This is a genomic window from Streptomyces flaveolus, assembly GCF_014648815.1.
Taxonomy (GTDB): Bacteria; Actinomycetota; Actinomycetes; order Streptomycetales; family Streptomycetaceae; genus Streptomyces; species Streptomyces flaveolus.
In genome coordinates this window covers 1-115343 of record NZ_BMRV01000001.1, presented here as the reverse complement: position 1 = coordinate 115343, position 115343 = coordinate 1, and the positions used below count along the sequence as shown (strand labels likewise).

Annotated in this window: 98 protein-coding genes and 2 tRNA genes (1 of these 100 running past the window's edge); 33 read left to right on the top strand and 67 right to left on the bottom strand. The window is 72.7% G+C overall.

The features are described 5' to 3' along the window. On the bottom strand, positions 1-3585 hold the 5' portion of the coding sequence (locus tag IEZ05_RS00500) for a cation-translocating P-type ATPase (protein ID WP_189227913.1). It extends 804 nt beyond the left edge of the window; 3585 of the gene's 4389 nt are visible here — the first part of the coding sequence; the start codon lies at positions 3583-3585; its stop codon lies beyond the left edge, outside the window. A gap of 25 nt (positions 3586-3610) precedes the next feature. On the opposite strand from IEZ05_RS00500, the gene IEZ05_RS00495 reads away from it, so the two are divergent. Then, on the top strand, positions 3611-5029 hold the full coding sequence (locus IEZ05_RS00495) for a hypothetical protein (protein WP_229869544.1): 1419 nt from the start codon (positions 3611-3613) through the stop codon (positions 5027-5029). Between the two features lie 240 nt (positions 5030-5269). Here IEZ05_RS00495 and IEZ05_RS00490 read toward each other — a convergent pair whose 3' ends face one another. Continuing rightward, positions 5270-6205 carry an MmyB family transcriptional regulator gene (locus IEZ05_RS00490; RefSeq protein ID WP_229869543.1) on the bottom strand — a complete coding sequence of 312 codons (936 nt, stop codon included), beginning with the start codon at positions 6203-6205 and terminating at the stop codon, positions 5270-5272. 113 nt (positions 6206-6318) lie between these two features. On the opposite strand from IEZ05_RS00490, the gene IEZ05_RS00485 reads away from it, so the two are divergent. Together IEZ05_RS00485 and IEZ05_RS00480 are read left to right on the top strand one after the other, a co-directional pair. Next, positions 6319-7755, top strand: a complete 1437-nt coding sequence (locus tag IEZ05_RS00485) for an MFS transporter (protein WP_229869542.1) — start codon at positions 6319-6321, stop codon at positions 7753-7755. 83 nt (positions 7756-7838) lie between these two features. After that, positions 7839-8984: a serine hydrolase domain-containing protein gene (locus IEZ05_RS00480; protein WP_189228534.1), complete on the top strand. Its 1146-nt coding sequence runs from the start codon at positions 7839-7841 to the stop codon at positions 8982-8984. Positions 8985-9103: 119 nt separating this feature from the next. Here IEZ05_RS00480 and IEZ05_RS00475 read toward each other — a convergent pair whose 3' ends face one another. Further along, a complete protein-coding gene (locus IEZ05_RS00475) occupies positions 9104-10486 on the bottom strand; it encodes a glycine--tRNA ligase (protein WP_189227910.1) in 1383 nt (460 codons plus the stop codon). A gap of 149 nt (positions 10487-10635) precedes the next feature. Here IEZ05_RS00475 and IEZ05_RS00470 point away from each other — a divergent pair, with 149 nt between their 5' ends. From IEZ05_RS00470 to IEZ05_RS00455, 4 genes are read left to right on the top strand one after another with little or no spacing between them, the layout of a single operon-like run. After that, the gene (locus IEZ05_RS00470) at positions 10636-11628 is read left to right on the top strand and encodes a zinc ABC transporter substrate-binding protein (RefSeq protein WP_189227909.1); all 993 of its coding nucleotides are present in this window, start codon (positions 10636-10638) and stop codon (positions 11626-11628) included. A 29-nt stretch (positions 11629-11657) separates the two neighbouring features. Next, a complete protein-coding gene (locus IEZ05_RS00465; RefSeq protein WP_189227908.1) occupies positions 11658-12425 on the top strand; it encodes a metal ABC transporter ATP-binding protein in 768 nt (255 codons plus the stop codon). After that, positions 12425-13327 carry a metal ABC transporter permease gene (locus tag IEZ05_RS00460; RefSeq protein WP_189227907.1) on the top strand — a complete coding sequence of 301 codons (903 nt, stop codon included), beginning with the start codon at positions 12425-12427 and terminating at the stop codon, positions 13325-13327. Before IEZ05_RS00465 ends, IEZ05_RS00460 begins: the two co-directional genes overlap by 1 nt. A 59-nt stretch (positions 13328-13386) precedes the next feature. After that, complete coding sequence (locus IEZ05_RS00455; protein ID WP_189227906.1) at positions 13387-13806, top strand: Fur family transcriptional regulator; 420 nt, start codon at positions 13387-13389, stop codon at positions 13804-13806. Between the two features lie 59 nt (positions 13807-13865). Here IEZ05_RS00455 and IEZ05_RS00450 read toward each other — a convergent pair whose 3' ends face one another. From IEZ05_RS00450 to IEZ05_RS00440, 3 genes are read right to left on the bottom strand one after another with little or no spacing between them, the layout of a single operon-like run. Then, positions 13866-14717, bottom strand: coding sequence for an isoprenyl transferase (locus tag IEZ05_RS00450; RefSeq protein WP_189227905.1), 852 nt, complete (start codon positions 14715-14717; stop codon positions 13866-13868). Positions 14718-14749: 32 nt separating this feature from the next. Then, the gene (recO, locus tag IEZ05_RS00445; RefSeq protein WP_189227904.1) at positions 14750-15499 is read right to left on the bottom strand and encodes a DNA repair protein RecO; all 750 of its coding nucleotides are present in this window, start codon (positions 15497-15499) and stop codon (positions 14750-14752) included. Between the two features lie 22 nt (positions 15500-15521). Further along, positions 15522-15737 carry a hypothetical protein gene (locus IEZ05_RS00440; RefSeq protein ID WP_189227903.1) on the bottom strand — a complete coding sequence of 72 codons (216 nt, stop codon included), beginning with the start codon at positions 15735-15737 and terminating at the stop codon, positions 15522-15524. 318 nt (positions 15738-16055) lie between these two features. On the opposite strand from IEZ05_RS00440, the gene IEZ05_RS00435 reads away from it, so the two are divergent. The 3 genes from IEZ05_RS00435 to IEZ05_RS00425 all read left to right on the top strand — a co-directional run bounded on the left by IEZ05_RS00435 (position 16056) and on the right by IEZ05_RS00425 (position 18621). Continuing rightward, positions 16056-16889 (top strand): helix-turn-helix domain-containing protein, encoded by an 834-nt coding sequence (locus tag IEZ05_RS00435; protein ID WP_189227902.1) that lies wholly within the window; start codon positions 16056-16058, stop codon positions 16887-16889. Beyond that, positions 16871-17065 (top strand): DUF397 domain-containing protein, encoded by a 195-nt coding sequence (locus IEZ05_RS00430; RefSeq protein WP_189227901.1) that lies wholly within the window; start codon positions 16871-16873, stop codon positions 17063-17065. The genes IEZ05_RS00435 and IEZ05_RS00430 overlap by 19 nt, the downstream gene beginning before the upstream one ends. Positions 17066-17130: 65 nt before the next feature. Continuing rightward, entirely contained in the window at positions 17131-18621 is a 1491-nt protein-coding gene (locus tag IEZ05_RS00425) for an alpha/beta hydrolase (RefSeq protein ID WP_189227900.1), read from the top strand. Here the strand turns inward: IEZ05_RS00425 and IEZ05_RS00420 are convergent. The 9 genes from IEZ05_RS00420 to IEZ05_RS00380 form a co-directional block, all read right to left on the bottom strand. After that, positions 18609-19283: a response regulator gene (locus IEZ05_RS00420; protein WP_189227899.1), complete on the bottom strand. Its 675-nt coding sequence runs from the start codon at positions 19281-19283 to the stop codon at positions 18609-18611. The two genes, IEZ05_RS00425 and IEZ05_RS00420, sit on opposite strands and share 13 nt — an antisense overlap. Next, a complete protein-coding gene (locus IEZ05_RS00415) occupies positions 19280-20548 on the bottom strand; it encodes a sensor histidine kinase (protein ID WP_373298709.1) in 1269 nt (422 codons plus the stop codon). The genes IEZ05_RS00420 and IEZ05_RS00415 overlap by 4 nt, the downstream gene beginning before the upstream one ends. 67 nt (positions 20549-20615) lie before the next feature. Continuing rightward, entirely contained in the window at positions 20616-22706 is a 2091-nt protein-coding gene (locus tag IEZ05_RS00410; RefSeq protein WP_189227898.1) for an MMPL family transporter, read from the bottom strand. Between the two features lie 160 nt (positions 22707-22866). After that, entirely contained in the window at positions 22867-24060 is a 1194-nt protein-coding gene (locus IEZ05_RS00405; protein ID WP_189227897.1) for a hypothetical protein, read from the bottom strand. Between the two features lie 73 nt (positions 24061-24133). Further along, complete coding sequence (locus IEZ05_RS00400; RefSeq protein WP_189227896.1) at positions 24134-25111, bottom strand: SCO2521 family protein; 978 nt, start codon at positions 25109-25111, stop codon at positions 24134-24136. A gap of 1 nt (position 25112) precedes the next feature. Next, on the bottom strand, positions 25113-26078 hold the full coding sequence (locus IEZ05_RS00395; RefSeq protein WP_189227895.1) for an SCO2522 family protein: 966 nt from the start codon (positions 26076-26078) through the stop codon (positions 25113-25115). After that, positions 26075-26992, bottom strand: a complete 918-nt coding sequence (locus IEZ05_RS00390) for an SCO2523 family variant P-loop protein (protein WP_189228532.1) — start codon at positions 26990-26992, stop codon at positions 26075-26077. Before IEZ05_RS00390 ends, IEZ05_RS00395 begins: the two co-directional genes overlap by 4 nt. A 2-nt stretch (positions 26993-26994) precedes the next feature. After that, the gene (locus tag IEZ05_RS00385; RefSeq protein ID WP_189227894.1) at positions 26995-28839 is read right to left on the bottom strand and encodes an SCO2524 family protein; all 1845 of its coding nucleotides are present in this window, start codon (positions 28837-28839) and stop codon (positions 26995-26997) included. A gap of 81 nt (positions 28840-28920) precedes the next feature. Beyond that, a complete protein-coding gene (locus IEZ05_RS00380; RefSeq protein ID WP_189227893.1) occupies positions 28921-29670 on the bottom strand; it encodes an SCO2525 family SAM-dependent methyltransferase in 750 nt (249 codons plus the stop codon). A gap of 325 nt (positions 29671-29995) precedes the next feature. Here IEZ05_RS00380 and IEZ05_RS00375 point away from each other — a divergent pair, with 325 nt between their 5' ends. Beyond that, positions 29996-30550: a GNAT family N-acetyltransferase gene (locus tag IEZ05_RS00375; RefSeq protein WP_189227892.1), complete on the top strand. Its 555-nt coding sequence runs from the start codon at positions 29996-29998 to the stop codon at positions 30548-30550. A 6-nt stretch (positions 30551-30556) separates the two neighbouring features. On the opposite strand, the gene IEZ05_RS00370 is transcribed toward IEZ05_RS00375, so the two are convergent. After that, positions 30557-31252, bottom strand: coding sequence for a TerB family tellurite resistance protein (locus tag IEZ05_RS00370; protein ID WP_189227891.1), 696 nt, complete (start codon positions 31250-31252; stop codon positions 30557-30559). Between the two features lie 184 nt (positions 31253-31436). Next, entirely contained in the window at positions 31437-33158 is a 1722-nt protein-coding gene (leuA, locus tag IEZ05_RS00365) for a 2-isopropylmalate synthase (RefSeq protein ID WP_189227890.1), read from the bottom strand. Between the two features lie 334 nt (positions 33159-33492). On the opposite strand from leuA, the gene IEZ05_RS00360 reads away from it, so the two are divergent. The 7 genes from IEZ05_RS00360 to IEZ05_RS00330 all read left to right on the top strand — a co-directional run bounded on the left by IEZ05_RS00360 (position 33493) and on the right by IEZ05_RS00330 (position 39602). Further along, positions 33493-34563: a M4 family metallopeptidase gene (locus tag IEZ05_RS00360; protein ID WP_189227889.1), complete on the top strand. Its 1071-nt coding sequence runs from the start codon at positions 33493-33495 to the stop codon at positions 34561-34563. A 21-nt stretch (positions 34564-34584) separates the two neighbouring features. Then, positions 34585-34851: a protealysin inhibitor emfourin gene (locus IEZ05_RS00355; protein ID WP_189227888.1), complete on the top strand. Its 267-nt coding sequence runs from the start codon at positions 34585-34587 to the stop codon at positions 34849-34851. Between the two features lie 57 nt (positions 34852-34908). Continuing rightward, the gene (locus tag IEZ05_RS00350) at positions 34909-36213 is read left to right on the top strand and encodes a GH1 family beta-glucosidase (RefSeq protein ID WP_189227887.1); all 1305 of its coding nucleotides are present in this window, start codon (positions 34909-34911) and stop codon (positions 36211-36213) included. A 142-nt stretch (positions 36214-36355) separates the two neighbouring features. Continuing rightward, positions 36356-37435: a PhoH family protein gene (locus IEZ05_RS00345; RefSeq protein ID WP_189227886.1), complete on the top strand. Its 1080-nt coding sequence runs from the start codon at positions 36356-36358 to the stop codon at positions 37433-37435. 12 nt (positions 37436-37447) lie between these two features. Then, on the top strand, positions 37448-37945 hold the full coding sequence (gene ybeY, locus IEZ05_RS00340; RefSeq protein ID WP_189227885.1) for an rRNA maturation RNase YbeY: 498 nt from the start codon (positions 37448-37450) through the stop codon (positions 37943-37945). Further along, positions 37942-39246: a hemolysin family protein gene (locus IEZ05_RS00335; protein ID WP_189227884.1), complete on the top strand. Its 1305-nt coding sequence runs from the start codon at positions 37942-37944 to the stop codon at positions 39244-39246. Before ybeY ends, IEZ05_RS00335 begins: the two co-directional genes overlap by 4 nt. Beyond that, positions 39243-39602 (top strand): MmcQ/YjbR family DNA-binding protein, encoded by a 360-nt coding sequence (locus IEZ05_RS00330; RefSeq protein ID WP_189227883.1) that lies wholly within the window; start codon positions 39243-39245, stop codon positions 39600-39602. The genes IEZ05_RS00335 and IEZ05_RS00330 overlap by 4 nt, the downstream gene beginning before the upstream one ends. Here the strand turns inward: IEZ05_RS00330 and IEZ05_RS00325 are convergent. Then, entirely contained in the window at positions 39564-41012 is a 1449-nt protein-coding gene (locus tag IEZ05_RS00325) for an MFS transporter (protein ID WP_189227882.1), read from the bottom strand. The genes IEZ05_RS00330 and IEZ05_RS00325 overlap by 39 nt on opposite strands. A 148-nt stretch (positions 41013-41160) precedes the next feature. Here IEZ05_RS00325 and IEZ05_RS00320 point away from each other — a divergent pair, with 148 nt between their 5' ends. The 3 genes from IEZ05_RS00320 (at position 41161) to era (ending at position 43392) form a co-directional block, all read left to right on the top strand. Further along, entirely contained in the window at positions 41161-41982 is an 822-nt protein-coding gene (locus IEZ05_RS00320; protein ID WP_189228531.1) for a helix-turn-helix transcriptional regulator, read from the top strand. A gap of 29 nt (positions 41983-42011) precedes the next feature. After that, complete coding sequence (locus tag IEZ05_RS00315; RefSeq protein ID WP_189227881.1) at positions 42012-42365, top strand: cytidine deaminase; 354 nt, start codon at positions 42012-42014, stop codon at positions 42363-42365. Positions 42366-42438: 73 nt separating this feature from the next. Further along, positions 42439-43392: a GTPase Era gene (era, locus tag IEZ05_RS00310; RefSeq protein ID WP_189227880.1), complete on the top strand. Its 954-nt coding sequence runs from the start codon at positions 42439-42441 to the stop codon at positions 43390-43392. Positions 43393-43413: 21 nt separating this feature from the next. Here era and IEZ05_RS00305 read toward each other — a convergent pair whose 3' ends face one another. The 4 genes from IEZ05_RS00305 to IEZ05_RS00290 form a co-directional block, all read right to left on the bottom strand. Beyond that, positions 43414-44556: a carbohydrate kinase family protein gene (locus IEZ05_RS00305; protein WP_229869561.1), complete on the bottom strand. Its 1143-nt coding sequence runs from the start codon at positions 44554-44556 to the stop codon at positions 43414-43416. Between the two features lie 122 nt (positions 44557-44678). Beyond that, entirely contained in the window at positions 44679-46085 is a 1407-nt protein-coding gene (locus IEZ05_RS00300) for an MFS transporter (RefSeq protein WP_189227878.1), read from the bottom strand. A gap of 45 nt (positions 46086-46130) precedes the next feature. Beyond that, positions 46131-47420, bottom strand: a complete 1290-nt coding sequence (locus IEZ05_RS00295; RefSeq protein WP_189227877.1) for a glucarate dehydratase family protein — start codon at positions 47418-47420, stop codon at positions 46131-46133. Beyond that, the gene (locus tag IEZ05_RS00290) at positions 47417-48382 is read right to left on the bottom strand and encodes a 5-dehydro-4-deoxyglucarate dehydratase (RefSeq protein ID WP_189227876.1); all 966 of its coding nucleotides are present in this window, start codon (positions 48380-48382) and stop codon (positions 47417-47419) included. The genes IEZ05_RS00295 and IEZ05_RS00290 overlap by 4 nt, the downstream gene beginning before the upstream one ends. A 101-nt stretch (positions 48383-48483) precedes the next feature. Here IEZ05_RS00290 and IEZ05_RS00285 point away from each other — a divergent pair, with 101 nt between their 5' ends. Together IEZ05_RS00285 and IEZ05_RS00280 are read left to right on the top strand one after the other, a co-directional pair. Beyond that, positions 48484-49278, top strand: a complete 795-nt coding sequence (locus tag IEZ05_RS00285) for an IclR family transcriptional regulator (RefSeq protein ID WP_189227875.1) — start codon at positions 48484-48486, stop codon at positions 49276-49278. A 174-nt stretch (positions 49279-49452) separates the two neighbouring features. Next, a complete protein-coding gene (locus IEZ05_RS00280) occupies positions 49453-50802 on the top strand; it encodes an MFS transporter (protein ID WP_189227874.1) in 1350 nt (449 codons plus the stop codon). Between the two features lie 3 nt (positions 50803-50805). On the opposite strand, the gene IEZ05_RS00275 is transcribed toward IEZ05_RS00280, so the two are convergent. The 5 genes from IEZ05_RS00275 to IEZ05_RS00255 form a co-directional block, all read right to left on the bottom strand. After that, positions 50806-51804: an adenosine deaminase gene (locus IEZ05_RS00275; RefSeq protein WP_189227873.1), complete on the bottom strand. Its 999-nt coding sequence runs from the start codon at positions 51802-51804 to the stop codon at positions 50806-50808. A 20-nt stretch (positions 51805-51824) separates the two neighbouring features. Next, on the bottom strand, positions 51825-52730 hold the full coding sequence (locus IEZ05_RS00270; RefSeq protein WP_189227872.1) for a ribonuclease Z: 906 nt from the start codon (positions 52728-52730) through the stop codon (positions 51825-51827). A gap of 15 nt (positions 52731-52745) precedes the next feature. Continuing rightward, positions 52746-53099: a histidine triad nucleotide-binding protein gene (locus IEZ05_RS00265; protein ID WP_189227871.1), complete on the bottom strand. Its 354-nt coding sequence runs from the start codon at positions 53097-53099 to the stop codon at positions 52746-52748. 116 nt (positions 53100-53215) lie between these two features. Then, complete coding sequence (locus tag IEZ05_RS00260; protein ID WP_189227870.1) at positions 53216-56419, bottom strand: S41 family peptidase; 3204 nt, start codon at positions 56417-56419, stop codon at positions 53216-53218. An 88-nt stretch (positions 56420-56507) separates the two neighbouring features. Then, positions 56508-57068 carry a hypothetical protein gene (locus IEZ05_RS00255; RefSeq protein WP_373298708.1) on the bottom strand — a complete coding sequence of 187 codons (561 nt, stop codon included), beginning with the start codon at positions 57066-57068 and terminating at the stop codon, positions 56508-56510. 71 nt (positions 57069-57139) lie between these two features. Between IEZ05_RS00255 and IEZ05_RS00250 the strand changes: the two genes are divergently transcribed. Continuing rightward, entirely contained in the window at positions 57140-57496 is a 357-nt protein-coding gene (locus IEZ05_RS00250) for a hypothetical protein (RefSeq protein ID WP_189227869.1), read from the top strand. A gap of 9 nt (positions 57497-57505) precedes the next feature. Here the strand turns inward: IEZ05_RS00250 and IEZ05_RS00245 are convergent, their stop codons facing one another. The 4 genes from IEZ05_RS00245 to hrcA all read right to left on the bottom strand — a co-directional run bounded on the left by IEZ05_RS00245 (position 57506) and on the right by hrcA (position 61788). Continuing rightward, a complete protein-coding gene (locus IEZ05_RS00245; RefSeq protein ID WP_189227868.1) occupies positions 57506-58255 on the bottom strand; it encodes a 16S rRNA (uracil(1498)-N(3))-methyltransferase in 750 nt (249 codons plus the stop codon). Further along, positions 58252-59337, bottom strand: a complete 1086-nt coding sequence (locus tag IEZ05_RS00240) for a nitronate monooxygenase (RefSeq protein ID WP_189227867.1) — start codon at positions 59335-59337, stop codon at positions 58252-58254. The genes IEZ05_RS00245 and IEZ05_RS00240 overlap by 4 nt, the downstream gene beginning before the upstream one ends. A 297-nt stretch (positions 59338-59634) precedes the next feature. Continuing rightward, the gene (gene dnaJ, locus IEZ05_RS00235) at positions 59635-60771 is read right to left on the bottom strand and encodes a molecular chaperone DnaJ (RefSeq protein ID WP_189227866.1); all 1137 of its coding nucleotides are present in this window, start codon (positions 60769-60771) and stop codon (positions 59635-59637) included. Then, a complete protein-coding gene (gene hrcA, locus IEZ05_RS00230) occupies positions 60772-61788 on the bottom strand; it encodes a heat-inducible transcriptional repressor HrcA (protein ID WP_077798810.1) in 1017 nt (338 codons plus the stop codon). A gap of 163 nt (positions 61789-61951) precedes the next feature. Between hrcA and IEZ05_RS00225 the strand changes: the two genes are divergently transcribed. Both IEZ05_RS00225 and IEZ05_RS00220 read left to right on the top strand, forming a co-directional pair. After that, entirely contained in the window at positions 61952-62677 is a 726-nt protein-coding gene (locus IEZ05_RS00225) for an MBL fold metallo-hydrolase (protein ID WP_189227865.1), read from the top strand. 34 nt (positions 62678-62711) lie between these two features. Continuing rightward, the gene (locus tag IEZ05_RS00220) at positions 62712-63509 is read left to right on the top strand and encodes a DUF3097 domain-containing protein (RefSeq protein ID WP_189227864.1); all 798 of its coding nucleotides are present in this window, start codon (positions 62712-62714) and stop codon (positions 63507-63509) included. A gap of 201 nt (positions 63510-63710) precedes the next feature. On the opposite strand, the gene hemW is transcribed toward IEZ05_RS00220, so the two are convergent. The 4 genes from hemW to lepA all read right to left on the bottom strand — a co-directional run bounded on the left by hemW (position 63711) and on the right by lepA (position 71214). Continuing rightward, positions 63711-64943, bottom strand: coding sequence for a radical SAM family heme chaperone HemW (gene hemW, locus IEZ05_RS00215; RefSeq protein ID WP_189227863.1), 1233 nt, complete (start codon positions 64941-64943; stop codon positions 63711-63713). A gap of 27 nt (positions 64944-64970) precedes the next feature. Then, the gene (locus IEZ05_RS00210; protein WP_189227862.1) at positions 64971-66989 is read right to left on the bottom strand and encodes a SpoIIE family protein phosphatase; all 2019 of its coding nucleotides are present in this window, start codon (positions 66987-66989) and stop codon (positions 64971-64973) included. 193 nt (positions 66990-67182) lie between these two features. Continuing rightward, on the bottom strand, positions 67183-69060 hold the full coding sequence (locus IEZ05_RS00205) for an AMP-dependent synthetase/ligase (protein ID WP_189227861.1): 1878 nt from the start codon (positions 69058-69060) through the stop codon (positions 67183-67185). Between the two features lie 285 nt (positions 69061-69345). Next, the gene (gene lepA, locus IEZ05_RS00200) at positions 69346-71214 is read right to left on the bottom strand and encodes a translation elongation factor 4 (RefSeq protein ID WP_189227860.1); all 1869 of its coding nucleotides are present in this window, start codon (positions 71212-71214) and stop codon (positions 69346-69348) included. A 250-nt stretch (positions 71215-71464) separates the two neighbouring features. On the opposite strand from lepA, the gene rpsT reads away from it, so the two are divergent. After that, entirely contained in the window at positions 71465-71731 is a 267-nt protein-coding gene (gene rpsT / locus IEZ05_RS00195; protein ID WP_030180898.1) for a 30S ribosomal protein S20, read from the top strand. Between the two features lie 183 nt (positions 71732-71914). Here the strand turns inward: rpsT and IEZ05_RS00190 are convergent, their stop codons facing one another. From IEZ05_RS00190 to leuS, 9 genes are all read right to left on the bottom strand, one after another. Then, positions 71915-72310, bottom strand: a complete 396-nt coding sequence (locus IEZ05_RS00190; protein ID WP_189227859.1) for a nuclear transport factor 2 family protein — start codon at positions 72308-72310, stop codon at positions 71915-71917. 103 nt (positions 72311-72413) lie between these two features. Further along, positions 72414-73403, bottom strand: coding sequence for a DNA polymerase III subunit delta (gene holA, locus IEZ05_RS00185; protein WP_189227858.1), 990 nt, complete (start codon positions 73401-73403; stop codon positions 72414-72416). 160 nt (positions 73404-73563) lie between these two features. Beyond that, entirely contained in the window at positions 73564-73809 is a 246-nt protein-coding gene (locus tag IEZ05_RS00180; RefSeq protein ID WP_189227857.1) for a hypothetical protein, read from the bottom strand. A gap of 60 nt (positions 73810-73869) precedes the next feature. After that, the gene (locus IEZ05_RS00175) at positions 73870-74697 is read right to left on the bottom strand and encodes an arylamine N-acetyltransferase family protein (RefSeq protein ID WP_189227856.1); all 828 of its coding nucleotides are present in this window, start codon (positions 74695-74697) and stop codon (positions 73870-73872) included. Between the two features lie 4 nt (positions 74698-74701). Then, positions 74702-77329: a ComEC/Rec2 family competence protein gene (locus tag IEZ05_RS00170; protein ID WP_189227855.1), complete on the bottom strand. Its 2628-nt coding sequence runs from the start codon at positions 77327-77329 to the stop codon at positions 74702-74704. Then, positions 77326-78435, bottom strand: coding sequence for a ComEA family DNA-binding protein (locus IEZ05_RS00165; RefSeq protein ID WP_189227854.1), 1110 nt, complete (start codon positions 78433-78435; stop codon positions 77326-77328). Before IEZ05_RS00165 ends, IEZ05_RS00170 begins: the two co-directional genes overlap by 4 nt. Before the next feature lie 127 nt (positions 78436-78562). After that, positions 78563-79408 (bottom strand): DegV family protein, encoded by an 846-nt coding sequence (locus IEZ05_RS00160; protein ID WP_189227853.1) that lies wholly within the window; start codon positions 79406-79408, stop codon positions 78563-78565. A gap of 91 nt (positions 79409-79499) precedes the next feature. Further along, the gene (locus IEZ05_RS00155) at positions 79500-80234 is read right to left on the bottom strand and encodes a hypothetical protein (RefSeq protein WP_189227852.1); all 735 of its coding nucleotides are present in this window, start codon (positions 80232-80234) and stop codon (positions 79500-79502) included. A gap of 150 nt (positions 80235-80384) precedes the next feature. Continuing rightward, positions 80385-83264, bottom strand: a complete 2880-nt coding sequence (gene leuS / locus IEZ05_RS00150; protein WP_189227851.1) for a leucine--tRNA ligase — start codon at positions 83262-83264, stop codon at positions 80385-80387. Positions 83265-83782: 518 nt separating this feature from the next. Here leuS and IEZ05_RS00145 point away from each other — a divergent pair. Next, entirely contained in the window at positions 83783-85024 is a 1242-nt protein-coding gene (locus tag IEZ05_RS00145) for a ferric reductase-like transmembrane domain-containing protein (protein WP_189227850.1), read from the top strand. Continuing rightward, complete coding sequence (locus IEZ05_RS00140) at positions 85021-86631, top strand: NADH-quinone oxidoreductase subunit NuoF family protein (protein WP_189227849.1); 1611 nt, start codon at positions 85021-85023, stop codon at positions 86629-86631. The genes IEZ05_RS00145 and IEZ05_RS00140 overlap by 4 nt, the downstream gene beginning before the upstream one ends. Before the next feature lie 55 nt (positions 86632-86686). Here IEZ05_RS00140 and IEZ05_RS00135 read toward each other — a convergent pair. From IEZ05_RS00135 to IEZ05_RS00090, 10 genes are all read right to left on the bottom strand, one after another. After that, a tRNA-Ala gene (locus tag IEZ05_RS00135) sits at positions 86687-86759 on the bottom strand. Positions 86760-86872: 113 nt separating this feature from the next. Beyond that, entirely contained in the window at positions 86873-87106 is a 234-nt protein-coding gene (locus tag IEZ05_RS00130; RefSeq protein WP_003976229.1) for a hypothetical protein, read from the bottom strand. A 3-nt stretch (positions 87107-87109) separates the two neighbouring features. Next, a complete protein-coding gene (locus IEZ05_RS00125; RefSeq protein ID WP_189227848.1) occupies positions 87110-87283 on the bottom strand; it encodes a hypothetical protein in 174 nt (57 codons plus the stop codon). A gap of 214 nt (positions 87284-87497) precedes the next feature. Next, a tRNA-Ala gene (locus tag IEZ05_RS00120) sits at positions 87498-87570 on the bottom strand. Between the two features lie 120 nt (positions 87571-87690). Continuing rightward, a complete protein-coding gene (locus tag IEZ05_RS00115; RefSeq protein ID WP_189227847.1) occupies positions 87691-88362 on the bottom strand; it encodes a histidine phosphatase family protein in 672 nt (223 codons plus the stop codon). Continuing rightward, positions 88359-88805: a ribosome silencing factor gene (rsfS, locus tag IEZ05_RS00110; RefSeq protein WP_189227846.1), complete on the bottom strand. Its 447-nt coding sequence runs from the start codon at positions 88803-88805 to the stop codon at positions 88359-88361. Before rsfS ends, IEZ05_RS00115 begins: the two co-directional genes overlap by 4 nt. Before the next feature lie 84 nt (positions 88806-88889). After that, positions 88890-90656: an LCP family protein gene (locus IEZ05_RS00105; RefSeq protein WP_189227845.1), complete on the bottom strand. Its 1767-nt coding sequence runs from the start codon at positions 90654-90656 to the stop codon at positions 88890-88892. A 16-nt stretch (positions 90657-90672) separates the two neighbouring features. Next, positions 90673-91359: a nicotinate-nucleotide adenylyltransferase gene (gene nadD / locus IEZ05_RS00100; protein ID WP_189227844.1), complete on the bottom strand. Its 687-nt coding sequence runs from the start codon at positions 91357-91359 to the stop codon at positions 90673-90675. Positions 91360-91409: 50 nt separating this feature from the next. Beyond that, positions 91410-91574, bottom strand: coding sequence for a hypothetical protein (locus IEZ05_RS00095; protein ID WP_189227843.1), 165 nt, complete (start codon positions 91572-91574; stop codon positions 91410-91412). Between the two features lie 145 nt (positions 91575-91719). After that, on the bottom strand, positions 91720-91881 hold the full coding sequence (locus tag IEZ05_RS00090; protein ID WP_189227842.1) for a hypothetical protein: 162 nt from the start codon (positions 91879-91881) through the stop codon (positions 91720-91722). Positions 91882-92021: 140 nt separating this feature from the next. Here IEZ05_RS00090 and IEZ05_RS00085 point away from each other — a divergent pair, with 140 nt between their 5' ends. Continuing rightward, positions 92022-93161: a M48 family metallopeptidase gene (locus tag IEZ05_RS00085; protein WP_189227841.1), complete on the top strand. Its 1140-nt coding sequence runs from the start codon at positions 92022-92024 to the stop codon at positions 93159-93161. A 9-nt stretch (positions 93162-93170) separates the two neighbouring features. Here the strand turns inward: IEZ05_RS00085 and IEZ05_RS00080 are convergent, their stop codons facing one another. From IEZ05_RS00080 to galE, 6 genes are all read right to left on the bottom strand, one after another. Next, positions 93171-94238, bottom strand: a complete 1068-nt coding sequence (locus IEZ05_RS00080; protein WP_189227840.1) for an SCO2583 family membrane protein — start codon at positions 94236-94238, stop codon at positions 93171-93173. Between the two features lie 85 nt (positions 94239-94323). Continuing rightward, positions 94324-94893: an SCO2584 family spore wall biosynthesis protein gene (locus tag IEZ05_RS00075; protein WP_189227839.1), complete on the bottom strand. Its 570-nt coding sequence runs from the start codon at positions 94891-94893 to the stop codon at positions 94324-94326. A 131-nt stretch (positions 94894-95024) separates the two neighbouring features. After that, positions 95025-96311, bottom strand: a complete 1287-nt coding sequence (locus IEZ05_RS00070; RefSeq protein ID WP_189227838.1) for a glutamate-5-semialdehyde dehydrogenase — start codon at positions 96309-96311, stop codon at positions 95025-95027. A 100-nt stretch (positions 96312-96411) separates the two neighbouring features. Beyond that, on the bottom strand, positions 96412-96918 hold the full coding sequence (locus tag IEZ05_RS00065; RefSeq protein WP_372462682.1) for a hypothetical protein: 507 nt from the start codon (positions 96916-96918) through the stop codon (positions 96412-96414). Between the two features lie 144 nt (positions 96919-97062). Further along, positions 97063-98166, bottom strand: a complete 1104-nt coding sequence (proB, locus tag IEZ05_RS00060) for a glutamate 5-kinase (RefSeq protein ID WP_189227836.1) — start codon at positions 98164-98166, stop codon at positions 97063-97065. Positions 98167-98412: 246 nt separating this feature from the next. Beyond that, positions 98413-99384 carry a UDP-glucose 4-epimerase GalE gene (gene galE / locus IEZ05_RS00055; RefSeq protein ID WP_189227835.1) on the bottom strand — a complete coding sequence of 324 codons (972 nt, stop codon included), beginning with the start codon at positions 99382-99384 and terminating at the stop codon, positions 98413-98415. A 330-nt stretch (positions 99385-99714) separates the two neighbouring features. On the opposite strand from galE, the gene IEZ05_RS00050 reads away from it, so the two are divergent. The 3 genes from IEZ05_RS00050 to IEZ05_RS00040 are packed head-to-tail and all read left to right on the top strand — an operon-like array spanning position 99715 to position 105998. Next, positions 99715-101961, top strand: coding sequence for a bifunctional glycosyltransferase/CDP-glycerol:glycerophosphate glycerophosphotransferase (locus tag IEZ05_RS00050; RefSeq protein ID WP_189227834.1), 2247 nt, complete (start codon positions 99715-99717; stop codon positions 101959-101961). A gap of 18 nt (positions 101962-101979) precedes the next feature. Beyond that, positions 101980-104856, top strand: a complete 2877-nt coding sequence (locus tag IEZ05_RS00045) for a bifunctional glycosyltransferase/CDP-glycerol:glycerophosphate glycerophosphotransferase (RefSeq protein WP_189227833.1) — start codon at positions 101980-101982, stop codon at positions 104854-104856. Further along, positions 104853-105998, top strand: coding sequence for a glycosyltransferase family 4 protein (locus tag IEZ05_RS00040; RefSeq protein ID WP_189227832.1), 1146 nt, complete (start codon positions 104853-104855; stop codon positions 105996-105998). Before IEZ05_RS00045 ends, IEZ05_RS00040 begins: the two co-directional genes overlap by 4 nt. A gap of 121 nt (positions 105999-106119) precedes the next feature. Here the strand turns inward: IEZ05_RS00040 and obgE are convergent, their stop codons facing one another. The 7 genes from obgE to IEZ05_RS00005 form a co-directional block, all read right to left on the bottom strand. Then, positions 106120-107556, bottom strand: a complete 1437-nt coding sequence (gene obgE, locus IEZ05_RS00035; RefSeq protein ID WP_189227831.1) for a GTPase ObgE — start codon at positions 107554-107556, stop codon at positions 106120-106122. Positions 107557-107659: 103 nt separating this feature from the next. Beyond that, entirely contained in the window at positions 107660-107914 is a 255-nt protein-coding gene (gene rpmA / locus IEZ05_RS00030) for a 50S ribosomal protein L27 (protein ID WP_003976205.1), read from the bottom strand. 14 nt (positions 107915-107928) lie between these two features. Next, positions 107929-108249: a 50S ribosomal protein L21 gene (gene rplU, locus IEZ05_RS00025; RefSeq protein ID WP_004931419.1), complete on the bottom strand. Its 321-nt coding sequence runs from the start codon at positions 108247-108249 to the stop codon at positions 107929-107931. Positions 108250-108571: 322 nt separating this feature from the next. Continuing rightward, positions 108572-112696, bottom strand: a complete 4125-nt coding sequence (locus IEZ05_RS00020; protein WP_189227830.1) for an Rne/Rng family ribonuclease — start codon at positions 112694-112696, stop codon at positions 108572-108574. Between the two features lie 275 nt (positions 112697-112971). Further along, positions 112972-113751, bottom strand: a complete 780-nt coding sequence (locus tag IEZ05_RS00015) for a TIGR03936 family radical SAM-associated protein (RefSeq protein ID WP_189227829.1) — start codon at positions 113749-113751, stop codon at positions 112972-112974. A gap of 48 nt (positions 113752-113799) precedes the next feature. Then, entirely contained in the window at positions 113800-114858 is a 1059-nt protein-coding gene (locus IEZ05_RS00010) for a hypothetical protein (protein ID WP_189227828.1), read from the bottom strand. Positions 114859-114899: 41 nt separating this feature from the next. After that, positions 114900-115343: FG-GAP-like repeat-containing protein (locus IEZ05_RS00005; RefSeq protein ID WP_189227827.1), on the bottom strand; the 444-nt coding region annotated here is incomplete at its 5' end.

Here is a 115343-nt window from a genome sequence, read left to right as displayed (position 1 = left end):
GACCATGCCGACGACCCGCCCGGCGTCCCGCAGCGACTCCACGACCTGGAGCTTCTGTTCCGGCGCCACCCGGGCCACCACGTCCGCGTCCCGCAGCATCCGGGACCGGGCCGAGCGGTCGGCGGCGGCGAGTTCGTCGCCGGTGACCACGACCGCGTCCTCGGGCCAGCCCAGGTCGACGGCGATGGCGCGGGCGGTCTGCGGATGGTCGCCGGTCAGCACCACGGGCCGTACGCCCGCCTCGCGCAGCCCGCGCACCAGCGCCGGGGACGTCTCGCGCGCCACGTCGGCCAGCGCGAGCAGCCCGGTGAACTCCAGCCCGGACAGCGGCTGTTCGAGCACGTCGGCCGCCTGCTCGCCCTTGCCGAGCGGCCGGCTCGCCACCGCGATGATGCGCAGCCCGGCCCGGGCGAGGTCGTGCGCCGCCTCGGTGGCGTGCGACGGCAGGCCGGTGCAGGCGGGCAGCACGGTCTCGGGGGCGCCCTTGACCACCAGGACCGGGGCGCCGTCCGCGTCCCGGCCGACGGCGGCGGCGTAGCCGCGGGAGGTCTCGAAGGGCAGGCCCTCGTCCTGCGTCCACTCGGGGTCGGGGCCGGCGGCGTCCAGGACGGCCTCGTCGGTGGCGTGCGTCGGGCGCGCTCCGTCGCCGTTCAGGCGGGGGCAGGCGCGCGAGGCGACCCGTACGGTGCCGGCGGCGTCCGGGTCGCCCGCCTTGCGGACGGTGCCGTCGGCGCCCGCGACCCGGGTGAGCCGCAGCTTGTTCTCGGTGAGCGTGCCGGTCTTGTCGAAGCACACGGTGTCCATGCGCCCCAGCGCCTCCAGGGTGCGCGGGGTGCGCACGAGGACGCCGCGCCGGCTCAGCCGGCGGGCCGCCGCGAGCTGTGCCACCGTCGCCACCAGCGGCAGTCCCTCGGGCACGGCGGCCACCGCCACCGACACGCCGCCGGAGACGGCCTGCCGGATCGGCGTGCCGCGCAGCAGCGACAGACCGGTCACCGCCGCGCCACCGGCCAGCGTCAACGGCAGTGCCTTGCGGGTCAGTTCCTGGAGCCGGGCCTGCACGCCCGCGGCCGACGGCGTCCGGGCGGCCAGCGCGACCGCCCGCGCGGCCTCGGTGTGCTCGCCGGTGTCCACGACGACGGCCCGTGCCCGGCCCGCCACCACGGTCGTGCCCTCGAAGACCATGCAGTACCGCTCGGCCACGGGGGCCTTCGGCGCCGGGTCCACGCTCTTGTCCACCGGCAGCGACTCACCGGTCAGCGCGGACTCGTCCACCTCCAGGCCGTCCTCCCACAGCAGCCGGGCGTCGGCGGGCACGACGTCGTCCGCCTTCAGCTCGATCACGTGCCCCGGGTGCAGCTTGGCGGCGTCCACGATCCGCGGCTCGCCCGCCGGGGGCGCCTCCGCGCCCTCCGCGGGCGGCTCCGCCCCCTCGGCGGGGGGCTCCGCCCGCTCCCCGGGGGGCTCCTCAGTGACCCGGGCCTTCTGCTTCTGCTCCGCGAGCAGCCCGGACAGCGCCCGTTCGGCCCGCAGCCGCTGAAAGCCGCCGACCAGCGCGTTCAGATCCAGCGCACCGACCACCAGCGCCGCGTCCACGACCGAGCCGAGGATCGCAGAGGCCGCCGAACCGACCGCCAGCACGGGGGTGAGCGGATCGTCCAGCTCGCCGCGCACGGCCCGGGCCAGCTGCCACGACCACCGGGCAGGCGCCAGCACCCGCACCCGGCCCGCCCGTTCGGCCACCTCGCGCACCCGGCCCGTGGCCTGCTCGACGACGGTCGGCTCGGGCTCGGTCTCGTGCTCCAGCCGGTCGCGTACGTCCGCCACGTCCAGCGCGTGCCACGCCACCCGCGGCCGGGGGTGCGGGGCACGGGCCGCCGCCACGCCGAGGGCGGCGCGCGCCCCGGACAGCAGGGCCGCCGCCGCGCTCGCGTCGACCGGCGCGTGGCGCAGTCCGGGCAACGGCGAACCGGCACCCCTGCTGCGCGCCTCGCCGACCGCGACCAGCAGTCCGGACAGCGCGGCACCGGCCCGGGCCAGCGTCTGCGAGCGGCCCCCGACCTTGCGGGCCGCGGGCACCGCCCGCAGCACCCGCCACACGTCGGCCAGACCTCGCGAGGCCAGCACGTCGGCGCCCCACGCCACCGGGGTGTCCGCGTCGGCCAGCGCGATGGCCACGTCACCGCGGAACAGTCCGGCCAGCACCGTGTCGTCGTCGCCGGGCAGGGGGCGTACGACCGTGATGACGCCACCACCCTCGGCGCGCAGTTCGTCCACCACGTCCCCGAGCGGGCGGCGGGCGCTGACGACCTGGTCCGCGAGGCCGGTGAAGTCGGCGAGCGCCGGGTCCTCCACCATCACCACGCGCAACCCCGCGCGCCGCGCCGCGTCCAGGACGTCCTCGGTCCACGGGTCCGCCCCCGCGTGCGGGGTGCGCAGCGCACTGGGGTGCAGGACGACCGTGCCGGTCATCTCCAGCTGCCGCAGCCGCTCCGGGTCGCGCACCAGCACGCCGGTCCGGGACAGCGCGGCGCTCAGTACGGCGTGGAAGGCGGCGGGACCGTAGCGGGCGGCCTTGGGCGAGCCGGCGAGCACCGCCTCCGCGGCCTCCGCCAGGTCGTGCTTGACGAGCAGGGTCGCCGCGGCGCCCGCCACACTGCCGGTCGAGGCGTGGGCGGCGTAGTCCTGGGCCGGGGAGGTGCGCAGCGGCGGGCGCAGGGCGAGGTCGGCGGGCAGGCTGCCCCGGCCCGGGGCGCACAGCCGGTCGTGCACGACCTCGAAGGCCGCCGACCGGGCGACCGCCTCGCCCAACTGGCAGGCGCGCAGCGCCCCGTCGAGCACCAGCGAGGTCGGGCTCTGGCCCGCGGCGTGCACGGCCGCGTTGGCGGCGGCCAGCGCCACGTCCATGCGGTGGGCGCCGAGCCGCTCGCGCAGCCAGCCGCGGAACCGGGGGTTCTCGCGCAGCAGCGTCGCCACGGCGGTCACCAGACGGGGCGAGGGCGGCAGCCGCAGGGAGGACGCGGTCAGGGCGACGGCGATGCCGAGCACGTCGGCGCCGAGGGCGGTCGCCGCGACGCGCACCGCGGCCGGGTCGCCGGGGTGGGCCAGCTCCTCGACCTCGTCGTCGGCGCGGGCCAGGCCGTGCTGTTCGGCGAGGTCGGTCGCGTGGTCCACGACCCGGTCGGTCAGTTCCTCCTCGGTGGCGGTCACCACCAGCCGGGCCAGCCCGTTGTCCCAGTAGGCGAGCGCCACGTCGGGGTGCTCGGCGAGGGCCGCCGCCACGCGGCGGGCGACGTGTTCGGTGCCGCCCGCGCGGCGCACCCTCTCGGTCGCGGCCGGCCGCAGCGCGAGGTGCGCGCGGGGGCCGGCCCGCCAGTGGCGGGTGCCGCCGGGCAGCGCGGCGCGGGCGACCCGGGCCGCCCGCGCCGCGAAGTCCGCGCCGCGCACGCCGGCCCGCGCGGTGCCCGCGACCGCGCCGGCCGCAGCGCCCATGGCGGGGGCGGTGCCGCGCGCGACCAGGCGGGGCCCGGCCAGGGCGATCCCTGCGAGGGCGCCCTGGGAACGCGTCAGAAGTCCACCGGCCATGGTTGCCTCTCAGCCCGCTTTTCGGGTGCGTTTGCCTGCGGCGCGCTTCGCGCGGGTGCCCGTGGCCGCGCCGGGCTTCGCGGCGGCGGACCGCCGCCCGGACGTCGCTGATCCACTGGTGCCCGCGGCGCGCTTCGCGGGGGTGCTCGTCGACGCGTTGGTCTTCGCGGCGGCGGACTTCCGGGCGGACGTGCCGGTCGCGGTGGCCTTCGCCGCGGTGGTCTTGCCGGCGGCGGACTTCCGCGCGGCGACCCCGGTCGCGGTGGCCTTCGCCGCGGTCTTCCCCGTGGCGGACTTCCGCGCGGTGGTGCCGGTCGCGGTGGCCTTCTGTGCGGCGGCCCTGGTCGCCGTGCTCTTCGCCGCGACGGCCTTCTGCGCCGCGGCCCTGGTCGCGGTGCTCTTCTGCGCGGCGGTCCCGGCCGGGGTGGCCTTCGCCGCAACCGCCTTGGCGGCGGACTTCGCGGTCGCGGACTTCCGCGCGGCGGCCCTGGTCGCGGTGCTCTTCCGCGCCGCGGCACCGGTGGCGGTGGCCTTCCGCACGGCGGTCCCGGTCGCGGTGCCCCGCTGTGCGGCGACGCTGGTCGCGGCACTCTTCACCGCGGTCTTCCGCCCGGCCCCCTTGGCCGCGGCGCTCTTCACCGCGGCCCCCGACGTGGTCCCGCCCGACCGGCTCGCCGCCGTCTTGGCCCCGGCCGACCCGCTCCCGGCCGACTTGACCCCGGCCGACCCGGCCCCCGCCGACCCGCTCGCCGCCGACCTCGCCCCGCCCGCCCCCTTCGCAGCCGACCTCGACGCGGCCGACTTAGTCCCGGCCGACCCGGCCCCCGCCGACCCGCTCGCCGCCGCCTTCGTCCCCGCCGACTCACTCGCCGCCGCCTTCGTCCCCGCCGACTCACTCGCCGCCGCCTTCGTCCCCGCCGACCCGCTCGCCGCCGCCTTCGTCCCGGCCGACCCGCTCGCCGCCGCCTTCGTCCCGGCCGACCCGCTCGCCGCCGCCTTCGTCCCGGCCGACCCGCTCGCCGCCGTCTTCGTCCCGGCCGACGTACTGCGCGCCGGCTTCGGGGCAACCGTCTTGCCCGCAACCGTCGCCCCCGCCGCCGACCTGCTCGCGGCCCGCTTCGCCGCGGCGCTCTTCCTGGCGGCGCCGGCCTCGGTGGCCGCGCTCCTCGTCGTCGTCTTCTTCGCGGCGTTCCGCCTCGCCGCCACGCTGCCCGCGGTGGCGCTCCCGCCGGAGGCACCCGCACCCGTCACCGCGTTCCGCTTCGCCGCGACGCTGCCCGTGGGGGCGTCCGCGCCGGAGGCCACCCGTGCCGCCTCCGACTCCGCTTCGGTCTCCGGGGACTCCTCCTGCCGTGGCCGCGTCAGCCACGCCACCGCCGCTCCGGTGAGCGCCACCGGCCACTCCACCAAACCGGCGACGCCGAGCACTCCGGCCCCGGTGTAGACGACCAGCCGCCGCCCGCGCGGCGACACGGCCCCGATCATGTCCAGCGCGCCCTCGGCCGCCCGGCCGACCGTCCCGGCGCCCGGCACCTTCCGCAGCGCCGATGCGGCCGCGTGCAACGGCCGCGGGAGCGTCTGCGCCGACTTCTGCTCAGCCATGACTGTCCTCGCCCTGTGCGAACTGACGAAACCCTGGGAACATCACCTTCCGCATATCCCCGGGTTCCCGCACTTCGGGCGGTCATCCCGGCGACGTCGCTCCACGCTCCAGGGCGATCGCGTGCAGCCTCTCCAGCCGCTCCCGCGAGGCCTCGTCGGCCGGCGCGTACGTCACCATGCGCGGCCCCGGCTCCGGTCCGAGCCACAGGTCGGTGTGGTCGACCCGGATGCGGCCCACGTACCGATTGAGGAACTCCTTGCGCTTGCTGCGGTGGGCGACCACCTCGTACCGCTCCCAGGCCTCCTGGAACTCGGCGGACTCCGCCCGCAGCCGCTTCAGCAGCATCTTCCAGGCGGGCTCGGTGAGATGACCGGCCATCGTGGCGCGGAACCGGGCGGCCATCAGCCGCTGGGTCTCCTCCAGATGGACGATGGACGACCGCCAGTCGTCGTGGGTGAAGGAAAGGATCATGCAGTTGCGGTCCTCGGGCGGCACCGCGTCCAGGTCGCACAGCAGCAGCCCGTACGTGCGGTTGTGGGCGAGGATGTCGTACCGGCTGTTCTGCACGCACGCCGGATACGGCTCGAACTGCTCCAACAGGGCGCGCACCGCCGGTGAGATCGACGGGCAGGCCGTCGCCGGCGTCGGGTCGACGGCTCCGGCGAGCCGGAAGAGGTGGGCGCGCTCGGTCGGGTCGAGCAGCAGCGCGCGGGCGAGGGCGTCGAGGACCTGCACGGAGACCTGGATGTCCCGGGCCTGTTCGAGCCACGTGTACCAGGTGACGCCGACGGCCGAGAGCTGGGCGACCTCCTCGCGGCGCAGCCCCGGTGTGCGGCGCCGGCGTCCGCGGGGCAGCCCGACCTGTTCGGGGGCGATGCGTTCGCGGCGGCTGCGCAGGAAGGCGGCGAGTTCGTGCCGCCGGACCTGCGACGCCCCCTCCACCGGCCGTGGCTCCGTCTCCCGGGCGGCCGTCGCCCGGACCGCCACTCCCGTGCTTTCCTGGGCCGTCGTCGTCATGCCTCCAGGGTGCCGCTCACCGGATCCTGTTGCCAGGTACTCCTGCTACCAGGACAAGAAGACTCTGGTACCGGTCTGGCGGGCGCCGCAGTCTCGATTCCGTGACCGAAACCATGACTTCACGTCCCGTCCGGCCGGCGGACGCGGCGCCACCCGCGCTCAGCGGGGCCGGACTGTTCACGGTGCTGCTGGCCGCGGCACTCCCCCTCGTCGACTTCTTCATCGTCAACGTCGCCCTGCCCACCATCGGCACCGACCTGTCCGCGGGCGAGTCGGTCCTCGAACTCGTCGTCGCCGGGTACGGGGTGGCGTACGCCGTCCTGCTCGTCCTCGGCGGCCGGCTCGGCGACCTGTTCGGCCGGCGACGGATGTTCCTGGGCGGCATGGCCGCCTTCGGCCTGACCTCGCTGGCGTGCGGTCTGGCGCCGGACGCCTGGACGCTGGTGGCGGCGCGGGTGGCGCAGGGCGCCTCGGCCGCCGCGATGCTGCCGCAGGTGCTGGCCACCATCCAGGCGACCACCTCCGGTACCCGGCGGGCCCGGGCCATGGGCCTGTACGGGGCCACGGCCGGCCTGTCGATGGTGGCCGGCCAGATCCTGGGCGGTGTGCTGGTGGCCGCCACGCCTTTGTCCTTTTTGTTTGGCGCGGGCACCGGCTGGCGTTCCGTCTTCCTGGTGAACGTCCCGGTCGTGCTGGTGGGCCTGCTGCTGGCCGCGCGCGCGGTCCCGGAGACCCGTTCGGCGCGCCCGGAGCCGGTGGACGGTCCCGGCACGGTGCTGCTGGCCGCCTCGCTCCTCACCCTGCTGGTCCCGCTCACCGAGGGCCGGACGGCGGGCTGGCCGCTGTGGACGTGGCTGTCGCTGGCGGCGTTCCCGTTCACGGCGGCGGCGTTCTACGCGGTGGAGCGCCGGGCGGACCGGGCGGGCCGCACGCCGCTGGTGCCGCCGAGCCTGTTCGCGCTGACCTCGCTGCGGCGCGGGCTGCTGCTGATCGTGCCGTTCTCGGTCGGCTTCAGCGGTTTCATGTTCGTCATCGCGGTCGCGCTCCAGCAGGGCGCGGGCCTCGGCCCGGTGGCGGCGGGGACGGCGCTGGCGCCGCTGGCGGTGGTGTTCTTCTTCGTCTCCCTCGCCGGTCCCCGGCTGGTCGCCCGGTACGGCACCCGGGTGGTGCCGGCGGGCGCCGTGCTCCAGGGCGTGGGCCTGGCCCTGATGGCGCTGGCCGCCTGGCGTTCCTGGCCGGACCTCGGCCTGGTCGAGCTCATGCCGGGCGCGGCGGTCGCCGGGGCCGGGCAGGCGCTCCAGCTCCCGGTGGTCTTCCGGGTCGTCCTGTCGGAGGTGCCGCCCGCCCGTGCGGGTGTCGGCAGCGGCGTCATGATGACCACGCAGCAGTCGTCCCTGGCGCTCGGGGTGGCCGCGCTGGGCACGCTGTTCCTGTCCCTGGTGCCGGGCCTGGGCATGCGGGACGCCCTGGTGACGACGCTGCTGGTGCAGTTGGCGGCGGTGGCGCTGACGGGGTTGCTGAGCCTGCGCCTGCCGCGGACGATCGGCTGAGGCGGCCGGCCGCCGATGAGTTGCGGACGCGACCGGAGTCGTCACCCCGACCACGACGAACCGGAGGCCCGCCCATGAACGACGTGAGCGCACTGCGCAGCACCCTGCAACGGCACGTGGACGACGGCACGGTGCCGGGTGCCGTGGCCCTGGTGGCCCGCGGTGACGACGTGGAGGTGGTGACCGTCGGCCAGGTGGACGCCGACGGCACGGCCCCCATGGCGCGGGAGAGCCTCTTCCGGATCGCGTCGCTGACGAAGCCGATCACGGCCGCGGCCGTGCTGGCACTGGTCGACGACGGGCTGCTGGGGCTGGCCGACCCGGTGGACGCGTGGCTGCCGGAGCTGTCGAAGCCGAGGGTGCTGCGCACCCCGTCCGCCGCCCTGGACGACGTGGTCCCGGCGGAGCGTGCGATCACTGTCGAGGACCTGCTCAGCTCCCGGGCGGGATGGGGCTTCCCGGCGGACTTCTCGCTGCCCGGCGTGCAGGCGCTGTTCGCGGCCCACCAAGGCGGACTCGAACCGCAGCGGGCACCGGCGCCGGACGAGTGGCTGGCGGGCCTGGCCCGCGTGCCGCTGCTGCACCAGCCGGGGGCGGCCTGGCTGTACAACACCTGCTCCGACCTGCAGGGCGTGCTGATCGCCCGGGTCACCGGCCGGCCGCTGCCGGACGTCCTGGCGGAGCGCCTGCTGGAGCCGGTCGGCATGGTGGACACGGCCTTCGAGGTGCCGTCCGGGAAGCGGGACCGCTTCACCACCCTCTACCGGCCCGATCCGTCCGGGGCGCTGGAACCGATGGACGTGCCCGACGGCCAGTGGAGCCGTGTCCCGGCCTTCCCGTCCGGGGCGGGCGGGCTGGTCTCGACGGTGGACGACTGGCTGGCCTTCGCGCGCATGCTGCTCGCGCAGGGCGCGGTGGACGGCCGGCAGGTCCTCTCCGCCGCTTCGGTCCGCCGCATGACCACCGACCACCTGACGCCCGGACAGCGCGAGGCGGGCCGTCTCTTCCTGCTGGGCCAGGGCTGGGGCTACGGCGGTCAGGTCGACGTGGACCGGACGGAGCCGTGGAACGTGCCCGGCCGCTACGGCTGGGTCGGTGGCAGCGGCACCTCGGCCCACCTGGTCCCCGCCACCGGGACGACGGCGGTCCTGCTCACCCAGGTGGCCATGACGAACCCGGACCCGACGCCGCTGATGCGGGCGTTCTGGCGGTGCACGGCCGACGTCTGACGCCCGGCCGCGCAAACAGAAGAGCCCACCCTCCAGCCGACCGAGTCGGGTGGAGGGTGGGCACAGGTCCGGGGGTCCAGGGGGCCGGAGCCCCCTGGTACCTCAACCGAGACGAACGGTCAGCAGCCGACGAGCCGGGCCGCGAGGTACCCCTCGATCTGGTCCAGCGACACGCGTTCCTGCTTCATGGTGTCCCGCTCCCGCACGGTCACCGCGTTGTCCTCGAGCGTGTCGAAGTCGACGGTGACGCAGAACGGCGTACCGATCTCGTCCTGGCGACGGTACCGGCGCCCGATCGCACCGGCGTCGTCGAACTCGATGTTCCAGTTCTGCCGCAGCGCCTGCGCGAGCCCCTTCGCCTTCGGCGACAGCTCCGGGTTGCGGGACAGCGGCAGGACCGCGACCTTCACCGGCGCCAGGCGCGGGTCGAGGCGCAGCACGGTGCGCTTCTCCAGCTTGCCCTTGGCGTTCGGCGCCTCGTCCTCGACGTACGCGTCGAGCAGGAAGGCGAGCATCGCCCGGCCGACACCGGCCGCCGGCTCGATGACGTACGGCGTCCAGCGCTCGCCGGCCTCCTGGTCGAAGTAGGAGAGGTCCTGGCCGGAGGCCTTGGAGTGCGCGCCGAGGTCGTAGTCGGTGCGGTTGGCGACACCCTCCAGCTCGCCCCACTCGCTCCCGCCGAAGGAGAACCGGTACTCGATGTCGGCGGTGCGCTTGGAGTAGTGGGAGAGCTTCTCCTTCGGGTGCTCGTACCAGCGCATGTTCTCTTCGCGCAGGCCCAGGCCGGTGTACCAGTTCCAGCGCTGCTCCATCCAGTACTCCTGCCACTTCTCGTCCTCGCCCGGCTTGACGAAGAACTCCATCTCCATCTGCTCGAACTCGCGGGTGCGGAAGATGAAGTTGCCGGGCGTGATCTCGTTGCGGAAGGACTTGCCCATCTGGGCGATGCCGAACGGCGGCTTGCGGCGCGAAGTGGTCTGCACCTGGCCGAAGTTGGTGAAGATGCCCTGGGCGGTCTCGGGCCGCAGGTAGGCGACGGAGCCGCTGTCCTGGGTCGGGCCGAGGTGGGTGGAGAGCAGGCCGGAGAACTGCTTGGGCTCGGTGAAGGTGCCCTTGTTGCCGCAGTTGGGGCAGTTGAGGTCGGCGAGGCCGTTCTCGGGGGCGTGCCCCTTCTTCTCCTCGTACGCCTCCTCCAGGTGGTCCGCGCGGAACCGCTTGTGGCAGGAGGTGCACTCGGTCAGTGGGTCCGTGAAGGTGGCGACGTGACCGGAGGCGACCCAGACCTCGGGGGCCAGGATCACGGACGAGTCGATACCGACGACGTCCTCGCGCGAGGTGACCATGTAGCGCCACCACTGGCGCTTGAGGTTCTCCTTGAGCTCGACACCCAGCGGACCGTAGTCCCAGGCGGCGCGCTGACCGCCGTAGATCTCACTGCAGGGGAATACGAAGCCACGGCGCTTGCTCAGGCTGACGATGGTGTCGATCTTGTCGGCGGCCACGGTGCTCTCTTCATTACGACGACGGGCGACGAAGCGAGATGCTTCCAGAGAATGCCTCAGGTTACCGGCGCGGGACGCCCCCCGGCCAAATCGGGGGCCGTTCGGGGGCTTGTTGACAACGGTTTCCAGATTCGTTGAAAATGAGTGTCATGAACGTACGACGACGCCGCATATCCGGCATAGCGGTCACCGCGGCCACCGCACTCGGTCTCGGGACCCTCTCGGCCTGCTCCAGCGACACCGCGGCGGCGGGCAACACGGACAAGTTCGACGTCGTCGCGTCGTTCTACCCGATGGCCTTCCTCGCCGAGCAGATCGGCGGAGACCACGTCAACGTCACCAGCCTCACCGGGCCCGGCCAGGAGCCGCACGACCTCGAGGTCAGCACCAAGCAGCGGGCGCAGCTGGAGGAGTCGGACGCGGCGCTCTACCTCAAGGGTCTCCAGCCCGCCGTCGACGAGGCCGTCACCCAGTCCGGGATCGAGACGAAGATCGACGCGGCCTCCCTGACCTCCCTGGAGGAGCACGGCAACGAGGTCGGCGGCCACGCGGCCGAGCACGACCACGCGGCCGAGGAGGACGAGCACGGCCACGACCACGACCACGGCGAGGAAGCCGGCGGCAAGGACCCCCACATCTGGCTCGACCCGGTCAAGTACGCCGAGGTCGCCGAGGGCGTCGGCAAGGCCTTCGAGAAGGCCGACCCCGACCACGCCGCCGACTACAAGAAGAACACCGCGGCCCTGGTCAAGAAGCTCGGCGACCTGAACACGGAGTTCGAGACCGGGCTGAAGGACACGAAGACCAAGGTCTTCATCACCACGCACGCCGCCTTCGGCTACCTCGCCGAGCGCTACGGCCTCACCGAGGAGGCCATCAGCGGCCTCGACCCCGAGTCCGAGCCCAGCGCCGCCCGGATCAAGGACCTCGAGAAGATGGCCGCCGCCGACGGCGTCTCCACCGTCTTCTACGAGACGCTCGTCAGCGACAAGACCGCGAAGACGGTCGCCAAGGACGCGAACCTCAAGACGGACGTCCTCGACCCGATCGAGGGCATCACCGACCGGTCCCGGGGCGACGACTACTTCCAGGTCATGGAAGCCAACCTCAAGGCCCTGCAGACGGCCCTGGGCGCCAAGTGACCGACCAGACCGACCAGCCGGAGGGTGGCATGACCGAGTCCGTCATCGCACTGCGCGGCGTCCGCGCCGACCTCGGCTCGCGCCCCGTCCTGCGCGGCATCGACCTCACCGTGCGCCGCGGCGAGGTCGTGGCCCTGCTCGGCGCCAACGGCTCAGGCAAGTCCACGGCCGTGCGCACGATCATCGGCCAGGTGCCGACCGTCGCCGGGGAGATCGAGCTGTTCGGCACCCCGCGGCACCGGTTCCGCGACTGGGCGCGCGTGGGCTACGTCCCGCAGCGCACCACGGCCGCGGGCGGCGTGCCCGCCACGGTGACCGAGGTCGTCTCCTCCGGCAGGCTCTCCCGCGCCCGCTTCGGCGTCCTGCGCAAGGCCGACCACGAGGCGGTGCGCCGGGCCCTCGACCTGGTCGGCATGGCGGACCGGGCCAAGGACTCCGTGAACGCCCTCTCCGGCGGCCAGCACCAGCGCGTGCTGATCGCCCGCGCGCTCGCCTCCGATCCCGAGCTGCTGATCATGGACGAGCCGATGGCGGGCGTCGACCTGGCCAGCCAGGAAGTCCTGGCCGCCACGCTGCGCGAGCAGGTCGCGGCCGGCACCACCGTCCTCCTCGTCCTGCACGAGCTGGGCCCCCTGGAGCCCCTGATCGACCGGGCCGTCGTCCTGCGCGACGGCTGCGTGCTGCACGACGGCCCGCCCCCGAAGGCCGTCGGCCAGCACGCCCTGCCCGGCCACGACCACGTACACCCGCACGCACCCGCGGGCGCCGAACCGATCCGCACGGGACTGCTGAGCTGATGGAACTCCTGAACTACGCCTTCATGCAGCGGGCGCTGCTGGCGGCCGTCCTGGTCGGCATCACCGCCCCCGCCGTCGGCATCTACCTCGTCCAGCGCCGCCAGGCCCTCATGGGCGACGGCATCGGCCACGTGGCCATGACCGGCGTCGGCCTCGGCTTCCTGCTCTCCTGGTCCCCGGTGTGGATGGCGACCCTGGTCTCCGTCCTCGGCGCCGTCCTCATGGAGCTGATCCGCTGGTACGGCCGCACCCGCGGCGACATCGCCCTCGCCATGCTCTTCTACGGCGGCATGGCCGGCGGCGTGATGTTCATCAACCTCGCGCCGACCGGCTCCAACGCCAACCTCACCTCGTACCTCTTCGGCTCCCTGTCGACGGTCTCCGAGTCCGACGTGACCGCGATCTGCGTCCTGGCCGCCTTCGTGGTGCTGGTCACCCTGGGGCTGCGCCGCCAACTGTTCGCGGTCAGCCAGGACGAGGAGTTCGCCCGGGTCACCGGGCTGCCGGTGCGCGCGCTGAACCTGCTGACCGCCGTCACGGCCGCGGTCACGGTCACGGTCGCGATGCGCGTCGTCGGCCTGCTGCTGGTGTCCGCGCTGATGGTGGTCCCGGTGGCCGCCGCCCAGCAGCTCAGCCGCAGCTTCGCCGCGACGTTCGCGATCGCCGTGGCGATCGGCGTGACCGTGACGATCGGCGGCACGGTGACGTCCTACTACCAGGACGTGCCGCCCGGCGCGACGATCGTGCTGCTCACCATCGGCGCGTTCATCCTGCTGACCGCGCTGGCCACCCCGCTGGCCCGGCGACGCGCGCGGGCCGCCGCCCTCGCCCGCTCCGCCGGGGATCCCGCGGAGTGCCGGATTCCGGCCTCCCGCGGGTCCGGCGACGAAGTCGGCGTCTGACCGCTGACAGCCGGGGCTGGCACAATGGCCCCGGCAGTGCAGACGTGAGGAGGCACCCCGTGACGACCGCTGGACCGCCCGTGAAGGGCCGCGCCACCCGGCAGCGGGCCGCCGTGGCGGCGGCCCTCCAGGAGGTCGAGGAGTTCCGCAGCGCGCAGGAGCTCCACGACATGCTCAAACACAAGGGCGACTCGGTGGGGCTCACCACGGTCTACCGCACGTTGCAGTCCCTCGCCGACGCCGGTGAGGTCGACGTCCTGCGCACCGCGGAAGGGGAGTCCGTCTACCGCCGCTGCTCCAGCGACGACCATCACCACCACCTGGTGTGCCGGATCTGCGGCAAGGCCGTCGAGGTCGAGGGCCCCGCGGTGGAGAAGTGGGCGGAGGCCATCGCCGCCGAGCACGGATACGTCAACGTGGCGCACACCGTGGAGATCTTCGGCACCTGCGCGGACTGCGCGAGCGCCTCCGGCGGCTGAGCCGCCGAGGGCCCGGGGCTCAGCCCCGGGCCCCTTCATCGGCCTGAACGGCCTCGTCCTCAAACGCCGGACGGGCTGGAACCTTCCGTCCGGCCCTCCATGGCGAGCAGCTCCTCGTTGGGGATGGCGCCGCCGAAGCGGCGGTCCCGGGAGGCGAACTCCAGGCACGCCCGCCACAGGTCACGCCGGTCGAAGTCCGGCCACAGCACGTCCTGGAACACCATCTCCGCGTACGCGCTCTGCCACAGCAGGTAGTTCGACGTCCGCTGCTCCCCGCTCGGCCGCAGGAACAGGTCCACGTCCGGCATGTCCGGGTAGTACAGGTACTTCGCGAGGGTCTTCTCGTTGACCTTGGACGGGTCGAGCCGCCCCGCCCGCACGTCCTCGGCGAGGGCCTGCGCCGCGTCCGCGATCTCCGCACGGCCGCCGTAGTTCATGCAGAAGTACAGCGTGAGCCGGTCGTTGTCCTTCGTCTGCTCCTGGGCGACCTGGAGCTCCTTGGCCACCGACTTCCACAGCTTGGGCATCCGCCCCGCCCAGCGCACCCGCACCCCGAGCTCGTCGAGGGTGTCGCGGGACTTGCGGATGAAGTCGCGGTTGAAGTTCATCAGGAAGCGCACCTCCTCCGGCGAGCGCTTCCAGTTCTCGGTGGAGAAGGCGTACAGGGAGATGTTCCCGACACCCATCTCGATCGCCCCCTGGAGGACGTCCATCACCTGCTCGGCACCGACCTTGTGCCCCTCGGTGCGCGGCAGGCCGCGCTCCTTGGCCCAGCGCCCGTTGCCGTCCATGACGATCGCCACATGCTCCGGCACCAGCTCACCGAGCTTCGGGGGCCGCGCGCCGGACGGGTGCGGCTCCGGCGTCCTGTACTCCCGGCGCTGACGCCCCAGGAAACCGCGTACGGCCATGTGTCTCTCGTCTCCTCGTGCTCTACCTGTGTCTAGGACTTCTCGACGTACCGCAGGGACCGCAGGCCGCGCTCCAGGTGCCAGTGCAGGTACGCGGACACCAGCCCGCTCCCCTCCCGGACGTACCGCGCCTCGCAGGCGTCCGCGGTCCCCCAGTCTCCCGTGAGCAGCGCACCGAGCAGTCCCAGGGCCTGCGGCGAGGGTACGACGCTGCCGGGCACCCGGCAGTCGGCGCAGACGGAACCGCCCGATCCGACCGAGAAGAACCGGTTCGGTCCCGGCATGCCGCACTTCGCGCAGTCGCCGAAGGTCGGCGCGTACCCGTTCACGGCGAGGGAACGCAGCAGGAACGCGTCGAGGACGAGGTTCGGCGCGTGCTCGCCCCGGGCGAGGGTCCGCAGCGCACCGACCAGCAGCAGGTACTGCTGCACGGCCGGCTCGCCCTCGTGGTCCGTGAACCGCTCGGCGGTCTCCAGCATGGCCGTCCCGGCGGTGTACCGGCCGTAGTCCGTGACGATCCCGCCGCCGTACGGCGCGATGGTCTCGCTCTGCGTGCACAGCGGCAGCCCGCGCCCGACCAGCTCGCTGCTCTTCGAGAAGAACTGCACGTCCACGTGCGAGAACGGCTCCAGCCGCGCCCCGAACTTCGACTTCGTGCGGCGCACCCCGCGCGCCACGGCGCGTACGCGGCCGTGACCGCGCGTGAGCAAGGTGATGATCCGGTCCGCCTCACCCAGCTTCTGGGTGCGCAGCACGATGCCGTCGTCGCGGAACAGACTCATGGAGCCCATTCTCGCGCATGCCTCAAGGCACCTCGCCACGACTTCGTGCGTTGGTGTACGCCGTGGCCGCGCTGAGCCGCTCGGCCGGGGTGGCGTGGCGTACGTCACCCGGCTCGGCGTCCCACTCGCGCCCCCCGCCGTACGGCCGCATCTGGACGTACGGGCCCTCGTGCCCCATGACGATGCCGACCCGCCCCGTGCGGGTGTCGACCGCGTAGGAACCGATCGGCGGCATCATCGCAGCACCGCCGCGAGCCGACGCGCGGTCTCCACGGAACATCGTCCCAATTCGATGAGCGGACACGGTGCCTCCCGCGCAAGACTCACCGGGTCGATCCCGAGTGACGGCAGGATAATTCCTGCCCTCACGAGTGCCGCGCGCAATTCTTTCACCGTGTCCTCCGCTTCTTCGACGCAGTGCGCCGAGTGTGTTGGCTCCACCGTGTTCCCCTCCTGTTTCCTGTTTCACTCTTCGTGCCTCCAGAATGCCTCCCTGCAACTACACTCGGTAGGAGTCTGTGCACTACAAGTGCTGGTCAGCGCAAGGGGTTTGGTTATGGCCAACGGTTCGCGGCAGGCGGCCTGGGAGTTCTTCGGCACGGAACTCAAGCGGCGCCGGGAGGATGCCGGGATCACCCAAGTGGAGCTGGGCGCACGGGTATTTGTGTCCGGCGGCTACATCGGCCAGTTCGAACAGGCGATTCGCAAACCACAGTTGGACGTGGCGCAGCGGATTGACGCGGTACTGCAAACCGACGGTATTTTCGAGCGGCTGTGCCGGAAGCTGATTGATGACCCGCGGTATGCGGATTACTTCGCGGGGGTCGTTGAGCTGGAGCGGCTGGCCGTGCGGATCTGCGAGTTCGCGCCGACGGTGGTTCCGGGCCTGGTCCAGACCAAGGAGTACGCACGCGCGGTCACGATCGCTGCGAATCCGTTCAAACCGGATTCCTACGTGGACGAGATCGTCACCGCCCGCTTGGAGCGGTCGCTGATCCTCGACGACGCTGCACGGCCCGAGTATTGGGTGACCCTGCACGAGAACGCGTTGCGCGTCCCGGTGGGCGGCCCGCACGCGATGGGTGCGCAACTGGAGCACATCGCACGGCTTATGCGCGAGCGCACGGCGTGGGTGACGGTGCTGCCGTACACGGCGGGGGCCCATGCGGCCATGAACGGATCTCTGAAGCTGATGGAGTTCGAGGACGCACCCCAGGTCGCCTATACAGAGACGTCGTTCTCAGGAACGCTGGTGGACGATCCAGCCGTGGTGAAGCGGGCGCAGCGCGCATACGATCTGCTCAGGGTCGCCACGCTGTCGCCAGAGGCGTCCCTTGCCCTGATCGAATCGGCGGCGGAGGACTTCAGACGATGCGCGAGTACGACCTGAGCAACGCCCGCTGGACGAAGAGCACCTACAGCAACGGCGAAGGCGGAGACTGCGTCGAGGTCGCCGACGGAGTCCCCGGCGTCATGCCCGTACGGGACAGCAAGGTGGCCGACGGGCCCGTCGTGTTCGTCGGGCCGGCCGCCTGGGGGGAGTTCGTCAGGGGGCTGGTGGGGTAAACCCCAAGCCTTTTCAGGTTGTTGCCCGGATGGGGCGGGCCCCGGCGATCCGCGAGGCTCGTCCCATGACGCAGCGCACGCGCACCATCCGCAACGCCGCCATCGTCGGCGTCTCCACCGCCCTGCTCGCCGTCACCGCGCCCGTGACCGCCTCCGTGGCCGCGAGCCCGGCCGAGGGCCTCGACTGGACCACCTGTCAGGGCTCCGGCCTGGACCCCCGTCAGCAGTGCGCCACCCTGCGGGTCCCCATGGACTACGCCGACCCCGACAGCCCCCGCATCGACGTCGCCGTCTCGCGCATCCCGAGCGAGGATCCGGGCGCCCGGCGCGGGACCCTGCTGCTGATCCCGGGCGGTCCGGGCGGCTCCAGCCTGAACGACCCCTCGGGGAAGGGGCAGAAGCTGCCCCAGGACGTCCGGGACGCCTACGACCTGGTCGGCTTCGCCCCGCGCGGCCTCGCCCCGTCCACGCCCGTCGACTGCGGGCTGGACCAGGGCGACCTCGCCACCTCCAGGCTCCGCCCGTGGCCCGCCGCCGACGGCTCCGTGGACGCGAACACGGCCACCGCCCGCCGCATGGCCGACGCCTGCGCCGCGAACGGCGGCGAGCTGCTCCGGCACCTCAGCACCGCCAACGAGGCCCGCGACATCGACCGCCTCCGCGCCGCGCTCGGCGAGCGCAAGCTCTCCGCGTGGGGCGTGTCGTACGGGACGTACGTCGGAGCCGTGTACGCGCAGCTGTTCCCGCACCGCACCGACCGCATCGTGCTGGACAGCAACGACAACCCCGATCCCACCCGCGTCGCCCGCGCCTGGCTGGCCGGGCACGAGCAGGGCGTGGAGGACACCTTCCCCGACTTCGCCGCGTGGGCGTCGAAGCCCGACAACCCGGACCGCGTCGCCGACAGGGCCGCCGACGTACGGCCGCTGTTCCTGAAGCTGGCCGCCCGGCTCGACCGGGAACCCCTCCCCTGGCCCGGCGCCAACCCGGAGGAACTGAACGGCAACGTCCTGCGCCAGATCATGCTGGACAGCCTGTACTCCCCCAGCCGCTATCCCACGCTCGCCAAGCTGATGCGGGCGGCGCGGCAGGGCACCGTGCCGCCCGCGCCCGCGGCACCGCCCGACGCCGTGCTCCAGAACGTCGCCGCCGTCGGCGCCGGAGTCCTCTGCAACGATGTCGCCTGGCCCACCTCGGCCGCCGGGTACCAGAAGGACGTCGCCGAGAGCCGCGCCAAGTACCCGCTCACCGCGGGCATGCCCCGCAACGCGATGCCGTGCGCCGCCTGGCCCTACCCGCCGCGTGAGGCACCGGTGCGGATCACCGACCGCGGACCCTCCAACGTCCTGCTCGTCCAGAACGAGCGGGACGTCGCGACCCCGCTCAGCGGCGCGCTGAAGCTGCGGGAGGCGTTCGGCCGGCGCGCGGTCATGGTGACCGTGAACTCCACCGGCCACGACGCCTACCTCGCCAACGGCAACGCCTGCGGCGACCGCACGGTCTCCCGCTTCCTGGCGACCGGACAGCGGCCGGGCACGGACACCTACTGCGCCTGACGGTCGCCCGGCGTCACCAGTCCCGACTCGTAGGCCACGATGACCAGTTGCGCCCGGTCCCGCGCGCCCAGCTTGCCCATGATGCGGCTCACATGGGTCTTCGCGGTCAGCGGGCTCAGCCCCAGGGAATCGGCGATCTCCGTGTTGGTGAGGCCGCGGGCGACCAGAGTGAGGACCTGCCGCTCCCGCTCGGACAGGCAGTCGGGGCCGCCGTCGGTCACCGGTGGCGCGGGGCTGCGCAGGAACCGCTCGATCAGGCGGGCCGTCGGGCCGGGCGAGAGCAGGGCGTCGCCGGCCGTCACCGTGCGGATGGCGTCGAGGAGCTCGGCGGGCCGGGTGTCCTTCACCAGGAACCCGGAGGCGCCCGCGCGCAGGGCCTCCACGATGTTCTCGTCGGTGTCGTACGTGGTGAGGACCAGCACCTTCACGCCCGCCAGGTCCTCGTCCGCGGCGATCAGCCGGGTCGCCCCGATGCCGTCCAGGTCGGGCATGCGGACGTCCATGACGACGAGGTCGGCCCGGCGGGCGCGGGCCAGTTCCACGGCCTCGCGGCCGGTGCAGGCCTCGCCGACGACCTCCATGTCGGGGGCCGAGGCGACGAGCAGGGCGAACGCGGCGCGGACCAGGTTCTGGTCGTCCGCCAGCAGCACGCGAATGGTCATCCGTCCCTCTCCGACGTCACGGTCACCGGCGCCGGGGCCGGGACGGATGCGGCGGGCGTCGGCAGGACGGCCGTCACCCCGAAGCCGCCCTCGCCCCGGGCCCGCGGTCCGGCGTCGAGTGTGCCACCCACGCTGCGGGCCCGCTCCCGCATGCCGACGAGCCCGAAGCCGGGGGTGCCGCCGGGATCGGGGCCGGTGCCGTCGTCGGTGACGGACAGGCGCAGGGCGCCCGGCTCCGCGTACACCTCGACGCGGACGGACGGTTCCGGCCCCGCGTGGCGTACGGCGTTGGTCAGCGCCTCCTGCACGATGCGGTACGCGGCGGCGCCGACCGCGGGCGGCACGTCGCCGGCGCGTACCGACAGGTCGACCCGCGCCCCGGCGAGCCGGGCGGCCTCCGCCAGGTGCGACAGGCCGTGCAGCCCGGGCAGCGGACCGCGGGCGTCGGGCGTGTCCTGTTCGCGCAGGACCTCCAGCGTGGTCCGCAGTTCGCCGCGCGCGGTCCGGCAGGTCTCGGCGATGTCGTCGAGGGCCTTGGCGACGGCGGCCCGGTCCAGACGCTCGGGGTCGGCGCTCAGGACGTGCGCGGCGACCGACGTCTGCACGCCGATGAGGGTGATGCTGTGCGCGAGCAGGTCGTGCAGGTCCCGGGCGACGCGCAGGCGCTCCTCGGCGACGCGACGCCGGGCCTCCTCCTCCCGCGTGCGTTCGGCGCGTTCGGCGCGCTCCACGATGGAGGCGACGTACTGGCGGTAGTAGCGGATGTCGACGCCCGCGAAGAGGATGGCGACCACCCAGCCGGAGATGCGGATCAGCTCGACGGCCTGGTGGGTGTTGACGGTGAGCATGATGCTCACGGAGACCGTGAGGACCGCGATGCCCGTCAGGATCGTGCGCAGCGGGCGGCCGGTGACGGCCAGCGTGTAGAGCGCGACGTAGGAGACGGGTCCGGCAGCGGCGTGGTTGTTGTCCAGGGCGTGGTACGGCCCGACGAGCGCCACCACCGTCGCGAGCACCAGCAGCGGACGGCGTCGCCGCCACACGACGGGGACGTGCGCCGCGGCCAGCAGTGCCCAGCCGGCCGCGTCCGGGCGGCGGCCCTCGTCGGTGGACAGCGCCAGGCAGACGGCCGCGGCGAGCAGGACCGCGGCGAGCACGGCGTCGTTGCGGGTGCCGTGCGGGGCGCTGCGCGGATCGCGGTTGATGGCGGCCATGATCCGCTGGCCCGCGCGGGGCCGGGGCGCTGCCTCGGTGGTTGCCTGCACGCGCCCATCCTCCGCGACGGGCACGCCCCTCCGGGAGGGGAGGGGCGCACTCCGGTCCTCGGACGGGTCAGACACCGACGGGCTCCCGCTCCCCGGCCGGCGCCGGCTGGCCGGGCGCCCGGGACAGCCGCCCCGGCCACCACACCCGGCGGCGCAGCGCGACGCTCGCGCTGGTGACCAGGTAGGTCCGGACGAGGAAGGTGTCGAGCAGGACGCCGACGGCGATGACGAAGCCCAGCTCCACGAGCTGCACCATCGGCATGTTGGTGAGCACCGCGAAGGTGGCCGCGAGGACGAGCCCGGCGGAGGCGATGACCCCGCCCGTGGTGCGCAGCGCGGTGAGCGCGGCCTCGGTGGGTCCGGCGCCGTGCAGGGCCTCCTCGCGCATGCGGTGCATCAGGAAGATGCCGTAGTCGACGCCGAGGGCCACCAGGAACACGAAGGACAGCAGGCCCAGGCCTGGGTCGGTGCCCTCGAAGCCGAACAGCGGCCCGAAGACGAGTCCGCCGATGCCGAGGGCCGCGCCCCACACGGCGACGACGGCGGCGACCAGGATCAGCGGGGCGGCCAGGGACCGCAGCAGCACCACGAGGATCAGCAGGACGGAGAGCAGCACGATCGGGACGACGATGGCGGTGTCGCGGGCGTTGGTGTCCTCCAGGTCGATCTGCTGGGCGCTGGGTCCGCCGACGTAGGAGCCGTCGAGCCGGTCGCGCAGCGCCTCGATGGTGGCGGTCTCGGCCGCCGACTGGGGCGGGGCGGACGCCAGGACGGTCAGTTCGGTCCAGCCGCCGCCGCTGCGGCCCTTCTCGGCGCTCTCCACCCCGCGGGTGTCGCGGGCCCCGGCGAGCGCGGCGTCGGCGCGGTCGTCGGGGGCGATGACGGTGATGGGCTGGGTGCCGCGTTCCGGGAAGGCGGCGGCGAGGGTCTCCATGGCGGCGATGGCGTCGGGCTTGGAGGTGAAGGAGTCCTCCTGCTTGAGGGAGCCTGGCAGGTTGAACGAGCCGAGCGCCAGCGCGCCGAGCAGCAGCGCCCCGCCCACCAGGACGGCGCGGGGCCGGCGTTCGGCGGAGCCGCCCATCGCGGCGAACAGCGACCGGCGGGCCTTGGGAGTGCTGCCGTAGCGGGGCACGAGCGGCCAGAAGACCCGGCGGCCCAGCAGGACCAGGATCGCGGGCAGCAGCGTCAGCATGGCGGCCAGGGCGCACAGCACGCCGACCGTGCCGAGCGGGCCCATGCCCCGGCTGGAGTTGAGGTCGGCGGCGAGCAGGCACAGCAGCCCGGCGGCGACGGTCCCGGAGGAGGCGAGCACGGCGGGCCCGCAGCCGCGCAGCGCGGCGGCCATGGCGTCGTACGGCCGCTCGACGCGGCGCAGTTCCTCCCGGTAGCGGGAGACGAGCAGCAGCGCGTAGTCGGTGCCGACGCCGAAGACGAGGATGGTCATGATGCCGGTGCTCTGACCGGACACCGACGTGCCGAACCACTGGTTCAGGCCGTAGGCGACGCCCATGGAGAGGTAGTCGGCGATTCCCGCGACGGCCAGCGGGACCAGCCACAGGAACGGGCTGCGGTAGATCAGGATCAGCAGCACGGCGACCACTGCAGCGGTGGTGTAGAGCAGCGGGCCATCGAGGGAGTTGTAGACCTCGGCGGCGTCGGTGGCGAGGGCGCCCTCCCCGCCCACCTCGACGCTCAGCCCGTCGCCGCCCCGCGCGGTGTCCCGTACGGCCCCCACGAGTGCGTCGCGGGCCTTCTCGTCCTGGCCGGGCTCGGTGCTGGCGACCGGGTACATGAGGGTGGTGCCGTCGTCGGACGGGATGCCCACCGGGCGGTCCGTCAGCCGGTGCGCGCCCGCGATCCGGGCGATCTGCTCGGCGGCGGTGGCCTTGTCGGCGGCGGTCAGTCCGGCGTCGCGGTGGTAGACGACGACCATCTCGGTGGCATCGCCGCCGGGCAGCCGGTCCTGGATCGTCGCGGCCTGCGTGGAGTCGGCGCTCGCCGGCAGGTAGTCGACGGCGCGGTCGCGCTGCACGTCCGACAGTTGCGACGCGAACGGCGAGGCGATGGCCAGGACGGCGATCCACAGTCCGAGCACCAGCCACGGCACCGCCCGGCGTCGCCCCCCGTTCCTTTCCGCACGTGTCCTTGCGGCCCCCATGTGACGGGCTCCCTCCGGTCGGATGTCTGGGTACGTCTCCAGACTTCCGGCGACGGGACGCCGATACGTCGGGCCGGAGGCCGAGTCGGCGGCTACTGCCCGGGGTGACACGCGGCCGCCGTTACTCCCCCGGGAGTACGGCCCGGGGCCGGGCCCGCCCTCAGGCCCGGTCGACCATCCAGTTGCCGTCCTCCTCGGCGTCCACCCGTACCTCCAGCTCGCGCAGGCTCATGCTCGCCTCCCAGAGCTCCTTGAAGCGCTTCATCCGGTCCCGCACGTGGTCCTGGCGGGCGATGAGCCGTGTCCTGACGTTGACGTCGCGCAGGTCCTGCTCGATCTCGAAGGACACCTCCTCGTCGTAGACGATGAAGTCGTTGGTGGTGCCGCGCTGGAGGTGCGGGGGCAGTTCGGGCAGGACCGCCGCGCGGACGTCGATGTGCCGCAGTTCCTGCTCCTCGCACAGCCGCAGCAGCCGGTCGTCGAGCTCGCGGGCGCTCTCCAGCAGGAACAGCCGGCGCACCGTCACGCCCTGTTCGTCGACCGCGTCCTGCTGGGCCTCCAGGTAGCGGCTGGCGGGCTCGCTGTTCCAGAACTCCCGGTCGACGGAGGTGCTGGTGGCGCAGATGGACTGCTCGGCGGCGCGGGTGAGGGCGAGCATCCAGTCGTGGTTCTCGCCGGGGCACTCCGCGGTCAGGTTGGTGAGGTCCGCCATGTAGCCGACGACCCGCGTCATCTCCAGGCGGACGAAGGTGTGGAGGATCGAGGGTCCGGGGGCCAGGACCTCGGCGAAGCTCTTGGCCAGTTCGGGCACGCCCTCGATGCGGGCCCGGTCGAGCGGGGGGTAGGGCGGTTCGGTGCCGTGGCCCGCCTGGACGAGGTGGTTCTCGACGAGCTGCTTCACGTCCTCGGTGTGCCGGACCAGACCGGTCCGCAGCTCGTCGTCGTACTGGTTCAGGCCGTCGCGCACGGCGGCGGCGTGCTCGGCCAGCGCGCTCTCCACCCGGCGGGTGTGTTCCTCCACCCGTCGGGTGTGCTCCTCCACCCGCACGTCATGGGTGTGCAGGTCTCGCGAGCGCAGGTCCTCGGCGCTGCGGTCCAGGCCGTGGACGGACTGGACGAGCACCGCGGCGACGGCGCACAGCGCGGCGGTCGCGAACTGCCGCAGCGGGCCGCTGTCCGGGCTCAGCAGTGCGGTGACGCTCCAGGCCAGGGCGCCGAGGACCAGGCCGACCAGCAGGCGGCGCGGCCAGGGGGACGCGCCCGTCAGGCGCGCGAGGCCGGGGATCGCCTGGCCGTTCGTGCGGCCCGGCGGAACGGCCTGGTCGTCGGGCTGGGGTGATGGTGCCGTGCTCATCTCGCTTCTCCCCCCGTTGGGATACGCGTCGGATCGGGGTGCGGGGATGTGCGTGGAAGGGTGTGCCGTCCGCTCAGGACGCCGGCTCCACCTCCCGGTGGGCCGAGGGGATCGCGTGCAGCGTCAACTGGTCGCGGATGCGCTGCACCAGCGTCCTCCACTGGCGGGTGAAGCCGGGCCGCTCCTCCAGCGGGTCCCACAGCGCGGCCAGCTCCTGGGGCACCCGGGCGCGGGGCATCCACAGGTGCAGCAGGTGGTTGACGGCGGGGCGCAGTGCCTCGACGACGGCGAAGCCGTGTTCCGGGCCCGCGCCCAGGCGGATGCCGTCGAGCATGCGGACCAGGGTGGTGAGCAGCCAGTCGTGCAGGGCGAGGTCGTCGCACAGGGCGGCGAGGTCGCCGCCGGCGGTGTCCTCGGGCACCCGGAGCAGGACGGTGCGCAGTTCGTCCTCGGCGAGCGTGAACCGTTCGATCGACGGGCCCTCGCCCGGCGCCGCGGGCAGGGCCGCCCAGCGCAGCCGGGTGGGGCGGGACCTCAGGGGCGGCCGGTGGTCGAGGAGGGGGTGGCGCAGCAGCCGGGTGAGCAGTCCGTCGGCGATCAGTCCGACGTCGAGGTCGCCGTGCCGTCCGCCGCCGAGCACGCCCTGCGCGACCGCCTCGCGGGGCAGCCTGCCGAGCGGTTCGACCACGCCGGGCCGCACCAGGTAGTGGCCCCAGGGCCGGCGCTGGTCGGGCCCGGCGGCGGGGACGCGGAAGTGGGCGGAGGTCTGCAGGACGCGGCCCTCGGTGAGCGCGGCCCGTGCGACGACCGTGCCGACCGCGCGGATCCGGGCGCCGTTGGCGCTGGGCAGGTGGCAGTCGACGCCGGTGAGGGTGTCGGGGGAACGCGCGTAGAGGTTGGGGCGCTCGGACAGCAGGACGCGTTCGTCGGCGCGCAGGCCCAGGAGCTGGGCGGCGGCGCGGATGTCGAGGGCCTGCCGGGTGGGCAGCAGGCGGGTGCGGACCTCTCCGCAGGCGAGCACGGGGCCCGGCGCGATCTCCCGCGGCGCCATGTCAGAGCCCCGCGTAGTAGACGTAGGAGATCCGGTCGGCCACCGAGTCGGGGACGGCCGACCGCTCGCCGGCGGACCGCTTGGCGACCTGGTCCAGCGCGTGGGGGTCGACCTCGATCTGGTCGAGGATGACGCGGACGGCGTGCTCGACGGGCAGGAACCGGGTCGGCAGCACCGAGCAGGTGCGGTAGGCGGCGAACGGGTCGGCCCGCGGGTTGAGCCGCAGCAGCGAGGGCAGCTCGTCCCAGTCGTCGGGGAAGCCGGGGGCGGTGTGCGGCTGGGGGACGAGGACGGCCTCGCCCTGGTTGCGCAGCAGACCGAGGCGGGCGAGCTGCCACACCGCGGCGAGGAAGGGGCAGGACCAGGTGCGCTGCCCGTCGGCGTCGTCGCTCCACAGCTCGACGTCCAGGAAGACGGAGTGGCGGCGGGCCGCGGTCTCCCGGGGCGGCTGCCAGGCGGCGGCGCGCTTCATCGCCTGCGGGGCGCGGGCGACGGGGCTGCGTTCGCCGTTGGCCAGCCAGCCGGTCTGCGCGGCGGGCGGCCGCATGCCGTAGCTGCCGGGCGGCGGCGACTCGACGATGCGGCCCGCCACCGCCTCGGCGACGGGCACCTTGCCGGTGACGGCGCAGCCGGACTCCCGGGCGAGGTAGTCGACGGTCAGCCCGGCCCGGTCGGCCTCCGCCAGGAGCATGGGCACGACCTCGGCCGGGGTGGAGAAGCGCGTGAAGTAGTCGTCGATGAGGAAGCAGGTGCTGATCCGGGCGCGCTTGCCGCCGGTGCGGGCGACGGCGGCGGCGCGGGCGGCGTCCACCCAGGGGCGGACCTGGGTGAAGTGGTCCCGCAGCCGCTCGGGGCCGGCCTCGAAGTCCTCCATGTAGAGGTGGCCCAGCTCCAGGGAGAGATGGGCCAGCGGCACCGCCTCGGTGCGCGGCTCGGCGGCGGTCTCGCGGAACCCGGTCTCCGTCACGGCCGCCCCCAGTACGTGTCGTCCGTCAGGCGCCGGGCGATCTCCTCCAGCGCCTCCAGGGTCTCCTTGTTGGCGATCTGGGTGGAGAGCACGTCCTCCTCGGTGATCAGCTGCTCGCGCCACTGGAGTATGGGTTCCAGCGGCACGATGCCGAGGACGACGCTGTCGCCGATGCGGTGCTCGGCGGCGAGCCGGCGCAGCGCCTCGTCGCAGGCCTGCATCCAGGCGGCCTGGGCGGGCGAGCCCTGGGACCACAGCGGCGACTCGGGGTCGGGCACCGCGGCCCGCACGAAGCGGGTGGCGGCGCGCAGTGCCTCCTCGTCGTGGCCGCGTTCGACGCCGCCGCGGATGATGCCGTGCTCGGCGTGGACCAGTCCGGAGGCGGCGATCACGTGCTGGCGGGTCCAGCGGTGGAAGACGAGCCAGCGGAAGGGGACGAACTGCATCCGGGGGTGGGCGGTCGCCGCGAGGACCATGTCGACGGCGTAGCTGCGGCCGGCGCTGAGGTCCACGACGATCAGGTCGAACTCGCCGTTGAGGCGCAGCAGCAGGTCGACGCAGCGTTCGAGGGCGTCCTCGCCGGTGGCGAACTCGCCGCCGCCCGCGTCGCCGGGGAACAGGACCAGCCGCCCGGACTGGTTGGGGCGGGACCGCAGCAGGGGGTGCTCGGTCTGCCGCCAGACGTCGATCCTGGCGGGTTCGGCGGTCTCGCCCTCCAGGTAGGAGTGGAGGCCGCGTTCCTCGGTGCCGCGCATGGCGCCGGGCACGTCGAAGACGGCGGCGGCCGTGGGCGAGCCGAAGTCGAAGTCCACGTAGGCCACGTGGTCTCCGGTGAGGGCGCGCTGGTAGGCCAGATTGGCGCTGGTCACCGAGCGGCCGGTGCCTCCCTTGTCGGAGGCGGCGAAGACGAGCACGCTCACACCTCCTGTGCGGCGGCGCCCCTGGCCTGGGCCAGGGTGTCGAGTTCCTGGAGGACGGGGAGGGCGAGTGCGAAGGCGGTGGCCGGCCGGTCGTCGACCAGGCTGCGGGCGTGGTCGAGGCGGCTCTCGATGCTGCGCATCGCCCGGGCTCTGCTTCCGTCGGCGGCGGCGGACGCCTCCAGCTGTTCCTTGCCGAACAGATGGGTGGCCTCGCTGAGCAGTTCGCGGGCCAGCTCGGCGAGTTCCGGGCTGCGGATGGGCTGCTGCTCGTACAGGTTGCGGGCGGCGACGAGGCACTCGGTGACGCGCTCGGTGATGCTCCAGGACATGCGCAGTTCGGCGTCGTGCGCGTCCGGGTAGACGGCCCGGACGTTGTCCCAGAGGCCGGCGCCGTCGTCGTCCTCTATCCGCCGGTTCCACAGGTGCTCGAAGGTCTGCTCGGCGAGGCGGAGCAGCCGGTCCTGGGCGCCGATGTTCCGGGAGAGCTCGGCGAGCTGGATGATCCGCTTGAGGAGCTGGGCGGAGAAGTCGGTCATCCGCCACAGCAGGAGGCTGCCGGAGCGCTCCGATCCGGCGAGCGGCATGGTGACGCCGGGGTTGTGCAGGCGGATGGTGGGGTCGTCCCGGGTCATCCGGCTGGAGACGCGCCCGCGGTCCGCGAGGCGTTCCATGATGGCGACGGTCCGGGTGAGGTCGTCGTCGGTGGCCTTCCGGCGGACCAGGTCGTGGACGAGGATGGCGGCCACGGTGAGGGAGAAGTACTCGGACTCCAGCCTCAGGCCGGTGGTCTGCCAGGGCAGGTCCTCCAGCGGCCAGCGTTCGGAGCCGAAGCGGGCGATGGCCGACCAGTACTGCTGGCTGAGTTCCCAGCGCAGGCGCAGCGCCTCGGCCAGTTTCTGCTGGTCGGCGTCGAGCAGACCGAGGGTGAGGGTGCGCTCGGAGAACAGGTCCTGGATACCGTCGAGGGCGACGACGGTGAAGTACACGTAGGGCAGCCGGTCGGCGATGCCGTCGGGCTGGCCGGGCACCTGGAGGTCGAGGTCGGTGACCTTGGGCGCGTCCTGGACGATGCCCCAGGCCCAGCCGCACTCGAAGAGCTGGCTCTCGTCCCGGATGCCCTCGTCGAACTGGATGCCGCGGGTGAGGCTCTCGATGATGGTGGCGCGCAGGGGCCGTAATCTCCGGGAGAACTGCTGGAGGGCGATCCGGTCGGACTGTTTGCCCTGGCCGATGACCTGGATCAGCCTGCGGCCCTGTTCGGACTCGGCGTCGAAGACGTTGACGGTGAAGGAGCGCAGCAGGCTGATCATGGCGGAGGTCAGCCGGGCGTTCGTGGCCTCGCGCAGCTCGGCGATCGCCTTGAGGACCTCGGGGCGGGTGGTGGTGGTCTCGTAGACCTTGAGGTACCCGAGGGTGGCGAGGGAGAGCGTGACGGACATGGAGTAGGAGTCCACCACGCCCAGCTGGCTCTGCTCGTGGGTGATCTGCCCCTGGGGATCGGCCGGTTTGAAGTAGTGACCGCCGGCGAAGGTGGGGCTGTCGTCCGGCCCGGTGTGGGTGCGCATGAACTGGGCGAGCGCGGTGATCAGGTTGGCGGGGATCTCCAGCCGGGTGCCGACCCTCTCCAGCGCGCGCAGCACGTCCCGTTCGGTGGTGTCGGGCTGGTCGAGGCGGAAGGCGGGCACCTCGGTCGCCGGATAGAGCAGGCAGAGCAGCCGCTCCGCGTCCGCGACGCTGCTCAGCCCGTCGGTGGGCCCCTGGACCAGCTTCCCGTCGTCGAACGAGTGGCGGGCCATGGCCTGCCAGATGTCCAGCAGGTGCTGGCGTGGCTTGATCTGCATCCCCGTACCCCTCGTACAGATCTCGTTGCCCTGTGGTCAGACCGTGTGCTCAGACCGCGTGTTCAGACATGGTCCCCGTTCTCACGGGGCGGCAATCTCCGCGTTCCGCTGCCCCAGGGCGAGGAGAATTCCCTCGTGTCCCGGCCGCACCACGTGGTGCAGGTCGTGGATCTCCAGTTCCTTGCAGAACGGGATCAGGCTCTCCCTGGCCCGGTCCTCGTTCACCCGGTAGGCGGGGTACTGGTGTTCCCCGACCTGGTAGCCGACCGATTCCTTCATGAAGGCGGCGGCGAAGGGGGCTCCCTCGTTCAGCGCGTTCATGAAGCACCGCACGCCCCGCTGGAACTCCTCGGGGCACTCGGACATGGAGTCGGCGACGAAGAACATCGTGCCGAGGTCCCAGCGGCGCTGCCCGTCGAGGTCGAAGAGGTTGCCGCGCTCCACCCGGACGATGTCGCTGAAGCGGCTCCTCGGCTCCAGGTCGCGGTAGACCGGGGCCTGCCGGAGCTCCTCCCAGAAGGCGTCCCAGGCCGTGTCGTATCCCGGGGCGGAGGTCTGCCGCTTCAGGTACTCGACGTTCGGACCGGCGTATTCGAGGAGGAGGATCTTCTCGCACCAGGGCAGCATGGACAGGGCGGGGTAGAGGTTCGCACCGGCACCGACGTCGACACCCCGGACGGCATCCGGTACGGCCCCGGCGAAGCAGCGGCTGAAGTGGTCGCGCATGAGGCGCACGATCAGCCGGTCGACTTCGAGCGGGGTCCGGTAATTGTTGTCGACATACACCTCGGGATCGAATTTCGACCAAGGCGCGTCGGCATTGTGGTCCATAGTCACCCTGCCGCGTTCCGTTCGCTGGTGGACAGGACCGTGCGCCCGCGCGCGGTCCTGCTGGACGCCGACCGGTGAAGAGGCGTCTCCTTGTTCGCAAGATAGGACGCCACGGCACATCCGGACAGCCGGGAACCCGCCAGTCCACACCCCCCGGGCGCACGTCAGGCGCACCGTTGCACACCCTAACTCTCCCTTGCACAGCGGGAGTTGGGCGCTCACTCTAGCCAGAAGGAGCACCGGCCGCCAGCGGGACCCCTCATTCCTTCGAGTGTGGCACCGGTGTCCGTCGAGTTGACGTCCGCACATCCTGACTGGGGGTGGCATGACCGCCGAACCACTGGAACGCGCCCTGGACCGCCACGAGCAACTCACGCAGCGGGGGCCGTTCCCGGACGCCCTGCCCCCGGTCCTGCGGACGGCGCGGGAGGCCGACCTGCCTGAACTGCGACGACTCGACGAGGAGGTCTTCCAGGAGGTCGCCTATCCGGGTTTCCTGCTGCGTCAGCTCTTCGACATGTACGCGGAGCACTTCCTGGTCCTCGACGGCGGCGGGGGCCGGCTGCGCGGCTACGTACTGGCCGCCACGACGACGCCGGCGCTCGGCAGGGACAGCTGGATCCTCGGCCTGTGCGTGACCCGGGACCGCCGCCGGCACGGACTTGGCCGGGAACTGATGACGGAGATACTGGCCCGGCTGCGCCGGGACGGCATAGAGCGGGTCCGCCTCACCGTGGAGCCCGCCAATCACGCCGCGATCCTGCTCTACCGCTCCCTCGGCTTCGCCCCCGAGGAACCCGATGCCGGGCTGCGCCGGGACTACTTCGGGCCCGGCATGGACCGGCACGTACTGCGCCTGGACCTCGCCGGGGGCCGCTGAGCGGCGTCAGGACGGGGTGCCCGCCGACTCCAGCAGCCGGGTCACGTCGTCGGAGCAGATGGTCAGCGCGGCGCCGACCGTCGCGAGGGCGTCGCGCTCGGCCGGTGTGTAGGGGCCGTCGGCCAGGGCGATGCGGGCACCCTGGAGGAGGATCGATTCGCGGCCGACGGCGGCGAGGTGCGGGGCCAGCGGGTCCAGCGCCTCGTGCAGCTCTATGGCCAGGCCGGGCACACAGGGCTCGTCGCGCACCCGCCCGGTGTCGGCTTCGAGCGCCTCCACCAGCGCGGCGAGCTGGTCCTCGGTGCAGTCCTCGAAGCCGGCCGAGCGCACCGCGACGACCGCCGCCTCCAGGGACGTACGGGAGCAGATGCCGCCCGCGGCGAGCACCGCGAGGGCGACGGTGTGGACGGCGTCGCGGAGCATCGCGGAGAAGCGGGTGGTGGTCGGGTGGTCGAGGACGTCGGTGCCGTAGTGGCGGCGGCAGGCCGCGCACTCCACGGTCGGCGCGGACTCGCCGCGCGGCAGCACGGGCACGCCGAGCAGGGTGAAGCGGCGGCGGCCGGTGAGGCGCTGGTAGTTGCGGTCGCCCCCGCAGCCGGGGCAGAAGAATTCACCGTCGCCGACGGGCGTCCATGCGGTGCGGGTGCCCAGGATGCGCGGCAGCCGGGCAGCTCGGTCGTTCCGTCCCCGTCCAGGCAGCACGTCGCACCTCCGTAACCGCGCGGCAACATCGCCGCGCTGGCGTGATGTTAGCCACATCACCGACGTGGAGTCAGTACCCGGGACGAGACCTTTCCGTGACCTCGGCGTGGAGATGGCCGGTATACGACGGGGCCCCGCCCGCCGTTTTCCGGCGTGCGGGGCCTTGAACCACCGATTCGGCTGGTCAGCGAGCCGCCCGGTTGACGGCGGAGACGACCGCCTTCAGCGAGGCGCGCGTGGTGTTCGCGTCGATTCCGATGCCCCACAGGACCTTGTCGCCGATGGCGCACTCGATGTACGAGGCGGCCTGCGCGGAGGCGCCCTCGCTCATCGTGTGCTCCTGGTAGTCCAGCAGGCGTACGTCGATGCCGACGCCCTGCAGCGCGTGGAAGAACGCCGAGATCGGGCCGTTGCCGGTGCCGACCAGGGTGGTCTCCTGGCCGTCGACCGTCGCCTCGACGGTGAGGGTGTCGATGCCGTCGCGGTCGGTCGTGGTCTGACCGTTCTTGACCTGGATGCGACCCCAGGGGTTGTCCGGGTTGGGCAGGTACTCGTCCTGGAAGACGTCCCAGATCGCCGTCGGCGTGATCTCGCCGCCCTCGGCGTCGGTCTTGGCCTGGATGATCTTCGAGAACTCGATCTGCATCCGGCGCGGCAGGTCCAGCTTGTGGTCGTTCTTCAGGACGTAGGCGATGCCGCCCTTGCCGGACTGCGAGTTGACGCGGATGACCGCCTCGTAGGAACGGCCGACGTCCTTGGGGTCGATGGGCAGGTACGGGACGGCCCACTCGATGTCGTCGACGGTGACGCCCTTGGCCTTCGCGTCGGCCTCCATGGCGTCGAAGCCCTTCTTGATGGCGTCCTGGTGGGAGCCGGAGAAGGACGTGTAGACCAGGTCGCCCACGTACGGGTGGCGCGGGTGGACGTCCATCTGGTTGCAGTACTCCCACGTGCGACGGATCTCGTCGATGTCGGAGAAGTCGATCTGCGGGTCGACGCCCTGCGAGAACAGGTTCATGCCCAGGGTGACCAGGTCGACGTTGCCGGTGCGCTCGCCCTGGCCGAACAGGCAGCCCTCGACGCGGTCGGCGCCGGCCATGACCGCCAGCTCGGCCGCCGCGACCGCCGTGCCGCGGTCGTTGTGCGGGTGGACGGACAGGCAGACGTACTCGCGGCGGGACAGGTTGCGGCCCATCCACTCGAAGCGGTCCGCGTGCGTGGACGGCGTCGAACGCTCCACCGTGGCGGGCAGGTTGAGGATGATCTCGCGGCCGGGACCGGGCTGGTAGGTGTCCATCACCGCCTCGCAGACCTCCAGGGCGAAGTCCAGCTCGGTGTCGGTGAAGATCTCGGGGCTGTACTGGTAGCCGAACTCGGTCTCGGGGCCCAGCAGCTTCTCGGCGTACTCCATGACCAGCCGGGTGCCGTCGACCGCGATCTGCTTGATGTCGTCCTTCGAGCCGCGGAAGACGACGCGGCGGAAGACGGGGGCGGTGGCGTTGTACAGGTGGACGGTGGCCCGCCTGGCGCCCTTCAGGGACTCCACCGTGCGCTCGATCAGGTCCTCGCGGGCCTGGGTCAGTACGGAGATGGTGACGTCGTCCGGGATGGCGCCCGGCTCCTCGATGATGGAGCGCACGAAGTCGTAGTCGGTCTGGCCGGAGGCGGGGAAGCCGACCTCGATCTCCTTGTAGCCCATCTTGACCAGCAGGTCGAACATCGCGCGCTTGCGGGCGGGCGACATCGGGTCGATCAGGGCCTGGTTGCCGTCGCGCAGGTCGGTGGAGAGCCAGCGGGGGGCCTGGGTGATGCGCCGGTCGGGCCAGGTGCGGTCGGGGATGTCGACCTGCTCGTAGCCGCGGTACTTGGTGGTCGGCATGGAACTGGGCTGCTGGCGGTTGGCCATGATCGCGTGGGCTCCTCGTGATGTCCGCGGTGTCCGCGTGTCCGGAAGGACGGCCGACGCGCAACACCAAGCACCGCGGGGAGGGAGTCGGCCTCTTACAGGCCCTCGCCGCGGCAGCTAAGGAGAAGCAGCCCGAAACGCATGATGCCCAGCACCATAGCCGAGCCACGCCGGTCACGCGGGTCCGTATCAGTATGCGGGACCACGGAGGGAACCGGGACAAAAAGTGCCGTATACCACTTCCCGCCGCTCACCGGGCCCTCTTGGCGCCGCATTCCACCGATCATGGTTGCAGGTAGTGACAGCGGTGTCACGCAGTGCGATGGTTCCGGGCATGACGACCAACGGGGGCTTCGAGCCCGTCTTCTGCACCATCGTCCCGCCGCACGTCCTCGACCACCTCGCCCGCAACCAGGACCCCGTGCTCAGCGGGCCCGCGCGCCGCACCCTCCAGCGCGACGCCGTCGAGCGCACCCGACGCGGTCTGACCACCGTCATCGGCGCCGCCACCGTGACCCCGCGCGCCGGTGCCGAGGCCGGCAAGCCGCACCGCACGATCTTCGACGCCCGGCACGGCACCGACCTGCCCGGCCGCAAGGTGCGCGGCGAGGGCGACGAGCCCGGCCAGGACGCCACCGTCAACCGCGCCTACGCGGGGCTCGGCGCCACCTTCGAGCTGTTCCTGAAGGCGTACCGGCGCGACTCCATCGACGGCGCCGGACTGCCGCTGGACGCGACCGTGCACTACGACCGCGAGTACAACAACGCGTTCTGGAACGGCGAGCAGATGGTCTTCGGCGACGGGGACGGGGAGATCTTCCTCGACTTCACCATCCCCGTGGACGTGATCGGCCACGAGCTGGCCCACGGCGTCACCCAGCACACCGCCAACCTGACGTACTACGGCCAGCCGGGCGCGCTGAACGAGTCGGTGTCGGACGTCTTCGGCTCCCTCATCAAGCAGTACTCGCTCGGTCAGACCGCCGCCGAGGCCGACTGGCTGATCGGCGCCGGGCTGCTCGCCCCGCGCGTGACGGGAGAGGCGCTGCGCTCCATGAAGGCGCCGGGAACGGCGTACGACGACGACGTCCTCGGCAAGGACCCGCAGCCCGCGACGATGGACGACTACGTGCGCACCGGCCGCGACAACGGCGGCGTGCACATCAACTCGGGCATCCCCAACCACGCCTTCTACCTCGTCGCCACGGAGCTGGGCGGCCACGCCTGGGAGCGGGCCGGGCAGGTCTGGTACGACGTGCTGACCGGGGGCGAGCTGCGGGAGGACGCGTCGTTCACGGACTTCGCGACACTGACGGTGAAGGCCGCCCGGGAGCGCTACGGCGACGCGGACGAGCTGGAGGCGGTGCGCAAGGGCTGGGAACAGGTCGGGGTGCGCGCGCAGTAGTTCCGTACTAGACACGGTCCCATGCGGATTCAGGTGAGGCGCACAGGAGGCTTCGCGGGCATCGAACGCCACGCGGAGATCGAGACCGCGGGACGCCCCGACGCGGACGAGTGGCACGCCCTGGCCGAGCGGGCGGTCGCCGACGGGCGGGGCACGCCGCCCGTCGGGGTGCCGGACGGGTTCAGCTACCAGATCACCGTGGACGGCAAGACGGTGTACGCCGCCGACCCCCGGCTGACGGACGAGCAGCGCAGGCTGATCTCGCGGGTACTGAAGGAGGGCGCGTAACGCACATGACCCGCAAGGGCGTTGACTTCCGTTACCGGGGGTACGGATGATCCGCTCATGGCGACTGACGCGATGCCGCGGTTCCCGGACGGCTTCCTGTGGGGCGTGTCCACGTCCGCGCACCAGATCGAGGGCGCGGCCGATCTGCGGGGACCGTCTGTGTGGGACGCCTTCACGGCCGAAGCCGGGCGGGTCAGGGACGGCTCGACGGCGGCGGTGGCCTGCGACCACTACCACCGCTACCGCGAGGACGTGGCGCTGCTCGCCGGCCTGGGCGTGGACGCGTACCGCTTCTCGGTCTCCTGGCCCCGGGTGAACTCCCCCGGCGGGCTCGACTTCTACGACCGGCTGGTCGACGAGCTGTGCGCGGCGGGCGTCCGGCCGGTGCCGACCCTCTTCCACTGGGACCTCCCGGCGGGCCTGGACTGGCTCGAACGGGACACGGCGTACCGGTTCGCGGAGTACGTGTCGGCCGTCGTGCGGCGGCTCGGCGACCGGGTCGGCACCTGGCTCACCCTCAACGAGCCCGCCGAGCACACCCTGCTCGGCCACGCCCTCGGCACGCACGCCCCCGGCCGGGAGCTGCTGTTCGACGCGCTCCCGTCGGCCCACCACCAGCTCCTCGCGCACGGGCTCGCGGTACGGGCCCTGCGCGCGGCCGGCGCGGGCGACATCGGGATCGCCAACTCGCACGGACCGACCTGGCCCGCCTCGGACGAGCCGGCCGACCGGGAGGCGGCGGAGTTCTACGACGTGCTGCTGAACCGCCTGTTCGCCGACCCCCTGCTGCTGGGCCGGTATCCGGACGGCGTCGGCGAGCTGATGCCCGGCGATGTGGACGCCGACCTGAAGGTGATCGCCGAGCCGCTGGACCGGTACGGCGTGAACTACTACGCCCCGGCGCGGGTGGGCGCCCCGCAGGGCACGGAGAACGAGTGGGGCGGTGTGCGGCTCCCGGCCGGGCTGCCCTTCTCGGTGCGCGCGATCGAGGGCCGGCCGCTGACCGACTTCGGCTGGCCCGTGGTCCCCGAGGGGCTCACCGAACTGCTCACCGGCTTCCGCGACCGCTACGGCGACCACCTGCCGCCGGTCGTCATCACGGAGAACGGCTGCTCCTACGAGGGCCTCGACGACCAGGACCGCATCGCCTACCTCGACGCCCACGTCCGCGCCCTGCACCGGGCGGTGGAGGCGGGCGTGGACGTGCGCGGCTACTTCGTGTGGTCGCTGCTGGACAACTTCGAGTGGGCGGAGGGGTACGCGCGCCGGTTCGGGCTGGTGCACGTCGACTTCGCCACGCAGACGCGGACCCCCAAGGCGTCGTACCGCTGGTACCGGGACCTGCTCCGCGCCCAGCGGTGAGCGCCCCCGGGCATACCCCGGGGCCGGTGGGATAAAAGACCTGGGTGCTGTCGGCGGGGAGTCGTACGCTGGAGACAGCAGACACACCCGTCACGCGGCGCACCGCCGCAGAGGAGGACGTGCAGGCCTCGAGCGCCGGCCCATGACTCAGACACCCTCAGCTCACACGCCCGCGCAGGGGCAGGCGAGAGCACAGTTCACCGTCCCCGCCCAGCACCCCATGGTGACCGTACTGGGATCCGGCGACGCCCTCCTGCGCGTGATCGAGACGGCCTTCCCGGCGGCCGACATCCACGTCCGGGGAAACGAGATCAGCGCGGTAGGCGACGCCCATGAGGTCGCCCTGGTCCAGCGCGTGTTCGACGAGATGATGCTGGTGCTGCGCACGGGGCAGCCGATGACGGAGGACGCAGTGGAACGCTCGATCGCCATGCTCAAGGCGAGCGAGAACGGGGAGAGCGACGGCCAGGAGACCCCGGCCGAGGTGCTCACGCAGAACATCCTGTCCTCGCGCGGCCGCACGATCCGCCCCAAGACGCTGAACCAGAAGCGGTACGTCGACGCGATCGACAAGCACACCATCGTCTTCGGCATCGGCCCGGCGGGCACCGGCAAGACCTACCTGGCGATGGCCAAGGCGGTGCAGGCCCTGCAGTCCAAGCAGGTCAACCGCATCATCCTGACCCGCCCGGCGGTCGAGGCCGGCGAGCGGCTCGGCTTCCTGCCCGGCACGCTCTACGAGAAGATCGACCCGTACCTGCGCCCGCTGTACGACGCGCTGCACGACATGCTCGACCCGGACTCGATCCCGCGGCTGATGGCGGCCGGGACGATCGAGGTCGCGCCGCTGGCGTACATGCGCGGCCGGACCCTCAACGACGCCTTCATCATCCTGGACGAGGCCCAGAACACCAGCCCCGAACAGATGAAGATGTTCCTGACCCGGCTCGGCTTCGACTCGAAGATCGTGATCACCGGTGACGTGACGCAGGTCGACCTGCCCGGCGGGACCAAGTCGGGTCTGCGGCAGGTGCAGGAGATCCTGGAGGGCGTCGAGGACGTCCACTTCTCCCGGCTGACGTCCCACGACGTCGTCCGGCACAAGCTGGTGGGCCGTATCGTCGACGCGTACGAGCAGTACGACAGCAGGAACGGCACCGAGAACGGCGCCCACAAGGGCGGCCACGCCCCGGGGCGCGGTGCCAAGGCCAAGGGGAAGTAGACCAGCACGACCATGTCGATCGACGTCAACAACGAGTCCGGAACCGAGGTCGACGAGCAGGCGATCCTCGACATCGCCCGCTACGCGCTCGCGCGGATGCGCATCCACCCGCTCTCCGAGCTCTCGGTGATCGTCGTGGACGCCGACGCCATGGAGCAGCTCCACATCCAGTGGATGGACCTGCCCGGTCCCACGGACGTCATGTCCTTCCCGATGGACGAGCTGCGTCCGCCGTCGAAGGACGACGACGAGCCGCCGCAGGGCCTGCTCGGCGACATCGTGCTCTGCCCGGAGGTCGCCGCCAAGCAGGGCACCGAGGCCGAGACGCGGCACTCCATGGACGAGGAGCTCCAGCTGCTCACCGTCCACGGGGTGCTGCACCTGCTCGGCTACGACCACGAGGAGCCCGACGAGAAGGCCGAGATGTTCGGCCTCCAGGCCGCCATCGTGGACGGGTGGCGTGCGGAGAAGGGCCTGACCGGCCCGTCCCCGGCCCCGACCGTCTCATGAGCCTCCCGCTCGTCGCAGGCGCCGTCGCCCTGATCGTCGTCGCCTGGCTCGCCGCGTGCGCGGAGGCGGGCCTGGCGCGGGTGTCCAGCTTCCGCGCCGAGGAGGCGGTGCGCGCGGGACGGCGCGGCAGCGCCAGGCTGGCCAAGGTCGCCGCCGACCCGACGCGCTACCTCAACGTGGCGCTGCTGGTCCGCGTCGCCTGCGAGATGGCCGCCGCCGCGCTGGTCACGTACGCCTGCCTGAAGGAGTTCGACGGCACCGGCGAGGCGCTGGTGATCGCCATCGCGGTGATGGTGCTGGTGTCGTACGTGGCCGTCGGGGTGTCCCCACGCACCATCGGACGTCAGCACCCGCTGAACACGGCGACGGCGGCGGCGTACGTCCTGGTGCCGCTGGACCGGGTCATGGGCCCGATCCCGTCGCTGCTCATCCTCCTCGGCAACGCGCTCACCCCCGGCAAGGGCTTCCGCCGCGGCCCCTTCGCCTCCGAGGCGGAGCTGCGGGCGCTGGTCGACCTCGCCGAGAAGGAGTCGCTGATCGAGGCCGAGGAGCGCCGCATGGTGCACTCGGTGTTCGAGCTGGGCGACACGCTCGTGCGGGAGGTCATGGTGCCGCGCACCGACCTCGTCGTCATCGAGCGGTACAAGACCATCCGCCAGGCCCTCACCCTCGCCCTGCGCTCCGGCTTCTCCCGGATACCGGTCACCGGTGACAGCGAGGACGACATCGTCGGGATCGTGTACCTGAAGGACCTCGTGCGCAAGACGCACATCAGCCGGGACGCGGAGAGCGACCTCGTGTCCACGGCGATGCGCCCGGCGTTCTTCGTGCCCGACACCAAGAACGCCGGTGACCTGCTGCGCGAGATGCAGAAGGAGCACAACCACGTCGCCGTCGTCATCGACGAGTACGGCGGCACGGCCGGCATCGTCACCATCGAGGACGTCCTCGAGGAGATCGTCGGCGAGATCACCGACGAGTACGACCGTGAGCTGCCGCCGGTCGAGGAGCTGGGCGAGGACCGATTCCGGGTCACCTCCCGCCTGGACATCGGCGACCTCGGCGAGCTGTACGGGCTGGAGGAGTTCGACGACGAGGACGTGGAGACCGTCGGCGGCCTGCTGGCGAAGGCGCTCGGCCGGGTGCCGATCGCCGGTGCCACGTCGATCGTCGAGCTGCCCGACGGCCGCGAGCTGCGGCTGACGGCGGAGGCCGCCGCGGGCCGCCGGAACAAGATCGTGACGGTGCTGGTGGAACCGGTGGCCCCGGCGAGGTCCGGTGCCGGGGAGGTGGCGGAGTGACGCCCCAGGAGCTGCGCGCGTTCTGCCTGTCCTTCAACGCGGCCGTGGAGGACTTCCCGTTCAGCCCGGAGATCTCGGTCTTCAAGGTGCTGGGCAAGATGTTCGCGCTGTCCTTCCTGGACGCGCGGCCGCTCACCGTCAACCTCAAGTGCGACCCGGAGGACGCGATCCGGCTGCGCGCCGAGCACGAGGGTTTGATCGTGCCCGGCTGGCACATGAACAAGCGGCACTGGAACACGGTCACCGTCGACGGCGAGCTCCCGGACCGTGTCGTCCGGGAGCTGGTCGAGGACTCGTACGACCTGGTCGTCGCCGGTCTACCGCGCGCCGACCGGCTCCGCCTCGACCGTCCCTGAGCGGCGGGGGCGCAGTCCGGCCGCGATCAGGGCGGCCGCCGCGAGGACGATCGCCGCGTCCAGGACCAGCACCGTGTGCACACCGGAGCGCAGGTCCGCGGAGGTGGTGGCCAGCACGCCCAGCAGCGGGATGCCGACGGTGATGCCGACCTGCTGCGTGGAGGTGACCAGGCCGGTCGCCAGGCCCTGCTCCTCGTCGGGGACGCCGGAGGTCACGGTCAGGCCGTAGGAGATGATCGCGCCCAGGTGGCACATGCTGGCCAGGGAGACGGCGGCCGTGGCCAGGAACACCGACCAGCCGCCCTCCCCGAGCGCCAGCAGGGACAGCCCCAGGGCGCCCTGCCCGGCGAGCGCGCCGACCAGGGTGCGGCGGGCGCCGAAGCGGCCGATGACGCGGGGCGCGTACGTCCCTGCCACCACCGACAGCACTCCCTGAACGCCGAAGACGAGGCCGGTCTCGAAGGCGGAGAGGCGCAGGACCTCCTGGAGGTACAGGGTGAGCACGAAGACCACCGTGGACATCATCGAGAAGGTCACCAGACCGCCCAGGTTGCCCCAGGCCACCGTGCGGCGGCGCAGCATCGGCAGGGAGACCAGCGGGGCGGCCGAGCGGGACTCGACGACCGCGAAGGCGGCCAGGAGCAGCAGGCCCGCGACGAGGGTGACGAGGACGTCGGTGCGGCCGAAGCCGTGCTCGGCGGCCGTCGACAGGGCGTAGATCAGGGAGAGCAGGCCGCCGGTGACGGTGACCGCGCCGGGCACGTCCAGGCGGGGGCGGTCGGGGGTGCGGGACTCGGGGAGCAGGCCGGGGGCGAGGGGCAGCACGATCAGGGCGAACAGGGCCAGCAGGCCCATGGTGGAGCGCCAGCTCAGCAGGTCGGTCAGCACGCCGCCGGCCACCATGCCGACGGTGAACCCGAGCGAGAGCAGGGTGCCGGAGATACCGAGGGCGCGGTCGCGGGCCGGGCCCTCCGGGAAGGTCGTCGTCAGCAGGGACATGCCGGTCGGCACGATGGCCGCCGCGCCGAGGCCCTGCAGGGCGCGTCCGGCGAGGAAGGAGGCCGGGTCCCAGGCGAAGGTCGCCAGCAGCGAGGCGGCGCCGAAGAGCGCGAGGCCGGCCAGGAACAGCCGGCGGCGGCCGTAGAGGTCGCCGATGCGGCCGAAGAGCAGCAGGAAGCCGCCGGACGGCAGCGCGAACGCCGTGACCGCCCACTGGAGGGCGGACTGGTTCATGCCGAGGTCCGCGCCGAGGACGGGCAGGGCGACGTTCAGGACGGAGAAGTCGAGCGCGACCATGAACTGGGCGGCGCAGAGCACGAACAGGACGAGCCGGTCGCGGGCCGAGAGCCGGGGAGCGGCCGCCGGTCCGGCGGGCGCCGGCGGGGTGGTGGTGGAGGTGTCGATCGCCATGGACAAGAGCCTGCGGGCGCCGGAATGATCGTGGGGAGCGGGCAGTTGTCCTGGTGGTGGCACCACCAGCCGGGATCGAGGGGGGAATCGGTACGTGACGGACACCGGACTCAAGACCCATCGGCGGCGCGAGCTGCGGGAGTTCCTGATGAGCCGCCGCGCACGCGTGACGCCGGCCGAGGCGGGACTGCCGGACGGCGGAGGGCGGCGCCGCACACCGGGGCTGCGCCGTGAGGAGGTCGCCGTGCTCGCCGGGGTGGGCGCCTCCTGGTACCAGTGGCTGGAGCAGGGCAGGGACATCTCGGTCTCCCCGCAGGTGCTGGACGCGGTCGGCCGGGTGCTGCGGCTGAGCAACGCCGAGCGCCGGCACCTGTACCTGCTGGCCGGGCTGAACCCGCCCGCGCCCGAGGTGGAGCCCGCCAAGCGGGACATGTGCGACGGGCTGCGACGGCTGATCGACACGTGGATGCCGTACCCGGCGCACATCATGGACCGGTACTACAACTGCGTCATGTACAACGACGCGGCGGCGATCGTGCTGGGCATGCGCCCCGACAGCACGCAGAACTGCCTGGTCGACTTCTTCACGGACCCGCTGTACCGGGCCCGTTCGCAGAGCTGGGAGCGCAACGCCCGGACGGTCGTCGCCCAGTTCCGCGCGGCGTGCTCGGCCAGTCCCGACGACGAGGGGTTCCAGGCGGTCCTGGCCCAGCTGCGGGACGACAGCGCCGACTTCGTCCGTCTGTGGGAGGAGCGGGACATCGAGGACGCCGGGCAGATCCGCAAGGAGCTGGAGCATCCGCTGGTCGGGCTGCTGTGCGTGGAGTCGACGGCCCTGAAGGTGCCCGCGCGGCCCGACCTGACGATCGTGCTGCACACGCCGCTGGACGAGGCGAACACCGCCGCGAAGCTGGAGTGGCTGGCGTCGCCGCAGGGGCGGCGCGGGGCGATGTACCCGGTGGCGGGGTGACCGGCGCGGCGCCTCCGTATGCTCTGACCATGACCGACACCACCGACCTCGACCCCGAGGACCGCAAGATCGTCACCCTGGCCCGCTCCGCCCGCGCCCGCAACGGCGTCCCCGAGGGCGCGGCCGTACGCGACGAGACCGGGCGTACGTACGTCGCCGGGACCGTCGCCCTGGACTCCCTGCAGCTCAGCGCCCTGCGGACGGCGGTGGCGATGGCGGTGGCGTCCGGTGCGCAGTCGCTGGAGGCGGCGGCCGTGGTGACCGACGCGGAGTCGGCGTCGGCCGAGGACCTGGCGGCGGTCCGGGACCTGGGCGGGACGGGGACGCCGGTGCTGGTCGCCGCGCCCGACGGAACGGTCCGGGACACGGTGAGCGCGGGCTGACCCTCGCCCGTCCCGCCGGCCCGCACACGGTGGTGGTACGGCGGGGCTCCGGGGATCAGGGACAATGGGCGCCATGAGCGTTGGTACCCAGTCATCCGAAAAGCCGGCCGAGGCTGTCCACCGGGCCGGCTTCGCCTGCTTCGTGGGCCGCCCCAACGCGGGCAAGTCCACCCTCACGAACGCTCTGGTCGGGCAGAAGGTGGCGATCACCTCGAACCGCCCGCAGACCACGCGGCACACCGTGCGGGGCATCGTGCACCGCCCGGAGGCCCAGCTGATCCTGGTGGACACCCCAGGGCTGCACAAGCCGCGCACGCTGCTGGGCGAGCGGCTGAACGACGTCGTGCGCACGACGTGGGCCGAGGTGGACGTCATCGGCTTCTGCCTGCCGGCGAACGAGAAGCTCGGTCCGGGCGACCGCTTCATCGCCAAGGAGCTGGCGGGGATCAAGAAGACCCCGAAGGTCGCGATCGTCACGAAGACGGACCTGGTCGACGGCAAGACGCTGGCCGAGCAGCTCATCGCGATCGACCGGCTCGGCGAGGAGCTGGGCATCACCTGGGCGGAGATCGTCCCGGTGTCGGCCACCGCGAACCAGCAGGTGGACCTCCTCGGCGACCTGCTGATCCCGCTGCTGCCGGAGGGCCCCGCGCTCTACCCGGAGGGCGACCTCACCGACGAGCCCGAGCAGGTCATGGTCGCCGAGCTGATCCGCGAGGCCGCGCTGGAGGGCGTGCGCGACGAGCTGCCGCACTCCATCGCCGTGGTCGTGGAGGAGATGCTCCCGCGCGAGGACCGCCCCGCCGACAAGCCGCTCCTGGACATCCACGCCAACGTCTTCATCGAGCGCCCCAGCCAGAAGGGCATCATCATCGGCCCCAAGGGCAAGCGCCTGAAGGACGTCGGCATCAAGTCCCGCAAGCAGATCGAGGCCCTGCTGGGCACCCCCGTCTTCCTGGACCTGCATGTCAAGGTCGCGAAGGACTGGCAGCGCGACCCGAAGCAGCTGCGGCGGCTCGGGTTCTGAGGTGCCCTTTGGGGCGGGCGGTCAGGTCGGGTGGCGGAAGCCGATGGTGGGGACCGCTCGTCGCAGGGGCCAGGGCCTGACCGGCTCGTCCGGGACCAGGTCCGCCAGGAACGCGTAACGGCGCAGGGCCGTCGGGTCCTGCCCCTCCACCGACTGGACCTTGCGCCACCAGGTCGCGATCTCGGACCAGCCCGGCGCCGACAGGGAACCGCCGAACTCCTGGACGGAGAGGGCGGCGGTCAGGCCGGCGAAGGCCAGGCGGTCGGCGAGCGGCCAGCCGGCCAGGGTGCCGGTGACGAACCCGGCGACGAAGACGTCCCCGGCGCCGGTCGGGTCCAGGGCCTCCACGGCGATGGCCGGTACCTCGGCGCTCTCCCCCGTCCGCCGGTCCACCGCGTAGGCGCCCTCCGCGCCGAGGGTGACCACCGCGAGCGGCACGTGCTCGGTCAGGGCGTGCGCGGCGGCGCGGGGACACGTGGCGCCCGTGTAGCGCATGGCCTCCTCGGCGTTCGGCAGGAACGCCTCGCAGTGCGCGAGGTCGGCCAGCCCGGCCAGGTCCCACGCGCCGGTGTCGTCCCAGCCGACGTCGGCGAAGATGCGGGTGCCCTGGGCTGCGGCCTGTGCGGTCCACGGGGCGCGGACGCCGGGCGTCAGGGAGGCGATGGCGGCACGCGCGCGCGGCGGGCAGTCGGGGGACAACTCCTCCGGCGGCGGCTCGTGACCGTGGGAGACCATCGTGCGCTCCCCCTCGTACGCCATGGAGACCGTGACCGGCGAGTGCCAGCCGGGCACGGTGCGCGAGGGGGTCAGGTCGATGCCCTCGCCCCGGGCGAGCGCGTCCCAGCAGTAGTCGCCGTAGTGGTCGTCGCCGAACGCCGCCGCCAGCGAGGTACGCAGGCCGAGGCGGGCCAGCGCGGTCGCCATGTTGGCCACGCCTCCCGGGCTCGACCCCATCCCGCGTGCCCAGGACTCGGTCCCGCGCACCGGGGCGGAGTCGAGCCCGGTGAAGATGACGTCGAGGAAGACGGTGCCGGTGAGATACACGTCCCAGGGCGGGTCCTGCGGGGTGCGCAGGGCGGCCAGGGGGTCGACCTGTGGGTGTCGGTGCGATCCCTCGTCCTGCAGGTGGCGATGTGTTCTCTCGTCGGCGGACACGGCGGTCATGACGGTCCCGTCGGACGCCGCGGACACGGTGGACGCTGTCACGGTGCGCTCCCTGGCATGGTGCGGATCAGGCCAGTGTGCACCACGCCGCCGACAACCCGGCGGCGATCGCGCCGTGGGTGTCAGGCCGTCGCGGGCCCCGGGTGGCTGGTCCGGGCCGCGCCGGGGGTCGTCTCCGGTGCCGTGCCGGCCGGTTTCCTCGCCGGTCGGGTGCGGACCCGGTCGTTGCGTCCGCCGCCCCGCACCAGCAGCACGCTGAGCGCGGCCAGGAAGCCGACGACGGTGAGCCCGACCAGGCCGCCCTCGGTGGAACCGGTCGAGTCCTCGATGATCCCGAAGGCAGTGGGGGCGACGAAGCCGCCGAGGTTGCCGATGGAGTTGATCAGCGCGATGCCGGGGGCCGCGGCCCGGGCGTCGAGATAGCTCTGCGGGATGGTCCAGAAGACCGGGGAGGCCGGTTTGAAGCCCATCGCGGCCACGCACAGCGCGCCCAGCCCGGCCCAGGGCGAGACGAACACGGCCAGCAGGGTGCCGCAGCCGCCGAGGACGAGCAGCGTGATCAGGACGGGCCGGCGCTTGCCGATGCGGTCGGAGATCCGCCCGCTGACGTACAGGGCGCCGATCGCGCACAGCCACGGCACGGACGTCAGCAGCCCCACCTGGAAGTCGCTCAGGCCGCCGATGTCGTCCACGATCGAGGGCAGCCAGAACGTCACCGCGTACAGGGCGACGTTGATGGCGAAGTAGATCCACAGGAAGAGCAGCATCTGCGGGTCGGCGAGGAGCTTCCAGCGGGAGACCTTCGCCGCCTTCTCACCGCGCCGCGCGTCCCGCTCGTCCTGTTCGGCGTCGATGACGGCGATGAGGCCGGTCTTCTCCTCGTCGGTCAGCCAGGTCGCCTGCTCGACCCCGGAGTCCAGGAAGCGGTAGACGACGAAGCCGAGGACGACGGAGAAGACGCCCTCCACGAAGAACATCCACTGCCAGCCGGAGTGGCCCCAGACGCCGTGCATCTCCAGCAGCGCGCCGGAGACGGGACCGACGATGACGGTCGCCGTGCCGGAACCCATCAGGAAGACCGAGGTGGCGCGGCCCCGGTGGGAGTCGGGCAGCCAGCGGCTGAAGTAGTAGATGACGGCCGGGAAGAAGCCGGCCTCGGCGACGCCGAGCAGGAAGCGCAGGGCGTAGAACATCTCCACGCTGTCGACGAAGGCCATCGCGGTGGCGACGACGCCCCAGCTGATCATGATGCGGGTGAGCCACACCTTCGCCCCGAACCGCTCCATCAGGATGTTGGAGGGGACCTCGAAGAGGGCGTACGCGATGAAGAAGATGCCGGCGCCCAGTCCGAACGCGGCGGCCGACAGCCCCACGTCGGCCCTCAGTTCGTCCTGGGCGAAGCCGAGGTTGACGCGGTCCATGTAGTTCGCCACGAACATGACGAAGAACAGGGGGACCACGCGGCGGAAGATCTTGCGGACGGCGGACTGTACGGCGGGGGGATGCGCCTCGGGGACTGCTGCGGACACGAGCGGCTCCGGTCGTGGCAGGGAAGGGGGAGGAGGGAACGGGTTTCACCAACGCGGCACGGACGGGGTGACCCACTGAGGGTCGGCGACCCGCATCGCCGCCGCGTCGTCGCGGTCGCGGAGGGTGCCGTCGTCGTCGAGCCAGCGGCGGTGGAGGAACTCCAGCCGGTCGCGGTCGAGTTCGACGCCGAGGCCGGGGGCGTCGGAGACGGTGACCTTGCCGCCGTCGAAGGTGAGCCGTTCGGTGAGCACGTCCTCGGACTGCCAGGGGTAGTGGGAGTCGCAGGCGTGGTGGAGGTTCGGGACGGTGGCGGCCACGTGGGTCATGGCGGCGAGGCTGATGCCCAGGTGGGTGTTGGAGTGCATGGAGACGCCGACCCCGAAGGTGCGGCAGACGGCGGCGAGTTGCTGGGTGTTGCGCAGCCCGCCCCAGTAGTGGTGGTCGGAGAGCACGACCTGGACGGCGCCCTCGGTGAACGCCTCCTGGATCTCGGCGAACGTCGTCACGCACATGTTGGTGGCGAGCGGCACGCCGGTCTTCGCGGCGACCTCGGCCATCGCCGGGGTGCCGAGCGCGGGGTCCTCCAGGTACTCCAGGACGTCACCGAGTTCCGCGGCGACCTCGAGGGACGTCTCCACGGACCAGGCGCCGTTGGGGTCCAGGCGCAGGGGGTGCCCGGGGAAGGCCTCGGCGAGGGCCTTGATCGCGGCGATCTCCTCCTCGGGCGGGAAGACGCCGCCCTTGAGCTTGAAGGAGGTGAAGCCGTACCGCTCGGTGAAGGCGCGGGCCTGGGCCACGACGCCCGCCGGGTCGAGGGCGGCGCCCCAGTCGTCCTGCTCGCACGCCACGCCCTCGGGGTGGCCGGCCCACTTGTAGAACAGGTAGGCGCTGTACTCGACGGCGTCGCGGACCTTGCCGCCCAGCAGCGCGTGCACGGGCAGGCCGAGCGCCTTGCCGAGGGCGTCGAGGCAGGCGACCTCGAAGCCGGAGACGACGGACAGGCGCAGCTTGTCGGCGGTCTGGACGCCGCGCAGGCCGCCGACGTCGACCTGGCCGGAGACCCGGGAGGAGTCGACGGCGACCTCGTCGGCCGTGGTGAACAGGCCGTTGAGGTCGCTCACCTGACGCCCGAGCAGCTTGTCGGCGAAGGGGCGGGCCAGTTCGAGGTACTTGGCGTCGCCGTAGGTCTCGCCGACGCCGGTGATCCCGTCGGCGGTCTCCACCTCGACGATCAGGCGGGGGGTGTACGGCTGGTGGACGCCCTGGGTGTTGAGCAGCGGCGGGTCGGCGACGAGGATCGGCGTCAGACGGACGTCGGTGATGGTGAGGTTCACAGGGCGGCTCCTACGAGGGCGAGTCCGGCGGTGAGCAGGGTCTTGAGTGCGGCCAGGTCGGCGGCCGACGGGTCGGTGAGCGGGGCGCGCACCGGACCGACCGGGCAGCCGCGCAGCCGGGCCGCGGCCTTCACGAGGGACACGGCGTATCCGGGGACGCGGTCGCGCAGTTCGACGAGGGGCACGTAGAAGTCGCGCAGCAGCTTGTCGACGGTGCCGCGGTCGCCGTCGCGCAGGGCGGCGAGGAAGGCGTTCGCGATCTCGGGGGCGAAGGCGTGCACGGCGGAGGAGTAGGCCGGGACGCCGACGGCGGCGTAGGCGCGGGCCTGGACCTCGGCGGTGGCGGCGCCGTTGAAGAACAGGAAGTCCTCGGGGGCGGCGAGGACCATGCGCTGGAGGCGGTCGAGGTCGCCGTGGCCGTCCTTGAGGCCGATGACACCAGGGATGCGGGCGATGCGCCGGACCGACTCGGCGGTGTAGGTGACCTGGCCGCGCTGGTAGGCGATCAGCGGGAGCCGGGTGCCGGCGGCGATCCGCTCCAGCTGGGCGGCCAGGCCCTCCTGCGGGGCCGCGGTGAGGTAGTGCGGCATGACGAGGAGGGCGTCGGCGCCGGCGTCCTCGGCGATGCGCGCGAAGCGGAGGGCCTGCGCCCAGCCGTATCCGGCGCCGGCGACGACGGGCACCCGGCCGGCCGTCTCCTCGACGGCGATGGTGACGACCCGGCGGTACTCGTCCTCGTCGAGGGAGAAGAACTCACCGGTGCCGCAGGCGGGGAAGACCGCGCCGGGACCGGCGGCGACGCGTTCGGCGACGTAGGCCCGGTAGCCGTCGGGGTCGAGTGACCCGTCGTCGCGGAAGCTCGTCAGGGGGAAGGACAGCACCCTGTCCGCCATCCCCTCCCGCAACCGCCGGACCACCGCCGTCACGGGGTCGGTGCCGGTGTCGGAACCCACGCTCACCATCGCTGTCTCCGTATGTAGACGTCATCCATGTATGAAGATGGAGATTAGATAGGCGGACGGGAGTCGTCAATGGGTCGGCGACGTCCGTCTACGATCGGCACATGTCGGAGACAGGGGGCGCGGCGGGCGGCGTCCGCGAGGTGAAGTCGGCGGCGCGCACGGTCGAGCTGCTGGAGGTGCTGGCCGCGCGCGGGGACCGTCCGGCCCGGCTCCAGGAGCTGGCGGACGAGCTGGGCGTGCCGCGCAGCTCGATGTACGCGCTGCTCCAGACCCTGATCTCGCGCGGCTGGGTGCGCACCGACGTCACCGGCTCGCTGTACGGCATCGGCATCCACGCCCTGCTCACGGGCACCGGTTACCTCGACTCCGACCCCCGGGTGCGGGTGGTGCGGCCGTACCTCGACGAGGCGTCCGAGGCGCTGGGCGAGACGATCCACCTGGGGCGGCTCGACGGGCACGACGTGGCCTACCTGGCGACCCGGGAGTCGCACGAGTACCTGCGCACCATCAGCAGGGTGGGGCGCCGGCTGCCCGCCCACGTGGGCGCCCTCGGCAAGGCACTGCTGGCGGAGCGGCCGGACACGGAACTGCCCGAGGGCCCCTACGAGGTGTTGACCCCGAACACGCACGCCGGCCGGGACTCCCTGGCGGCCGACCTCGCCGAGATCCGGGAGCGCGGCTACTCCGTCGACCGCGAGGAGGGCGTGACGGGAATCGTCGGCTTCGGCTTCGCGCTGCGCTACGACGTCCCGGCCCTGGACGCCATCAGCTGCTCGGTGCCGGTGGCCCGCCTGACGCCTGATCACGAGGCGCGGATCGTCGCGGTGATGCGGGAGATCCGGGCCAAGGTGGAGGCGACTATTCCGGCCGGAGGCGGCTCGGTCCACTGGCGGTGACGCGCCCTCCTACCCGGTCGCTCGAACCCCAAACGCAGGTGTGGTTCGGATCACACCCCCTCGCCTGTTTCCCGCCACCCCGCGCTTGATACAAATTGCGCGCGCGTTCCTGTCCGTCGACGGTCGTCGCCCCCTCCCCCTCCCCCCTTCCTTTCGCATGCCCTGGGAACGCCCGTGTTCGCCCCCCGCACCACTCCCTGGCCCCTCGTCGCCCTTTTCACGGCCGGGTACCTTCCTCCCTACCTGCTCCCCACCACCGTCGGCAGACTGGACACCGGCCTGCCGCTGACCGCCACGCAGGCGGGCGCCGTCGGCAGCGCGCTGCTGCTGAGTTCGGCGACCGCGGGCTTCCTGCTCGCCTCCCGGGTGCAGCGGATCGGCGCCCGGACGCTGGCCCGGTTCGGGCTCGTCCTGGCCGTCGTCGGCTACGGCTCCGCCGCGCTCACCACCGCCGTCCCGGCCGTCGTCGCCGGCGCGGTCCTCGGCGGTTTCGGGTCGGGCACCGCCACCACGGTCGCCGCCACCCGAATCGCCGCCGAGCGCGACCCCCACCGCGCCTCCACCCTGGGCCTGCTGACCGTGTCCGCGCTGGCCGGCGCGGTGTATCTGACGGTGCCGCACCTCGGCCGGGCGCACGGCCTGCCGCTGGCCGCGATCGCCCTGACCGCCCTCGCGGTGTGGCCGTTGACCCGGCGCCTGCCGGGCGGGGCGGCCACGTCACCGGCCGCGCACGACACGGACCCCACCCCTCCGCTCCCCCGCCGCCGCTCGGGACTGGTCCTCGCCGCCACCGTGCTGTGCTGGTCCCTCGCGCAGAACTCCCTGTGGGGCGTCAGCGGCCGGATCGGGCTGACCCAGGCCGGTCTGGGCGACGCCACCCTCGGGGTCGTCTTCGCCGTCGCCCTGGGCGCGGGACTGGTCGGCGTCCTGGTGGCCGGCGCGCTCGGGCCGCGGCTGGGACGGGCGATGCCCATCGGCGCGGGCACGGTGCTGATCGCGGGCTGCATCGCGGTGAGCGCGTCCGCGACCACCCCCGCGACGTTCGCGACCGGGGAGATCGCCTGGAACACGCTGTACCCGGTCGTCCTGTCGTACCTGATCGGCCTCGCCGCCTCGCTCGACCCGCGCGGCCGGTGGGCGGTGCTCGTCGGGTCGGCGTCCTCGCTGGGCACGGCGGCCGGACCGCTGACCGGCAGTGTGCTCTCGGCGCAGGCCGGTTACGCGGGCATGGGCCTGGTCCTCGGCGCCGGCCTGCTGCTGGCCGCCGTGCCGATGACGGCCGTCGCCCTGCACACCGGCGGGCGCCCGCTGCTGCCCGGCGCGATCCGCCGCCGCGGCGGCACCCCGGCCGCCCTGGTCGCCGCCGCCACCGGCACGCCCAGCGGTGCCGTTCCCGAGGTCGGCGCCATGGAACAGCCGGTCGTGGAGATCGACATGGACGCCCGGGCCGTGCCGGTGCAGCGCGCCTACGACACGGCGGGACCCCGGGCGGCGGCGGCCACACCGGGGTCCGGGACGGGCTGAGTCCTACACCGTCGGGAACGCGTACGCCTCCACCTCGGCCAGGCAGCGCGCCCGCAGCTCCTCGTCGTCCTCCAGGAAGGAGGCGAGGAAGGAGTTGCGGGCCAGCTCCCGCAGCCGCTCGTCGGTCAGGCCGAGCGCGGCGCGCACGGCGTCGAGGTTGTCGCCCGCGTAGCCGCCGAAGTAGGCGGGGTCGTCGGAGTTGACCGTGCACATCAGCCCGGCGTCGAGCATGGCGGGCAGCGGGTGGTCGGCGAGGGTGTCGACCGTGCGGAGCCGCACGTTGGACAGCGGGCACAGGGTCAGCGGGACGCGGTCGCGCACCAGCCGCTCGACCAGCGCCGGGTCCTCCATCGAGCGCAGACCGTGGTCGATCCGCTCGACGCCGAGCACGTCCAGGGCCTCGGTGACGTACTCCGGCGGCCCCTCCTCGCCCGCGTGCGCGACACGGCGCAGCCCGAGGGCGGCGGCGGCCTCGTACACCTCGCGGAACTTCACCGGCGGGTGGCCGACCTCGGCGGAGTCCAGGCCGACGCCGATGATGCGGTCCAGGTACGGCTTCGCCTCGTGGAGGGTCTCCAGGGCCGACTCGGCGGAATCGTCGCGCAGGAAGCACATGATCAGCCGGGTGGAGACGCCGTGGTTCTCCCGGCTGCGGCCCAGCGCACGCCACAGGCCCTCCACGACCGTGCCCATCTCCACGCCCCGGGCGAGGTGCGCCTGCGGGTCGAAGAAGATCTCCGCGTGCCGTACGCCCTGCGCGGCGGCGCGGGCCAGGTAGGCGTTCGCGAGGTCCTCGAAGTCCCGCTCGGTGCGCAGGACGGCCATGAGCTCGTAGTACAGGTTCAGGAAGGACTGGAGGTCCTCGAACCGGTACGCCTCGCGCAGGGCGTCCGTGTCCGCGTAGGGCAGGGCGACACCGTTGCGGGCGGCCAGCTCGAAGGCCAGCTCCGGCTCCAGGGTGCCTTCGATATGGAGGTGCAGTTCAGCTATGGGCAGGGGCATCAGAGCATGGTACGGCGGTTTCACCGACGTTTCGGAACCGGGACTCTCAGTAGGTCGTGGGCCACGGTCAGCTCACCGTCGTAACCGGCGGCCCGTGCCTGCCGTTCGAACTCCTCCGGGTCCGCATAGCGCTGACTGAAGTGGGTGAGGACCAGGTGCCGTACGCCCGCATCCCGGGCGACCCGAGCCGCCTGCCCGGCGGTGAGGTGGCCGTGGTCGGAGGCCAGCTCCTCGTCCTCGTCGAGGAACGTCGACTCGATGACCAGCAGGTCACAGCCCTCGGCCAGCTCGTGCACCCCCGCGCAGAGCCGGGTGTCCATGACGAACGCGAACCGCTGGCCGCGGCGGACCTCGCTGACCTCGTCCAGCGATACGCCGTTCAGCGCGCCCTCGCGCTGGATGCGGCCCACGTCGGGGCCCTTGATGCCGTGCGCGGCCAGACGCTCGGGCAGCATGCGCAGGCCGTCGGGTTCGGTGAGCCGGTAGCCGTACGACTCGACGGGGTGCGAGAGCCTGCGGGCGTCCAGCGTGTAGGCGGGGGTGACCGCAAGGGGCCCGTCCGCGTCGACCGGCGCCTCGGTGAGGGCGACCGTCTCGCGGTAGGCGGTGGCGTACCGCAGGCGGTCGAAGAAGCGCTGCCCGGAGCGCGGGTAGTGGGCGGTGACCTCGTGCGGGACGCGGTCCAGGTTGATGCGCTGGATGACGCCGGCGAGACCGAGGCTGTGGTCGCCGTGGAAGTGCGTGACGCAGATCCGGTTCAGGTCGTGGGCGGCGACCCCGGCGCGCAGCATCTGGCGCTGCGTGCCCTCGCCGGGGTCGAACAGGATGCCCTCGCCGTCCCAGCGCAGCAGGTAGCCGTTGTGGTTGCGGTGCCGCGTCGGTACCTGACTGGCGGTGCCGAGGACGACGAGTTCACGTACGGACATCGTGGTCGCGCCGGGTTATCCGGGGGGCCATTCGAGGCCGCGGCCGCCGAGGACGTGGGCGTGGGCGTGCCAGACGGTCTGGCCGGCGCCGGTGCCGGTGTTGAAGACGATGCGGTAGCTGTCCAGCTTCTCGTCGTCGGCGACGGCCCGGGTCTCGCGCAGCACGTCCGCGGCGAGTTCCGGGGCGCCGGCGGCGAGGGCGGCGGCGTCCCGGTAGTGCGCCTTGGGGATCACCAGGACGTGGGTGGGTGCCTGGGGGTTTATGTCGCGGAACGCGACGGTGGTGTCCGTCTCGCGGACGATCGTCGCCGGGATGTGACCCGCGACGATCTTGCAGAACAGGCAGTCGTCCTGTGGCTCGCCGGGCATGGGCGCTCCTTACGGTGGTGATCTTCTGGGGGCATGCTATCCGTCAAGCCGCGGGCAACCGCGCCGCCTGGGGCGGCACGACTGCCCGCAGCTACGACGGCTGCGAGCGCCAGCGGCTACGGCAGAGTCGGGGGTGTCTTCGCCGGTGTCGCCTCCAGCGCCTCCAGTGCCAGTCGGATGGCCTCGTCCAGCTGGGGGTCGCGCCCCGCCGCGTGATCCTGCGGGCGCTGCGGAACCTCCACGTCCGGGTCGACGCCGTGGTTCTCCACGCCCCACCCGTACCCCTCCAGCCAGAACGCGTACTTCGGCTGCGTGATCAGCGTCCCGTCGACCAGCCGGTAGCGGCTGTCGATGCCGACGACGCCGCCCCAGGTGCGGGTGCCGACGACCGGCCCGATGCCGAGCGCCTTGATCGCTGCGTTCACGATGTCGCCGTCGGAGCCGGAGAACTCGTTGGCGACGGCGACGACCGGGCCGCGGGGCGCGTCCTGCGGATAGCTGGACGGCCGCATGCCGCGCGGCAGGTCCCAGCCGACGATGCGCCGGGCCAGCTTCTCCACGACGAGCTGGGAGGTGTGTCCGCCGCGGTTCTCGCGCACGTCGACGACCAGGCCCTCCCGGGCCACCTCGACGCGCAGGTCGCGGTGGAGCTGGGCCCAGCCGGAGCCGACCATGTCGGGCACGTGGAGGTAGCCGAGCCGGCCGCCGGACCTCTCGTGGACGTGGGCGCGGCGGTCGGCGACCCAGGCGTGGTAGCGCAGGGGCTCCTCGTCGGCGAGGGGGACGACGACGGCGTGCCGCAGCTCGCCGCCGCCGGCCGGGGAGACGGTCAGCTCGACCGGCTTGCCGGCCGTGCCGACGAGCAGCGGCCCTGGCCCGGTGACCGGGTCGACGGGCTGTCCGGCGACCGCGACGATCGCGTCACCGGCGCGCACCGCGACGCCGGGCGCGGCGAGCGGGGAGCGGGCCTGGGGGTCGGAGGTCTCCGAGGGCAGGACGCGGTCGATGCGCCAGGTGCCGTCCTCGTGGCGGGAGAGGTCGGCGCCGAGCAGGCCCTGCCGGGCGCCGCCGCCGTGGCCGCCGCGCGGGGTGACGTAGGCGTGCGAGGTGCCGAGCTCGCCGTGCACCTCCCACAGGAGGTCGACCAGGTCGTCGTGGGTGGCGAGGCGGTCCAGGACGGGGCGGTAGCGGTCGAGGACGCCGTCCCAGTCGACGCCGTTCATGTCGGGCCGCCAGAAGTTGTCCCGCATGATGCGGCCGGTCTCGTCGAACATCTGGCGCCACTCGGCGGCCGGTTCGACGGTCTGCCGGACCCGGCCCAGGTCGACGGTGATGTTGGTGTCGCTGTCCTCGTCGCCGGAGGCCCGCCGGTCGCTGGGGACGACCTTGAGCCGTCCGTCGGTCCACAGCAGCACCCGCTTGCCGTCGCCGCTGACCTCGTAGTGGTCGGCGTCGCCCGCGAGGTGCTCGACGCGCTGCTGGGCGAGGTCGTAGCGCTCCAGCTCGGTGTGCGGATCGGGGTCGTCCGGGTTGGCGCGGGAGGCGCCGAGGACGCCGATGACCGGGTGGCGCAGCCACAGGACGCCGTCCTTGGCGGCGCGCAGCCGGGAGTAGCGGGCGGCCTCCACCGGGAAGGGCACGATGCGGTCGGCGAGGCCCTCGATGTCGATCCGGGTGGTCGGGGTGCCCTCGCTGTCGGGGGTCTCCTCGCGGTCCGGGGTCTCGAAGGGTCGGCCGTGGCGCTGCGGGCCGAAGGGCGACGGGGTGGTCGCGGCCAGCGTGATCAGGTACGGGCGGGCGCCCTCGACGAAGGCCAGGTCGAAGACGTGCTCGTCGTAGACCGGGTCGAAGGAGCGGGTGGAGAGGAAGGCGAGGTGCTTGCCGTCCAGGGTGAAGGCGGGCGAGTAGTCCCGGAAGCGCAGCGGGGTCGCCTCGCTCACCGACAGGTCGGTGGTGTTGGCGAGTTTGAGCTGGCGCAGCGGGTCGGGGCCGGGGTGGGACCAGGCGAGCCAGGCGGAGTCGGGCGAGAAGACGAGGCCGGAGGCGTCGCCGTTGTCGCTGCGGTCGACCTCGCGGACCTCTCCGGTCTCGCGCTCGACGAGCAGGACACGCCCGTCGTGCGAGGCGACGGCGGCCCGGCTGCCGTCGGGTGCCATGGCCAGGCCCAGGACCCGGCCGAGCTGTCCGGCGGCGAGGCGGCGCGGCGTGGCGCCGGGCGCGAGGCCGGTGGCCGGCGCGAACTCCAGGGCGTCGTCGCCCTCGGCGTCCGTCACCCACACCACCCACTCCTCGCCGTCGGCGCGGAAGGTGCGCGGCAGTCGGGTGCGTACGCCGGGCGTCGCCGCGAGGGCGCGGGCCGGACCGGAGCGGTGGGTGACCCAGTGGACGCCGCCGCGCACCGCGACGGCGCTGCCGCGGGCGGTGTGGTCGGGGGACCCGGAGCCGAACCAGCGGGCGGCGTTGACCGGGTAGGCCTGGAGGTCGGCGCGCGAACCGCCGAGCCGGATGTCGAGCCGGCGCGGCTCGGCGCCGTCCAGGTCGTCCAGCGTCCACAGTTCACCGGCGGACGAGTAGACGACGCGGGCGCCGTCGGTCGCGGCGTGCCGGGCGTAGAAGCCGTCGAGGGGGGTGTGCCGGCGCAGGTCGGAGCCGTCGGCGAGGGAGGAGTAGAGGGCGCCGGTGCCCTCGTGGTCGGAGAGGAAGGCGATCCGCTCGCCGGCCCAGAACGGGTACTCGATGTTGCCGTCGAGGTCGCTGTGCAGCCGGACGAACTCGCCGTCGTCCTCGGCGTCGATCCACAGCTTGCCCGCCGTGCCGCCCCGGTACCGCTTCCACCAGGCGGCCTCGCGGCCCATCGGCGCGGACAGCAGCACGGTGTGCGGGCCGTACGCGACGTCGCCGACGGGCCCGTACGGCAGGGTGGCGGCGGGTCCGCCGTCCAGCGGGACGGCGCGGGCCCAGCTGCGGCGCAGGCTCGCCTCGCCGTAGGTGCTGAGGGCGAGGACCTGTCCTTCCGGGGTCCAGCCGCGCACCTGGGTCCTCGGGCTGCCCCAGTGCGTGAGGCGTTTCGCCGGGCCGCCGTCGACGGGGGCGATGTGCACCTCGGGGGCGCCGTCGCGGGTGGACGTCCAGGCGACGGTGGTGCCGTCGGGCGAGATGCGCGGGTGGTTCACCGGCACGTTGTCGGCGCTGACCCGCCAGGCCCGGCCGCCGTCGAGCGGGGCGAGCCACACGTCGTCCTCGGCGGTGAAGGCGACCAACTCGCCGTGCGGGTGCGGAAAGCGGAGGTAGGCAGGCGCTGCGGGCTGAGTCACCCGCACAGCCTATGCAGGGGCGGGGGTCGATCGACAGGGGTTCGGATCACTTCCCGCCCAGGCGCACGGGAGGGCGACGGCGGTGCCGGGCGGGCTACTTGCCCTCCACCGGCCGGCAGTGCGGATCGTCCGGGCACCAGATGGTCCGGGTGACGGTGACCGTGGGGCCCGGCCGGTCCTGGGTGGGCCGGTTCGCGGGCGGGGTGGTCCTGGCGTCGCAGTTCCCCAGTCCCTTGACGCGGAACCACTCCTTGCCGCCCACCTCGGCCGTCAGGTCGCCGCGCACGCAGGCGCCGTTGACGACGCGGGTGACCTTGCCGTGGACGGTGATGTCCTTACCGTCGTCCGTCTTGCCCTCGCAGTCGACCGAGGCGACGGTGTCCTCGCCCGCCGACGCGGTGGCGCCGTCGCCCTCGAAGGAGGCGGTGCAGGTGAGCCACCGCACCCCGGCGTCACGCCGGTCGAGTTCACGGGTCACGGTCTGGTCGGTCGTGTACGCCACGGACGCGGAGCTGAGTCCGCCCGGGTCGCAGGCGACGAGTCCGCCGACGGCGACCACGGCGCCGACGGCCACCGGCACCACGCGCCGGCCGCCCCGCGTCCTCGGGATGCTCACGATGTTCGGGATACGCCAAATCCGCCTCAATGCCCCCATGGAGGGCAGCCTGCCACCGGTGCGGGGCTCGCGGTAGGGCGCATACGGCCACTCCTCACTACCGTGGGCGGATGCGCAGCGGACGCCGGCTCAGAAGGCTCGTCGTGGACGAGACCACCACCTACGTGTGGTCGGTGCGTCACCGGCACAGCGTCACGGAACCCTGCCAGGAGGTGCTCACCCTGTCCCGGGACGGGACGCGGACCCGCCTGCTGTTCCGGGGCGGCGAGGGCCGGTTCGTCCCCGACGGGTTCCTGCCCTCGGGCTGCGTGGCCGTGGGGGACGAGTCGCTCAACCTGCACGAACCCGGTGTCGTACGGGCCTTCGTCGACGAGGCGGGCCGACGGGGTCTGCTCGGCCGGTCCGCGGAGCTGGACGGGTGGGAGCTGTTCGCGGCGGTCGCCGCCGCCCGCGCGGCGGACGGCTGACCGGCGCCGTCAGGACCAGCGGCCGGTGCGGGCCAGGAGGACGGCGGTCGCCGCGGTGCCCGCGGTGGAGGTGCGCAGCACGCTGCGGCCCAGGCGGTAGGGCTTCGCGCCGGCCTCGGCGAAGAGCGCCAACTCCTCCGGTGACACGCCTCCTTCGGGGCCGACGACCAGCACGATGTCGCCGGACGCGGGGAGTTCGGCGGCGGCCAGCGGCTCCTCGCCGCTCTCGTGGAGCACGGCGGCGAAGGCCGCGTCGGCCAGAAGTGACGCAACCTGCTTGCTGCTCGCCGCGTCCGCGACGTCGGGAAAGCGGACCCGGCGGGACTGCTTGCCGGCCTCCCGGGCCGTCGCCCGCCACTTGCCGAGCGCCTTCAGACCGCGGTCGCCCTTCCACTGGGTGATGCAGCGGGACGCCGCCCACGGCACGATCGCGTCGACACCGACCTCGGTCATCGTCTCGACGGCCAGCTCACCGCGGTCGCCCTTGGGCAGCGCCTGGACGACGGTGACGCGGGGCTGTTCCGACGGCTCCTCGTGGACGCTCTCCAGGTCGGTCACGACCAGGCGGTCCTTGCCCTCGGCGGCCTTCACCACGCCCTCGGCCCAGCGTCCGCGTCCGTCGGTGAGGACGACGTCCTCGCCGGGCCGCAGCCGCTTCACGGAGACGGCGTGCCGTCCCTCGGGACCCTCGAGGACGTACTCACCGCCGGGCAGGTCCCCGGGCCGGAGCGAGTCGACCACGAACACCGGAGCCGTCATCGGCCGGTACCTCCCGTCACGTACTGCGACAACGCTGTCCCCGCGGACGCGAGTTCGGCGGCCAGCACCTCCACCAGCTGCCCCGCGGGCAGCTCCCGGGCCAACCGGTGCCCCTGTCCCGCCCACAGCGCCATGCCCTGCGCGTCGCCCGCCTTCGCCGCGGCCTTGCGCAGCGGCGCGGTGAGGTGGTGCACCTCGGGGTAGGCGGCGGGGGCGTACGGACCGTGCTCGCGCAGGAAGCGGTTGACCAGGCCGCGGGCGGGGCGGCCGGAGAAGGCGCGGGTCAGTTCGGTGCGGACGAACAGCGGGTTGGTCAGCGCCTGCTTGTGCAGGGCGTGCGCGCCGGACTCCGGGGTGGCGAGGAACGCGGTGCCCAGCTGGGCCGCGCTCGCGCCGGCCGCCAGCACCGCGGCGATCTGGGCGCCGCGCATGATGCCGCCGGCGGCGACGACGGGCAGGCTCACCGTCTCCCGGATCTGGGCGACCAGCGACAGCAGCCCGATCCCGGCGCCGCCGGTCTCCGGGTGGTCGCGGTGGGTGCCCTGGTGTCCGCCGGCCTCGACGCCCTGCGCGATCACCGCGTCGGCGCCGGCCTGCTCGACGGCCCGGGCCTCGTCGGCGGTGGTCGCCGTGACGAGGGTGAACGTGCCGACGCGGTGGAGCGAGTCGACGACCTCGCGGCTCGGCACGCCGAAGTGGAACGACACCACGGGCACCGGGTTGTCCAGCAGTACCGCGAGCTTGGTGTCGTAGCCGTCGTCCCGGCCGCAGTCGGGGTCGCCGAGCTCGGTCTCGTACCAGGCCGCCTCACCGGCCAGCTGATGGGCGTAGACGCCGACGGCCGAGGGGTCGGCCGTCTCCGGCTGCGGCATGAAGAGGTTGACGCCGAACGGGCGGGCGGTCAGCCCCCGCAGCTGCTTGATCTCCTGGTACATCCCGTCCGCGGTCTTGTACCCGGCGGCCAGGAATCCCAGCCCTCCCGCCTCGCAGACCGCGGCGGCGAGCTGCGGCACGGAGACGCCGCCCGCCATGGGCGCCTGCACGATCGGGTAGGGGAAGAGATCGGTCAGTGCGGAGGACATGAGCGAATGTTGCCACGTCCCCCGCACAAGTCCGAATCCGGGCTTCCGTCGGCATACGCCAGGAGCACCAGCACCCCGAAGCCCTGCCGACGGACCCTGTCAGCGCCGGTCGGACCCGTCGGCCGGCGCCCGTCGAACGCGTCGATCAGCGCCCGTCGAACGCGTCCTTCAGCCGCGAGAACGGACCCCGCTGACCCGGCTGACCGTGTCCACCCGGGGGGACGACCCCCGGCCCCCCGGCAGACCACCACGCACGCACCGCACGCAGACCCGGCTCCGCCGCCGGAACGGACCCCGTCAGCGCCCGTTGAACGCGTCCTTCAGCCGCGAGAACAGACCCTGCTGACCCGGCTGGAACTGGCCCTGGGGCCGTTCCTCGCCGCGCAGCTTGGCCAGCTCGCGCAGGACGCGCTCCTGCTCGGGGTCGAGCTTGGTCGGGGTCGTGACCTCGACGTGGACGATGAGGTCGCCCCGGCCGCCGCCGCGCAGATGGGTGACGCCGCGCCCGTGCAGCGGGATCGACTGGCCGGACTGGGTGCCCGGGCGGATGTCGACCTCCTCCATGCCGTCGAGGGTCTCCAGCGGCACCTTCGTGCCGAGGGCCGCCGCCGTCATCGGGATGGTGACCGTGCAGTGCAGGTCGTCGCCGCGGCGCTGGAAGGTCGAGTGCGGCAGCTCGTGGATCTCGACGTACAGGTCGCCGGCGGGGCCGCCGCCGGGACCGACCTCGCCCTCGCCCGCGAGCTGGATCCGCGTGCCGTTGTCCACACCGGCCGGGATCTTCACGGTCAGGGTGCGCCGGGAGCGGACCCGGCCGTCGCCCGCGCACTCGGGGCACGGGGTCGGGACGACGGTGCCGAAGCCCTGGCACTGGGGGCAGGGCCGGGAGGTCATGACCTGGCCCAGGAAGGACCGGGTGACCTGCGACACCTCACCGCGGCCGCGGCACATGTCACACGTCTGGGCCGTGGTGCCGGGGGCCGCGCCCTCGCCGTTGCAGGTGTTGCAGACGACCGCCGTGTCGACCTGGATGTCCTTGGTCGTACCGAACGCGGCCTCGTCCAGCTCGACCTCGATGCGGATCATCGCGTCCTGGCCCCGGCGGGTGCGCGAGCGCGGACCGCGCTGCGACGCCGTACCGAAGAACGCGTCCATGATGTCCGAGAAGTTCCCGAAGCCACCCGCGCCGAAGCCGCCCGCGCCGGCGCCGCCGGCCTGCGAGAGGGGGTCGCCGCCGAGGTCGTAGACCTGCTTCTTCTGCGGGTCCGACAGCACCTCGTAGGCGGCGTTGATCTCCTTGAACCGCTCCTGGGTCTTCGGATCGGGGTTGACGTCCGGGTGCAGCTCGCGGGCGAGCCTCCGGAACGCCTTCTTGATCTCGTCCTGGGACGCGTCGCGGCGTACGCCGAGTACGGCGTAGTAGTCCGTGGCCACCTACGACTCCGCCAGGATCTGTCCGACGTACCGTGCCACTGCGCGTACCGCTCCCATCGTTCCCGGGTAGTCCATGCGGGTCGGTCCGACCACGCCGAGCTTGGCAACCGCCTCGCCGCCCGAACCGTAGCCCACCGACACGACGGACGTGGAGTTGAGTCCTTCGTGGGCGTTCTCATGACCGATACGGACGGTCACGCCCGGATCCTTCGCCTCGCCGAGCAGCTTGAGGAGCACGACCTGCTCCTCGAGAGCCTCCAGGACGGGCCGGATCATGAGGGGGAAGTCGTGCCCGAAGCGGGTGAGATTGGCGGTGCCGCCGATCATCAGCCGCTCCTCGTTCTCCTCGACCAGCGTCTCCAGCAGAGTGGAGAGCACGGTGGAGACCGTACCGCGGTCCTCGGCCTCGAAGGCTTCCGGCAGATCCTCGACCAGGCTCGGGACGTCCGAGAACCGGCGCCCCGCGACCCGGCTGTTGAGCCGCGCGCGCAGATCCGCGAGGGACGCCTCCCCGAAGGGCGCCGGGCAGTCCACCATGCGCTGCTCGACCCGCCCGGTGTCCGTGATCAGCACGAGCATCAGGCGCGCGGGCGCCAGGGAGAGCAACTCCACGTGCCGCACGGTCGAGCGGGTCAGCGAGGGGTACTGCACGACGGCGACCTGCCGGGTCAGCTGCGCGAGCAGCCGCACCGTGCGGGCCACCACGTCGTCGAGGTCGACGGCGCCCTCCAGGAAGTTCTGGATGGCACGCCGCTCGGGCGCGGTCATCGGCTTGACGCCGGCCAGCTTGTCGACGAAGAGCCGGTAGCCCTTGTCGGTCGGGATCCGCCCGGCGCTGGTGTGCGGCTGGGCGATGAAGCCCTCGTCCTCCAGGGCCGCCATGTCGTTGCGCACGGTGGCCGGGGAGACGCCGAGGTTGTGCCGCTCGGTGAGGGCCTTGGAGCCGACGGGCTCCTCGGTGCCGACGTAGTCCTGGACGATCGCGCGCAGCACCTTCAGCCTGCGTTCACTGAGCATCGCGCACACCTCCAGAAGCCGTCCGCCCGGTGTTCTCCCTGGCACTCTGCGTGTGCGAGTGCCAGACTTCCCCGGCCCAGTGTACGGCCGCCGGGTACGCACCCGGCAAGGCCGGGGCGCCACCGTCGTGCCCGGAGGCCGTCCCGGCGCTAGCGTCGCCGCTGTGACGGTGACTTGGGAAGACCTGGGATGGGAGCGGCTGGCGGCCGGGGTGGGGCGGTGCCGCCTGCCGGTGTGGGACTGCACGGCGGGGCTGGTCGTCGGCGCGGACGCGGCACTGTTGGTCGACGCCGGGTCGAGCCTCGCCGAAGGCGCGCGGTTGCGCGCGGCGGCGCAGGAGCTGGCCGGGCACCGTGTGACGCATCTCGCGCTGACCCACCCGCACTTCGACCACGTCCTCGGCGCCGCGGCGTTCGCGGGCGCGGAGGTGTTCGGGGCGGTGGGCACGGCCGCGGTACTGGCGAGCGGCCGGGAGGCGCTGCGGGCGGACGCGGTGGCCCACGGCCTGGACGCCCGGCTCGCGGAGGAGGCCGCGGACGCCCTCGCCGCGGTGCGCCACGAGGTGTGCGGGGAGTGGACGCTCGACCTGGGCGGCGGCCGGCAGGTGCTGCTGGCCAACGTGGGCCCCGGGCACACCGGTCACGACCTCGCGGTGCTGGTGCCGGGCGACCCGGAGACCGTGTTCTGCGGGGACCTGGTCGAGGAGTCCGGCGAGCCGCAGGCGGGCCCCGACGCCGTGCCGTCCCATTGGCCGGCCGCCCTCGACCGGCTGCTCGACCTGGGCGGCGAGGACGCGCTGTACGTTCCCGGCCACGGCGCGGTGGTGGACGCGGCGTTCGTGCGGGCCCAACGGGACGCGCTGGCCGCCCGCTTCGGCGTGTCGCGCTGATCACGGCCGGCGCATTCCTCGTATCGTCGGCAGAATGCGCCAGTACTCCGCCGATCTGACCCCGCCGTGGAAGAAGCCGCAGCCGGTGCCCGAGGTACCGGCCGACCCCGGTCTGGTGGTCGAGGAGCCCGGCAGCGGCTTCTGCGGCGCGGTGATCCGCTGCGAGGCGGGCACGGTGACGCTGGAGGACCGCTTCGGCAAGCACCGGGTGTTCCCGATGGAGCCGCGCGGATTCCTGCTGGAGGGGCGGGTGGTGACCCTGGTGAAGCCCGCCGCGGGGCCCGCGCGTCCCACCCGCACGGCATCCGGCTCCGTGGCCGTCCCGGGCGCACGCGCGCGCGTGGCCCGCGCCGGGCGCATCTACGTCGAGGGGCGGCACGACGCGGAGCTGGTCGAGAAGGTGTGGGGCGACGACCTGCGCATCGAGGGCGTGGTCGTGGAGTACCTGGAGGGCGTCGACGACCTGCCGTCCATCGTCGCCGACTTCGCGCCGGGCCCGGACGCGCGGCTGGGTGTCCTGGTGGACCACCTGGTGCCGGGGTCGAAGGAGTGGCGGATCGCGGAGGCGGTGACGAGCGAGCACGCGCTGGTCGTGGGGCACCCGTACATCGACATCTGGGAGGCGGCGAAGCCGTCCTCCGTGGGGATCGCCGGCTGGCCGCGGGTGCCGCGCGGCCAGGACTGGAAGACGGGGGTGTGCCGGGCACTGGGCTGGCCGGAGAACACGGGTGCCGCCTGGCAGCACATCCTGAGCCGGGTGCGGACGTACAAGGACCTCCAGCCGGAGCTGCTGGGCCGCGTGGAGGAACTGATCGACTTCGTGACGGCATAAGCATTTCGCCCCCGCCGCCCCTTGCCATTCCCGAACCCGCGGGGGCTGCGCCCCCAGACCCCCGCTTCGGCCTGAACGGCCCCGTCCTCAAGCGCCGGACGGGCTGCAATCAGCCCCTCCGGCGTTTGAGGAGCGGGGGTCCGGGGGCAGCGCCCCCGGGCCGGGACGGGAAGGGGCGGCGGGGGCGAGAAGAAGCCAGGGTCAGTCCACCAGGTCCCGCACCACCGCGTCCGCAAGCAGCCGTCCGCGCAAGGTGAGAACCGCGCGGCCGTCGTCGTACGGGGCCCGGTCCAGCAGCCCCTCGGACAGGGCACGCCGGGACGCCTCCAGGCCCGCCGGGCGCAGCAGGGACAGCGGTACGCCCTCCCGCAGCCGCAGCTCCAGCAGGATCCGCTCGACGCGCCGGTCCTCGTCCGACAGCAGTTCCCGGCCCGCGCCGGGCGAGCGGCCCCCGGCGAGGGCGGCCGCGTACGCCCCCGGATGCTTCACGTTCCACCACCGCACCCCGCCCACGTGCGAGTGCGCCCCGGGACCGGCACCCCACCAGTCGGCCCCCCGCCAGTACAGCTCGTTGTGCAGGCACCGTCCCGCGTCGGAGGTGGCCCAGTTCGACACCTCGTACCAGTCGAAGCCCGCCGCGGACAGCGTCTCCTCGGCGATCAGGTACCGGTCGGCGTGCACGTCGTCGTCGGTCATCGGGACCTCGCCGCGCCGGATGCGCCGGGCGAGCTGCGTGCCCTCCTCCACGATCAGCGCGTACGCGGAGACGTGGTCGGGTCCGGCGCCGAGCGCCGCGTCCAGCGAGGCCCGCCAGTCGTCGTCGGACTCCCCCGGCGTGCCGTAGATCAGGTCGAGGTTGACGTGCTCGAAGCCGGCCGCGCGGGCCTCGGCGACGCACGCCTCGGGGCGGCCCGGGGTGTGGGTGCGGTCCAGCACCGTCAGGACGTGCTGCCGCGCGCTCTGCATGCCGAAGGAGATCCGGTTGAAGCCGCCCTCGCGGAGGGTGGCGAGGTACGCCGGGTCGACCGACTCCGGATTGGCCTCGGTCGTCACCTCCGCGTCCGCCGCGAGACCGAACTCGTCGCGGATCGCGTGCAGCATCCGCACCAGGTCACCGGCGGCCAGCAGGGTGGGCGTACCGCCGCCGACGAAGACCGTGCGGACCTCGCGGGGGTCGTCGCCGAGGACCTTGCGGGCGAGGCGGACCTCGTCGACGAGGGTCTCGGCGTAGTTGTCGCGGGAGGCGAGGACGCCGCCGGTGCCGCGCAGCTCGGTCGCGGTGTAGGTGTTGAAGTCGCAGTAGCCGCAGCGGGTCGCGCAGTACGGGACGTGCAGGTAGAAGCCGAGGGGGCGGTCGGCGGCCCCGGCGAGCGCGGACGCGGGCAGGGCGCCGTCGGCGGGGACGGGCTCGCCGTCGGGGAGTGCGGAGGGCATGCGTTCCATTGTCCCGTACCGACGCGGTTACTCCGCCTGGAGCACGAGCAGGGCGAGATCGTCCTCCGGGGGCCGGGCCCCGAACTCGTGCACCAGCCGCCGGATGCGCTCGGCGACCAGCCCGGCGTCCAGCCCCGCGCACCCGGCGAGCGCCGCCGCGAGCCCGTCGCCGTCGTCGAACTGGCGGGAGCCGCTGCGCCGCTCGGTGACGCCGTCCGTGACGCACAGCAGGGTCTCGCCGGACCGCAGCTCGAAGGTCTCGCTGGTGTACGTCGCGTCCTCCAGGACGCCGAGGAGGGTCTGCGGCTCGGCGACCGTGCGGACGGCGCCGTCGGGTGAGAGCAGCAGCGGCAGCGGGTGCCCGGCGGAGGCGAGGGTGCAGCGGACGACGCCGTCGCCGACCGGGACGAGTTCACCGTAGAGCAGGGACAGGAAGCGGGTCTGCGGTCCGTCGCCCGGGGCAACCGGACGGCCGCCGACGGCGACCAGGGCGCGGGCGGCGGCGTCCGCGGCCTCGGTGGCGTCGTCGAGGAGCAGCTGGTTGAGGCGGTCGAGGACGTCGGGGACGCCGTATCCCTCGCGGGCCAGCAGCCGCAGCCAGGGCCGGGCGAGCCCGATGACGACGGCGGCCTCGGGGCCCTTGCCCTGGACGTCGCCGACGGTGAAGCACCAGCGGCCGTCGCCGGCCGGGAAGAGGTCGTAGAAGTCGCCGCTGGGCCCGCCCTTGTCGCACGGTTCGTAGACGAGGGCGCTGCGCACTCCCGGGATCTCGGCGACGGCGCCGGGCAGCAGGCCGCGCTGGAGGACGGCGCTGATGGTGGCCTGGCGGGCGTACTGGCGGGCGGCGCCGATGGCGAGCGCCACCCGGCGGCTGAGGTCCTCGACCAGGCCGCTGATCTCGTCGGGGAAGCAGGGGGTGCCGGCCCGCCCGATGACCAGGGTGCCCAGCGGCCGGCCGCCGGCCACCAGGCGGTAGGCGAGCGCGGCGCCGTGCGCGGCGTGCGGGCCGAGGGCGTCGCTCGGCCAGGGGTGGGCGACGGGGCCGGAACGCCACGGGTCGCGCGTACGGGGCGGGTCCTTCTCCAGGGCGAGCCACAGGTCGTCGACGCGGCTCTCGCTGCTGTGCCAGACGCGGGCCAGCCGCGCTCCCACGGCCGCCCCGGTGTCGTCGCCCCAGCCTCCCCGGCCCAGGGACTCGTCGTCGAGCCACACGGCGCACCAGTCGGCGAGGCGCGGCACGATCAGCTGGCCGGTGAGGGAGGCGACCAGGTCCTCGTCCAGCTGTCCGGCCAGCAGGTCGGAGGCCTCGGCGAGGAAGGACAGGGCGCCGCGGCCCAGCCACTCCCGGTCGCGGACGCCGCGCCGTCCGGGTTCGGCCGTGCTGTCTCCCCAGTCCGGCCACTGCGGGCGGTCCGGCCCGTCCACGCCGTCCGGCCGGTCCGCCGCGCACTCGGTGCCCGCCGGGCCGGCGCAGCCGTCAGGGGAGTCGGCGCGCCGCGCGCCCCGGTCCCCGGCGTACGCCTCGATCCGTTCGGCGGCCTCGCCGCCCGCCGCGGTCAGGCGGGCCCACACCGTCTTGACGCCCGGCCGGTAGGTGATGCCCCAGGCCTCCGAGAGCGCGGCGACGAGCGGCAGGCCGCGCCCGTACTCGGGGGTCTCGTCCGGCGTCTCGCGGTCGCCGCCCCTCGGCGCACGGGTGGGGTGGTGGTCGGTGGCCTCGACGACGAGCGTGCCCGTCTCCTCCAGCCGGAGGACCACGTCGACGTCGGTCCCGGCGTGCACGACGGCGTTGGTGACCAGCTCGCTGACGACCACCAGCGCGTCGGCCGCGAGGTGGCCGGTCAGCTGCTGGGCCCCGGGCAGGCCGAGACCGGCCCAGTCGGCGAGCGTGGCCCGCACCATCGCGCGGGCCGCGCCCGGCGCGAGGGAGCTGCCGAGCAGGGTCACGTGCGCCCGCGCGCACTCCCGGGCGGACACCTCGGCAGCGGGCGCGGACGCCCCGCTGACACAGGAGACGGTCTCCCGTTGCGTAGGAATGGCCCCCATGGACGGCTCCCCGGGCAGTTCGTGCGAATACTTCGCAGTCGTTGCCGACAGAGTGACAGACCGGCGCCGCCCGGACGCGTGGAGTTACCGAAGTGGGCCGCCATGGGTGAGAACCGTGCTAGGCGAACGCTCGAACACGGCCGGAAGACGGACATGTTCGAGCATCGGCCGTACGCACCGCGCCGTCCGGGCGCTACGCCTCGCGCGAGCCCTCGTACATCTCCTCGATCAGGTGCTTGTACTCGCGCTCCACCACCGGCCGCTTCAGCTTCAGGCTCGGGGTGATCTCGCCGTGCTCCACGTCGAGGTCGCGGGGCAGCAGGCGGAACTTCTTGATGGTCTGCCAGCGCTGGAGGCCCTCGTTGAGCTGCTTGACGTAGCCGTCGACCATCTCGACCGTCTCGGGTGCCGCGACGATGTCCGCGTACGGCTTGCCGCCCAGGCCGTTCTCCTTCGCCCACTCCGTGATCGCGGCCTCGTCGAGGGCGATGAGCGCCGTGCAGAAGTTCCGGTCGGCGCCGTGGACCAGGATGTTGGAGACGTACGGGCAGACCGCCTTGAACTGTCCCTCGACCTCGGCGGGCGCGATGTACTTGCCGCCCGACGTCTTGATCAGGTCCTTCTTGCGGTCGGTGATGCGCAGGTAGCCGTCGGGCGAGAGCTCGCCGATGTCGCCGGTGTGGAACCAGCCGTCGGACTCCAGCACCTCGGCGGTCTTCTCGGGCAGCTTGTGGTAGCCCTCCATGATGCCGGGGCCGCGCAGCAGGATCTCGCCGTCGTCGGCGATGCGCACCTCGGTGCCGGGCAGCGGCTTGCCGACCGTGCCGGTGCGGTAGGCCTCGCCGGGGTTCACGAAGGAGGCCGCGGAGGACTCGGTGAGGCCGTAGCCCTCCAGGATGTGGATGCCGGCGCCGGCGAAGAAGTAGCCGATCTCGGGCGCGAGGGCGGCCGAGCCGGACACGCAGGCCCGCAGCCGGCCGCCGAAGGCCTCGCGGATCTTGGCGTAGACGAGGGTGTCGGCGACCTTGTGCCGGGAGGCGAGGCCGAAGGGGGCGCTCGCGGTGCCGGTGCGCTTGAAGTTGTCCTGGGTGACCTTGGCGTACTCGCGGGCGACGCCGGCCGCCCACTGGAAGATCTTGTACTTGGCTCCGCCGCCCGCGCGGGCCTTGGCGGCGACGCCGTTGTAGACCTTCTCGAAGATGCGCGGGACGGCCGCCATGTAGGTCGGCTGGACGACCGGCAGATTTTCGATGATCTTGTCGACGCGGCCGTCGACTGCGGTGACGTGACCGACCTCGATCTGGCCGGAGGTGAGCACCTTGCCGAAGACGTGCGCGAGCGGCAGCCACAGGTACTGCACGTCGTCCTCGGTGACCAGGCCGGTCGCCGCGATCGCCTTCGCCATGTACGACCAGTTGTCGTGCGGGAGGCGGACGCCCTTCGGCTTGCCGGTGGTGCCGGAGGTGTAGATGAGGGTGGCGAGCTGGTCCTTGGTGAGCGCGCCGACGCGCTCCTTGACCAGCTCTGCGTCCTTCTCCAGTCGGGCCGCGCCCCGGCGCTCCAGCTCCTCGAGGGTGAGCACCCAGTCCTCGGTGGTGTCCGCGCCGGCCGCGTCGATCACCACCACGTGGGTGAGATCGGGCAGCTCGGCCCGCTTCTCCCTGGCCTTGGCGAGCTGGGCGGCGTCCTCCGCGATCAGCACCCGGCTCTCGGAGTCGGACAGGATGTACGCCGACTCCTCCGCGTTGGTCTGCGGGTAGACCGTGGTCGTCGCGGCGCCGGCGCACATGATGCCGAGGTCGGCGAGGATCCACTCCAGCCGGGTGGCGGAGGCCAGCGCCACGCGCTGCTCGGGCTGCACGCCGAGCTCGATCAGTCCGGCCGCGATCGCGTAGACCCGTTCGGCGGCCTGCGCCCAGGTGAGCGACTTCCAGTCGTCCGGGCCCTCGCCTGAGGCCGGCGGGACCGGGTAGCGGTATGCCTCGGCGTCCGGCGTGGCCGCCACACGCTCCAGGAAGAGGCCCGCCACGGAGGGCGGACGGTTCTCGATCAGTGTCTGTGTGTCGCTCACGACATCCTCCGGGCCCGCGACGGTGCGGCTGGCTCAGGTGCGGCTGGTTTCACTCTCGGGCGGTGTTCGGGCTGGTGCTCGCACGACCGTTCCCGGCCGTTGTTTAACTCGCGAGTAACTATGGGGCAGGCATCAGAGTAAAGGGCGACCGGCCCGCGCGTAAGACTCCGCGCCCTGTCACTTCACACAAAGGCCCGCCCGTGACATGCGAAGGGGCCCGCCGCACTTTCGTACGGCGAGCCCCTTCGCGTCCGCTTTGCCCGTGGTGTACGGGAAGGGCCGCGGCTACTTCTTGGCCTTGCCCGATCCCGCGCTTTCGTCGCTGGAGAGGACGGCGATGAAGGCTTCCTGCGGAACCTCCACGGAACCCACCATCTTCATCCGCTTCTTGCCTTCCTTCTGCTTCTCCAGCAGCTTCCGCTTACGGGAGATGTCACCGCCGTAGCACTTGGCGAGGACGTCCTTGCGGATGGCGCGGATGGTCTCGCGGGCGATCACCCGGGAGCCGATGGCGGCCTGGATGGGCACCTCGAAGGCCTGGCGCGGGATCAGCTCGCGCAGCTTGGCGACGAGCCGCACGCCGTACGCGTACGCCGCGTCCTTGTGGGTGATCGCCGAGAAGGCGTCCACCTTGTCGCCGTGCAGCAGGATGTCGACCTTGACCAGGCTGGAGGTCTGCTCGCCGGTGGGCTCGTAGTCCAGCGAGGCGTAACCGCGGGTCTTGGACTTCAGCTGGTCGAAGAAGTCGAAGACGATCTCCGCGAGCGGGAGGGTGTAGCGGATCTCGACCCGGTCCTCGGAGAGGTAGTCCATGCCGAGCAGGGTGCCGCGCCGGGTCTGGCACAGCTCCATGATCGAGCCGATGAACTCGGTCGGCGCGAGGATCGTCGCCCGCACGACCGGCTCGTACACCTCGTTGATCTTGCCCTCGGGGAACTCGCTCGGGTTGGTGACGGTGTGCTCGGTGCCGTCCTCCATGATCACGCGGTAGACCACGTTGGGCGCGGTGGCGATCAGGTCGAGCCCGAACTCGCGCTCCAGCCGCTCGCGGATCACGTCGAGGTGCAGCAGGCCGAGGAAGCCGACGCGGAAACCGAAGCCGAGGGCGGCGGAGGTCTCCGGCTCGTAGACCAGGGCGGCGTCGTTGAGCTGGAGCTTGTCGAGGGCCTCGCGCAGCTCGGGGTAGTCGGAGCCGTCCAGCGGATACAGGCCCGAGAAGACCATGGGCCTCGGGTCCTTGTAGCCGCCGAGCGCTTCCGTGGCGCCCTTGTGCTGGCTGGTGACGGTGTCGCCGACCTTGGACTGGCGGACGTCCTTCACGCCGGTGATCAGGTAGCCCACCTCGCCGACGCCGAGACCGTCGGCGCCGAGCATCTCCGGGGAGTTGGTGCCGATCTCCAGCAGCTCGTGGGTGGCGCCGGTCGACATCATCTTGATGCGCTCGCGCTTGCCGAGCTGGCCGTCGATGACACGGACGTACGTCACGACACCGCGGTAGGAGTCGTAGACCGAGTCGAAGATCATCGCGCGGGCGGGGGCGTCCTTGACGCCGACCGGGGCGGGGATCTCGGCGACGACCTTGTCCAGCAGCGCGTCGACGCCGAGACCGGTCTTGGCGGAGACCTTCAGCACGTCGTCGGGGTCGCAGCCGACCAGGTTGGCGAGCTCCTCGGCGAACTTCTCGGGCTGCGCGGCCGGCAGGTCGATCTTGTTCAGCACGGGGATGATCGTGAGGTCGTTCTCCATCGCCAGGTAGAGGTTGGCGAGGGTCTGGGCCTCGATGCCCTGGGCGGCGTCGACGAGGAGGATGGTGCCCTCGCACGCGGCGAGCGACCGCGAGACCTCGTAGGTGAAGTCGACGTGCCCGGGGGTGTCGATCATGTTGAGGATGTGCGTGTCACTCTTGTCGTGGGTCGGGGCCCACGGCAACCGCACCGCCTGGGACTTGATCGTGATGCCGCGCTCGCGCTCGATGTCCATGCGGTCGAGGTACTGGGCGCGCATCTGCCGCTGCTCGACCACACCGGTCAGCTGGAGCATCCGGTCGGCGAGCGTGGACTTGCCGTGGTCGATGTGCGCGATGATGCAGAAATTGCGGATCAGCGCCGGGTCGGTACGGCTCGGCTCGGGCACATGGCTGGGGATCGCGGGCACGCAGGGTCCTGATTCTTGAGGCGTCCGCAGTGTCTGCGGTCTCGGGTCGGATCGTTACGTAGCCTCCATGGTCCCACGGGCGGGGACCAGGAGGGGTTGGGGAGGGGTTGGGGACGAGTTTGGGCCAGTCAGCGGGCCGCTGGTAGTGTGGGGGGCTGTGTCTCATGCCCTCTCAGCGCGAGGCACTCCTCAAGAAATCATCGGCCCGGGACCCGTACGGCCCCGTGCCTGAACCTGCAAAGGCTCATTCGTGGCGAACATCAAGTCCCAGATCAAGCGGAACAAGACCAACGAGAAGGCCCGGCTGCGCAACAAGGCCGTCAAGTCCTCTCTGAAGACCGCGATCCGCAAGGCTCGTGAGGCCGCTGCCGCGGGCGACGTCGAGAAGGCCACCGAGTACCAGCGCGTTGCGTCGCGCCAGCTCGACAAGGCCGTCTCCAAGGGCGTCATCCACAAGAACCAGGCCGCCAACAAGAAGTCGGCGCTGGCGCAGAAGGTCGGCGCCCTCAAGGGCTGAACCTCTTATCTGGTCTGATCGCCGGAAGGACCCAGAGCGGGCCCTCTCTCATCCGCTCCCGTCCGGCACCCCGGACCCATGCGCGGCCTGCGTTCGCCACGCGGGCATGGGTCCTCGAGCTTGAATCCGAAGGCCCCGGTGCCCCGTCCTCCCCAGGACGGGCACCGGGGCCTTCGGCATCGTCTAGGACCAGAAGTCGTTCATCGCGTCGATGTCCGCGATGCACTCGTCCAGGTCCGTCATCTTGTCGCCGACGATCCGGAAGACGATGCCTCCGTCCTGGTCCAGGTGCTTGCCCCGCCGGTCGGCCGTCAGATGGTGCAGGGTCACGGCGTGCCCCCGGCCGTCGACCAGGACCTGCCGCAGCTCGACCGTGAACGTCCCGTCGGTCTCCTCACCGAGCCGCCGGTACATGTCGAGGATCTCGTCCTGGCCCTTGAAGTCACCGGCCAGCACACCGGTCCCCGGCACATGGTGTGTGGCGTCCGCCGCCAGCATCGTGCGCAGGGTGTCCATGTCCCCGCGGATGAAGGCCTCGTAACCCTTGCGGGCCAGCTGTGCGTTCGGGTGTTCAGCCATCGCGCTCGCCACCTCTCCGTACCTGGGCGACCTACGGCTGACACATCCGATTCTCCTCTTCAAAGATCGCGGGGTCGACTCGATCACCGCCCGCGTATCCGGGCTACGCCCGTCCCCTCGACCGGGCCGCCCGTGCGATCGTGACGACGGCCTTCTCCAGCGCGTACTCCGGGTCGTCGCTGCCGCCCTTGACCCCGGCGTCCGCCTCGGCCACCGCGCGCAGGGCCACGGACACGCCGTCCGGCGTCCAGCCGCGCATCTGCTGCCGGACGCGGTCGATCTTCCACGGCGGCATCCCCAGCTCGCGGGCGAGGTCGGCGGGGCGTCCGCCGCGCGCGGACGACAGCTTGCCGATGGCCCGCACGCCCTGGGCGAGCGCGCTGGTGATCAGCACGGGCGCCACTCCGGTCGCCAGCGACCAGCGCAACGCCTCCAGTGCCTCCGCCGCCCGTCCCTCGACCGCCCGGTCGGCGACCGTGAAGCTGGAGGCCTCGGCGCGTCCGGTGTAGTACCGCCCGACGACCGCCTCGTCGATCGTCCCCTCGACGTCCGCGGCCAGCTGGGACACCGCCGACGCCAGCTCCCGCAGGTCACTGCCGATGGCGTCGACCAGCGCCTGGCACGCCTCCGGGGTGGCCGACCGCCCGGCGGTGCGGAACTCCCCCCGCACGAACGCCAGCCGGTCCGCGGGCTTGGTCATCTTCGGGCACGCCACCTCGCGCGCCCCCGCCTTGCGCGCGGCGTCCAGCAGGCCCTTGCCCTTGGCGCCGCCCGCGTGCAGCAGGACGAGGGTGATCTCCTCGGCGGGTGCTCCGAGGTAGCCCTTGACGTCCTTGACCGTGTCGGCGGACAGGTCCTGCGCGTTGCGCACGACCACGACCTTGCGCTCGGCGAAGAGCGAGGGGCTGGTGAGCTCGGCGAGCGTGCCGGGCTGCAGCTGGTCGGGGGTCAGGTCGCGGACGTCCGTGTCGGCGTCGGCGGCCTTCGCCGCGGCCACCACCTCCTGCACGGCACGGTCGAGCAGGAGGTCCTCCTGGCCCACGGCAAGGGTCACCGGGGCGAGAGGGTCGTCATTCGCAGTCTTCCTGGCCATCGCGACAAGCATCGCACGCACCACCGACAACCAGCCCCGCCCGCGACGCCCCGCGGTCCCGGCGGCTCCGGCGGCGGCCAGGGGGTGCCGTTCGGATCAGGCCGACTCCGGGCAACGGTGCCTTGCAGACGCGACCCCGGCAATATCCGCACGACACCCCCTAGGGCTCCTCGCGCCAGCCGTCCCATTCGCGCGCGAACTCGTCGAGCGCGCCGGGGTCCAGCCGTTCGCCCTCGTCCCGCAGGACGACCAGCCACTGGGCGTCCTCGGCGTCGTCCTCGCCGGCCAGGGCGTCCCGGACGAGCTGCGGCTCCTCGGCGAGCCCGAACCTCTCCCCGAGCTCCTGGGCCGCCTCCTCCGCGGCGTCACGGTCGGGCAGCACCAGGACATGTCTCACGTCACTCACACGCCCCATTGTCGGCCACCGTGCGGACGGCGAACCGCCAGGTGGGGTCCCGCCGGTCTCTCACCGGCCGGGCAGAGCCGGTACCCGGTCGAGGTGGATGCCGAAGAGATCCCGGTACGCCGCCAGCACCTCCCCGTCCGTCGCCAGTTCGCGTGCCTCCCGTCCCCCGTCGGCGGCCGTCGTCGTGAGCCGGCGCCCGCTGAGCGTGATCCTTCCTCCGTCGTCCGTGAGCCGTGAGCACACCGGCGACTGCAGGAAGTGCGACCGGGGCGAGGTGCTGTGCCACCACGCGCCGGACACGAAGTCGCCGAGCACCCTGGGGCGCGGCTCCACCCGGTACACGGGCTTCCCGTCGCACAGCACGTCCAGGTCGGCGGCCCGGCCCGAGCCGTCTGCACCGCGCACCCCGGCCGCGTCCGGACCCGCCTCGACGATCCGGAACGTCCCCCCGGGGTCCTTCTGCTCGCCCCGCTCCCCGAACTCCAGCGGCCGGTGGCTGTGCGCCCCGAACCCGACGTCCGCCAGCCAACCGCCCCCGTCCACCGTCCGTACCAGCAGCGCCAGATGGTCGTACGGAATCCCGAGCACGCCTCCGTCCCCGTAGACCCGCGCCGCGAGCAGCGTGACCTCGTACCCGAGTGCGCTCAGCAACGCGCCGAAGAGACCGTTGAGTTCGTAGCAGAACCCGCCGCGCCGGGCGCCCACGACCTTGTCCAGCAGCCGCTCCTCCTCCAGCACGATCTCCTCGCCCAGGTGGACGGACAGGTTCTCGAAAGGCACCGTCCGCAGATGGCGCAGGTGCAGCTCACGCAGGGCGTCGACGGTGGGCGATGCCGGGTGCTCGGCTCCCAGCCGGCGGAGATAGGCGTCGATCTGTGATCTCTTCATGCCCTCAGTCTCCCGCCACCCGCAGCGCCTCTTCCGTGCCGGTGACCGCCAGCGTCCCGTCCCGGTCCGTCCGCAGGACCGTCGCGCCCCCGGCCCGCAGTGCCGCGACCGTGGCGGGCGACGGGTGCCCGTACGTGTTGCCCTCTCCGCAGCTGATCAGCGCGAGGCGCGGCGCCACCCGCCGCATCAGGCCCGGATCCTGGTGGGCGGAGCCGTGGTGGGCCACCTTGAGCACGTCGACCCCTGCCAGCTGCGCTGCCACCGGCGACCTCGCCAGTTCCTGCTGAGCCGGGGGTTCGAGGTCCCCGAGCAGCAGCAGGCGCAGCCCGGCCGTCCGCACCAGCAGGGTGACGCTGGCGTCGTTGGGGCCCTCCGTGCTCTCCGGTGCCGGGGCCGTCGGTGTGCCCGGCACCGTGCCCGGACCTGGCGTCGGCGGCGGCCAGACCACCTCCCAGGACAGCGGACCGGCCCGCCGCTGTTCCCCGGCGACCGCATGCCGCACGGGGATCCTGCGTGCCGCCGCCTGTCTGCGGACGAACTCGGCCTGGTCCGCGGGCTCCTCCAGCCCGGTCGTCTCGATCGCGCCCACCGGGCGGCCCCGCAGCACCCCGGGCAGTCCCGCCACGTGGTCGGCGTGGAAGTGGGTCAGTACGACCAGCGGAACTCTGGTGATGCCGAGCGAGCGCAGACAGCGGTCGACGAGCGCCGGATCGGGTCCTGCGTCCACGACCACTCCCGCGCCCGGGCCGGCCGCGAGCACCATGGCGTCCCCCTGTCCCACGTCGCACATCACCATCCGCCAGCCCGGCGGCGGCCACCCCGTGATCACCCGCGGCAGCGGCCCCGGTTGCACCACCACCAGCACCAGCAGCAGCGCGCAGACACCGCACCACCACGGGTGCCTCAGCAACCGCCGGCCGACGAGCAGCACACCCACCGTGGCGAGGGCGAGCAGCGCAGCCCCCGTCCAGCTGCCCGGCCAGTCCACTCCCGCGCCGGGCAGCGCGGCCCCGGTGCGGGCGATCCCGGCGATCCACTCGGCCGGCCAACCCGCGCACCAGGCGCATGCCTTGGCCACCGGCAGCGACAGCGGCGCCGTCGCCAGGGCCGCGAAGCCCAGCACCGTGGCCGGCGCCACCGCGAACTCCACGAGCAGGTTGCACGGCACCGCCACCAGGCTCACCCGCGCCGACAGCACGGCGACCACCGGTGCGCACAGCGCCTGCGCGGCCCCCGCGGCGGCCAGCGCCTCGGCCAGCCGGGGAGGGACCCGGCGCCGGCGCAGCGCCGCGCTCCACCGTGGCGCCAGCGTGAGCAGGGCGCCGGTGGCCAGCACGGAGAGCAGGAAGCCGTAACTGCGGGCCAGCCACGGGTCGTACAGCACCAGCAGCAGGACGGCCGTCGCCAGTGCCGGGAGCAGGGATCTGCGGCGTCCGGTCGCGAGGGCGAGCAGGGCGACGGCGCCGCAGGCGGCGGCCCGCAGCACGCTCGGATCGGGCCGGCACACCACGACGAAGCCGAGTGCGAGCACCCCGCCGAGCAGCGCGGTCCCGCGCAGGGAGATGCCGAGGCGGGGCGCCAGGCCTCGGCGCTCGCTGTGCTGGGCGAGCCCCGGCGGTCCGAGCAACAGGGCGAGCAGGATGGTGAAGTTGGCGCCGGACACCGCCAGCGTGTGCGCCAGGTCGGTCTCCTTGAACGCCTCGTCCAGGTCCGGAGTGATCCGGGAGGTGTCCCCGACGACCAGACCCGGCAGCAGCGCCCGCGCGTCCGCCGACAGCCCGTCGGTGGCCTCCCGCAGTCCGGCGCGCAGCCGCCCGGCCAACCGCTGCGGCCCGGACGGCCCGGCCACCACGTCCGGCGCCTCCCGGCCGCGCACCCGCAGTACGGCGGCGACCCGGTCACCGCTCACCTTCGGAGGCGCCGTCCGCGCGACGACGCGCAACCGCGTGCTCGGCAGCAGGGCGAGCCACGGCTCGGCACCCGGCCCGCCACCGGAGACGCGGGTGCGTTGCGGCGCTGGGCCCACAGCCGGCACCCGGGTGCCGGGGCCGACGTCGACACCAGCAGCACCGGCATCGACGATCACCAGCACCGGCGCCCGTGTCGCCACCGTCCTCCCGTCCGCCTGCGCCACCCGGCGTACGTCGGCCTCGATCACCACGGCCGGCGGCGTCGCACGGTCCCCGCGGACGCGGGTCCGGGTGAGCCGGGGGTCGGCGGTGATCTCCACCTCGGCGGTCACGGTGGCGTACTGCCGGGCCAGCGCGGGCACGGGGCCGCGGCGCAGGTCCGCTCCGTGCAGCGCCGCCGAGGCGGCGGACGCGGCCACGCAGAGCAGCACGGCGGCGACCGACACGGGTGCCCACCCACGTGCGGCGCGCCGTCGCGCCCCCAGCAGCAGCGCGCCGGCCGTCACCACGCAGCCGAGCACCACACCGAGCGACCAGTCCGGCGCCGCGTCCAGCAGCAGCGCCGCCGTTGCCCAGGCCGCCAACGCCGGCGGCACGAGCCGCAGGTCCGTGGGGCCTTCCTGCCGGGGCCGGGCGGCACCGAGCCGATGCCCGGACGCGGCATGCACGGCAGCGCGGGCGTCGGCGCCCGCCCCCGTCGCCGTGCTCGTGGGCGTGCTCATGGCCGGACGAGGTCGCGCAGATCCGCGAAGCGGCGTTCCCCGATGCCGTTGACCTCCCGCAACTCGTCCACCGACCGGAAACCGCCGTGCTGCGTGCGGTGGTCGACGATGTGCTGGGCCAGGACCGGGCCGACGCCCGGCAGTGTCTCGAGTTGGTCCACGGTCGCCGTGTTGAGGGAGACCGGGGCCGTCGGGCCCGCGCCCGCCACCGTGCCGGCCGGACCGCCCGGGCCCGTACCGCCCACGCCGGTTCCCGCGCCGGGCGGCACGGGCGCGCCGACGATGACCTGTTCGCCGTCCACCAGGAAGCGGGCCCGGTTCAGCCCGTCGGTCTTCGTGCCGGGGCGCACTCCCCCGGCCGCTCGCAGGGCGTCCTCGACGCGTGCACCGGCCGGCAGGCGGTGGATCCCGGGCTCGCGGACCTTGCCGCCGACGTCCACCACGATCTCGGCCCCGGCCGGGGCCGTCGCCGTGGACCGGGGCGCACCGGCGGCCGTGCCTCCGCCGGTCGGCGCCCCGCCCTCGCCCTCCGTGCCGTGAGCCGCGGCTGCTCGCACCACCTCGGGTGCCGCCACCGTCTCGGTACGGCCGGTCCAGAAGTGCTGCACGGCGAAGACCGCGGCGACGACGAGCAGCACCGTCAGCGCGGCCACGCTGCGCCGCTCCATTGCGCACCGGTTCTGCAACCACACCGGCATCCGCTCCCGCAGCGCGGGCCCGACCCGCTCCCGCCAGGCCGCCCCAACGGGGTCGCCCGGATCGCCGCGCCCTACCGGCGGCGCGACCGCGACGGCCCCGACGACGTCGGCCCTGACGTCAGCGGCCACGCCGCCCGGTCCTGCCCCGACAACCCCCGCCCCACCGGGCGGCCCCGTCCCCGGCTCCCACCGCTCCTCACCAGATTCGTCAGGCTCGGCACGTTCGGCGCGCTCGCCGAAAAGTGCCTCCGCCCGTCGGCGGAGTTCCTCCGCCGACGCGTGACGGTGCCGTGCCCGTCCGCGCGGGTGCGCGCGGCGCCGGTAGGGGCGGGTGCGGCCGTCGGACGCCGGTCCACGGCCCGGTCCGCTGCTCGCGGCTGCTGTGCGGATGCGTGATCGAAGAGCCATGCGCCGAGGATCGGACACCACGGCCCACGCGCGATGATCATGGTCGATTCCCGTGGACCGTCACCAGGTTGTGGATATCTCCCCCACCCTCACGAGTGACGGCAACGGCAACGCGCACCCCCACCGCCTACCGCGGCGAGACCACGACCCCCAGCAACCCGGGCCCCGTGTGCGCCCCGATCACCGCGCCGACTTCGCTCACATGCAGGTCGGCCAGCCCAGGCACCCTCTCCCGCAGGCGGTCCGCCAGGGCCGACGCCCGGTCGGGGGCGGCGAGATGGTGGACGGCGATGTCGACCGGGGCACTGCCCGCGCGGTCGGCGACGATCTCCTCCAGGCGGGCGATCGCCTTCGACGCCGTCCGCACCTTCTCCAGCGGTTCGATCCGGCCGCCGCCGAGCTGGAGCAGCGGCTTCACCGCGAGCGCGGAACCGAACAGCGCCTGTGCCGCACCGATCCGGCCGCCGCGCCGCAGATAGTCGAGGGTGTCGACGTAGAAGAAGGCGGACGTCCCCGCGGCCCGTTTCTCGGCCGCCGTGACCGCTTCGTCCACCGTGCCGCCCGTCTCCGCCGCCCCGGCCGCGGAGAGCGCGCAGAATCCGAGGGCCATCGCGATCATGCCCGTGTCCACGACCCGCACGGGGACCGGCGCCTCGCGCGCGGCGACGACCGCGGCGTCGTAGGTGCCCGAGAGTTCGGCGGACAGGTGCAGGGAGACGATGCCTTCGGCACCCGACTCGGCGATCTTCCGGTAGGTCTCGGCGAAGAGCTCGGGGCTGGGGCGTGAGGTGGTGACCGGGCGTCGTTTCTGCAGGGCCTGGGCCAGCGAGCGGGTCGAGATCTCGGTGCCCTCCTCCAGGGCCCGGTCGCCCAGGACCACCGTCAGGGGTACCGCGGTGATGCCGTGCCGCTCCATCGTCCGGGCCGGGAGGTAGGCCGTTGAATCTGTGACGATCGCGACATGGCGGGACATGAGCTGGAGGTTACCTGGCGTAGTGCCCGTACGGCAGACCGGCCCCGACGACCGGGCGACACCGGGCGTCATCGGGCGGCGAAGGCCCCGGTCAGGCCGTGTTTTCCGGGCGGGCCTGCTTCTGCCAGGGGTGCACGGGCCGGGGTCCGGGCGGGGTGATGGCGGGCCGCGCCGGCTCCTCGGTCTCGTCCTGCCGCGGCGGCTCGGGCCGGCTCTGCCGGGCGGCCGGGGCGTCGGCGGCCGGAGCCTCGGGCCAGGACGGCGGCGCGGCGGCGGGCTCGGTCTGCGTCCAGTGCCGCAGGGCACCGGCCTCGACGTCGATCTGGGCGCTGAGCGAGTCCAGGTCGTCGTCCGCGAAGCGGCGGGCGCGGTCACGGGCCGCCCAGCGCAGGGACTCCGCCGACCGGGTGATGCGCTCGGTGCGCTCGCGCAGCGCGGGGAGGCGCTCGGCGAGCGTGCCCCGGTCGGGGTCGGACTCCAGCCGCCTGAGCTCACCGTCCAGTTCGAACCCGTGCGCGCTGAGCCGCTCGAAGAGAGCGAGGGACTCCTTGAGGGACTCGTCGTCGGCCACGCCCGCGTGCAGCGCGTCCTGGGTGGCCCGCATCGACGTGCGCAGCGTGAGCCGCAGCTGCGCGAGCTCCGCCGCCGGCCCCACCTGGACGAGGGACTTGGCCCGCAGTGTGTGGTCCTCGACCGTCCGGCGGGCCTGGGTGATGCCGCGGTCCACGCTGCGCTTGGCGGCGCCGACCGCCTTCACGGTGGCGTAGACGCCCAGCACGAGGGCGAGCACGAAGAGCAGGGCGAAGACTGCGATCACTGCTTCCACGAAGCTCCTCCTCGAACCGTCCGGCCCGCCCACCGGGCAGGCCGTGGCGCCCACCGCGCCGCTCTTCCACGGTAAACGCAGCGGGCAGGCCCAGGGTTCCGACAGAACCCCGAACCTGCCCGTAGGGGATCACCCCGAGCCGTCAGCCGGTCACGCGGGGACGATGTTCACCAGCTTCGGCGCCCGCACGATGACCTTGCGGATCCCGGCCCCGTCCAGCGCGGCCACGACCTTCTCGTCGGCCAGCGCCGCCTTCTCCAGCTCCTCGTCGGAGATGGACGGGGCGACCTCCAGCCGCGCCTTGACCTTGCCCTTGATCTGCACGACGCAGGTCACCGTCTCGTCCACGACGTACGCCGGGTCGGCGACCGGGAAGTCCCGGTGGACGACCGAGTCGGTGTGGCCCAGCCGGCGCCACAGCTCCTCGGCGATGTGCGGGGCCAGCGGCGCGACCATCAGCACCAGCGGCTCGGCGACGGAGCGCGCGATCGGGCCGCCCGCCTTCGTCAGGTGGTTGTTCAGCTCGGTGACCTTGGCGATGGCGGTGTTGAACCGCATGCCCTCCAGGTCCTGGCGCACCCCGTCGATCGCCTTGTGCAGCGCGCGCAGCGTGTCCTCGTCGGGCTCGGTGTCGGCGACCGTCACCTCGCCGCTGTCCTCGTCGACGACGTTGCGCCACAGCCGCTGCAGCAGCCGGAACTGACCCACCACCGCGCGCGTGTCCCACGGCCGGGAGACGTCCAGCGGGCCCATCGCCATCTCGTACAGGCGCAGCGTGTCGGCGCCGTACTCGGCGCAGATCTCGTCCGGGGTGACCGCGTTCTTCAGGGACTTGCCCATCTTGCCCAGCAGCCGGGAGACCTTCTCGCCCTGGTAGAAGTACGCGCCGTCGCGCTCCTCCACCTCGGCGGCCGGCACGGCGATGCCGCGGCTGTCGCGGTAGACGTAGGCCTGGATCATGCCCTGGTTGAACAGCTTGTGGAACGGCTCGGCCGACGAGACGTGCCCCAGGTCGAACAGGACCTTGGACCAGAAGCGCGCGTACAGCAGGTGCAGCACGGCGTGCTCGGCGCCGCCGACGTACAGGTCGACGCCGCCGTGCGGCAGGCCCTCACGCGGGCCCATCCAGTACTGCTCGACCTCCGGGTCGACCAGCTGCTCGCTGTTGTGCGGGTCCAGGTAGCGCAACTCGTACCAACAGGAACCGGCCCAGTTGGGCATGGTGTTGGTCTCGCGGCGGTACTTCTTCGGGCCGTCGCCCAGGTCCAGGGTGACGTTGACCCAGTCCTCGTTGCGCGACAGCGGCGTCTCGGGCCGGGTGTCGGCGTCGTCCGGGTCGAAGGTGCGCGGGGAGTAGTCCTCGACCTCGGGCAGCTCCAGCGGCAGCATCGACTCGGGCAGGGCGTGGGCGATGCCGTCCTCGTCGTAGACGATCGGGAAGGGCTCGCCCCAGTAGCGCTGGCGGCTGAACAGCCAGTCGCGCAGGCGGAAGTTGACGGTGCCCTCGCCGGTGCCGGTGCGCTCCAGCCACTCCGTGATGCGGGCCTTGGCGTCGACGACGCCCAGGCCGTCCAGGGAGATCTGGTCGTTCGAGGAGTTGATGATCTTCGCGTCGTACGAGGCGAAGGCGTCCTCCCACGTAGCCGTGTCGGTGCCCCGGCCGTCGGTCGGCTCGACGATGCACCGGATCGGCAGCTCGAAGGCGCGGGCGAACTCGAAGTCGCGCTGGTCACCGGCCGGCACGGCCATGATCGCGCCGGTGCCGTAGCCCATCAGGACGTAGTCGGCGATGAAGACCGGGACCTGCTCGCCGTTGACCGGGTTGGTCGCGTAGGCGCCGATGAAGACGCCGGTCTTGTCCTTGGCCTCGGCCTGGCGCTCGACGTCCGACTTGGCTGCGGCCTGCGCGCGGTACGCGGCGACGGCCTCGGCGGGGGTGGCGTGACCGCCGGTCCACACCTGGTGGGTGCCCTCGGGCCAGGCTGCCGGGGTGAACTTCTCGACCAGCGGGTGCTCGGGCGCCAGCACCATGTAGGTCGCGCCGAACAGGGTGTCGGGGCGGGTGGTGAAGACGGTGATGCGCTCGCCGTCGATGGGGAAGTCGACGCGGGCGCCCTCGGAGCGGCCGATCCAGTTGCGCTGCTGCAGCTTGATGGCCTCGGGCCAGTCCAGCTCGTCCAGGTCCTCCAGCAGCCGGTCGGCGTAGGCGGTGATGCGCATGTTCCACTGGCGCAGCTTGGACTTGAAGACGGGGAAGTTGCCGCGCTCGGAACGGCCGTCGGCGGTGACCTCCTCGTTGGCCAGCACGGTGCCCAGGCCGGGGCACCAGTTGACGGGCGCGTCGGAGGCGTAGGCCAGGCGGTACTCGCCCAGGACGTCGGCGCGCTCGGCCTCGGTCAGCTCGTTCCAGGAGCGGCCCTGGGGCAGCGCGCGCTCACCGGAGGCGAACTGCGCGACCAGTTCGGCGATGGGGCGGGCCTTGTTCGCCTCCGGGTCGTACCAGGAGTTGAAGATCTGCAGGAAGATCCACTGGGTCCACTTGTAGTACTCAGGGTCGATCGTGGCGAACGACCGCCGCTTGTCGTGGCCCAGGCCCAGCCGGCGCAGCTGGATCTGCATGTTCTTGATGTTGGCCTCGGTCGACACGCGCGGGTGCGTGCCGGTCTGCACGGCGTACTGCTCGGCGGGCAGGCCGAAGGCGTCGAAGCCCAGGGTGTGCAGGACGTTGTGGCCGGTCATCCGCTGGAAGCGGGCGTAGACGTCGGTGGCGATGTAGCCCAGGGGGTGGCCGACGTGCAGACCCGCACCGGAGGGGTACGGGAACATGTCCATGATGAACTTCTTGGGCTTGGCGACCAGCTCCGGGTCGCCCGCCAGGTCACCCTTGGGGTTCGGCGCGGCGTACGTCCCCTCGGCGTCCCAGAAGTCCTGCCAGCGTGCCTCGATCTCGGCGGCCATGGCAGCCGTGTAGCGGTGCGGCGCGGCGTCCGCCGACACAGGGGCGGTCGCCGCGGGGTTCGTCTCGCTCATGATCCTCAAAGCTCCATCGATCGTCTCTGCCAGCGGCTGCGACATCCATGACCAGCGGCTGCGATTGCCGGGAAATGAAAAATCCCCTCGCACAGGAGGGGACGCCGCGCCGATTCCGGCCACCGGACTACGACCGGGGTCGGGACTGATCAGCGCGGCTCGCTAAGCAGAAGGCGTACGGCACGCATGGCGTCAGGGTACCGCAGTCGCCGATCGGGCCGCGACGCGCTTCCCGGCCCGCCGCAATATCGCCGGGATCCGCGCGAAACCTGAACCAAGGTCAAAGGTTACTTCGCGTAACGACCGCTAAGGGGCATCACAACGAGCGCATTGTCATTTGATAACAACGCAATAACTCAAACCTCGTACTCGCGAGTATGGCGCGACCTAGAGTGCGGCTGCGGGACCGCCTTCCCGAACCGCTTCGGAGTTGCCCCCATGAACCCTCCCCTGCACGACCCCCGCAGTAACAGTCCGTCCCCCTCCCCCGTCGCCGTGACGCGCGGAGGTGTGCCGCGGTGACGAACGACAGCACGGCGGACGACGCGTTCGCCCAGTTCCTGGACTTCGGCGCCGGCGTCCTCTCCCTCGTCTTCCTGAGCTGCTCGGTGATCTGGGGTCTGGTCGCCCAGGACCGGATCGTCCTCGACGCGCGCCGGCGGATCCTGGCCCAGGCGGTGCACCGGAGCACCGCCGTCGCCTCCCTCGTGTTCCTCGTGATCCACATCGTGGTCAAGCTGGTGCTCGACCACACCACATGGGTCGCCGCGGTGATCCCGTTCGGGCTCCTGGCGACGGAGGACGAGGAGTTCGGCGGCAGGGCCGTCCTGATCGGCTTCGGCACCCTGGCCAGCATGCTCATGATCTTCGTGGGCGTCACCGGCGCCCTGCGCAACCGCTTCGCCTCCCCCGCCCCGGTGGCCGCCCGCTGGCGGGCCATGCACATGCTGGCCTACCCGGCCTGGTGCGCCGCACTGCTGCACGGGCTCTACGCGGGTCGCGCGGCGAAGCCGGTCTTCATGGTCCTGTACGGCCTCTCCCTGCTCGGCGTCATGGGCGCCCTGGCGCTGCGCGCGGCCCCTCGCCCGGTCAAGCGCCGGGTCGCCGACAGGATCGCCGGGTTCCTCGGGACGGAAGGCCAGGCGGTCCGGGAGGAGCCGGCGGAGCCACGCACCAGGGCGATGGCCGGCGCCGCACTGCCGGGCCGCGAGAGCCGCGAGGCCCCCTCACCGCGCAGGCCGGCCCCGTCCGCACCGCTGTACGAGCCCGCGGTACGCCTCGCTCCCCCGCCCCAGGAGCCGCCGAGCGGCTTCGCCGCGGCCTACCGTGCCGTCTCCGGCCCCTCCCGGGCACGGCAGCGGCCGCTGACCGCCGACCGGACCGTGCCGGCCGAGCTGCCGCCGGACCTGCGGCCCACCGAGGCGATGCCCCTCGTCGACAGCGGCGCGAGCACTTCGGGCAGCTGGCCGGTCCCGTCGCCGCCCCCGGTCGGCGAGGCACCCCCGTCGGCCTACGACCCGCTCCAGGACACCGGACACACCATCCCGGCCTACGGCAATCCGGGCACGCCCGGCTACGCCGGGAGTGACGTGTACGACACCGGTGAGACAAACGGCCCCTACGGCACGTACTACCCGCACGACACGTACAACAGCGGTCCCGCCACTGAACCAACCCCCGGTGCGTCCCCCAGGTCCCGCGACTTCGACGCACCGGGTTCGGGCGAACCTTGGAACACGCCTTCCGGAGGCTCTTGGTGAACGAGGCCCTGCCCGACGTCCCCGAAGTCCGCGTGGTCGGACTTCCCCAGCTCACGTCGGGCTTCGACCTTGTCGAAAGACTGGATCTGCCCATGCACCTCAAGGTGCACGGGCCGCTCGAACCCCTGGGCGGCGAACAGCTCGCCCAGCTCGCCGAACGCATCAACCTCAGGGGCCGCGGCGGCGCGGGCTTCCCCTTCCACAAGAAGCTGCGCTCGGTCGCCGAATCGGCGATCAAGCGCGGCGTGCGGCCGGTCGTCGTCGTCAACGGCAGCGAGGACGAACCGGCCTGCCGCAAGGACACGGTGCTGATCAACCGTGCCCCGCACCTGATCCTGGACGGCGCGCTGCTGTGCGCCGAGGCCATGGGTGCCCGCACCCTCGTCATCGGGGTGACCCGGGAGTCCACCCAGCGCTCCATGGAGGCCGCCCTCGCCGAACGCGGCCTGAGCAACGGACGGCGCTCCGCCCTGCGCGCCCGCGTGCAGCGCAATCCGGTGCGGATGGTCACCGGCGCGGCGGCCTCGCTGATCCGCTCCATCGACGGCGGCCCGGCGATCCCGCCCGGCCGCAAGGTCAGCGCGTCGAAGAGCGGCGTCGGCGGCGCACCGACCCTGCTGTCCAACGCCGAGACCTTCGCCCAGCTGGCGATCGCCGCCCGCATCGGCCCGGAGCGCTACGGCAACACCGGCCTGTACGACGAGCCGGGCACCGTCATGCTCACGGTCTCCGGCGCGGTGGCCCGCCCGATGGTGATCGAGGTGCCCACCGGCGTGCCGCTGCGCTACGTCCTCCAGCTGGCCGGCGCCCCGCCGGTGCCGCAGGGCGTGCTGACCGGCGGCTACCACGGCAAGTGGATCGACGCGGCGACCGTCGACGAGGCGATCGTCTCCCGCAACTCGCTCCAGCAGGTGGGCGGCTCGCTCGGCGCGGGCGCGATCCTGCCGATCGGTCAGGGCACCTGCCCGCTGGGCGAGTCGCTGCGGGTGGCGCAGTGGCTGGCCCAGGAGAGCGCGGGCCAGTGCGGCCCCTGCTACCTCGGTCTGCCGGCCGCGGCGCGCGGCATGGAAGACATCCTGAACGGCGGCGGACCGGCCGCCCTGGAGGCGCTCAAGCAGGTCGCCAGGAACGTCAAGCGGCGCGGCGCCTGCTCGCACCCGGACGGTTCGGCGATGTTCCTGGAGTCGACCGTCAAGGCGTTCACGGACGACCTCGCCGCCCATGTCCTCGGCAACGGCTGCGGACGGCCCGTGGAGGGCGTCCTGCCGCTCTTCGAGGGCGGCACGTCCCCGACGGGCGTCCCGGGCGGCGGGGAGGAGAACGGCCCCAGCCGCCAGAAGATCTACGTCGACTGGACCCTGTGCCGGGGCCACGGCCTGTGCGCGGACATCCTGCCGGAGGTCTTCGAGCTGGGCGCCGACGGTTTCCCGACGGTGGCGCAGGCGGACGTACCGCGTTTCGCGGAGGCCAAGGCGGTGCGCGCGGTGCGCCGTTGCCCGGCGCTCGCCCTGCGCATCGAGGAGGACACCCGGGGGCAGGCGCCGTCCTCGCGCGCCAACCTGCCGGTGCTCTCGCAGGGCCGGGGCCGCCGGGCGCTCGGACGCTGAGGGGGAGCCGCACACGAACAAACCCCCCGGATCGGTGATCCGGGGGGTTTCTCTGTGGAGCTAAGGAGAATTGAACTCCTGACCTCCTGCATGCCATGCAGGCGCTCTACCAACTGAGCTATAGCCCCTTGTTCCTGCGTTCCGCCCGGTTTCCCCGGCGGCGACGCCAACATTACACGGTCCACCGGGCCCAACACCAAATCGTTTCCGGTTTGCCCGTTTTGCCCTCTTGTGACGGTCGTTACGCCGTCACGAACGAGTAGAACCGCTTGAGCGTGCAGTGCTCCTCCAGGAGCCGGCCGTAGATCGGCTCGCCCTCGAGTTCGCGGTACGTCTCGATGGGGTCGCCCTTTATGATCAGCGCCCGCGCGCACTCCTCGCACCAGTACTGGTAGTCCGGGTTGACCGGCTCCATGTCCCGCACGATCGGGGTGCCGCTGCCGCACCAGTCGCACTTCCGCCTGTGTGCACCCATCGGTCAGCTCCAGCTGTGGCCGCAGGCCGTGCACACGTAGGAGATGCCGCCGTTGTCACCGAGGACCTGGGCGACGTGCGCGGAACCGCAGGAAGGGCAGCTGAGACGGGTGGCCACATTCCGTGTCACCGCTCCGTCGAGGAGGTGACCGACCTCCTCGAGGATGCTCGCAGGCATCGCCACTCCCTCCCGTCGGGCCGCGGTCCCCTTCCGGCCGTTTGATTCTGCCACGACCGGGCCAATACGGTCAGCGACGCCTCGGTACCGGTCCGGACACGGGGCCCCTCGCAGGACCTCACGGGGGTATACGCCCGCGGGGGCGCGGTTGCTCAACCACGGACACAACGAAAAATCCCGCCCCCCGAAGGGGGCGGGATTCGTCCGTGGGCTGTGGAGCTAAGGAGAATTGAACTCCTGACCTCCTGCATGCCATGCAGGCGCTCTACCAACTGAGCTATAGCCCCTTGCTGCCACTCGGCGATGCCGTGTGGTGTTTCGCCCCGCTCGGCGGGGCGAACAAGAAGAACTTTAGCCTGCGACCTGCCGGAAAGTGAAATCCGGGTCCCGGGCCCGTCGCCCGCGGCTCAGTCGTCGTCGCCGAGCACCGGTTCCGGCAGCGTGCCGGCGTTGTGCTCCAGCAGACGCCAGCCGCGGGCGCCCTCGCCGAGGACGGACCAGCAGCAGTTGGTCAGGCCGCCGAGGCTCTCCCAGCTGTGCGGCTCCAGCCCGAGGAGGCGACCGATGGTGGTGCGGATGGTGCCGCCGTGGCTGACCACGACGAGGGTGCCGTCGTCGGGGAGCTTCTCGGCGTGCCGGAGCACCACGGGGGCGGCGCGGTCGGCCACCTCGGTCTCCAGCTCACCGCCGCCGCGGCGGACGGGCTCCCCGCGCTTCCACGCCGCGTACTCCTCGCCGTGCCGGGCGATGATCTCCTCGTGCGTCAGGCCCTGCCAGACGCCCGCGTAGGTCTCCCGCAGGCCCTCCTCCAGGGTCACCTCGAGACCGGTGAGCGCGGCGAGCTCGGCGGCCGTGTTCGCGGCCCGGCCGAGGTCGGAGGAGATGATCGCGTCGGGTCCCAGGCTGACCAGCAGCCGGGCGGCGCGGCGGGCCTGGGCGACGCCGGTCTCGGTGAGCTCGACGTCCGTGGAGCCCTGGAAGCGGCGCTCCACGTTCCACGAGGTCTGGCCGTGCCGCCACAGGATGACGCGCCGGCCCCGGCCCCGATTCCCGTCCGTCACCTCACCGGTGGCGCTCACCGCCAGTCCCCGTCGGTCTCCGTCGCCTCCTCGGCGGCCTGGAGCCGGGCGTGCTCCTCCGCCTTGCCGCGGGTCTTCTTGGCGTCGGCGGGCAGCTCCAGCTCGGGGCAGTCCTTCCACAGGCGCTCCAGGGCGTAGAAGACACGCTCCTCGCTGTGCTGGACGTGGACGACGATGTCGACGTAGTCGAGCAGCACCCAGCGGGCCTCGCGGTCGCCCTCGCGGCGGACCGGCTTGGCGCCGAGTTCCTTGTTCAGCCGCTCTTCGATCTCGTCGACGATCGACTTGACCTGGCGGTCGTTGGGGGCGGAGGCCAGGAGGAAGGCGTCCGTGATCGACAGCACGTCGCTGACGTCGTAGGCGATGATGTCGTGCGCGAGCTTGTCGGCTGCCGCCTGCGCGGCGGCGTTGATGAGTTCGATGGAGCGGTCGGTCGCGGTCACTGCGTGGCTTTCGGTCGGCGGTCGGTTGACCTCAAGGGTCTCACGACCGCCGACGGTGCCCCACGGGATAAGCCGGTGCCCCGGCTAGGTCGCCGGCTGGTAGTCCTGGCCGAGGACCACCGAGACGTCGGCGTTCGCCGCGACCTTGCCCTGGCTGACGGAGCCGTCGCGCAGGCCCAGGGTCTTGGCGACCTGGACGGCGTTCTCCTTGTCGGCCGCTTCCGCGTACAGGACCTGCGACGTGGCCTCGGTGCCGGAGGCGGTCCCGCCCTCCACGAAGGTGAAGCCGCCGTTGAGGAGGGTGACGCGGGCCTTGCCGGTGCGGTCCTCGACGCCGGTGGCGTTGCGGACGGCGACGCTGACGGCCGCGTCCTCGTCGGGGCTCTTGGCGGTGCCGCCGAGGACGTCCTTGACGACGCTCTCGCCGGTCTCGGCGCTGAGCCGGCCGTCGTCGCCGACGGGCAGCAGCGTGGTCTTGAAGTCGCCGCCCTTGGCCAGCTCGGAGAGCCCGGCGAGGAAGGAGCCGAGGTCGCTCTCGGTGAGCGGCGGGTCGAGGACCAGGCCGAGCGTCTGGACCGTGGTCGTCGCGGCCTGCGGATCGGAGGACATCTTGCGCAGCACGCCGTGCAGGACCTGGCCGAACCGCTGGAGCTGGGCGTCGGCGGACTCCCCGGAGCCCCGGTAGGTGGCGTAGGCGACGGCCATCTTGCCGCTGAGGGTCTGCTTCGGGCCCTTGTGCACGAGGGGCGCGGCGCCCTTGTCCTTGACGGCCGGGTCGGGCACGTCGGCGTCGGTGTCGACCTCGATGTTGCCGACCAGGTCCACCAGGATCTGCAGGAACGGGGTGTCCAGCCGCCAGCTGCCCTCGATGTCGGTGCCGAGGGCCGAGTCGAGCGCGGTCCGGGTGGCGTCGGGGCCGTCGTCGCCGACGGACTTGGCGAGCGTGGTGGTGGTGCCGTCGTCGCCGGTCAGGGCCAGCGAGTTGGGCAGCAGCACGGCGGTGCCCTGCCGGGTGGTGGTGTTGTCGACGAGCAGCGCCGTGGAGGTGCCGCCCCTGGCGGTGTCGTGCAGGTGCACGGCGATCACGTCGCGTTTCTGGGCGCCCGCCGCCGTCGTACCGCCCGTCTTGGAGTCCGACGAGGACAGGCCGGGCAGTTTCCCGGCGTACCAGAGGTAGCCGACGCCGCCGACGGCGACGAGGGCCAGGACGACGACCAGGGCGACGACGCGCGAGCGGGCGCGGCGCCGGGCCTCCTCGCGGCGCTCGGTGCGGTTCTCGGTGAACTTGAGCCAGTCGATGACGTCCTCGGAGTCGTCGGTCGGCTCCTCGACGAAGGCGAACTGCTCGGTCTTGTACTCCCCTTCCGGTTCGCCGGGTGCCGCCGCGTCCGGCGCCTCGGGCGGGCCGGACTGCTGCGGGATGTAGGCGGTCTGCTCGGCGACGAGCGGCTGCCGGCCACTGGTCGCGGCCTGGCCGTACGGGTCGTACGAGGGCTGCGCGACGTGGCCGTGGCCGCCGTACGGACCGTGGCCGGCGTCGGGGACGGGCGGCTGCTGCCCGGTGTCCTGGCCGCCCTGGGCGGTGTAGGGGTCGTACGGCGCGGCGGTCCCCGGGGCCGCGGTGCCGTACGGGTCGTAGCCGTAGCCCTGCCCGTACTGGTCCTGCTGCTGCCCGTACTGCTGCTGCCCGTACGGATGCTGCTGCGCGTAGGGGTCGTACGTCTGCTGCTGGTCGGGCAGGCCCTGGGCCTGGGCCTGGCGGTACACCGGCCGGCCGTACTCGTCGTAGCCGACGAGCTCGTACGGGTCGGCCTGGCCGTTGCCGTATCCCGCGTCGTATGGGTCGTTCACCGGTGCCCCTCTCGGCTCAGTCGCCGCGGTACAGCTGGCGCTTGTCGATGTAGCGCACGACTCCGTCGGGCACCAGGTACCAGACGGGGTCGCCCTTGGCGACTCTCGCACGGCAGTCGGTGGAGGAGATGGCGAGGGCGGGGACCTCGACGAGCGAGACACCGCCCTTGGGAAGCCCGGCGTCCGTCAGGGTGTGTCCGGGCCGGGTGACGCCGATGAAGTGCGCGAGGGAGAACAGCTCCTCGCTGTCGCGCCAGGTGAGGATCTGGGCGAGGGCGTCGGCGCCGGTGATGAAGAACAGGTCCGTGTCCGGGTTGAGCGCGCGCAGGTCGCGCAGGGTGTCCACGGTGTAGGTGGGGCCGCCGCGGTCGATGTCGATGCGGCTGACCGAGAACTGCGGGTTCTCGACGGTGGCGACGACCGTCATCAGGTAGCGGTCCTCGGCGGCGGACACCGTGCGGTGACTCTTCTGCCAGGGCTGCCCGGTCGGCACGAACACCACCTCGTCGAGGTGGAACTGCGCGGCGACCTCACTGGCCGCGACGAGGTGCCCGTGGTGGATCGGGTCGAAGGTGCCACCCATGACGCCGAGGCGGCGCCTGCCCGATCGCGCCGCGCCGTTGCCCGGGGCGGGCAACGAGCGGTTCTGTGTGCCCCTCGCCGCGTCGTGCGCCGGACCGGTAGGCATGTCCTGCTCTCCCATGCGTGCAGACCCTACCGGCCCGGTCCAGGCCCCCAGATCCCCCCTCGCGCTCAGCGGTCGCGGTTGAAGCGCGTGGTGATCCACAGCAGGAGCAGCAGGATGAACAGCGCGGCGCCGCCGGTGAGGTAGGGGCTGAGGCTCTCGTGGTTGCCGCCGTGCCCCTCGCCCTCGGCAGCGAGAGTGACCAACTGGGCAGCAGTGCTGTGGATGCTCATCTTCGGCAGGACCTATCAGGTGTGGGCGGGATAAGGACGTCGCGCCTCATCGTATGCGGGCGTCCCGCGGACGATCACGCCGACTCCGCCGTTGGGGACGGCCCCTGGCCCCCTGCGGCCGTGGCCGGGGAACCTTCCGTTCGCCTCAGTCGTCCTTCCGCTTGTACCCCCGCAGCAGGAACCACGCGGTCAGCACACAGCCCAGCACCATCACGATCAGGACGACCCGGAGCAGATTGCCCGCCCCTTGCTGCTCGGCCGCGGTCGCCGCCTCGGCGAGCCAGGCGGTGTGGGGGGTGTGCTCCATGACGGTGACTCCTTCGCTGTACTGCCCGTCCACGGTATCTCCGCCTAGGCTGGGCCCGGCTCCGGGGGCACAAAGGGCCGCACAAGGGTTCGCAAAGGGCCTTCCCACGCACAGGCCCACAGACGCACATGGGGGAAGACATGTCCGACGGCCACCAGCACAACGGGCACGAGAAGGTGCCGGGCAGGCAGCGCAGCCGCTTCCCCGGGATCTCCTCGCGTGCGTACGAGCATCCGGCCGACCGCAGTGCCCTGGTGGCGTTGCGCAAGCTGAGCGGTTTCGACACGGTGTTCAAGGCCCTGAGCGGCCTGCTGCCCGAGCGGAGCCTGAGGCTGCTGTTCCTGTCCGACTCGGTGCGCGTCTCGGACCGGCAGTTCGCCCATCTGAACGACATGCTGCGGGACGCCTGCTACATCCTGGACCTGGAGAAGGTCCCGCCGATGTACGTCAACCAGGACCCGGTCCCGAACGCGATGTGCATCGGCCTGGACGAGCCGATCATCGTCGTCACCACGGGCCTCGTGGAGCTGCTGGACGAGGAGGAGATGCGGGCGGTCGTCGGGCACGAGGTCGGCCACGCGCTGTCCGGCCACTCGGTGTACCGGACCATCCTGCTCTTCCTGACGTCCCTCGCCGTCCGGGTCGCCTGGATCCCGCTGGGCAACGTGGCGATCATGGCGGTCGTGACGGCGCTGCGCGAATGGTTCCGCAAGTCGGAGCTGTCCGCCGACCGCGCGGGGCTGCTGGTCGGCCAGGACCTCCAGGCCTCGATGCGTGGCCTGATGAAGATCGCGGGCGGTAACCACCTGCACGAGATGAACGTGGACGCCTTCCTGGAGCAGGCCGACGAGTACGAGGCCGGGGGCGACCTGCGCGACTCCGTGCTGAAGATCCTGAACGTGCTGCCCCGCACGCACCCGTTCACCACGGTGCGGGCCGCCGAGCTGAAGAAGTGGGAGGCCTCCCGGGACTACCAGCGGATCATGGACGGCCACTACCCGCGCCGCGAGGAGGACAGGGACGCCTCGGTCCGGGACTCCTTCCGCGAGTCGGCGTCCAGCTACGCCACCCATGTGCGCAGCTCCAAGGACCCGCTGATGAAGCTGGTGAACGACATCGCGGGCGGCGCCGGCGACCTGGGCGACCGGATGCGGCGGGGCTTCGGCGGGTTCACGTCCTCCCAGCAGAGGCCGCCCAGGGACACGGACGGCACCGACGGTTCGCAGGGACCGGGCGGCCCGGAGACGCCGGACGACCGTCCGCCGCGCGACGGCGCCTGAGCCCGCCGCTCACACCGCGGGCTGGGCGCCCGTCGCCAGCGTGCCGCACACGGCCGGGGCGCTGCCGGTGGTGTACGGGTCGGTGCCGGCGGGGCCGCCGGCCTTCGCGGTCTGGCCCGCGAGCAGCGGGCGCAGGTGGTTCGCCGAGTCCTCGGCGCAGGACAGCGGCCCCGCCTGCACGGAGGAGGCCACGAGCTGTGTCTGGTGCAGGCGCAGGTCGTCCCGGTCGAAGCGGAAGTGCAGCTCGCGCCGGACGGTGAACAGCGATGCCTCGGCCCGCGCGTCCCCGGCGGGCCGCAGCGCGTAGACGAGGGTGTGGTCGGCGGTGACCTCGAGGGTGGAGGCGTCGCTCTCCACCACCGTCAGGCTGCCCCGCACCTTGATCTCGTCGCCCGCCAGCTCGGCCCGGGAGGGGTCGAAGCGCACCAGCCACCCGGTGGGCACGTGCCGGCCGTCGGCCGCGGGGTGGGCGAAACTGTCGTCGAACTGGCCGAGCTGCTCGGGGTCGAGCAGCACCCGTACCGAGCGGACGTCGCCGCCGTCGAGCACGTCCGGGTCGAGTGCCGAGCGGACGATGTAGTTCTTGGCGGTGGTCAGCGCGTTCAGCACCTGGTCGTCCGAGAAGTGCGCGGTGCGCCGGGCACCCGGGAGCGGCACGCCCTCGGCCCCGGCCGCGAAGTGCGCGGCGGGGCTGTGCGCGTACAGGTACGCCGGGTCGCCCGCGCCGGGGACCTCGCCCCGGGGGGCGAGCGGGACGACGGTCATCCGCACCTGCTCGGACGGCTGCCGCGCGGCGGGGCTCTGGTACGGGTGCCGTACGCCCATGTAGATCGCGGTGCCGAAGGCGAGGGCGATCAGCACGAAGAGGATCAGCACCTGCCGGGACAGTCCCCGGCGCAGCGGCGGGCGACGGCGTACGGCGGGGGCGTGGTCGGTGATGCGTTCCTGGGCGGAGAACTCCTGGAGGCGGGCAGCGCGGACGAACGACTCGTCGAAGACGACGGATCGGTACTCGTCCTCTCCGCCTCCGGGAGCGCCCTCGGGCGCCCCTCCGGGCGGGTCGCCAAGCCCTGCCATACCTTCAGGGTAGGTCTGGCGAGAGTCGCGTAAACGCGGTGGCGCAGGTGAAGTTGGGACAGGTTCGGGCCGCCGGACCGGCAGGTCAGGGGCTGCGCGGGAGCACCGGGACCGGGGGCCCGGAGTAGTCGGCGGAGGCCGAGGGGGTCACGGTGCCGCCCTGCTCCGGCCCCGTCGAGGCGGGCGGCGGCACCTGCTCCGGGCTGCTGCCCGAGGAGGCGCCCCGGTAGACCGCCGCGAAGGCCAGCGCGACCATGCCGACGCCCATCACCAGGGCGAGCATCCAGGCGACGGGCCGGTGCCAGCGGACCTGCTTGCCGTAGGCCGGCGGTGCACCGTAGGGGCGGTCGAGGAGGTCGCGGTCGTCGTCCGGGTCGTCGAGGTCGGGATCATGGCCGAAATCGCCGTACCCGTCGTCGTAGCGCTCGGCTCGGGAGCGCCCTCGGCGGGCCGCCTCGGCCTCGGTGGCCTCGGCTCTGGCCTGCGCGGCGGCGAGGAGGCGTTCGACGGCGGTCGGCTCGTGCACCGCGGCCGCCCGTACGAAGGCCTCGTCGAAGACCACGGAGGCGAACTCTTCGTCCGACACCCCGCGGTCGTGTTCGTCGTCGGGCTCCCAGCCGTCAGGGAACGGCCTACCCCCCACGTCCTCCGGCACGGATCCAGAGTAGACCTGGGGGGTCGATTTGGGCAGACGGCGGGGAAATTCATCCGGTGGGTGAGATGCCCCGTTCGGATCAATGGCGCCCGATGGGGCGCGTGCCGCTCACATATGCCCCGGCGTGCGCCTCAGCGCCGCACGTGTCCGTCGCCGGTGACGATGTACTTGGTACTGGTCAGCTCCGGCAGGCCCATCGGGCCGCGGGCGTGCAGCTTCTGCGTGGAGATCCCGATCTCGGCGCCGAAGCCGAACTGGCCGCCGTCGGTGAACCGGGTGGAGGTGTTCACGGCGACGGTGGTGGAGTCGACCAGCTGGGTGAAGCGGCGGGCGGCCTGCTGCGAGGTCGTCACGATGGCCTCGGTGTGGCCGGAGGTCCACAGCCGGATGTGCTCGACGGCCCGGTCGAGGGAGTCCACGACGGCCGCGGCGATGTCGTAGGACAGGTACTCGGTCTCCCAGTCCTCAGGCGTCGCCTCCACCACGGTCGCCTTGGTGTCCTTGGCGTGCGCCATCACCCGCTCGTCGGCGTGCACGGTGACGCCGGCCTCGGCGAGGGCGTCCAGGGCGCGGGGCAGGAACTCGGCGGCGATGTCCTGGTGGACCAGGAGGGTCTCGGCGGCGTTGCAGACGCTGACGCGCTGGGCCTTGGAGTTGATCAGGATGTCGACGGCCATGTCGAGGTCGGCCTGCGCGTCGACGTAGACGTGGCAGTTGCCGGTGCCGGTCTCGATGACGGGGACGGTGGACTCCTGCACGACCGTGTTGATCAGCGAGGCGCCGCCGCGCGGGATGAGCACGTCGACCAGGCCGCGGGCGCGCATCAGCTCGCGCACGCTGTCGCGGCTCTCGCCGGGCACCAGCTGCACGGCGTCGGCCGGCAGCCCGGCGCCGCCGACGGCGTCGCGGACGACCCGGACGAGGGCGGTGTTCGACTGGTACGCGGAGGAGGAGCCGCGCAGCAGGACCGCGTTGCCGGACTTCAGGCACAGGGCGGCGGCGTCGACGGTGACGTTGGGCCGGCCCTCGTAGATGATCCCGACCACGCCGAGCGGCACGCGGACCTGGCGCAGGTCGATGCCGTTGGGGAGGGTGGAGCCGCGCACGACCTCGCCGACGGGGTCGGGCAGCGCGACGACGTCGCGCACGTCGGAGGCGATGGCGCGGACCCGCTCCGGGGTCAGGGTGAGCCGGTCGATGATGGCCTCGCTGGTCCCGGCGGCGCGGGCCTTGGCCACGTCCTGGGCGTTGGCCTCCACGATCTCGCTCGTCCGGACCTCCAGTGCGTCCGCGACGGCGAGCAGCGCGTCGTCCTTCGCGGCCCGCGGCAGCGGCGCGAGGTCGGCCGCGGCGGCCTTGGCCCGGTAGGCGGCCCGGGTGACCGGGGACATCGAGTCGTACGGCGAGAGCGTGGTCATGGGGGAAGCGTAGTAGGCCGGACGGGGCCGTTCACCGGTCGTCCCACACCCCGAGACATGCGACGGACGGGGCCAAAAGGGGTGAGCCGGAAGGGGCCCGCTAGAAGGGGTGGACTCCGACCGGGGTGGCCGGTGCCGGTCCGTACCCCGCGGCGATGCGCTGGTGGTAGGTCGACCGGTCGATGACCTCCAGGCCGACGATCTCCCAGGGCGGCAGTCCCGCGGTCTGCCGGTGCTCGCCCCACAGGCGCAGCGCTACGGCGGCGGCGTCGTGCAGGTCGCGGGCCTCCTCCCAGTACCGGATCTCCGCGTGGTCGTCGGCGTACCGGCTGGTCAGCAGGAAGGGGTGGTCGTGGGCGAGCTGCTCCAGGGCGCGGCGCACCTCGGGGAGCGGGGCGCGGGCGCCGGAGACGCTGAGGGTGACGTGCCACAGGCGCGGGGTGTGCGCCGGTTCCTCGCCCCGGAACCGGTCGCCGGCCGCCACGCTCGTCAGGGCGCGTTCCTCACCGGCCGCACGGGCGCCGCCGCGGGCCCCGGTGGCGGCGCGCGGTCCGGTACCGCCCCGGGAGCCGGTACCACCGCGGGACGCCGCCGTCCCAGGGCGCACTCCGCTCACGACGGCCTCCTTCACGCACACGGCTGGGCCCGGTGGTCGGCCGGGCTTGTCCCTGAGGAAAGTTGAGCAGGCCGCAAGAGATCCTGTGCCGGTTTTACGGAACGTCCACCACCGATTCGGGGACGTTTCGGCCCATTACGGGTGCAGGATCACCAGATCGTCCCTGTGTACGACCTCGCGTTCGTACGCCGGTCCCAGCTCGCGCGCCAGTTCCCGGGTGGAGCGGCCGATCAGCCGGGGGATCTCCTTGGCGTCGAAGCCGACGAGTCCGCGGGCCACCGCGTGTCCCTCGCCGTCCCGCAGTTCCACGGGGTCGCCCGCGGCGAACTCGCCCTCGACGCCGGCGATCCCGGCCGGGAGCAGTGACTTGCGGCCCTGCACGACCGCGCTCACCGCCCCGTCGTCGAGCACGAGCGCGCCGCGCGGGGCGGAGGCGTGCTGGAGCCACAGCAGCCGGTCGGTGGAGCGCTTGCCGGTGGCGTGGAAGTAGGTGCCGGTGTCCCCGCCGGCCAGGGCGTCGGCGGCGTGGACGGCGCTGGTCAGCACCACCGGGATGCCGGCGGCGGCGGCGATCCGGGCCGCCTCGACCTTGGTGACCATGCCGCCGGTGCCGACCCCGGCCTTGCCGGTGCTGCCGATCTCGACGTCCACGAGGTCGGCCGGGCCCCGCACCTCCGCTATCCGCGAGGTGCCCGGCCTGCTCGGGTCGCCGTCGTAGACGCCGTCGACGTCGGAGAGCAGCACCAGCAGGTCGGCGCGGACCAGGTGGGCGACGAGGGCGGCGAGCCGGTCGTTGTCGCCGAAGCGGATCTCGTCGGTGGCGACGGTGTCGTTCTCGTTGACGATCGGGAACGCACCCATCGCGAGGAGCTTGTCGAGGGTGCGGGAGGCGTTGCGGTGCTGGGAGCGGCGGCTCATGTCGTCGGTCGTCAGGAGCACCTGGCCGACGCGGACGCCGTAGCGGGCGAAGGAGGCGGTGTAGCGGGCCACCAGCAGGCCCTGGCCGACGCTGGCGGCGGCCTGCTGCCGGGCCAGGTCCCTCGGGCGGCGGCGCAGGCCCAGCGGGGCGAGGCCGGCGGCGATGGCGCCGGAGGAGACGAGGACGACCTCCTTGTCGGCGCCCCGCACCTTGGCGAGGACGTCCACGAGCGCATCGACGCGGTCGGCGTCCAGGCCGCCCGCCGCTGTGGTCAGCGACGAGGAACCGACCTTGACGACGATTCTGCGGGCCTCGCCCACGGCTTTCCTTGCCCCTGCCACTGTGCCGTCTGCCCTCTCGCCTCTACGGGCGCCGCTTCGGACGCTCGCCAGGCAATCTACGCGAAGCGGCTCCCCCACCGCGGCCCGGTCCAGGCTGCGGACAGGGACGCCGCGGCCCTTCGGCCTCCCGGACGTCCGAAGCACGGTCGACAACGGTCGCCCCGCCCGCACCCCGCCCCGGCACGCGGCGCGCACGGCACCGCCGGGCTCACCGCGCCCGAGTGCTCAGCCGTTCCGGTGGCGCCAGCCCTGCCAGGCCGAATCGATCATGTCGTCCAGGCCGTGGCGGGCGGACCAGCCCAGTTCCTCGCGGGCACGGTCGGCCGAGGCCACGACGCGGGCCGGGTCGCCGGGCCTGCGGTCCGTCACCAGCGGGGCGACGTCCTCCTTGCCGGCGACCTTGAGGATGCGGTCCACCATCTCCCGGACCGAACTGCCCTCGCCGCGCCCGATGTTGAGGGTGAGCGCAGTTCCCTCCGGGGCGTCCGTCAGGCGCCGGGCCGCCGCGAGGTGCGCGGAGGCGATGTCCTGGACATGGATGTAGTCCCGGACGCAGGTGCCGTCCGGCGTGGCGTAGTCGTCACCGAAGACGCGCGGGGCCTCGCCCGCCTCCAGGCGCTCGAAGACCATGGGGATGAGGTTGAAGACGCCCGTGTCGGCCAACTCGGGGCCCGCCGCACCGGCCACGTTGAAGTAGCGCAGGGAGGCGGCGCGGATGCCGTGGGCCCGGGCGGCGGCGTTGATCAGCCACTCGCCGACCAGCTTGGTCTCGCCGTAGGGGCTCATCGGCAGACAGGGGGTGTCCTCCGTGACGAGGTCCACGTCCGGCATGCCGTAGACCGCGGCGGACGAGGAGAAGACGAGACGGTCGGCCCCGCAGGCCGTCATGGCCTCCAGGAGGGTCTGCAGACCCGTGACGTTCTCGCGGTAGTAGCGGAGCGGCTGCTCCACCGACTCCCCCACCTGCTTCTTGGCCGCGATGTGCACCACGCCTGTCACAGCATGGTCACGAATCGCGCCCTCCAGGAGGGGACCGTCCAGCACGCTGCCGACCACCAGCGGTACCCCCTCGGGCACCCGGTCGGCGCAACCGGTGGACAGGTCGTCGTACACGACCACGCTCTCACCGCCGTCGACCAGGGCACGCACCACATGCGCACCGATGTATCCGGCTCCGCCCGTGACCAGCCAGCTCATCCTCATGCCTCCCTGATTTCCGTCTCGAGATGCAGACTCGTCCGTGCGCAACGGAAAATCGAGTCGGGCACAAAGGACAGAAACCAGGAAAGGGTGCATACAAACCGAACGTGAGGAAGTTCAAACCTGACGCCGACCGGCCGGACCACCCCGCCGCCGCCCCGCATTCCGCGCGGTAGGCGGCCCACGTCGCCCGGCCACCGTGCCCACGGAAACTTCATGTGAATCCTTTACGCTGATGCGGCGGCGCGCTCGGGCCCACCGACGCTCGGAGCGCGCTCCGGTCCCAGCCCGCGCTCCCGTGGTCCAGTCTCGGAACAGGTTGTAAGGATGCCCAAGCTCTCTCTCGTCGTTCCCGTGTACAAGGTGCGGGGGTACCTCCCCGAGTGCCTCGACTCCGTGCTGGGTCAGGACTACACGGACTTCGAGATCGTCGCGGTCGACGACTGCTCGCCGGACGGATCGGGCGCCATTCTCGACGAATACGCACAACGGGACGACCGCATTCATGTGATTCATCTCACCGAGAATGTCGGCCTGGGGCGCGCGCGCAACGCGGGACTGGACAAGGCCCAGGGTGAATACGTGCTCTTCCTGGACAGTGACGACACACTGTCCGACGGAGCGCTCACCGCGATCGCGGACCGGCTCGAGGCCACCGGGAATCCCGAGATCCTGGTCTACGACTACGCCCGCACCTACTGGGACGGCAGCGTCCGCCGCAACGCGCGGGCGGACCTGCTCACGCACGACGGCCCCGACACCTTCTCCCTCGCCGACCGGCCCCACCTGCTCGATCTGCTGCAGATCGTCTGGAACAAGGCGTACCGGCGTGACTTCGTCACCCGGTCGGGGTTCACCTTCCCGACCGGGTACTACGAGGACGCCCCCTGGACGTTCTGCTCGATGATCAGCGCCGAGCGGATCGCCGTACTGGACCGGGTCTGCGTGTTCTACCGGCAGCGCCGCGAGGGCGGCAACATCCTCAAGACGGTCAGCCGCAAGCACTTCGACGTCTTCGACCAGTACCGGCGCGTCTTCGACTTCCTCGACGAGCACGCGGAACTCGACCAGTGGCGCGGCCCGTTGTTCCGCAAGATGGTCGACCACTACCTGACCATCCTGGAGCGCCCGGGCCGGCTGCCGCGCGACGCCCGTGCGGAGTTCTTCCACCGGGCCGCCGCCGACTACCGCGCGCGCCTGCCCGAGGGCTTCGAGCCGCCGGCCGGCCGCCGCCGTCACAAGTACACGCTGCTGCAGCGCGACACGTACCCGGTCATGGCGAGCGCGCTGACCGCGCTGCGGGTCCGGCAGAACGTCCGCAGCCGCACGCGCCGCACGCTCAACCGGTCCAAGCGCGGCGCGATGGACGTCTTCTACCGGTCGCAGCTGCGGCTGCCGCTGGACGAGAACCTCGCGGTCTTCTCCGCCTACTGGAGCCGCAGCGTCTCCTGCAACCCCGCGGCCATCGACGCCGAACTGGGCCGTCTGGCGCCCCACGTCCGCCGGGTGTGGGCCGTGCGGCCGGATGCGGTGAAGCAGGTGCCCGAGGGCGTGGAGTACGTACGCGTGGGCTCACGGGCGTACTGGGCCGCCGTGGCCCGCGCCAAGTACCTCGTCAACAACGTGAACTTCGGGGACACGGTGGTGAAGCGGGAGGGCCAGATCCATGTGCAGACCCACCACGGCACGCCGCTCAAGACCATGGGCCTGGACCAGCAGAAGTACCCGGCGTCCACCAACATGGACTTCGCCAAGCTCCTGAGGCGCTGCGACCGCTGGGACTTCAGCATCAGCTCCAACCGGTTCTCGACCAGCGTGTGGGAGCGGGTCTACCCCAGCTCGTACACCACCCTGGAGACCGGCTACCCGCGCAACGACATCCTGCTCACCGCCGGCGCCGAGGAGGTGCGCGCGGCCCGCGAGGACCTGGGGCTGCGCGCGGGCACCACGGCGTTCCTCTACGCGCCCACGCACCGCGAGTACCAGAGCGGGTTCGTGCCCCGCCTGGACCTGGAGCGGCTCGCCGAACGGCTGGGGCCGGACGTCACGCTGCTGGTGCGGGGCCACTACTTCTACGGCGGCTCCACCCGGCTCGCCGAGCTGCAGTCCGCCGGGCGGATCGTCGACGTGTCGGCGTACCCGTCGGTGGAGCGGCTGTACCTCGCCTCCGACGGCCTGATCACCGACTACTCGTCGGCCATGTTCGACTACGCCAACCTGGACCGTCCCATCGTCGTCTTCGCCGACGACTGGGACACCTACTCCGTGGTCCGCGGTACCTATTTCGACGTGCTGCGGCAGCCTCCGGGCGCCGTCGCCACGACGCAGGAGGAACTCACCGACCTGCTCTGCTCCGAGGGGTGGCGCGACGACCGGGCCACCGAGGCCCGGGCCCGTTTCCGGCAACGTTTCTGTGACTTCGACGACGGGCATGCAGCCGAACGCGTCGTTCGGCACGTCTTCCTCGGTGAGCCGCTCGCGGACCTGCCGCCGATCGTGCCGTTGGACGAGCGGGTGCCCGCTCCGCCACCCGGCCCGGACGTCGTCGCGTCCGACCCGATATCCGTTCTTTAACCAGAGGTAGCTGCTGCTGTGTCCCAGCGTCACGACAGAACGCCCGACATCAGCGTCGTCGTCATCGTCTACAACGACGCGGATCGTCTTCCGACAGCTGTGCAGTCGGTCCTCGACCAAACCCTGCAGAACGTCGAGGTCATCGTCGCCGACGACCACTCCACCGACGGCTCCTTCGAGGTCGCGCAGAGGCTGGCGGCCGCCTCGGACCGGGTGCGGGCCATCCAGCTGGCCGAGAACAGCGGCGGCTGCGGCGAGCCCCGCAACCAGGGCATAGCCATCGCCCGCGGCCGCTACGTGATGTTCCTCGACAGTGACGACACCCTCGAGGTCAACGCCTGCCGCAACATGCTGGACGCCGCCGAGCGCACCGGCGCCGACCTCGTGTCCGGCCTGTGCCTGCGCGTCCACACCGACAGCCGGACGGGCAAGACGGCCAAGTGGTACCAGTGGCTCTACCGGCAGACCCGCACCTTCGACTCGATCGCGGAGATACCGGACCTCCTGGTCTTCGACACCCTGTCGACGAACAAGTGCTACCGGCGCGAGTTCCTCGTCGACAGCGGCCTGACGTTCCCCCGCGGCATCCACTACGAGGACCTGCTCTTCTCCGCCCAGGCGTACCTGGCCGCCTCGCGGATCACCCTGATCCCGAACACGGTCTACCACTGGAACGTCGTCGAGAAGACCGAAGAGAAGTCGATCAGCAACCGCCGGCACGAGATCAACAACTTCGCCGACCGGCTGGAGATCCACCGCAGGATCGACCGCATCCTCGCCGAGCAGGGTCACGACGAGCTGAAGCTGCACAAGGACATCAAGTTCCTCAAGCACGACCTCGTCCTCTACCTCCGGGACCTGCCCTTCCTGGACGACGACTACCGGCACCACTTCGCTCAGATGGCCAACGGGTACATCAAGGACTTCCCGGAAGAGGCCTACGCGGAGCTGTCCCCGATCCACCGGCTCTGCGCCTACCTGCTGCTGCAGGAGGACTGGGAACACCTCATGCCGGCCATCGACACGCTCATCAACAAGAACAAGGTCTCCAGCCCGCTGCTGGAGCGTGACGGCCGGGTCTACTGGTGTGCCGAGCACCTCGACGACCCGATGGGCCGCGCCGTGCTCGACGTGACCGACCTCGGCTACCACGCCAAGCCGGTGCAGCGTCTCAACCTGCGCAACGCGGTGACCCGGTACGCGGAGCAGCCCGCGGGGGTGACCCTCGCGGGCGCCCTGGTCAACCCGCTCGGCGTGATCGCTCCCGACGCCCGTCTGGAGGGCGAGCTGGAGTTCCGCGCCCGCCGCAAGAGCCTGCAGTCGTTCCGCTTCCCGGTGGGGACGCTGCGCCACGACGGGGACTCCGTCACCTGGCAGGCCACGGTTCCGCTGGCGAGCAAGCTGCGCCCCGTGGGCCTCGTCGACGACGTGTGGGACGTGCGCATGCACCTCACGGTCGACGGCGAGCGCACCACGAGCCGGCTCACCGTCGGGCGCACCGACCTGGAGGGCGCCGGCGAGATCCGCGTCCGGCCCCGGCTGGGCCGCATGATGGCCGACCGCATCCGGCCGCACGCCTCGGCCAACGGGCACCTCGCCTTCCGGCTGGCCCAGCACGGGCGGCTCGCGCAGCGCACGTCGACGCTCGTGCAGCGCAACATGCAGAGCCCGCCCGCCCAGGTGGCGAAGAAGATGGTGCGCAAGGTCGCCTCGGTGCGCAAGGACCTCAACTCCGGTGCGCGCAAGATCGAGACCTTCGAGCGCATGATCCGGCTGCTGCCCGTGCGCAAGGGCACCGTCGTCTTCGAGAGCCACCTCGGCAAGCAGTACAGCGACAGCCCGCGCGCCATCTACGAGGAGCTGCGCCGCCGCGGTGTGCCGATCAAGCCCATCTGGTCGTACGCGGGCAGCCGCCCCACCGGTTTCCCGCAGGACGTGGAGCTGGTGCGCCGCTGGTCGTGGCCGTATCTCAGGGCGCTGGCGCAGGCCGAGTTCTGGATCGACAACCAGGGTTTCCCGCTGAAGCTCAGCAAGCGGCCGGAGACCACGTACATCCAGACCTGGCACGGCTCCGCGCTCAAGCGCATGGGCTTCGACGAGCCGCAGTACCGGATCATGCCCGAGCACGAGCAGCAGGCCTACCAGCGGGCGATCGACCGCTTCGACCACTTCGTGGTGCGCGGACAGCACGACGAGAAGACGCTGGCCCGGGCCTACCGGATCCCGGAGGAGAAGCTGCTGCGCACGGGCTACCCGCGCAACGACGCCCTGGTGCGGGCCCGCGAGTCGGCGACCGTCGATCCGGCCGCGGAGGAGCTCGCCGAGCGGCTGGGCATCCGGCGGGACCTGCCGGTCGTCCTCTACGCCCCGACGTTCCGGGCGCAGCAGAACGGCAAGGTCCGCAAGTTCGAGTTCCCGTTCGACGTCGAGGAGTTCGCGGACCGCTTCGGTGACCGGTTCACCCTGCTGATCCGCACCCACTACCTCAACAACGTCACGCTGCCGCCGTCGGTCGCCGGCCGGGTGATCAACGTCAGCGAGGAGCCGGACATCACCCCGGTCATGCTCCTGTCGGACGTGCTGATCACCGACTACTCGTCGGTGATGTTCGACTACGCCCTGCTCCAGCGGCCGATGGTGTTCTTCACCTACGACTGGGACGAGTACGTGGAGAACAGCCGCGGCACCTACTTCGACCTGTCCGAGCAGGCTCCCGGACCGCTGGCGGGCACGGCGGAGGAACTCTTCGACGTGCTGTCGGACCTGGACGCCCTCGCGTCCGGCTGCGAGGGACGGATCAAGGAATTCATGACGCAGTACGGTGAGTACGACCGTGGCGACGCCGCCGCCCGGATCGTCGACCGCTTCTTCGGTTCCGAGGGAGAAGCCCGATGACAGAGCGCGACATCATCTTCGTGGCCAACGAGGTCAACGAACTCGGCGGCGTGGCCCGCTGGCAGGCGCTGATGGCCCGGCTGCTCGCCGAGCGCGGGCACCGCGTGACCATCGTGGGCATCGCCCCGCCCGAGGTGCCGATGGACCTCGGGGACAACCCGCCCTTCGCCACCGTGACGCTCTACGACGAGCGTCCGCCCGGCCGCTGGCAGGCCCGCAACCTCCGGGACCGGGCCAACCTCGCGGCCCGGCGCCGGGAGGCCGCCCGCGAGACGGGCATGCGGGAGGCGACCGAGCGGCTGTCGCGCCTCTTCCGGGCCGCCCGCCCGGGTGCCATGATCGTCGTGACCCAGGTGTGGGCCATGGAGTGGGTGGCCGTCGCCGACACGGCCGGGCACCCGGTCATCGGCATGAGCCACGAGTCCTTCGAGTACTCCAAGGGCTCCTCCCGCTTCCAGCGCGTCCAGAAGTACTACAAGGACGTGGACCGGCTGCTCCTGCTGACCCAGGAGGACGCCGACCTGTGGGTGGGCCGCGGCCTCAACAACGTGGGCTTCATGCCGAACCCGCTGCCGATGATGCCCGAGGTCCCTTCCCGGCGCACCGAGAAGGTGGTCGCGAGCATCGGCCGCCTCGGTCATCAGAAGGGCATCGACATGCTGCTCGACACCTGGGCCGAGGCAGCGCCCAAGCACCCCGGATGGCGGCTGCGCATCTACGGTTCCGGGCCCGACGAGCAGGCCCTGAAGCGGCAGTGCACGGAGCTCGGCCTGGACGGGTCGGTGGAGTGGGCCGGCCAGACCGACGACGTCGTGGGCGCGCTGCACGGGGCCTCGGTGTTCGTGCAGTCCTCGCGCGGTGAGGGCTTCCCGCTGGCCCTGCTCGAGGCGATGGCCTGCGGCGTGCCCTGCGCCGCCTTCGACTGCGCCCCCGGCGTCCGCCAGATCGTCCAGGACGAGGAGGACGGCCTCCTCGCCCGGCCCGGCAACACCACGGAGCTGGCACGCCAGCTGGGCCGGCTGATGGAGGACGCCGAGCTGCGGGACACGATGGGTGAGAAGGCGCGGGCCAACGTGCAGCGCTACTCGCCGTCGGCCATCACCGATCAGTGGGAAGAGCTCTTCGCGTTCCTGGAGCGCTGAGCACCCGCCCGTACCACCCGCACGACACAGGAGGCGAGAACCGGCCCGCTCGGGGTCCGGTTCTCGCCTCCTGTGTCGTGTGCGGGGGCCGTCGGACGCGGGGGTCCGACGTGCGGGTCCGTCAGAACGGATCGAAGCCGTCGAACTCCCGCTCCGCCTCGTCCCGTTCGGCGTCCCGGTCCCGGCGTCGCTGGGCGGCCGGGCGGGGTGCCTCGAAGCGGTGGTCCTCGCCGCGGCGGCCGAGCATCTCGGCGCCGGCCGTCACCGACGGCTCCCAGTCGAAGACGACCGCGTTGTCCTCGGGGCCGATGGCCACGCCGTCGCCGCCGCGGGCGCCGGCCTTCAGCAGCTGCTCCTCGACGCCGAGGCGGTTGAGGCGGTCGGCGAGGTAGCCGACGGCCTCGTCGTTGTTGAAGTCGGTCTGCCGCACCCAGCGTTCGGGCTTCTCGCCGCGCACGCGGAACAGGCCGTCCTCCTCGCGGGTGACGGTGAAGCCGGCGTCGTCCACGGCCTTGGGCCGGATGACGATCCGCGTGGCCTCCTCCTTCGGCCGGGCGGCACGCGACCTCGCCACCAGCTCGGCCAGCGCGAAGGACAGCTCCCGCAGCCCGATGTGGGCGACGGCCGACACCTCGAAGACCCGGTAGCCGCGCGCCTCCAGGTCCGGCCGGACCATCTCGGCGAGGTCCTTGCCGTCGGGCACGTCGATCTTGTTGAGGACGACGATGCGGGGCCGGTTGTCCAGCCCGCCGTACTCGCGCAGCTCCGCCTCGATGATGTCCAGGTCGGAGACCGGGTCACGGTCGGACTCCAGCGTCGCCGTGTCCAGGACGTGCACCAGCACGCTGCACCGCTCCACGTGCCGCAGGAACTCCAGGCCGAGGCCCTTGCCCTGGCTGGCGCCGGGGATGAGGCCGGGGACGTCCGCGATGGTGTAGACGGTCTCGCCGGCCGTCACCACGCCGAGGTTCGGCACGAGCGTCGTGAAGGGGTAGTCGGCGATCTTCGGCTTGGCCGCGCTCAGCACGGAGATGAGCGACGACTTGCCGGCGCTCGGGTAGCCGACCAGCGCCACGTCGGCGACGGTCTTCAGCTCCAGGTGGATGTCCTGGAGGTCGCCGGGCTCGCCGAGCAGCGCGAAGCCGGGGGCCTTGCGCCGGGCGGAGGCCAGCGCCGCGTTGCCGAGGCCGCCCCGGCCGCCCTGTGCGGCGACGTAGCACGTGCCGTGGCCGACCAGGTCGGCGAGGACGTTGCCGGCCTTGTCGAGGACCACGGTGCCGTCGGGCACGGGCAGGACGAGGTCCTGGCCGTCCTTGCCGGAGCGGTTGCCGCCCTCGCCGGGCTTGCCGTTGGTGGCCTTGCGGTGCGGGGAGTGGTGGTAGTCGAGGAGCGTGGTCACCGACTGGTCGACGGTGAGGATCACGTCGCCGCCACGGCCGCCGTTGCCACCGTCCGGGCCGCCGAGCGGCTTGAACTTCTCACGGTGGACGGAGGCACAGCCGTGACCTCCGTTACCCGCGGCGACGTGCAGCTCGACGCGGTCCACGAAGGTGGTCATGGGATGTGCCTCCAGTTACTACGGGGTTGTCTCTTGGGTAACACGCGAAAGGCGGACCCGCTTCCCGTCCGGGAAGTGAGGTCCGCCTCGCGAAAGTTTCCGATCAGGCGACCGGAACGATGTTCACGACCTTGCGGCCACGGTGGGTGCCGAACTGCACCGCACCGGCCTGCAGCGCGAACAGCGTGTCGTCGCCGCCACGGCCGACGCCCGCACCCGGGTGGAAGTGGGTGCCGCGCTGGCGGACCAGGATCTCGCCCGCGTTGACGGCCTGACCACCGAAGCGCTTCACGCCGAGGCGCTGAGCGTTGGAGTCACGACCGTTACGGGTGGACGATGCGCCCTTCTTGTGTGCCATCTCTCCTCAGTCCCTTACTTCGCAGCCGCGGGGATCTCAGTGACCTTGATCGCCGTGTACTGCTGGCGGTGGCCCTGACGACGGCGGTAGCCGGTCTTGTTCTTGTAGCGCAGAATGTCGATCTTCTGGCCCTTGTGGTGGTCCACGACCTCGGCCTGGACCTTGATGCCGGCCAGCACCCACGGGTCGCTGGTCACAGCGTCGCCGTCGACCACGAGCAGGGTCGAGAGCTCGACCGTGTCGCCGACCTTGGCGGTGGAAATCTTGTCAACCTCAACGATGTCGCCGACAGCAACCTTGTGCTGGCGACCACCGCTGCGCACGATGGCGTACACGCGGATCTCACTCTCTCGCTCGGGAACGGCACCCCCGCAGTCCAGCCGCCCGGTGCAACACGGACGGCCTCTCCCGGCGTGCTGCCCGCGAGGGCCCGCATGCGGAAGGAAAGAGGTTTACGGGGATGTGACGCGTCAGTCGACACGCCGACGGTCAAGATTACGGGGACACGCGACAGGGGTCAAACCGGGCTCCCGGCCGCCGCCGTGAGGCCGCTCGGCGGGGCCGTGTGCGGGGCCCGCGCGCGTCGTGGCAGGCCCCGCACAGGCGTGTGGCCCCGCCCGGACGGGCGGGGCCACACGTGGTGCCGCAGGGGCCGGATCAGCCCTCGTCGGTGGCGGCCGTGACCGAGGACGGCGCCGCCTGCTCGGCCGCCGCGGTCTTCTTCGACGCCGTCTTCTTGGCCGTGGCCTTCTTGGCGGTCGTCGTCTTGGCCGCCTTCTTGGCCGTGGTCTTCTTCGCGGTCGTCGTCTTCTTGGCCGCGGTCTTCTTGGTGGCGGCCTTCTTCGCCGTCGCCTTCTTGGCCGTCTTGCGGGCCGCCGCCTTCTTGGCCGGGGCGGCCTCGTCACCGGACGCGTCCACGGCCGGGGCCTCGGCCGCCTCGGGCTCCGCCGGTGCCTCCGCCTCCGCCGGGGCCGACGGGACGACCACGACGGCCGCCTCCTCGGACGCGGTCGAGGTGGTGGGCTTGCGCACGGCCCGACGGCGCGGACGGGCCGGAGCGGCGCTCTCGGCGGCCGGCGCGGCCTCCTCGGCCGCCGGTGCCTCGGCCACGGCCGGCGCGGTCTCGGGGACCGTCAGCACGGCGGCCTCGGCACCCGCGGGCGAACCGGCCGGTGCGGACACCTTCCGGGTGGCCCGACGGCGCGTACGGCCCTTGGGCGCCGCCTCGTCGGCGGTCGGAGCCGCCTCGGGGGCGGCCGGGGCCGGGGCGCCGGACAACGCGTCCTCGATGGCCGCGGGCTCGGCCAGCACCTCGGCGGCCGGTTCCTGCACGACCGGACGCTCGATCTCTTCCGCGACCGTGACGTCCTGCGCGGTCGGCGCCTGGGCCTCGCCGCGCGCGGCCTCGTCCTTCGCGGCCTTCGGGGCACCCGCCGGGGCGGACGCCCGCCGGCTCGCCCGACGCCGGCCGCGACCGCGCGTGGCGGCGGCCTCGGCCTCGGCGGCGCTGCTGTACAGCTCCTCGTCCGGGGTGAACTCGGCCGGCAGGGCGACCGGCTCGGCCACCTCGGCGGCGACCTCGGCCTCGGACTCGGTGTCCGCCTCCTGCTCCGCCGTCGGCACCGTCTCGACCCCGGCCACGGCCTCGTGGTCGTGCTCACCGGCACCGGCACGCGCCCGCTTGCGGCGCTTGCCACCGCCGCCACCGGCGGAGGACGGCTGGTCAAGGTGGACGATGACACCACGGCCGTTGCAGTGGACGCAGGTCTCCGAGAACGACTCCAGCAGGCCCTGGCCGACCCGCTTGCGGGTCATCTGGACCAGACCCAGCGAGGTCACCTCGGCGACCTGGTGCTTCGTACGGTCCCGGCCCAGGCACTCCAGCAGGCGCCGCAGCACCAGGTCCCGGTTGGACTCCAGCACCATGTCGATGAAGTCGATGACGATGATGCCGCCGAGGTCGCGCAGCCGGAGCTGGCGCACGATCTCCTCGGCCGCCTCCAGGTTGTTCCTGGTGACCGTCTCCTCGAGGTTGCCGCCCTGACCGGTGAACTTGCCGGTGTTGACGTCGACGACGACCATCGCCTCGGTCCGGTCGATCACCAGCGAACCGCCGCTGGGCAGCCAGACCTTGCGGTCCAGCGCCTTGGCGAGCTGCTCGTCGATCCGGTAGGTGGCGAAGACGTCGACCTCGGAGGTCCACTTGGACAGCCGGTCGGCGAGGTCCGGGGCGACGTGGGACACGTAGCCGTGGATGGTCTGCCAGGCGTCGTCGCCGCTGACGACGACCTTGGAGAAGTCCTCGTTGAAGATGTCCCGCACGACCCGGACGGTCATGTCCGGCTCGCCGTACAGCAGCGTCGGCGCGTTGCCGTTCTTGGCCTTCTTCTGGATCTCCTCCCACTGCGCCTGGAGCCGCTCGACGTCGCGGCGCAGCTCGTCCTCGCTGGCGCCCTCGGCGGCGGTGCGCACGATGACGCCCGCGTCCTCGGGGACGATCCGCTTGAGGATGGTCTTCAGCCGGGACCGCTCGGTGTCGGGCAGCTTGCGGCTGATGCCGGTCATCGAGCCCTCGGGCACGTAGACCAGGTAGCGGCCGGGGAGGGAGACCTGGCTGGTCAGGCGGGCGCCCTTGTGGCCGATCGGGTCCTTGGTGACCTGCACGAGGACGGACTGCCCGGACTTGAGGGCGGACTCGATGCGGCGGGGGCCGTGGCCCATGCCCAGCGACTCGAAGTTGACCTCACCGGCGTACAGCACGGCGTTGCGGCCCTTGCCGATGTCGATGAAGGCGGCCTCCATCGACGGCAGGACGTTCTGCACCTTGCCGAGGTAGACGTTGCCGACGTACGAGGTGGCCTGCTCCTTGTTGACGTAGTGCTCGACGAGCACCCCGTCCTCGAGGACGCCGATCTGCGTGCGCTCGCCGTGCTGGCGGACGATCATGACGCGCTCGACGGCCTCGCGGCGGGCCAGGAACTCCGCCTCGGTGATGATCGGCACGCGCCGGCGGCCCTGCTCGCGGCCCTCGCGGCGGCGCTGCTTCTTGGCCTCCAGGCGGGTGGAGCCCTTGATGGACTGCACCTCGTCGGACGGCTCGGCCTTCGGGCGGGGCTCGCGGACCTTGACGACGGTGCGCTCGGGGTCGTCGGCGGACGTCTCGACGTCGCCGGACGAATCCCCGGCGCGGCGGCGACGGCGACGGCGGCGACGGCTGCTGCTGGAGCCGCCGTTCTCGCCGGTGGCGTCCTCGCCCTCCTCGGCGTCCTCCTCCGCCTGCTCGGCGGTGTCCTCGGCGTCCTGGGCGGCCTGCTCGGCGGCGGTGTGCTCGATGTCGTCGTCCGCGGACTCCTCGGAGCCCTCGGCCAGGTCGCCCCGGCGACGGCGGCGGCCGCCCCGACGCCGGCGGCGGCGCGAGCCGTACTCCTCGGAGCCCTCGGCGTCGTCACCGTGGTCGTCGCCCGACTCGTCGGCCTCGGCCTCGGCGTCGGCCTCCGGCTCGTCGGCGACGGCCCGGGTGGGCGTGCGGTCCTCGGTGGTCTCCTCCGGGCCCGCGGTACGGCGCCGGCGGCGGCGACGCGAACCGGCGGTCTCCTCCGGGAACTCCTCGGGCGCCTCGGTCTCCCGGACGGCCTGCTCCGGCTCGGGCACGGCGGCCTCGGCGGCGGCTTCCGCCGCGGCCCGCTCGGGCGTCTGGAACTTGGGCTCCGCGAACACGGGCGCCTGGAACACGGCGACGGCGGGACGCGCGGGACGCTTCGGGGCGTCCGCCTCGTCGGACGCGGCGGCGCTCCGCGCGGGCTCGGCGAAGCCACCGGCGGCCTTGCGGGCGGACCGACGACGCGCGCGACGCGGAGCGGCCTCCTCGACGGGCGCGGCGGGCTCGGCACTCGCAGCGGCCTCGGGGGCCGGGGTGGCCTCGGCGGCCTGCGCGGACTCACCCGAGTCCTCGCTCACGGTCTCGGCCGGGGCCTCCGCGGCCTCGGGGGCGGACACACGCCGCGTGGCACGCCGACGCGTACGCCGCGGAGCAGCGTCCTCGGCGGCCTCCTCGACGGGCGCGGCGGCGGGAGCGGTCTCGGGGGCAGCGGCAGCCTCGGCCGCGCCGGTCTCGGTCGCGCCGGTCTCGGTCGCCGTCTCGGCCGGCTCGGCAGCCGCGGGCTCACCGGCGGGGGCGGACACACGCCGCGTGGCACGCCGACGCGTACGCCGCGGAGCGGCCTCCTCGGCGGCCTCCTCGACGGGCGCGGCGGTCTTCTCGACGGGCGCGGGCTCCGGGGTCGCCGCGGCGGTCTCGGCCTCCGGTGCGGGCGCGGCGGCGGTGGGCGAGGTCACCGTGCGCGTGGCACGGCGACGGCTACGGCGGGGAGCGGCGTCCTCGGTGGTCCCGGCGCTCGCGGCCGGCTCGGGCTCGGCGGGCGTCTCGGCGGCGGGCGCCACGGGGACGACGGTCTCGGCGGCCTCGGCCGACGTCGGGGACCCGACGGGCGCGGAGGCACGGCGCACGGCGCGGCGCCGCGGGCGGCCCGCGGACACCGGCTCGGCGACCTTCTCAGGCGTCCCGGTCACCTCGTCGGCGGCCTCTTCCGGCTCCTCGGCCGCGGCGGGCGCCTCGGCCGGCGCGGCGGTCTCCGCCTGCGCGCCGGAGGCGCCGGACGGGGGCCCCGCCGGGCGGGACGCGGCCCTGCGCCGACGACGCGGCGGCAGGGTGTCGCTGGGGGTGTTCATCTCGGAGTCCGTCGAGGAAATGGCGGACTCTGCGGATTCGGTCGGTTCGAGCATGCGGGGGTTTCTCCCGTCAGGCTCCCGGGCGCCGCGCCGTGGTCCGGGATCGACCGTGTCGACCGCCGGTGACGTCCGCGGCTCGCGCGATGCGCGGTTGCCGCCGTCCGGGGCGCGGGCGCCGCTCGGGAGCTCTCCGTGTCTTGTCTCGCCGGTTCCGTACCCCTTGTCGTGCACGGCCTGGCGAAAGTCTTGTGGTCGGTGCGCTGCCCGACCCAGGTGGCTCCCGAGTTCGAGGGCGGCGCTACGACGCTCGTCCCTGTGCGGAACCTTCCTTACGCCGGCGCCTTCGCGGCGGCAGCAGCGGCGGCCGGTTGCGGCTCGGGCGTTGCTGCCTCGCGGTCGGGCGCGAGCGGGTCGGTCACCGCGCCGGTCTCTTCATCGAACAGCCCCTGCGCCAGCCTGGTCACCGCTGCGGGGACCGGCGGCGCCAGGTCGGCCACGGCGCGAAGACCGGACAGGACGTCGTCGGGTCGTACGGCAGGCGTCACGTGCCGAACAACCAGCCGCAGTATCGCACAGGGCCGGTCGGTCGGCCTATCAGCCGGCGTATCAGAGGTGGTGGTCGCGTTCTCGAGGCTCACGACGGCGGAGCGGGCGTCGAAGGTACGGACGCCGTTCTTGGTCCGGCGCTGGACCTCGACCGCCTCGGCCGCGTTGAAGGCCGCCACGGCGCGCTCGGCGTCCGCGGACTCCACGCCGTCCAGCCGCAGCTCCCAGACGGAAGCCGTCAGCCGGTCGGCGAGCCCGGAGGTGCGGGCCTCGACCGCCTCGACGACGTCGAGCCCGGCGGGCAGCGACTCGTCGAGGAGCAGCCTCAGCTGCTCCGGGTCGCGCGCCTCGGTGAGCGCGATCTCCAGGTATTCCGCTTCACTGCCCGTGCCGGTGGGTGCGGCATTGGCGTACGACACCTTCGGGTGCGGGGTGAACCCCGCCGAGTACGCCATGGGCACCTCGGCGCGGCGCAGCGCACGCTCGAAGGCGCGCTGGAAGTCACGGTGGCTGGTGAACCGGAGGCGGCCGCGCTTGGTGTAACGCAGTCGGATGCGCTGCACCGCGGGTACGGGCGGCGGGCCTTCGGGCTGTCGCTTGCCCAGTGTCGTTCAGTCCTTCGTGAGAGCGGTCGTACTGCTACCAAGAGTACGTGCCTCCGCCGCGGATGGTTCCCGCCGGGCCACCGTCGGCTTCGTCGCCGGCTCCCCGAACAGGGCCCGCAGCACGTCGGCACGGGCCCGCCGGACGGAGCCGCGGACGTCTTCCAGCGCCTGCCGCACGGCCCGGCCGACGGCGCGCGAGGCGTCCGCGGCGGGCCGCCAGACCGCGTCCCGCACGACGTGTCCCACCGGCGTCAGGAGGGTCCGGTACACCCAGCGCGCCGGATCCCCGACGAGCAGGCGGAAGACGGTCCCGAGGAACCGGCCGACGGCGAGCGAGACGTGGCCCGCGATCCGCCAGGCGTGCCCGAGGGCGGCGCCGACCTCCCGTCCGACGACGGCGAGGCCCCTGCCGACGGGCGCCAGCACCCACCGCCACAGCGCGAGGACGGGCAACACCAGCAGGATCCGGGCGGTCCAGTACAGCGCGGTGCCGACTCCGGTGACGACCGTGCGCAGACACCAGGCGATCCCTCTGCCGCACCAGGCGATCGCGTGCCCGACGGGAGTGAGGACCCACGTGTACAGCCAGGTCGCGGGCACGACGACGAGATACCGCCCGAGCCAGGCACCGACGGCGTACAGTCCGCGCCCCACCGCGGCGAGCACCGCGCCCACCCCCCTGCCCACCCACAGGAACCCGTGCCCGACGGGCGTCAGCACCCACCGGTACAGCCACACCGCCGGTACGACGAGGAGGATTCTGCCGAGCCAGGCGATGCCGCGGGCCAACGGCACGACCACGTATCTCCACAGGCCGACGGCGGGCCACACGAACAGGGCCCGCCCGAGCCGTCCCAGCGCCCGCCCGAAGGGCCGCAGCACGGTGTCCCGCAGGAAGCGCCCGCCGACGACGAGCGCGTCCCACACCAGGCGGACCGGCACGACCAGGACCAGCACGACGATCCGGACCGGGATGCGGATCGCCACGGTGAGACACCCTTCGGCGTCCGACCGGCGGGCCGGCTCCTGCGGGTCGCTGCCGGGGGGCCGTTTCTCGAGGTCCATACAGGTATGGACGCCGAAAGGGCCCGCCCGGATCCCCGCGATCAGGTCAGTTCACTGCGCTGCCAGCTCCAGCTGATGGTTCCGGTGCTGTCCCACTTGCGCACCGGCCCGCCGAAGCCGGTACCCGTACTCGTGAACGTCCACAACGCCGCACGGCCCGCGCCGTCGCTCTGCTGACCGTTGTCGTACAGGACACCGACGTCGGAGCGGCCGTCACCGTCGAAGTCACCCGACGTCACCTTGGAGCGGCTCCACATCCAGCTGATGCTCCCGGTGCTGTCCCACTTGCGCACCGGGGCACCGAAACCGGTACCCGTACTCGTGAACGTCCACAACGCCGCACGGTTCGCACCGTCACTCTGCTGACCGTTGTCGTACAGCACACCCACATCGCCACGGCCGTCACCGTCGAAGTCACCGGAGACCACCTTCGAACGGCCCCAGTCCCAGCTGACGGTCCCGGTGCTGTCCCACTTGCGCACCGG

Bases quoted from the DNA above. Each gene is read 5' to 3' on its own strand.
- IEZ05_RS00490 (WP_229869543.1), bottom strand. From the start codon at position 6,205: ATGACGACGACGGCCCAGGAAAGCACGGGAGTGGCGGTCCGGGCGACG.
- IEZ05_RS00485 (WP_229869542.1), top strand. From the start codon at position 6,319: ATGACTTCACGTCCCGTCCGGCCGGCGGACGCGGCGCCACCCGCGCTC.
- IEZ05_RS00470 (WP_189227909.1), top strand. From the start codon at position 10,636: ATGAACGTACGACGACGCCGCATATCCGGCATAGCGGTCACCGCGGCC.
- IEZ05_RS00465 (WP_189227908.1), top strand. From the start codon at position 11,658: ATGACCGAGTCCGTCATCGCACTGCGCGGCGTCCGCGCCGACCTCGGC.
- IEZ05_RS00460 (WP_189227907.1), top strand. From the start codon at position 12,425: ATGGAACTCCTGAACTACGCCTTCATGCAGCGGGCGCTGCTGGCGGCC.
- IEZ05_RS00450 (WP_189227905.1), bottom strand. From the start codon at position 14,717: ATGGCCGTACGCGGTTTCCTGGGGCGTCAGCGCCGGGAGTACAGGACG.
- recO (WP_189227904.1), bottom strand. From the start codon at position 15,499: ATGAGTCTGTTCCGCGACGACGGCATCGTGCTGCGCACCCAGAAGCTG.
- IEZ05_RS00440 (WP_189227903.1), bottom strand. From the start codon at position 15,737: ATGATGCCGCCGATCGGTTCCTACGCGGTCGACACCCGCACGGGGCGG.
- IEZ05_RS00435 (WP_189227902.1), top strand. From the start codon at position 16,056: ATGGCCAACGGTTCGCGGCAGGCGGCCTGGGAGTTCTTCGGCACGGAA.
- IEZ05_RS00430 (WP_189227901.1), top strand. From the start codon at position 16,871: ATGCGCGAGTACGACCTGAGCAACGCCCGCTGGACGAAGAGCACCTAC.
- IEZ05_RS00425 (WP_189227900.1), top strand. From the start codon at position 17,131: ATGACGCAGCGCACGCGCACCATCCGCAACGCCGCCATCGTCGGCGTC.
- IEZ05_RS00420 (WP_189227899.1), bottom strand. From the start codon at position 19,283: ATGACCATTCGCGTGCTGCTGGCGGACGACCAGAACCTGGTCCGCGCC.
- IEZ05_RS00410 (WP_189227898.1), bottom strand. From the start codon at position 22,706: ATGGGGGCCGCAAGGACACGTGCGGAAAGGAACGGGGGGCGACGCCGG.
- IEZ05_RS00405 (WP_189227897.1), bottom strand. From the start codon at position 24,060: ATGAGCACGGCACCATCACCCCAGCCCGACGACCAGGCCGTTCCGCCG.
- IEZ05_RS00400 (WP_189227896.1), bottom strand. From the start codon at position 25,111: ATGGCGCCGCGGGAGATCGCGCCGGGCCCCGTGCTCGCCTGCGGAGAG.
- IEZ05_RS00385 (WP_189227894.1), bottom strand. From the start codon at position 28,839: ATGCAGATCAAGCCACGCCAGCACCTGCTGGACATCTGGCAGGCCATG.
- IEZ05_RS00380 (WP_189227893.1), bottom strand. From the start codon at position 29,670: ATGGACCACAATGCCGACGCGCCTTGGTCGAAATTCGATCCCGAGGTG.
- IEZ05_RS00375 (WP_189227892.1), top strand. From the start codon at position 29,996: ATGACCGCCGAACCACTGGAACGCGCCCTGGACCGCCACGAGCAACTC.
- leuA (WP_189227890.1), bottom strand. From the start codon at position 33,158: ATGGCCAACCGCCAGCAGCCCAGTTCCATGCCGACCACCAAGTACCGC.
- IEZ05_RS00360 (WP_189227889.1), top strand. From the start codon at position 33,493: ATGACGACCAACGGGGGCTTCGAGCCCGTCTTCTGCACCATCGTCCCG.
- IEZ05_RS00355 (WP_189227888.1), top strand. From the start codon at position 34,585: ATGCGGATTCAGGTGAGGCGCACAGGAGGCTTCGCGGGCATCGAACGC.
- IEZ05_RS00350 (WP_189227887.1), top strand. From the start codon at position 34,909: ATGGCGACTGACGCGATGCCGCGGTTCCCGGACGGCTTCCTGTGGGGC.
- IEZ05_RS00345 (WP_189227886.1), top strand. From the start codon at position 36,356: ATGACTCAGACACCCTCAGCTCACACGCCCGCGCAGGGGCAGGCGAGA.
- ybeY (WP_189227885.1), top strand. From the start codon at position 37,448: ATGTCGATCGACGTCAACAACGAGTCCGGAACCGAGGTCGACGAGCAG.
- IEZ05_RS00335 (WP_189227884.1), top strand. From the start codon at position 37,942: ATGAGCCTCCCGCTCGTCGCAGGCGCCGTCGCCCTGATCGTCGTCGCC.
- IEZ05_RS00325 (WP_189227882.1), bottom strand. From the start codon at position 41,012: ATGGCGATCGACACCTCCACCACCACCCCGCCGGCGCCCGCCGGACCG.
- IEZ05_RS00320 (WP_189228531.1), top strand. From the start codon at position 41,161: ATGAGCCGCCGCGCACGCGTGACGCCGGCCGAGGCGGGACTGCCGGAC.
- IEZ05_RS00315 (WP_189227881.1), top strand. From the start codon at position 42,012: ATGACCGACACCACCGACCTCGACCCCGAGGACCGCAAGATCGTCACC.
- era (WP_189227880.1), top strand. From the start codon at position 42,439: ATGAGCGTTGGTACCCAGTCATCCGAAAAGCCGGCCGAGGCTGTCCAC.
- IEZ05_RS00305 (WP_229869561.1), bottom strand. From the start codon at position 44,556: ATGACCGCCGTGTCCGCCGACGAGAGAACACATCGCCACCTGCAGGAC.
- IEZ05_RS00290 (WP_189227876.1), bottom strand. From the start codon at position 48,382: ATGGTGAGCGTGGGTTCCGACACCGGCACCGACCCCGTGACGGCGGTG.
- IEZ05_RS00285 (WP_189227875.1), top strand. From the start codon at position 48,484: ATGTCGGAGACAGGGGGCGCGGCGGGCGGCGTCCGCGAGGTGAAGTCG.
- IEZ05_RS00275 (WP_189227873.1), bottom strand. From the start codon at position 51,804: ATGCCCCTGCCCATAGCTGAACTGCACCTCCATATCGAAGGCACCCTG.
- IEZ05_RS00270 (WP_189227872.1), bottom strand. From the start codon at position 52,730: ATGTCCGTACGTGAACTCGTCGTCCTCGGCACCGCCAGTCAGGTACCG.
- IEZ05_RS00265 (WP_189227871.1), bottom strand. From the start codon at position 53,099: ATGCCCGGCGAGCCACAGGACGACTGCCTGTTCTGCAAGATCGTCGCG.
- IEZ05_RS00255 (WP_373298708.1), bottom strand. From the start codon at position 57,068: ATGGGGGCATTGAGGCGGATTTGGCGTATCCCGAACATCGTGAGCATC.
- IEZ05_RS00250 (WP_189227869.1), top strand. From the start codon at position 57,140: ATGCGCAGCGGACGCCGGCTCAGAAGGCTCGTCGTGGACGAGACCACC.
- IEZ05_RS00245 (WP_189227868.1), bottom strand. From the start codon at position 58,255: ATGACGGCTCCGGTGTTCGTGGTCGACTCGCTCCGGCCCGGGGACCTG.
- IEZ05_RS00240 (WP_189227867.1), bottom strand. From the start codon at position 59,337: ATGTCCTCCGCACTGACCGATCTCTTCCCCTACCCGATCGTGCAGGCG.
- hrcA (WP_077798810.1), bottom strand. From the start codon at position 61,788: ATGCTCAGTGAACGCAGGCTGAAGGTGCTGCGCGCGATCGTCCAGGAC.
- IEZ05_RS00220 (WP_189227864.1), top strand. From the start codon at position 62,712: ATGCGCCAGTACTCCGCCGATCTGACCCCGCCGTGGAAGAAGCCGCAG.
- hemW (WP_189227863.1), bottom strand. From the start codon at position 64,943: ATGCCCTCCGCACTCCCCGACGGCGAGCCCGTCCCCGCCGACGGCGCC.
- IEZ05_RS00210 (WP_189227862.1), bottom strand. From the start codon at position 66,989: ATGGGGGCCATTCCTACGCAACGGGAGACCGTCTCCTGTGTCAGCGGG.
- IEZ05_RS00190 (WP_189227859.1), bottom strand. From the start codon at position 72,310: ATGGCTGAACACCCGAACGCACAGCTGGCCCGCAAGGGTTACGAGGCC.
- holA (WP_189227858.1), bottom strand. From the start codon at position 73,403: ATGGCCAGGAAGACTGCGAATGACGACCCTCTCGCCCCGGTGACCCTT.
- IEZ05_RS00175 (WP_189227856.1), bottom strand. From the start codon at position 74,697: ATGAAGAGATCACAGATCGACGCCTATCTCCGCCGGCTGGGAGCCGAG.
- IEZ05_RS00170 (WP_189227855.1), bottom strand. From the start codon at position 77,329: ATGAGCACGCCCACGAGCACGGCGACGGGGGCGGGCGCCGACGCCCGC.
- IEZ05_RS00165 (WP_189227854.1), bottom strand. From the start codon at position 78,435: ATGGCTCTTCGATCACGCATCCGCACAGCAGCCGCGAGCAGCGGACCG.
- IEZ05_RS00160 (WP_189227853.1), bottom strand. From the start codon at position 79,408: ATGTCCCGCCATGTCGCGATCGTCACAGATTCAACGGCCTACCTCCCG.
- leuS (WP_189227851.1), bottom strand. From the start codon at position 83,264: ATGAGCGAGACGAACCCCGCGGCGACCGCCCCTGTGTCGGCGGACGCC.
- IEZ05_RS00130 (WP_003976229.1), bottom strand. From the start codon at position 87,106: ATGGGTGCACACAGGCGGAAGTGCGACTGGTGCGGCAGCGGCACCCCG.
- IEZ05_RS00125 (WP_189227848.1), bottom strand. From the start codon at position 87,283: ATGCCTGCGAGCATCCTCGAGGAGGTCGGTCACCTCCTCGACGGAGCG.
- nadD (WP_189227844.1), bottom strand. From the start codon at position 91,359: ATGGGAGAGCAGGACATGCCTACCGGTCCGGCGCACGACGCGGCGAGG.
- IEZ05_RS00095 (WP_189227843.1), bottom strand. From the start codon at position 91,574: ATGAGCATCCACAGCACTGCTGCCCAGTTGGTCACTCTCGCTGCCGAG.
- IEZ05_RS00090 (WP_189227842.1), bottom strand. From the start codon at position 91,881: ATGGAGCACACCCCCCACACCGCCTGGCTCGCCGAGGCGGCGACCGCG.
- IEZ05_RS00085 (WP_189227841.1), top strand. From the start codon at position 92,022: ATGTCCGACGGCCACCAGCACAACGGGCACGAGAAGGTGCCGGGCAGG.
- IEZ05_RS00080 (WP_189227840.1), bottom strand. From the start codon at position 94,238: ATGGCAGGGCTTGGCGACCCGCCCGGAGGGGCGCCCGAGGGCGCTCCC.
- IEZ05_RS00070 (WP_189227838.1), bottom strand. From the start codon at position 96,311: ATGACCACGCTCTCGCCGTACGACTCGATGTCCCCGGTCACCCGGGCC.
- galE (WP_189227835.1), bottom strand. From the start codon at position 99,384: ATGAGCTGGCTGGTCACGGGCGGAGCCGGATACATCGGTGCGCATGTG.
- IEZ05_RS00050 (WP_189227834.1), top strand. From the start codon at position 99,715: ATGCCCAAGCTCTCTCTCGTCGTTCCCGTGTACAAGGTGCGGGGGTAC.
- IEZ05_RS00040 (WP_189227832.1), top strand. From the start codon at position 104,853: ATGACAGAGCGCGACATCATCTTCGTGGCCAACGAGGTCAACGAACTC.
- obgE (WP_189227831.1), bottom strand. From the start codon at position 107,556: ATGACCACCTTCGTGGACCGCGTCGAGCTGCACGTCGCCGCGGGTAAC.
- rpmA (WP_003976205.1), bottom strand. From the start codon at position 107,914: ATGGCACACAAGAAGGGCGCATCGTCCACCCGTAACGGTCGTGACTCC.
- IEZ05_RS00020 (WP_189227830.1), bottom strand. From the start codon at position 112,696: ATGCTCGAACCGACCGAATCCGCAGAGTCCGCCATTTCCTCGACGGAC.
- IEZ05_RS00010 (WP_189227828.1), bottom strand. From the start codon at position 114,858: ATGGACCTCGAGAAACGGCCCCCCGGCAGCGACCCGCAGGAGCCGGCC.